Genomic DNA, 82466 nt, shown 5'->3' on the forward strand with positions numbered 1-82466 from the left:
GTACAACCATTATACATGAAAAAAGTGAAAGCTTCCTCGATTTCATCGAGGAAGCTTTCACTTTTTAAACTATGAGGACTTTTTCAGTGCCCTCCTTGTAAGGTGGCACTTTTTATTATTTGTAACTTTGAAATAAAGTTGGATTAAATTTCTCTTACTCTTACTCTAATTCTCTTAACTATGATTATTTATCCACTCACACTTATTCATTTTGTAATAATTATATTAGGAGAACAAGTATTTCAAAATGTTCACGAGAAACACATGATTTCTTAAGAAAAGGGGACATAACTATGAGTGAATTGATTTTCCTCTTATTTATTTGCCCATTACTTATCTTTATTCTTTCAGTAATTGGGACGCTTAGAACAAGAACATCTTACGTAATGCCCATTGTAACGTTTGCTATTTTTCTTATATTGGGAGTTACATTGTTTACACCATCATTTTTCTTTTGGGTTGGCATGTACAGCATTTTCTCATTTATTGTTTCTTATATGACTTTATTATTTGTAAAAGGGTATGAAGCTATCGAAAGAAACGAGTAACCATTTTCCTTTCATTGAAGAACCTGAAAATTTTCTAAATGCAATACACTCTTTTACAAATCGATCAAAATCAAATTTTTCTACTTTATAAACAAAAAACACGACCGCGTTTCCCCCCGCGGTCGTGTTTTTCAATGTTACGCTGTAATCCAAGCCTCGTCAGCTGGATTTTTACGCCATTCTTGTAATTTCTTCGTTTCAGCTTGTCCGATCATACCTTTTTCTACTGCTACTTCAGTTAATACGCTGTAGTCACTTAAAGAATATGATGCTACGTTTGCTGCTGCTAGTTTTTCTTTTCCTGCTTCAAGCTCATATGTGAAGATTGATACAATTCCTAATACTTCACAGCCTGCTTCGCGAAGCGCTTCTACACATGTAATTGCACTACCGCCAGTTGAAATTAAGTCTTCTACTACCACTACTTTTTGACCTTTTTCTGCTTTTCCTTCAATCTGATTCCCTTTACCATGACCTTTTGCTTTACTACGTACGTAACACATTGGTAAGTCCATACGATCGCTTACCCACGCAGCATGCGCAATACCAGCAGTCGCTGTTCCTGCAATAACTTCTACAGTTGGGAAGTGTTCCTCGATTAACTTCTCTAATCCTGCCGCAATCGCTTGACGTACTTTTGGATATGATAACGTTAAACGATTATCACAATAAATTGGTGATTTCATACCAGAAGACCATGTAAATGGATCATTTGGTTGTAAAAATACTGCTCCAATTTCTAATAGATGAGATGCGATTTCTTTTTTCATATTGTTACACCTTCCCACTGTTGTTTTACTGTTTTATACGCTTCAAGCGGATTTTCCGCCTTTGTAATACTACGCCCCACTACAATATAACTTGAACCAAGTTCACGTGCACGTTTTGGTGTTGCTACGCGCACTTGATCATTCACATCATCACTTGCAAGACGAATCCCCGGTGTTACAGTTACAAATTCCAACCCGCATACTTCACGTAATTTTGGTACTTCTAGCGTTGAACATACAACACCATCAAGTCCACTTTCTTTCGTTAATTTTGCATAGTGAGCAACCGCTTCTTCTAACGTTTTCTCAATGCCGATTTCTTTTTTCATCATAGCTTCCGATGTGCTTGTTAGTTGTGTAACTGCAATACAAATCGGTCTCTCTTTTCCTTCTTGCTTACCTTCCTCTAATCCCTCAAGCGCAGCTTTCATCATACTGCTTCCCCCAGCAGCATGAACATTTACCATATCAACATCTAGACTAGCTAGGCTGCGCATTGCGCTCTTTACCGTATTCGGAATATCATGAAGCTTCAAATCTAGAAAAATTTGATGCCCTTTTTCTTTTAGGTACGTAATAATAGCAGGTCCCTCTTTGTAAAATAGTTCCATACCAACTTTGACAAATAACTGCTCCCCTTCAAAGTGATGTAAAAACTGTTCTACCTCTGCTTTACCTGGAAAATCCAGTGCAACGATTAAAGGCTGTGACATGATTATTTCCAGCTCCTTCCTTGACATTCCGAAATGTGGTCAAATCCTAATTCATCTAATAATGCTGGTAATTCTTCAATAATTGTTGGACATACAAACGGATCCACAAAGTTCGCTGTACCAACTGCAACTGCACTTGCACCAGCGTAGAAGAATTCAATAACATCTTCCGCTGATTCAATACCGCCCATTCCGATAATTGGAATATTAACTGCTTGACTTACTTCATGTACCATACGAATCGCTACTGGCTTAATGGCTGGGCCTGATAGTCCACCTGTACGGTTTGCTAAAATTGGTTTTGCTGTTTTTAAATCTAGACGCATACCAAGCAATGTATTAATCATTGTTAATCCGTCCGCACCTGCATTTTCAATTGCTTTCGCAATCTCCACAATGTTTGCCACATTCGGTGACAATTTCACATATACCGGTACTTCAGAAACCTCTTTTACTCGCTTCGTTAAATCAGCAGCAATTTCTGGGACTGTACCAAAAGCGATACCACCCGTTTTTACGTTTGGACAAGAAATATTTAATTCTAGTGCATGAACATTTGGCGCTTTTGAAATTTCCTTCGCTACTGCTACATAGTCCTCAGCCTGTGAGCCCGCAACATTCGCAATAATCGGAAGATCAAATTGCTCTAACCATGGTAATTCAGAAGTCATTACCTTTTCTAATCCTGGATTTTGAAGTCCGATTGCATTTAGCATTCCGCCTGGCGTTTCGGCAACACGAGGTGTTGGATTTCCATAACGAGGTTGTTCCGTTGTTGCTTTAATCATGATGGATCCAAGTACACTTAAATCATAAAACTGCGCATACTCACGACCAAATCCGAAGCAACCAGATGCCGGGATGATTGGATTCTTTAATGATAATCCTGGTAATTCAACTTGCAATCTGTTCATAGTACAACCTCCCCGATTGGAAATACTGGCCCATCGCTGCACACCTTCTTGTAAGAATGTCCACTTGGATCTTCTTGCAAGTGGCATACACATGCGAAACACGCTCCAATACCACAGCCCATACGTTCTTCTAGTGAAATGTAGGCTTTTTTCTCTTTATAGCGGCCTTCTAGTGCGCGAAGCATTGCTAAAGGTCCACATGAGTATAAAATGTCAAAGTCAATTCCATACGTATCGATCACATCTGTCACAAATCCTTTTGTACCATGTGTACCATCGACTGTTGCAACATACGTATCACCAAGCTCTGCAAATTTCTCTTCGTAGAAGACAACATCTTTTGTTTGGAAACCTAGAATGTGAATGACACGTACTCCTTTTGCAACAAGGCGTTGTGATAACTCATAAAGTGGTGGCACACCAATTCCCCCACCTACTAATAGAGCAGTTTGTCCAGCTTCCGCTTCTTCTACAGGGAATCCGTGGCCTAATGGTCCTAATACGTCTACAAATTCACCTTGCTTTTTCTTTGCTAATGTTTTTGTTCCTTGTCCTTCCGCACGATATAGCATTGTAAATTCGTTCTTTTCTTGATCAACATTACAAATACTAATTGGGCGGCGCAGAAGGGGCGTGATGCCCTCTGCTACCTTAATGTGTACAAACTGCCCTGGTTCGTTCATTTGCTGTACAAGATCCCCTTGAAGCACTAATTCGTAAATGTTTTTTGCGATTTCTGTTTGATTAACGACGATCATATTTTGCTTTTGCATCATGCACGTACCACCTCGTGACGCTCTGTTGGCGCAATTTCTTTCATTGCGTGAGCTGAGAATGTCATAGATTCTAGTACACGTAAGATTGCTCGTGTTGTATCAAGTGATGTTAAGCAAGCTACACCATTCTCTACAGACTCACGGCGAATACGGAATCCATCACGCGCTGGTTGTTTTCCTTTTGTTAATGTATTGATTACAAACTGTGCTTTTCCTTGACGGATAATATCAAGTAAGTTGTAGTCTTCAGAATCAATTTTGTTTACAACTTGCACCGGAATGTTTTGCTCTGTTAACGATTGTGCTGTTCCTGCTGTCGCTAATAAGTTATAGCCGATTTCATGGAAGCGTTTTGCAATTTCCATCGCTTCTTCTTTATCTTTATCCGCCACAGTAATGATTACTGATCCGTGCGTTGGAATGTTAATTCCTGCAGCAACAAGTCCTTTATACAGTGCTTTTTCAAGCGTTAAGTCTTTACCCATTACTTCCCCTGTTGATTTCATTTCAGGCCCTAATGTTGTATCAACAGAACGTAGTTTCGCAAAAGAGAATACCGGAGCTTTTACATACACTTCTTTCTCTTCTGGGCGATATCCAGTTTCATATCCTTGTTCTACAAGATTTTGACCTAAAATAACTTTTGTTGCGATATTCGCCATCGGTACACCTGTAATTTTACTTAAAAATGGTACTGTACGGCTCGCACGTGGGTTTACTTCAATTACATACACTTCGTCTTTGAATACTACAAACTGGATATTCAGTAATCCAACAATGTTTAATCCTCTTCCAAGTGCAATTGTATTTTCGATAATTTGTTCTTTCAGTTTTGCAGATAAGCTTTGCGGTGGATATACTCCAATTGAGTCACCAGAGTGAACTCCAGCGCGTTCAATATGTTCCATAATACCTGGAATGAATACATTTTCACCGTCTGAAATTGCATCTACTTCAATTTCTTTACCAACCATGTAGCGGTCAATTAATACTGGATGATCTGCATGAACTTTTACTGCGTTTTTCATATAGTGCAGTAGTTCTTCTTGACGATATACAATTTCCATTGCACGTCCACCAAGTACGTAAGATGGTCTTACTAGTACTGGATACCCAATTTCTTCAGCAATTGCTACCGCTTGTTCTACTGTTGTTGCTGTTTTACCAACTGGCTGCGGGATACCAAGCTTCGTTAATGCTGCTTCAAATTTATCACGATCTTCTGCACGGTCTAAATCTTCAAGTGATGTTCCTAAAATTTTCACACCGTGTTCTTCTAATTTAGCAGCTAAGTTAATTGCCGTTTGTCCACCGAACTGAACGATAACACCTTCTGGCTTCTCTAAATCAATGATGTGCATTACATCTTCGATTGTTAATGGTTCAAAGTATAATTTGTCAGAAATACTGAAATCTGTTGAAACTGTTTCTGGGTTGTTATTTACAATAATCGCTTCGTATCCAGCTTCTTTAATTGCCCACACAGAGTGAACTGTTGCATAGTCAAACTCAACACCTTGACCAATACGGATTGGACCAGATCCTAGTACGACTACACTCTTGCGATCTGTCACAATTGATTCGTTCTCGTCACCGTATGTGCTGTAGTAGTATGGTGTTGCAGATTCGAACTCTGCCGCACAAGTATCTACCATTTTAAATACTGGTGTCATATTATTTTCTTTACGCATATCGTAAATTTCACGCTCTGCTTTATTCCAAGCAGCTGCAATGTAATGATCACTGAAGCCCATTTTTTTCGCAGATTGTAATACTTCCATATTTCCTACATTCGCTTTTACTTCGCGTTCCATGTTTACGATGTTTTCAACTTTTTGTAAGAAGAAGAAGTCCATTTCACACCATGCGTTGATTTCTTCTTTTGTTACACCTTGACGGATCGCTTCTGCTACAACAAACAGTCGCTCATCATCAGCTTTAATAATGCGTTTTTTCATTGTTTCTTTATCAAGCTCTTTTAAGTGGTCTAACTCTAAGTGATAAATGCCAAGCTCTAGAGAACGAACCGCTTTTAATAATGATTCCTCTAAGTTACGTCCGATTGACATAACTTCACCTGTTGCTTTCATCTGCGTACCAAGCGTTCTGTTTGCTGATTCAAACTTATCAAATGGCCAGCGCGGAATTTTTGAAACAACATAGTCTAATGCCGGCTCGAAGCATGCATATGTTTTTTGTGTTACTGGGTTTACAATTTCATCTAATGTTAAGCCGACTGCAATTTTCGCTGCTAACTTCGCAATTGGATATCCAGTTGCTTTAGATGCTAGTGCAGATGAACGACTTACACGTGGGTTTACTTCGATTACATAGTACTGGAAGCTATATGGATCAAGCGCAAGCTGAACGTTACATCCACCTTCAATTCCTAGTGCACGAATAATTCTTAATGAAGTGTTACGTAACATTTGATATTCACGATCACTTAACGTTTGGCTTGGTGCAACAACGATAGAATCCCCTGTATGAACACCAACTGGATCGATATTTTCCATATTACATACTACGATGGCGTTATCATTTGAATCACGCATTACTTCATATTCGATTTCCTTACAACCAGCAATACTCTTTTCTAATAAACATTGTGTTACTGGGCTATGTTTTAAACCGCTTGTTACGGTTTCAATTAATTCTTCTTCGTTATGACAAATACCGCCGCCAGTTCCTCCTAATGTGAACGCTGGACGAACGATTACTGGATAACCGATTTCTTTTACGAATTCATATGCTTCATCAAGCGTATGAATAATTTCACTTGGTGGCGTTGGTTCATTTAAATCTTGCATTAATGTACGGAATAAATCACGATCTTCCGCTTGCTCGATTGCTGATAATTTTGTTCCTAAAATTTCAACTCCGCACTCGTCAAGTACGCCTGATTTTGCAAGTTCAACCGCCATATTTAAGCCTGTTTGGCCACCTAATGTTGGTAAGATTGCATCTGGACGTTCTTTACGAATAATGCGGCTTACAAATTCTAATGTTAATGGCTCAATGTATACTTTATCTGCTGTTGCAGTATCTGTCATAATTGTTGCTGGGTTAGAGTTAACAAGGATTACTTTGTAACCTTCTTCTTTAAGAGATTGACAAGCTTGTGTACCGGAGTAGTCAAACTCCGCTGCTTGCCCAATTACAATTGGTCCTGATCCGATTACTAAAATTGTGTTAATGTCTAGGCGTTTTGGCATAACTCTTCCCCTTCTTTCTTGAAGTTTGCAATCATTGTTAAGAAATCTTCGAATAAATCATTTGCATCTTCTGGTCCTGCTGAAGCTTCTGGATGGTATTGTACTGTAAATGCTGGGAACTTTGTATGACGAAGACCTTCTACTGTTCCATCATTTAAAGCTACATGTGTAATTTCAAGATCTGTACTTTTAACTGATTCTTCTTCTACTGCGTAACCATGGTTTTGAGAAGTAATGGCTACTTTTCCAGTTGCAAGATGCTTTACTGGATGATTTAAACCACGGTGACCGAATTTTAACTTACTTGTATTTGCACCAGATGCTAGAGCGAACAATTGATGTCCAAGGCAAATCCCGAATAATGGTACTTTCCCAATGATACCTTGTAACATTTCAATTGCTTCTGGTACATCTTTTGGATCCCCAGGTCCATTACTTAACATAATTCCATCTGGGCTAAGGCGTAAAATCTCTTCAGCCGTTGTATTGTAAGGTACAACAATTACATCACAGTCACGTTTATTTAGTTCTCGTAAAATACCATGCTTCATACCGAAGTCTACAAGTACAACGCGATGGCCACGGCCTGGACTTGGATATGGGTCTTTTGTTGATACGCGTTTCACATGATCTGTAAAGACTGTCGCTTTTAATTGGCTAACGATGTACTCTACATCCGCATCCATGTTGCAAAGACGTCCGCGTAATGTTCCATATTGACGAATTTTTCTTGTTAATTTTCTTGTATCAATTCCTGCTAATCCTGGAATGTTTCTTTCTTTTAAATAATCATCTAACGAAATTTCATTACGGAAGTTAGATGGGTTATCACAAATTTCGTTTACTATTAAACCATTTACAGATGGATGAATTGATTCGAAATCATCACGGTTAATGCCGTAGTTTCCGATTAATGGGTACGTAAATGTTACAATTTGACCGCAGTATGATGGATCAGATAGTGTTTCTTGATATCCAGTCATTCCAGTTGTAAATACAACTTCACCTGACTTTTCGATTTCTCCTCCGAAACCTTTTCCAATTAATACTGTTCCATCTTCTAAGATAAGTTGTCTTTTCATACTAATGCACTCTCCTTTTGCCATGCGATCTTACCACCAACGATTGTCATAACCGGCCAGCCTTGACATTTCCAGCCTGCGAATGGCGTATTTTTTCCTTTTGATAAGAATGTTGTTGGATCAATCTCTTCTTCATTGTCTAAATCGATAATTGTAATATCAGCTGCTCTACCTTCTGTCAGGCGCCCTGCTTCTAAACCGAATGTATCAGCTGGTTTTTCTGTTAAGAATTGAATTAATTGTTCTAATGTAATGATTCCTTTTTTCACAAGGTTCGTATATAAAAGTGGGAATGCCGTTTCAAAACCAGTAATTCCGAACGGTGCTCTTTCAATCCCTTGCGCTTTCTCTTCCGCAGTATGCGGTGCGTGGTCAGTTGCGATCATATCGATCGTTCCATCTAATAATCCTTCGATTAACGCTTCATGATCTTCTTTTCCTCGAAGCGGTGGATTCATTTTAAAATTAGGATCAGCTGATGGGATATCATCTTCACATAATAGTAAGTGATGCGGCGTTACTTCTGCTGTTACTTTAATTCCAGCACGTTTTGCATCACGAATCACACGTACAGATCCTTTTGTACTTACGTGACATACGTGATAGTGACAATCTGCTGCTTCCGCAAGTAATATGTCCCGGGCAATATGTACGGATTCACATACTGATGGGATACCGTTTAATCCGTGTTTCTCAGAAAACTTCCCTTCATGTACACATCCTTTATTAATTAGCGTATTTTCTTCACAGTGTGCAACGACTGCCATATTTAATTTCGCTGCACGCTTCATAGCAGCTAGCATCATGCTCGCATCTTGTACGCCTACTCCATCATCAGTAAACGCGAACGCTCCAAGTTCTTTTAATGTTTCAAAGTCTGTCATTTCAGAACCTGCTTGGCGTACTGTAATCGCTCCATATGGTAAGACATTTACATGTGCTTTTTCTTTAATTCGTTTTTGCAAGTCTTCCATATGTTCTTTACTATCTGGTACTGGTCGCGTATTTGGCATTGCGCAAATTGTTGTAAATCCGCCTTTTGCTGCTGCAAGTGTACCTGTTTCAATTGTTTCTTTATGTTCACCACCTGGCTCACGAAGATGAACGTGTACATCTACTAATCCAGGCGCGATTAATTTTCCGTTTACATCGATTACTTCAGCATGATCTGCCGTAATGTTTTCTGCTACTTTCGCAATTTTACCGTCTTGTACAAGAAGATCTGTTACTACGATTTTTCCTTCGTTATTCAGATAGCGTCCATTTTTAAACAAATAATTCATGTTTCATTCCTCCTAATACATTTGGTAATGCGCGTTTTAGTACAGCCATTCTTACGTAAACTCCATTTTCCATCTGTTTGAATATGCGTGAACGCTCACACTCAACGAGCTCACTTGCAATTTCGACATCGCGGTTTACCGGAGCTGGATGCATAATAATACTTCCTTGTTTCATACGCTTTTCTCGCTCAATTGTTAATCCATGCTGCTCATGATACTCTTTCATAACCTCTGTTTCATAATGGTCATGACGCTCATGTTGCACACGAAGTAACATCATCACATCAACTTCTGGAACAAGTTCATCTAAACTTTTGTATGTTCCAAATGTGTTTGTTTCATCTTTCCACTCTTCTGGGCTAGCAAAATAAATCGTTGCTCCTAATTTCGTTAATGCCTCAGCGTTAGAACGTGCTACTCGGCTGTGACGAATATCTCCAACAATTGCAATCTTTAATCCTTCAAATCTTCCAAACTCTTGTTTAATTGTTAGAAGATCTAATAGACATTGCGTTGGGTGATTTCCACATCCATCTCCAGCATTTAAAATTGGGATGTTTATCTTACCTTTCAGCTCATCAAAGTAGCGATCTTGCCCGTGGCGGATGACTACTGCTTTTGTTCCGATTGATTCTAGTGTTCTTATCGTATCGTATAACGTTTCTCCTTTTTGTACGCTAGATGAATCTGCTGAGAAGTTTAACACATCAAGTCCTAATCTCTTCTCAGCAACTTCGAAGCTAAACCTTGTTCTTGTACTGTTTTCAAAGAACAGGTTCGCTACAAATGTTTGCTCTGTTGTTTTTCTCTCTCTTCCATTCGCAAAATCTTCTGCGTCTTTTAGGATTTCTGAAATCTCTTCTTTCGATAATTCACTCATCGTTAACAAATGGCTCATTGTCATCCCTCATCTTTCTGATTTTTATGATAACACCTTTGTATTTATATAACAATAACTGCATAAAAATACCCCAGCCATGTGAGACTAGGGTGCAAGAAAGAAGCCACCCTTTTCTGTCTCACAGGACCGAATTAAAAGGTTGTTTTTATGAAGCAATCTGCTTAGATTGTTGTTTCTCTTTCATTTCAGGTAACAGTAGATTTAACAGTACACCAACGATTGCTGCAAGCGCCATTCCCTCTACTTGGAACGATTCTCCGACACGAAGTACCGCACCACCAATACCAATCACAAGGATAACAGATGCAATCATTAAGTTTCGTTTATCACTTAAGTCTGTTTTATCATCTACCATCATGCGTAAACCGCTTGATGCGATTACACCGAAGAGCAAGATTGATACACCGCCCATAACCGGTGTTGGAATGGAATGAATCAGTGCTGAAATCTTACCAATAAATCCGAACATGATTGCGAAGACTGCTGATCCGATGAATAAGTATACACTGTATGCTTTTGTAATTGCCAGTACACCGATGTTTTCACCGTATGTTGTATTCGGCGGTCCACCAATTAATGATGCGATTAATGTCGCTACACCATCTCCAAAAATCGAGCGATGTAAACCTGGTTTTTCAATTAAGTCTCGATTAATAACATTTCCAAGTACGATTTGATGTCCGATATGTTCTGAAATTGTTACAAGTGCTACTGGCACCATTAAGAGTACAATCTTCCATGAAAACTCTGGCGTGTAAGTTACAAATGGTACGACAAAGTCTGGTACATCAAACCATTTTGCCTCAGCTACTGGCTTTAAGTCCACCAATCCTTGGAAGTAAGCGAAGATATATCCTCCGATAATCCCTAGTAAAATTGGTATGATGCTGAAAAATCCTCTTCCGAATATGGAGCAAATAATTGTAATTGCTAGCGTCACTAATGCTACTGAGAAGTGCGTAAAACTATATTTTCCATCTGCACCATTCATTGCCATATTAACTGCTGTATGCGCTAAGGCTAAACCAATAACCATAACAACTGGACCAACTACAATAGGAGGAAGTAATTTCATAATCCAAGATGATCCTGATTTCTTAATTCCTAGCGAAACTAAGATATAAACAAGTCCTGCTAGCATACCTCCAAGCATCGCCGCTCCCGGCCCACCTGCTGTTTTAGCTGTAATAATTGGTGCGATAAACGCGAACGATGATCCTAGATACGCTGGTACTTGACCTTTTGTTATAAGAAGAAACGCTAGTGTTCCTAATCCACTTGAGATTAAAGCTACTGATGGATTCAGCCCTGTTAAAAACGGAACAAGCACTGTTGATCCAAACATCGCAAATAAATGTTGTATACTTAAAAATAACCATTTTCCCGGTTTCGGTACTTCATGAATGTCTAACACTGGCTTTTGCTCCATTGTTACATCCTCCTTCAGTTTAAAACTTTTCAATAAAAAAACTCTTTGCGCCCTATGCACAAAGAGTCCTATACTTTCGTATGCCAAATTTGACATATGAAAGCCAAGACCCTTTGGCAGCCTCACAGGACTACATTTAAAAGGGCTTTACTTATCGTATATGCTTACTCGATCTTGCTGATCTGTCTCTTGCAAATCAACTTCAATACGTTCTTCACTTGATGTTGGAATGTTTTTTCCTACATAATCAGCACGAATTGGTAATTCGCGATGACCTCTGTCCACAAGAACCGCCAGTTGGATTTGTGATGGTCTTCCTAAATCCATCAAAGCATCCATTGCCGCTCGAACTGTTCTACCTGTATATAAAACATCATCCACAAGAATCACTTTTTTCTTTGTAATGTCTACAGGAATATCTGAACCTTTTACAAGCGGTTCTTTATTTTTTGACTGCAACGTTAAATCATCACGATATAATGTAATGTCTAACTCTCCAACCTCAATGTTTTTCCCTTCAATTTGACCAATGCGTTCTGCTAAACGCTGTGCAATAAAAATTCCACGTGTTTTAATTCCAACAAGAACACAATTATCGACACCTTTATTACGTTCCACGATTTCATGACTGATTCGTGTTAAAGCGCGGCGAATCATTTGGTCATCTAAAACGACAGCTTTTTCTTGCATACTTTACACCTCCAAGCTTTTTTCTTGCGTGAGAGGAATGGTATAAAAAAAGTCCTCTCAGCGTGTGCGAGAGGACTTTTGAAAAAAGGGTACAACCATACCCTAAGTATTTCAAACCGTTACCTTCTCAACCTCACGGGGCTGTGTTAAAGGATCATTATTTAGCTGTTGTTAGTATCGCAGGTTTTACTCGTTTTGTCAATACTATTTCCGTAAAGCATTTAAAACGTCTTCAAATACTGCCGGAATGTGTGCCTCAAATTCGATATATTCGCCTGTACGAGGATGATCAAATCCTAAAATCCCTGCATGAAGCGCTTGTCCATTTATATCTAATGTTTTTTTCGGACCATATTTCGGATCTCCTGCAAGTGGATATCCAATATATTTCATATGAACACGAATTTGATGTGTACGTCCTGTTTCTAAACGACATTCCACAAGCGTAAAATCTTTAAATCGCTCTAACACCTGGAAATGTGTAACAGCATGCTTACCATTTTCATCAACCGTCATACTTTGACGCTCCTTCTTATCTCGAGCAATTGGAGCATCAATTGTTCCTTTATCATGCGGAATTACACCATGAACAATCGCTTTATAGCGTCTTGTTACCGTTTTTTCCACTAGCTGATTTACAAGAGATTCATGTGCCATATCGTTTTTTGCAACCATTAATAATCCAGATGTATCTTTATCAATACGGTGCACAATACCAGGACGCATTACACCGTTAATACCCGATAAATCTGTACAATGATGCATTAATCCATTTACAAGTGTACCACTCGTATGTCCTGGGGCTGGATGTACAACCATGCCACGTGGCTTATTCACAACTAACACATCAGCATCCTCATAATAAATTTCCAAATTCATATCTTCTGGGCTGATATCAAGTTCTTCTGGTTCTGGTATTGTTACTGTAATTTCATCATTTGCTCTTACTTTATAATTACCTTTAACAGCTTTTCCATTTACTGTTACAACACCATCTTTAATCCATTGCTGCACTTGTGTACGTGACCATTCACTGTTGACACCTGCAACAAATTTATCAATCCGTTCATTTTTTTGTTCTTCTGCAACTGTTACTTGTACTACTTCGCTCATTCAATTACTCCTTCATTTTCTTTCCTTCTAATAATGTTTGAATAATAATTAATACAACTCCAATACATAAAGCTGAGTCAGCTATGTTAAATACCGGATAGTTGTATGAAAAAATATACACGTGAATGAAATCCACCACTTCTTGTCTAAATACACGATCAATAAAATTGCCAATTGCTCCGCCTAAAATAAGACCTAATGAAATCCCTAGGAGTTTATCTGTTTTTGCGTACTTTTTCATATAAAATACAATAAATCCAACAAAAACAACTGTAATGATATAGAAGAACCACATTCTATTTTCTAAAATGCCCCAGGCAGCTCCTCTGTTCCGATGTGATGTTATGTATAATACATTATCGATAATCGGGATACTTGTACCTAATTCCATGTTCTTTACAATGAACCATTTCGATATTTGATCGATGGCAATGACAAATAACGCTATTAAATAATATATCATTTTCATTTCCCCCACAAAGACAGTGTACCTCAAAATTTTAGCATAGCTGCTATCTTTTCACAATGAACCTTTATAGAAGAATAAAATAAAATGAAAAAAGGTAATATAATACCGTTGTGCTTATTATACTTATACATTTACCTTTTCATATAAAAACTCTCCCATTGTACGCGCCGTTGGCATCATTTTCATTTGCTTTACAGGAATATATTTCCCCGTTTCCTCACAAATGCCATACATATTGATTTCCATTTTAAATAAAGCTCGTTCCACGTCTTTTAAATCTTCTCTTATATCATGTAAGAACAATTTCTTTTTTTCATCTTCCTTCTGTTCATACCTTAGTTCCTGTCCGAATTCCACATAATATGTGTGCATCGCTTCTTTTGCCAGTCGCTCCTGTAATTCTTTTCTCATCAATTGTAACTCTTCTCTAATTTCCATATAGATTTCATTCACGTGTACATTCCTCCCGGCTGCAATGTACCGTTAGTGTGTCCGAAATTCACTTCCTTACCGCACACACATTTTTCCTTCATAGGAAAGAGTTTAAACAACCTTCTCATCATTCAAGAACCTTGTTTATTCCCCAGTGACAGAAAAAACTTACTAGACTAAATTTTACCAATCATTTATCTCCATCATATTATCAATTACTAAAAAAACTGACTGCCATTAATAGCAGTCAGTTTTTCTTGATTACATCATTATTTCACATAGTTTTCTTTCACAACTGTCGCACAACGCTCACATAATGTTTCATGCTCAGCGTCTTTACCAATTGTTTCAGAAACAACCCAGCAACGCTCACATGTTTCACCAGTCGCCTGCGCAACAACAACAGCTGTATGTTCATATTTCGGCGCATCTGCTGGAGCTTCTTCCATCGTTCCACCAAGTTTATACTCAGAAACAATAAACAACTGTTTTAAATCTTCACTAATAGACTCTAACATTTCTTTCATTTCTGCAGTTGGGAATAGGGTAATACTCGCATTTAACGACTTACCAATTACTTTCTCATTACGTGCCACTTCCAATGCTTTTAAAACATCATCGCGAAGTGTCATGAATGCATCCCATTTTGTTTTTAATGCTTCAGCACCTTCTACTTCTACAGCGTTTGGCATATCAGTTAACTGAACGCTTTCTTCCGTAACACCAGAAATATATGGCCATACTTCATCAGCTGTATGAGGTAGGATAGGTGTTACAAGTTTTGTCATTGCAACAAGAACATCATATAGCACTGTTTGGATTGCACGACGATCATGATGATTTACAGCTTCAATATATAAAATGTCTTTTGCAAAGTCTAAATAGAATGAACTTAAGTCAATTGTGCAGAAGTTATGAATTGCATGATATACTGCTGCAAAATCATATGTTTCATATGCTTCTTTTACTTTTGTAATTAAGTCATTTAATTTCACTAACATGTAACGATCTACTTCACGAAGTTCATTTGCCGCTACTGCATCTTGACTTGGGTTAAAGTCAGCTAAGTTTCCTAATAAGAAACGGAATGTGTTACGGATTTTACGATATACTTCTGCTACTTGTTTTAAAATATCATCTGAAATACGTACATCAGATTGATAATCAACAGAAGATACCCATAGGCGTAAAATATCTCCGCCTAATTGATCCATAATTTTCTGTGGTGCAACAATGTTCCCGATAGATTTACTCATTTTACGGCCTTCACCATCTAGCACGAATCCATGACTTAAAACACCTTTATATGGTGCTTTACCTGTTACTGCAACCGCTGTTGATAAGGAAGAGTTAAACCAACCACGGTATTGGTCAGATCCCTCGAGGTATAAATCAGCTGGGCGCTGCAAGTCCTCACGCTCTTCTAATACAGCTTGGTGAGAAGAACCAGAGTCAAACCATACGTCCATAATGTCTGTTTCTTTACGGAATTCACCATTCGGACTAGACTGATGTGTAAATCCTTCTGGTAGTAAATCTTTCGCTTCACGCTCGAACCATACGTTAGAACCGTTCTCACGGAATAGATCTGCTACATGATTAATTGTTTCATCTGTAATAATTGGGTCGCCATTCTCTGCATAGAATACAGGAATTGGTACACCCCACGCACGCTGACGAGAAATACACCAATCACCACGGTCACGAACCATATTATGAAGACGTGTTTCGCCCCATGCTGGTACCCATTTCGTTTCTTCAACAGCTTGTAATAATTCATTACGGAACGCTTCAATAGATGCAAACCATTGTGCTGTTGCACGGAAAATAATTGGTTTTTTCGTTCTCCAGTCATGTGGATAAGAATGCGTGATAAATGTTAATTTTAATAACGCGCCCACTTCTTCTAATTTCTCTGTAATTGGTTTATTCGCTTTATCATAGAATAAACCTTCAAATCCAGGTGCTTCACTTGTTAATACACCTTTATCATCAACTGGGCAAAGAACTTCTAATCCATACTGCTTACCTACAAGAAAATCGTCTTCCCCATGTCCAGGTGCTGTATGTACACAACCTGTACCAGCATCTGTTGTAACGTGTTCACCAAGCATAACTAAAGAATCACGGTCATAGAATGGATGCTTAGCAACTGTATATTCAAGTTCGCTACCTTTTACTGTCTTCACGACTTCAGCATTTTCCCACTCTAACGTTTTAGAAACTGTATCAAATAGTTCAGAAGCGATAATATATTTTTCATCATTTACTTTTACAATGCTATATTCAAGTTCTGGATGAACAGAAATACCTAAGTTCGCTGGCAGTGTCCAAGGTGTTGTTGTCCAGATAATAAATTTCTCATCACCTTCTAATACGTTTTTCCCGTCTTTTACTGGGAATGCTACGTAAATAGATGCTGATTTTTTATCTTTATATTCAATTTCAGCTTCAGCTAAAGCAGATTCACTTGTTGGAGACCAATAAACAGGCTTTTGTCCTTTATAGATATAACCTTTTTTCGCCATTTCACCAAACACTTTAATTTGCTGTGCTTCATAAGCTGGCTCTAAAGTGATATATGGACGATCCCAATCTGCACGTACACCAAGACGTTTAAATTGTTCACGTTGACGATTTACTTGTTCATATGCATACTCTGCACACAACTTACGGAACTCTGCAACCGTCATTTCTTTACGTTTTACCCCTTTATTTGTTAAAGCTTGTTCAATCGGTAAACCATGCGTATCCCAACCTGGTACATATGGTGCACAGTATCCAGTCATTGATTTGTAGCGAACAATAAAGTCTTTTAGTACTTTATTTAATGCGTGTCCCATGTGAATATCACCATTCGCATATGGAGGCCCATCATGCAGCACAAATAAAGGTCGACCTTTTGTATGTTCTTGTACTTTTTCGTAAATGTTCATTTCAGCCCACTTTTCTTGCATTGCAGGCTCGCGTTTTGGTAAATTCCCACGCATCGGGAATTCTGTTTTTGGCATTAGTAATGTATTTTTGTACTCCATGCTCAATTCCTCCTCGAATATATAAAAGAAAGACCTTAAAAAAATGGAATAAAAAAGAGACTTTCTCATCCCAAAAAAGGGACGAGAAAGTCTCCCGCGGTACCACCCTAGTAGACCATACACATATGTACAAGGTCCTCTTTATATTCTTAACGCGAATATACGCCTACGCCTACTCATTTGTTCAGCGCGGAACTCCAGGGTGATATTCCCATTTATCGCCTTATCCTGAGCTTACACCATCCTCAGTTCGCTATATAAGGTGTGAAAAAGGTACTTATCCCTATCTTCGTTTTTCTTAATAAATATGTTGTTTAAAATTATATGTAATAATGAGAAAAACGTCAAGCTTACACTGTTTCTTCTTTTTTCAACAGCTCGTCCACTTCGTCTTCTAACTCAATTAATTTGTCCCAATCGTCGTTGTTTAACATTTCAAGCTGCGTTTCTAACAGTATACGGAAACGAGTACGGAATACTTTTGCTTGTTTCTTTAACTCTTCAATATCAAATGCAACTTTTCTTGATTTCACTAAAGCTTCATTAATGATACGATCTGCATTCTTTTCTGCTTCACGTACAATTAATTTCGCTTCTTTTTGTGCATTACGTTTCACTTCTTCAGCTGCTTCTTGTGCAACAACAATAGACTTATTTAACGTGTCTTCAATATTAGAGAAATGATCTAACTTTCCTTCTAATTGTGCAACTTTTTCTTCTAAAGCTTTCTTCTCACGAATGACTAATTCATAATCTTTGATGATCTGATCAAGAAATTCATTTACTTGATCTTCATCATAGCCACGAAACCCGCGACTAAATTCTTTATTATGAATATCTAATGGTGTTAACGGCACAAACGCCACCTCCAAGTAGTTATCTAAATTTTCCTCATTCTAAATTATATCTTTTCTTCGACAAAATAAGAGTTTTTCCTTCTAAAAAATCAATCATTTTAGTATACCATACAAAACTCTCCATTTGTCGCGTTTCGTTCTTCCTTCTACAGAAAACAATTTACTTCGTCCATATCCTCTAACTGAAAATACATCCCCTGGAAAACATTCATACGAAGTCTGCTCTACCATTTTCCAGTTCACCTTCACAAGACCATTCTTTATGAGGGGTTGTACCTTTTGACGTGATATATGGAGCATTTCGGCTAATAAGACATCTAGACGAAGCGATGAAACAGTTCCAGACTGCTCTCTCCATTCTTCATGTAATTGCAACACTTGGTCTGGTTGTATACAGGAGAGTGAAACCTTCATTTTTCCTATCGATTGCAAGTTGATTTCAATGTACGAAACAATTTCTTTTGCAACTACAATTTGGGCACGATTTTCTTGGAGCAAAATATCACCGCACTTTTCTCTTGTTAAACCAAGAGACATAAATGCACCTAATATTTGCCTATGTTCAAGCGTATAAAACTTGGAAGGATAGTCAATTTCTAATACTTCTACTTGAAATTCTTCTTCATTTAATTCAAGGTAATCTGGATAAATAAGTGCTCTTTTTCTCTCTGCTTTCGGCGCCGCACCACCAAACTGTAAAGCAACATCTCCTTGATATCCAATTACTGTAGCTACAATTTGTTGCTGACGTGGATCAAGAAAATCTGTTAATTTTACTTGATGGTACTCTTCTGCCACCTGCTTCCATTCTAACACTTTATCGACAAAGACCGCTTCATCAGGTCTAAAATGCTCATAGATGCTCATTCATTTAACCTCTTGCTATAAGAAATAACGAAACAGACTTACTAAACCACTGCCAGCAAATTTCAATGCAATAATTGCAACGATTGGAGAAATATCAATTACACCAAACGGCGGAATAAATCTCCGAAACGGCTCTAAATACGGTTCACAAATACGTGCAAGGAAGTCACCGAATGTTGATTCTCTTGCGCCTGGGAACCAAGATAGAAGAATATAGATAATAAGCGCCCAGGTGTAAATTTGAATAGCATAGAGAAATATTTGTAAAATCATTATCATGGCGTATTACCACCTCTTTATATTTGTCTCTTCCTCTTCACCGAACAACTCTGAAATTGCTCCAACAATGTCCACATTTTCAGGTGTACACATAAACGTTTTCGGTCCTAATTTTTGAATATCCCCGCCTATAGCGTATACAGTACCACTTAAAAAGTCAACGATGCGCACAGCTTGATCAGTAGACATTCTTTGTAAATTAATAACAACAGCTCGTCTTCCTTTTAAATGATCGGCAATACCTTGTGCTTCGGAATATGTGCGCGGTTCTAACAAAACAACTTTAGAGGACTGTTTTGCCGTTTCAATACTCACGATATTTTGTTTTGGTTGTACTTTTGTAAATGGGACATCCTGCTGCTCTGGAGGATCTTGTTGCTTTTTCATTTCTGTTTGCTCCTTTTCATAAGCATATTGAGCTGCTTCTTTTTCTTCTGGTGTGTCAAAAAAGAAGTATTTTACTTTTGACCAACTCATAATAACATTCTCCTTTCCTTTACGCTTTTCCTACTAAAATCGTTCCCAAACGAATATATGTAGCACCTTCCTCAATTGCAATCGTGTAATCATTTGACATTCCCATCGATAGCTCTTCACACGGAGCGTATGGCAATTCTAGTTCCTGCACTTGCTTTTGTAACATGCGCAGCGTTCTAAAACAGCTACGAATTTCCGCTTCTTCCTCCGTAAAAGGTGCCATTGTCATCAATCCAACAACTTCAATTTTATCAAAGTCTTGCAAAGCTTGAATAAACGCAATCGCTTCCTCAGTCGATAAACCTTGTTTCGATTCTTCACGCGATGTCTTCACTTGCACAAAACATCGAACCTTCTTTGTAGCACGCTTTTGAATCTCTTTTGCAAGCGAAAGACGATCTAATGAATGTAAATAATCAATCTCATTGATGACCTCTTTTACTTTTCTCGTTTGTAACGAACCAATGAAATGCCAATTAACTTTCGAGCCAAAATGCTCATATTTTTGTAAAAAGCCCTCATTTCGGTTCTCACCTAAATCAGTAAGTCCAGCTTCTACTACTTCATTTGTTGCTTCAATTCCTACTGTTTTTGTTACTGCAACGAGTTTAATCTCCTGTACCGAGCGCTTTGCTCGTTCACACGCTTTTTTAATTACTTCCTTTACAACTACTAAATTCTCTTGTACTGCCACTGTTTTCAATCCCCCTTAAAACCTATGAAACTCAACATTCTTCCCGTTTTCCCTTGATCACGGCGATGTGAGAAAAACAATTGTTCTTCACAGCTTGTACAAAGAGACGACATCACAATATGCTCTTCTTTTATGCCAGCTTGTACGCATAATATACGATTAATTTCTTTTAAATCAATCGCATATTGTCCATCTGAAATCAATTTATAAGGAACACGTCCGTTTACTACTTGTTTTGCTGCCCCTAATACACGATCATCAACAACATAACAGCATGATCCAATGGCAGGTCCAATTGCAACATGAATTCCGTGAGCAGGGATACCTTCCGCTTTCCACTTTTGAATCATTTCCTTTGCAATCTCTTTAACAGTTCCTTTCCACCCAGCATGTGCAAGTCCTATCATGCCATGTGATGGTGCATAGAAATAGAGTGGAACACAATCTGCATAACAAGATGTTAAGCACACATCTTTATCAGTCGTGTAAATACCATCCGTATTTGGAATACCATCTTCATACGAATAAATTCCTCGCCCTTTTTCCTGTTGTCCTACTTTTTCAACATGATGATCATGAACCTGTTCTGAGCAAATCCAATTCTCTAGTGGTTTTTGTAACTTATTCGCTAAAATACGTCTATTTTCATGAACATTCTCCACGATATCATTCACATGTAATCCTAAATTCATCGCATGAAAGGAGCCTGTACTTACCCCACCATCTTTTGTCGTAAATCCAGCAGTAATGTTTCCAAGATCTTTCCACGCTTGTAAATACAATATACCGTCCACATATTTAAATGGTTCTCTCATAAAGCGGCTCCTTCTAATTAAAATAGCTTAAAAAAGCATGGTACTTCCTGTCTATTTTACCATACTTTTATTTTTCCATAACGACAACAGAAAAAAAAGAGGAATTTGTAATATTCTTTAAGAAATTGTCGGTGTTTGTATTGATTCTGTTACAGGATTGACATGATCACCTTTTACTAGTATGACATCCTCTCCAATTTTTACAATTTGTTTCCAGGGAATTACAAATTCTGCTTCCTTTCCAAATATACCTAACATACGTGTCTGCTTTGAAATAATAACTGCTTGAATTTTCCCTGTGTTCATATCGATATCAATATCTCCAATATTCCCAAGTTTTTTTCCATCTGAGACATTGACAACATCCTTCATCTGAAACTCTGAAATTCGTATCATTGTCACCCTCTCCTTTATCTCGCATTAACAGGAAGTAACCCTCACTAATAGAAAATCCATTTTATTATCATTATATGAATACGCTATCTCCTCTATGAGCGGAATCTGAACTACACATAATAAAGTGAATCTTTAATCAATCGTGTTTTATAGATAGCAATTGCAAAATAAAAAGGCCTCACCATAAATGGTGAGACCTTATCCTTGAATCGTTTTATTCATTTGTTTAATAGCTGATTTTTCCAAACGCGATACTTGCGCTTGTGAAATCCCAATTTCTTCTGCAACTTCCATTTGTGTTTTCCCTTGAAAGAAACGTTTTCGAATAATCATTTTCTCCCGATCATTCAATCGTTTCATTCCTTCTTTCAATGCCAATTCTTCCACCCATTGCTCGTCCTTTTGTTTCTCATCACTTAACTGATCCATTACAAAAATAGGATCTCCCCCATCATTATATATGGGCTCAAATAACGAAACTGGATCTTGAATGGCATCGAGTGCAAAAACAACTTCCTCATGCGTTACTTCAAGAACCTTTGCAATATCCATTGCCGTTGGCTCTTTTGAATTTTCCGCAATTAACTTTTCTCTTACCTGTAATGCCTTATACGCAATATCTCGTAATGAACGAGATACGCGAATCGGATTGTTATCACGCAAATATCTGCGTATTTCCCCAATAATCATTGGCACAGCATATGTCGAAAATTTAACATTTTGGCTTAAATCAAAGTTATCAATGGATTTCATAAGTCCAATGCAGCCAACTTGAAATAAATCATCAACAAATTCTCCTCTATTGTTAAATCGTTGGATGACGCTCAGTACAAGACGTAAGTTTCCATTCACTAATTTCTCTCTTGCGCTTATCTCTCCACTTTGCATTTCTCGAAATAATTTACGCATCTCTTCATTTTTTAGTACTGGAAGTTTAGCTGTATCAACACCGCAAATTTCTACTTTGTTTCTCGTCAAAGTGTTCCCTCCTATCGGGAGTTGCTGTACAGTGTAAAGTATCTCCTTTGGAGGGAATTTTATGCATACGGTTTTTCCATCTTCACTAACTAACGCGTAATTTGTAAATACAATAAAACCAATCGGAATACCGATTGGTTTTATGAATCTCCCTTGATCATATAAGCTTTTTTTACATACTTCTTTATACCATTTTATTAAATTCTTTCCGCAACCTTTTTATAATCCTTTTTTCCAAACGGGAAATATAAGACTGTGAAATTCCTAGCATATCTGCTACATCTTTTTGCGTTTTTTCTTCTCCGCCTGCAAGACCAAAACGTAGCTCCATAATTTGCTTTTCACGGTCATTTAATTGATGTAGTGCTTTCATAAGAAGATGACGATCTACAGTAGCCTCTAGATCTTTTGTAATAATATCATCATCTGTACCAAGCACATCCGATAGCAGTAACTCATTCCCATCCCAATCAATATTTAACGGTTCATCAAATGACACCTCTGAACGATTTTTATTATTTCTGCGTAAATGCATTAAAATTTCATTTTCAATACAACGTGATGCATATGTCGCTAATTTTATTTTCTTTTCAGGATTAAATGTATTTACGGCTTTAATAAGACCAATTGTTCCAATACTAATTAAATCCTCGATATTAATTCCTGTATTTTCAAACTTACGAGCTATATATACAACGAGCCGCAAGTTACGCTCAATAAGCAATGACCTTGCTGCTTGATCCCCTTTTGGCAATTTATTCAAAAGAACCTCTTCTTCCTCTTTTGTCAAAGGTGGTGGCAATGCCTCACTTCCACCAATATAATAAATTTCATCGGTCTTAATTCCAAGTTTCAGCAATACTTTATACCAAAGGTATACTAAGTAAAATTTCAATTTCGCCATGTTCCCCCGCCTCTCATCATTAAGCAATTGTCACTTTTTGTGATATCAACATCTTCGGATGTATAATGCATTGATACTCCCCATTGGTAGACAACTGCTGTGTATTTAATCCGATTAATACCTTATTGACAATCATATCGCTTCCTTCGTGATGAACTTGAACAACATCTGGCTTAATGGCCCATAAAAATTGATGATCCACTCCTACCGCTCGAAAAGGAATTAAGCGTAATCTCGTTGCCCAACCAGAATCATTTTCTGGTATTTGTGGAATCTCTGTTTTGGAATAAATTTGTTCTGTTAACCATGTCGGTAAACAATGTTCTAACGATGAAATATGCATAACCATAACCGGTGTTTTTGTCAAAGGATCATGAAGTTGGTTTCCACTATCAATTAAGCCATCTAATTCAATTTCATTTTCAGCTAATTTAATATTCACTTTTACGATTTGATCATAATGAATCTTTGTCACTTCTACATTTTCAATACGTTTTTTCGAGAAATAATAAATAATGGGAAATCCAAAAATAACAAACATCCAGCTTACAGGATCACCATAAGAAATTGATTTTGCCTGCACTAACCCATTTACCATTTCATTTGTTTGTAGGAAAAAATGAGTTCCAATTAATCCTCCTCCTACCATGAATGTTACAAAATAAAAAGTAAAAACGGTCTGTGTATAATCTCGAAAAGTAGAAAATCCAAATGCCGCATACACAATAAATAACGAATACACGAGTTTCATAATTGGATGTGTCATCATAGAAGCAAAAGGAGTAAAGGCAAAAATAACAATCGTGGAACCGATAAATGCCCCTAAGACAAGCCTCCATCTTTTGATCCTCTTTTTTAACACCGTTGCTGTTAATAAAAGTAAAAGAAAATCAATGCAGGCGTTTAACAACCAAACAACGTCGGCGTAAACAACCAAACAATTCACCTCTTTTTTTAAGTTGAGACTAGTATAATGCATATCCAATGAGAAAGTGTGTCAATTTACGGAGGGGTTTTTTTGTTATTTTGTGGTTTCTAGACATAATCTGTCGTGAAGAAATAAACGTGGATTTTTTATAGAAAGATATATAACTATTAGCTGCTATTTCAAAAAAAAGATCTGCTTAACAGATCTTTCTAACATGCAAACTTTATTCATCTCGTATTTTCCGAAGTGAGTTTCTTCTGGATATGTATTGCAATAAAACGTTAATCATCCAATGATTCTCTTCATCTCTCAATGATCATTAGTCTGCCAATAGCTAGACAGGCAAATCTAGTTTTAACATTTTTTAAACAACTAAAAAAGGAGCTAAATGAAAGCTCCTTTTCTTTTATCGTCTACGACGGTTACGTAAAAATGCTGGGATATCGATATCATCTGAATCCGTATTACGATCATGTACAACAGGCTCTTCACGTTTCACTTCGCGTTTTACTTCACGTTGTTTTTGTGGTTGAGCTGCTGGTTGTTGTTGTGCGTAATTTGAATTCGTTGCCGGACGTACAAATGGTTTTGGCGGTTGAACTGAAATACTATCATCAAAACCAGTTGCAATAACAGTTACAACAATATCATCTTTTAATCCTTCATTAATAACAGAACCGAAAATCATATTCACTTCTGGATCTGAAGCTGAAGCTACAATATCTGCTGCTTCTTGTACTTCATATAAACTTAAGTTTGCGCCACCTGTAATGTTCATAATAACACCTTGTGCGCCATCAATAGATGTTTCTAGTAGCGGACTAGAAATTGCTTTCTTTGCAGCTTCCGCAGCACGATTTTCACCATTACCAGAACCGATACCCATTAATGCTGAACCTCTATTAGACATAATAGTTTTTACGTCTGCAAAGTCTAAGTTAATAAGACCAGGTGTAGCAATTAAATCTGAAATACCTTGAACACCTTGGCGTAATACGTTATCCGCTTCACGGAACGCTTCTAACATCGGTGTATTTTTATCTACAATTTCTAGTAAACGATCATTTGGGATTACAATCAATGTATCTACATTTTCTTTAAATGCTGCAATACCAGATGCAGCTTGTGTTGCACGTTTACGTCCTTCAAATGTAAATGGACGCGTTACAACACCAACTGTTAATGCGCCTAATTCCTTTGCAACTTGTGCGACTACTGGAGCTGCACCAGTTCCAGTTCCACCGCCCATACCAGCTGTTACAAAGACCATATCTGCACCGCGAAGTGCTTCTTGGATCTGCTCTTTACTTTCTTCAGCAGCTTTTTTTCCTACTTCAGGATTTGCGCCGGCACCAAGTCCACGCGTTAATTTTCCACCAATTTGCATTTTCGTTTCAGCTTTTGATAGATTTAATGCTTGTGCATCAGTATTTACGGCGATAAAGTCTACACCTTGTACGCCATGCTCAATCATACGATTTACAGCATTATTTCCGCCGCCGCCGACACCGATAACTTTTATATTCGCTAATTGATCTTGAGTAGTATCAAACTCTAACATGTCGAAATCCCCCTAGAACCTCATTTTTCTTGTCAAATTTTAATCCCATAAGTAACGGAATACACGTTTTACTTTTGACATCATACGTTCATCATTTTGATCATTATTGTTTTGATTACGAGTTTTTTGTTTCACAGGTTGCTGTTGTACCGGCATCGTTGCTGGTACTGGGTCAAAATGCTCTTGCGTTTCTTGAACGCTTTTCCCTCGTAATTTAGCTTTTTGATAAGAGTGTTTAATTAGCCCAACTCCAATTGTATATTGAGGCTCACGAACACCAATATAATCTGGAGTTGCTATACGAACATTTTCATGTAAAATATCAGATGCAAGATCTAGAATACCTGGCATAGAAGCAATACCACCAGTAAGCACATAACCAGAAGCTACTTGTTTCACTCCCAATTTGCGCACTTCGTCTTGAACAAACATTAAAATTTCTTCTACACGTGCCTCAATAATATCAGATAACTCTAATTGAGAATACTGTTCTGTTTGATCGCTTCCCATAATAGGAACCGTAAACATCTCTTCTTCAGAAGCCGTATCATAAAAAGCATGTCCATATTTCAGCTTAATTTGATCTGCATTCTCTGTTGAAGTTTTTAGCCCTATGGCGATATCCTTTGTTATATGATCTCCACCTAATGGCAATACACTCGTCGCTTGTAACTCTCCATCTCTAAAAATGGATAAAGTTGTAGATCCCCCGCCAATATCAACAAGGGCCACTCCTCTGTTTTTTTCATCAGAAGATAAAGCAACTGTCGCAGCCGCTAACGGTTGCAGGCAAATATCCACAATTTCAAGACCAGCTTTTTCTACACAACGAAGTAAGTTATGTAGTAAAGTTCTTGAGCCTGTAATTAATGTACCTTCCATTTCTAATCTTACGCCGATCATCCCGCGCGGATCGTTAATCTCGTCAAGACCGTCTACAATGAATTGTCGAGGCACCACATCAATAAATTCACGTTCAGGAGCAATTGATACAACTTGCGCTGCATCTAGAACTCGTAAAACATCATCATTCCCGATTTCACGATCTTCATTTGAAACAGCGACTACTCCGTGGCAAGGAAGCAACTGTACTTGGTTTGCATTGACACCTACAACAACTTGTTCAATGTGAATTCCCACCATGCGTTCAGCTTGTTCAATTGCTTTTTTAATTGATCGAACAGTCTCGTCTATGTCAACTATAGAGCCCTTTTTCAAACCATTTGATTTTACGTTTCCAACACCAATAATGTTTAAGCTGTCATTAACCATTTCACCAATGATGACTTTAACATTGGATGTACCGATGTCAAGACTAACATATATTTCATTGCTGTTCATTCTTTGGCACCTCCTTCTTTATTTATACCATACAAGTCAATATATGGAACACCAATCGCAACTTTACTATTTATAAGAAAAATATTCAACGTCTTTATGCATTTCCCTTTTTTAACCCTGTATTTTTCTTATTTTTATTTAACATTCACTTAATAATATTGCAGCAATCTGTGAATGCCTGCTTTATTTTGAAATAAATCTACTTCAAATGCAAAGATTACCGCCAAATATAAGTCTACACTAAGATGTACTCATAGAAAAGTGAAACTTGTACCAATCCTAGTACGAATCGAAGAAAATCTAAATATTTTTCATCAAATCAATCCCTACATAAGAGAACGTACGTGCTGTTTTTGTATGAAAAAAGAAACAAAACTACTATTCTTCTATTTCTTTTCTTCACCATCTAAATACTTCACATATGTCCCAACTTCTAAATCAATTAGAACTTTCTTACCTGGTTCTATTTGTTTCAAAATTAATGGATAAGCTTCCATACGCTTTGCGAAATCCTGAATAGTTGTACTAACTTCATAGCCTTCATTCATATATAAAGTAAGATGGTCTTCATTTGAATTCGTTGGAGTATAACGAATTTCAGAAATAGATCTTAGAATAGTCGGTGTTAATTTTTTTAGTTCTGCAATTAACTCTTTCATTTTCTCTTCTTTAAATGGTTCGAAAATCGGAGCTGCAACAGGCAATTTTCCATTTGGAAGCACATCAAGTGTTTTGCCGTTTTCTAAAAGTGGTTGTAATTTCCCGCCTTTATTTATATATCCTATCGTTACATATTCTTCGATATGGATATCGATTTTGTTTGGAAAACGTTTCTTGACATTTACTGCTTTAATTTCTTTTTGTTTCGTTAAATTTTCTTCCGCCTTATGCGCTGTTACCCGAAAATAACTTGTTTCATATGTAACTCCAGATTCTTTCAGGACTTGTTCATCTGTCATGTAATGATTTCCAAAAACACTTATCTTTTTTATATTACTAAGTGGAGACCGAAAATAAATTAAAAAAAGTACTAATAAAAATAAAATCGATATGTATAAAATTAATCGGTGATTGACAGTTTTTTTATTCCTTTTCTTTTGATTTTTTAATTTAGGTACACGATCTTGTAGTCTAATAACTTTACTATTTTTCATGTACGATCCCCCTATGTAACATAAAGAACGGCATGTTCTTCATGCCGTTCTTATCTTCTTATTATACCATAAATGATAATGAGCGGAACATATAACAGTTATCTTCCAATGATTTCTACTTCTGTATGCATATCTATATCAAATTGTTCTTTGATTGTTTTTTTGACAAATGCGATTAAATCTAAAACATCTTGTGCTGATGCAGATCCTGTATTGACAATAAAATTCCCATGCATTTCAGAAATTTTCGCACCGCCAATTTGATACCCACGAAGACCAGCCTTTTCTACTAAATCTCCAGCAAAATGCGGTAGCGGATTTCTAAATATACTACCTGCACAAGGGTGATTCCATGGCTGTGTTTCACGGCGATAGTCTTTATTTTTTTGCATGATACGAACAATTTCTTCACGTTCTCCTGTTTTCAGCTGAAATTCAGCTTCTAATACAATACCAGGGCGCTTTGTTTGTAAAACAGAAGTACGATAAGAGAATTCCATCTCTTCTTTTGTTAACCACTTAACTGTCCCATCTTCAAACATAATGCAAGCTCTCGTTAAAATTTTCGAGATATCAGATTTATGAGCACCAGCATTCATATATACTGCACCGCCAACACTTCCTGGAATACCACTTGCAAACTCTAATCCAGCTAGCCCTTGGCGACTAAGTAATGTCGACAACTTAATAAGAGGATATCCTCCACCAACTCTTACAATAGCTTCTTCTACTTCTAGGTGATCTAATCCTTCTCCTAAACGAATTACAACACCCTCGATACCTTTATCAGAAACAAGAAGATTCGAACCACGCCCAATTGCCGTCCATTTTATTTTGTGTTTTGTTACCAAATCTAAAATTTTCTCAACACCGGCAGCACCGCTTGGCATAATTAAAATATCAGCTGGTCCCCCTATTTTCATAGTTGTATAACGAGCTAATGATTCATTTACGAATACCTTCCCAACTTTTTCTTCTATAAGTTCATTTGCTAATTGTTCCATGATGATCTCCCCCCATATTAAGTCTCCTTACTACAGTAGTATGCAGGGCATTCACCTAACGTTATTTTCAACAAGCTTGTTCATTACTTCAAATAACTTGTTGGCTGCATCTGGAATTCCTAGCTGCTTAGCAGCTAGTTTCATATTTTGTAATGTTTGTGTGTCTAATAAAATCTCATCAATATCACGAAGAAGCGTTTCAGCTGTTAAATCTTTTTCAAGAAGCATTTTTGCCGCTCCTTTATCAACAACTGATTGTGCATTTTTCTCTTGATGATTATTTGTCACATAAGGACTTGGAATCAAAATACTTGGTTTCCCTAACGCTGTCAACTCAGCAAGCGTTGTTGCACCAGCTCGTGAAACAACAAGATCTACACCAGTAAGTACCTCTGGCATATTATGAATGAACGGTTTAATAATCACATTACCTGGATTCCCTTTTTGTTTCACAGCTTCCATTACTTTATCATAATGCACTTCACCAGTAATATACAATACTTCATAATTTTTGTTACCAAATTGTTCAATTGCTTCTACAAAAGCATCATTAATTGGTCTCGCTCCGCGACTCCCACCAAAAATAAGAACAGACTTTTTAGAAAGCGATAATCCAACAGAGCGCTTCCCTTTCATTCCATTTTGGTTCATTACTTCTGATGCACGTGGATTTCCTGTCATAACAACTTTAGATTGTGGGAAATGCTCAGACGCTGCTTCAAAACAAACAGCAACTTTATCCACATAGCGACTCAAAAATTTATTCGTTACACCAGGTACACTATTTTGTTCATGTACAATAGTTGGAATCCCTAATTTCGCTGCCGCATATACGACCGGACCACATACATAGCCACCTGTACCAATCACAACATCAGGATTAAACCGACGAATATATCTTTTACTATCCTGGACACCTTTTAGAAAACGCATTACTGTTTTCACATTATCAAGGGAGATTTTTCGCTTAAATCCACTAATAACAATAGATTGAAACGGTATACCTGCTTTTGGAACAATTGTGCTTTCCAATCCATTTTCCGTACCAATGTATAAAAATCGTGCTTCAGGATGTAGTTTTTTTATTTCCCTAATTAAAGCAAGGGCTGGATATATATGACCACCTGTGCCACCACCACTAACTAATACTCGCACTACAAATTCCTCCGCTTCTCTGTTCTAATTTCAATTGTAATTATTCCTACATTCATACTATATTTTCCGTTTTCTACACACAAACGAAAAACCCTGTCTTATAAACAGGGTTTAGTAGCGAGAGTGACGACTTATATTCAATAATACGCCAACTGCCATTAGCATCAAAGTCAAACTTGATCCACCATAACTTAGAAATGGCAAAGTAATTCCTGTAACAGGCATCAATCCCGTTACAACACCAATATTAATCATCACTTGAATCGCAATCATCGCCACAATACCTACTGCTAAAAACGTACCATATAAATCAGGCGCTCCTAATGCTATACGAATCCCGCGCCATAATAACAGACTAAATAATAATAACACAAACGAACCACCAATAAAACCTAATTCTTCGGATAAAATCGCAAATATAAAATCTGTTTGGGGTTCCGGTAAATAAAGAAATTTTTGTCTACTTTGTCCAAGTCCAAGCCCAAATAAACCACCCGGACCAATCGCAAGTAACGATTGAATAATCTGAAATCCACTTCCAAGCGGATCCGACCATGGATCTAAATAGGATGTAATCCGTTTCATTCGATATGGTGCCGATGCAATTAATCCAACAAATCCTGCTACTCCAACTAATCCTAACATTGCAAAATGAAAAACACGTGCTCCCGAAATGAAAATCATTATGATACATGTCCCAACCATTACTGTTCCTGTTCCAAGATCCGGTTGAAGCATAATCATTCCAAAGGCAACAAATACAAAACCAAGTGCTGGGAGTAAACCATGTTTAAACGATGTAATCAACTTTTGTCTTTCTGATAAAAATTTCGCCAAAAAAATAATCATCGCGAATTTCATAAATTCTGATGGTTGAATCGAAAATGCTCCGATTCCAATCCAGCTTCGCGCTCCCCCTCGAACAAGTCCCACTCCAGGAACTAAAACAAGAATCAGGAGAATAAAACAAACGAGCAAAATTACTTTTGAATAGGTACGCCACACCCAATAGTCGATTTTCATAATAAAAAACATCGCTGCTACTCCAATTCCCGCAAATAATAGTTGTCGTTTTACAAAAAAGAATGAATCACCCATCTTATAGGAGGCCCAGACAGCACTTGCACTGTAAACCATAATCATCCCGATTGTTAGCAACAAGAGCGTAACGATAATGAGAATGAAATCAGGCGTTTTTTTCATTGGCAATGAACACCACCTCTTTGGACGAAGCATTTTGTCCTATGTAACAAAACATCAGTAGGTGTTAGCCTACTGATGTTTTGATTTACTTTATATAAGTTTATGCACGGCTTGTATAAAAATGTCTCCTCTTTCTTCAAATGTTTTAAATTGATCCCAGCTTGCACATGCTGGTGAAAGAAGGATAACATCTCCATCTGTAGAATGAACGTAAGCTCTTTCTACCGCCTCTTCCAAATTATCGACACTTTCAATGATATCTATCCCTGCTTTTTCTGCTGCCTTCACTAACTTTGGTGCAGTTTGTCCAAATGTTACAATCGCTTTTACATGTTCAAAATATGGAATTAAATCATCAAATTCATTACCGCGATCAAGTCCACCTGCTAGTAAAATAACAGGCCCTGTAAATGCTGATAACGCCTTTTCCGTCGCTAACATATTCGTTGCTTTTGAATCATTATAAAACTTACGATTCTTAATTGTTGTTACGTACTCTAGACGATGTTTTACACCCGTAAAACGTTTTAATACTGTAACAATAGCCTCATTTGCTACACCTAATAATTTAGCAATGCTCATTGCTGCTAAAATATTTTCTAAGTTATGTTTACCAGGTAAAACGATATCCTGAATTTCAACAACTTTCTCGCCTTTAAAATAAAGAGCGTTATCTTTTACACACGCACCATCTTCAATTTCTTTCGTAGCTGAAAATAGTACTTTTTGCCCTTTACTATTTGCTGCTAAAGACATCACATCTGCATCATCTGCATTAATTACACTATAATCCGTTTCAGTTTGGCTTTTAAAAATATTTGCTTTCGCTAAACCATACTCTTTCTTCGTACCATGATAATCTAAATGCGCTTCAAATAAATTTAAAAATGCTGCGATTTTAGGTCGGAATGTTTCTACTCCCATCAATTGGAAAGATGAAAGTTCTGTAACAACTACTTCACTTTCTTTTGCCCCTTGCGCCACTTCACATGCTACCGTACCTATATTTCCAGCGATAACAGGGTGCTTTTGTCCTTCTTTCAACATTTCAAATGTTAGCATTGTCGTTGTTGTTTTACCATTAGAACCCGTAATTCCAACAAACGGCGCCTCTGAGATACAATACGCTAACTCTACTTCTGTTACAATCGGAATTTGTTTTTCTTTCGCTGCAACAAGTAATGGATTAGAATATGGAATCCCAGGATTTTTCACAACAAGTGAGATATTTCTTTCTAATAACTCTAATGGATGACCTCCACATACAACATCCATTCCTTTTGCTTGCAATTCTGCAGCTAGCGCATTATCAGCTAATGGCTTTCCGTCATTTACAATCACATTTGCACCTAAATTTTTTAATAAAGTTGCAGCTGCATAACCGCTTTTTGCGATACCTAATACAAGAATATTTTTATTTTGATAGTCAGTCACAGTTTTCAATTACATCCACACTCCGATATAAATTCCTAATATCGCTAATAAAAATCCTACAGACCAGAACGTTACAACAACACGCCATTCTGACCAACCACATAATTCATAATGATGATGCAGTGGACTCATTTTAAAAACACGCTTTCCAGTCGTTTTAAATGAAATAACTTGAATGATAACAGATAAAGTTTCCATTACAAATACGCCGCCAATAACAACAAGTAATAATTCTTGTTTTAATAAAATCGCTACTGCAGCTATCGCGCCACCTAAAGCAAGGGAACCTGTATCTCCCATAAATACTTTAGCTGGATTCGCATTAAACACTAAAAATCCAAGTACAGCCCCTACAACTGCCATACAGAAAATCGCTACTGCATATTGCCCTTGAGCAACAGCAATGATACTAAATGCCCCAAATGCAATTGCAGCTGTCCCTGATAACAGTCCATCTAAACCGTCTGTCAAATTGACTGCATTGGATCCACCAATAAGCATAAATAGTACAAGAATAAAATACGCCCAGTGTAAATCAAATTTAACATCCGTTCCTGGAATCATTAAATGTGTATCGAATCCCTGTCCTTTTGCGATGACAAAAAACGCAATTGCAATGACAAGTTGACCGATTAATTTTTGTTTTGATGTTAAACCAAGATTTCTTTTCTTAACGACTTTTATGTAGTCATCCAAAAAGCCAATCAATCCATAACCAAAAGTAACTAATAATAGTAATGATACTTCTGCACCTAAATATTCAAATTTAATTGCCATGATTAGTGTCGTCACCATCATAGACACATAAATAACAATACCACCCATCGTTGGTGTTCCTGATTTCTTTTGATGCGATTTTGGACCTTCGTCACGAATGCTCTGTCCAAACTTTAATTTTCGTAAAAATGGAATAAACAATGGCGAAAGGGCAACAGAAATTAAGAATGCCACCCCTGCCGTTACTAATAAACCTTGTTCAAGCACATGTAGTCCCCCTCTCATGTTGTTATTCTTTGTTGTTTAAACAATTCGAAATTGCTTCTTTAGCAATTTCACGATCGTCAAAATGATGTACTTCTTTTCCAATAATTTGATACGTTTCATGCCCTTTTCCAGCAATAATAATGATATCTTTCGCTTTCGCTTCAGAAATCGCATGGAAAATCGCTTCTTTCCGATCCACAATTACTTCATAATTATTCCCTTTTGCACCAGTTATCATATCATCCAAAATAGCTTGTGGATCTTCACTCCTTGGGTTATCTGAAGTCAAGACTGCATGCGTTGCATATGCTGTGGCAACCCCCGCCATAATTGGTCTTTTCGTCCGGTCACGATCACCACCACATCCAACAATACAGTACACATTCCCTTTCGCAAATTGCTTCGCTGTTGTTAGTACATTTTCCAAACTATCTGGTGTATGAGCATAATCGACAATAACTGTATAATCCTGTCCGCCATCCACAACTTCAAAACGTCCTGGAACACCAGTCAAACTTTTCACAACATCAATAATTGTTTGTAAAGCCACACCAGAAACAAGAGACGCTGCTGTTGCCGCTAAAACATTGTATACATTAAACTTTCCTATTAATTTCATCGTAATATTTTTACTCTCATAAGGTGTAACGAGAGTAAATGTTGTACCACCGCTCGTCATGACAATATCCTTTGCCATAACATCGCTACGTGTATCAATTCCATAAGTAATAACCGTAGCCGCTGTACTTCTTATATATTCTTCCGATGCTGGATCATCATTGTTTAACACAGCATACTTTTCACGATTATGATGATAGCTATTACCAAGCTGTGCAAAAAGCAAACCTTTTGCATGTTTATATTCTTCCATCGTCTTATGATAATCTAAATGATCTTGTGTTAAATTTGTAAATACTGCCACATCATAATCGCAGCCATGTACACGGCCAAGATCTAATGCATGTGAAGAAACTTCCATTACTGCGCTATTTACGTTTTGCTCAACCATACGGTGAAACGTTTGTTGAAGTGTCAGTGCATCTGGCGTTGTATTTTTCACCTCGAATGTTTCATCACCGATTTTCATATTAATTGTTCCAATTAGCCCTGTTTTATGACCGTGCGCTCGCATAATCTCATCCATAATGTGCGATGTTGTTGTCTTTCCATTTGTACCTGTAATCCCAATTAAGTGCAACTTGTGTGTTGGCTGCTCATAAAAATAATCAGCTAGCACTGCTAATGAACGATAAGTATTTTTCACAAGTACAACTGGAACGTCAACATCAATCGGTCTTTCCGCAACAATAGCAGCCGCACCTTGCGCGGCTGCTTGCTTAGCAAAATCATGGCTATCAACCGTATACCCTTTCATACATACAAATAAGCTTCCATTTGTCACTTTACGTGAATCAGCTTCAATAGATGTAATTTCTGGATTTTCTTTTGGAACAACTGGAAAATCATGCAAACATGATACAAGTGTGTGCAACTTCATTTCACTAAACCCTCTCTACATTGTTTATTTATCTCTTACTTAATAGGCAATACATATCTCCCGCCTTCAAAATTAAGACGGAAGATTGTTGCCTAACGATCTGAAAATAGACCCGTTTATCAATGAGACGTATAATCATCTCAACTGACCAACTTCATCTTAGCCCTTATTTTCAGAAGAAATATATCGCATCTTCATAGAAATTAAATTTCTATGAAAACAAGTCTTCTATATTGAACTAACTTCCACCAATTGTATCATAAAACACAACCTCTTACCTTTAATTACCGAAGTAAATTCTAATTTTCGAGCCCTCTTTTACTTTAGCACCCGCTTCTGGTGATTGTTTAATTACCTTTTCTCCTTCACCACTTACATCGAGTTGTAAATCTACAAGCTGTGTTTGTAAATCCTTCTTGTTCATTCCAATTAAATCTGGAACTTCTACAGTAGGCGTATCGCCCCATTTATATTCTTTTTCAACTTGCTCTTTTCTCGGCTCTACTCCCATAGCAGGAAGCGCATCACGAAGTATATTTCCAACAATTGGTGCAGCAACCACCCCACCAAATTGAGTTACTCCTTTCGGATTATCAACTGCAACATATACTACAATTTGCGGATCATCTGCTGGAGCAAATCCAATAAAAGATACAATATAGTTATTGTCTAAGTATTTTCCGTCTTTTACCTTTTGGGCAGTCCCCGTCTTTCCACCAACACGATAACCATCAATATATGCACCTTTACCAGAACCTTTCGCTACAACATTCTCTAACGCATAGCGAACTTTCTCTGATGTTTCCTTGGAAATAACTTTTCTTTTTGCAACTGGCGTTTTCTTGCTTACAACCTGATTATTCGATGGATCAACAAATTCCTTTGCAATATATGGTTGATATAACGTTCCACCATTTACAGCTGCAGCTACCGCAGCAACTTGCTGAATTGGTGTAACAGAAACACCTTGACCAAAAGAAGTCGTCGCTTGTTCAACTGGACCAACCTTATCTAAGTTAAATAAAATCCCTTTTCCTTCTCCTTGCAGGTCAATCCCTGTCTTCTGTCCGAAACCAAAATCCCGAATGTATTGGAATAACTTCTCTTTTCCAAGACGATCTCCAAGCTCAATAAAACCTGGGTTACAAGAGTTTTGGACAACTTCTAAAAACGTTTGACTACCATGCCCTCCAGCTTTCCAACAACGTAACCTAGCACCACCAACTTCAGCTGCTCCATCATCATAAAACGTATCTTTCTCTAAGTCTACTAATTTTTCATTTAAAGCAGCTGCCAATGTAATGATTTTAAAAGTCGATCCTGGCTCATATGTACTCCATACGGGCAAGTTTCGATTAAATACCTCTGGTGAAACACTCTGAAAGTCTGTCGGATCAAAACTTGGACGACTCGACATCCCTAAAATTTCACCATTCTTCGGATTCATAGCAATTGCAATCATACCGTCTGGATTATAAGTGGATTCTGCTATATTAAGCTCTCTTTCCATAATTGTTTCGATACGAGAATCGATTGTTAATTTCAAATCCAGACCAGCCTCTGGTTTTTTAAAATCATCACCAACATTTGGCATCCGTTGCCCTTTTGCATCTGCAAAAAAGCGGACATGGCCTTTATCACCATTTAATTCTTTATCATAATACGCCTCAAGTCCCATAAGACCCTGATTATCACTACCAGCAAACCCTAATACGTGCGATAAGTATTTTCCGAATGGATAATACCGAATAGAATCTTCAGCAATATAAACACCTTTTAAGCTTAAACCACGTACTTCTTTCGCCTTATCATGCGAAATTTTCCTTCCGCCTTTATCCAATCTTACAATGGATTCTTTTTTTGTAATCCGCTTGTAAATTTCCTCTTTGTCCACACCTAAAACTGCAGCTAATTTCTCTGCAGTCTCTGCTGGCTTTTCAATTTGCCTCGGTACAACAAAGACAGTTGGCGCACTTTTATTTGTTGCAAGCTCTACACCGTTTCGATCTAAGATCTTCCCGCGCTCAGGTTCAAAAGTAATATTACGACTCCACGAATCCTTCGCACGATCTGTCAACATATTTCCAAGAAAAAACTGCACATATCCAAGACGAATATCAATAATTGTAAAAATAAGTATCCCAGATACCAGTATAAAAATAAGTCGTTTCCTAACAGTTACATTTGACACACGCATATTGGAACAAGCCTCCCTTACGCCTAGCTTGTTCCAATATATGCTTGTACCTATTTGATTAGAACTTTCTACTTTCGTTTATATCCACTCTTTATTTTCATGTTAAGGTTTATCCGCCTCTTGCTGCGGTTCAAGTGGCGGCACAAGTGTTACAGCTAATTCTGTACCAGGTTGCAGCAATGTTCCTTCCGCTACACTTTGTTCTGTTACATACCCTGTACCAGATGGTTTCAAGTTAAGATTTAACGTTTTTGCTAAATTCATAACATCACGCAGTGCCCAGCCCTGTATATTTGGCATTGTCGGTTTATCCCCTACTAAGAAGATTCGATCGCCCTTCAATGTTTTTTCAGTTGCTTTTGGCACTTGCTGTTTCACTTTACCTTCACCTAGTTTAATTGGACGGAATTTCTCTTTCTCCTCTAACGCTTTTGCCGCCTCTTCCATCGTTTTTCCAGTAACATCTGGAACAACGGCTTGCTGTTCTTTTACATATTTCTTCGGATCTTTTACTTCTTGTGGTTTAATCTTTAAATACTCTAAACTATCTTTTGTTACTGATTTAAATATTTCAGCAAGTGGTTGTGCCCCGTATTCATTATCTTTTAATTTCGGTTGCTTAATTGCCAAATAGACAATCAATTGAGGGTCGTCTATCGGTGCCATACCTAGGAATGAGAAAATATAATTCTCTCTTCCAGTCATATAACCGCCTTTTCCATCAGGAATTTGTGCTGTTCCTGTTTTACCACCAACCGAGTATCCATCTATCTTGTAGGCATTCCCTGTTCCTTTCGGTGATGTAACAACACGTTCTAGTAATTGTCTTACTTGTGCTGCTGTTTCTTTTGAAACTGGCTTCCCTACCTCTTCTGGCTTATGCTGTAATTCCGCCTTCTCTGTTATTGGATCTACAATTCGATCGATTACATAAGGTTTCATCATTTTCCCATCATTTGCAATCGCTGTTGCAGCTTGTACAAGCTGTATTGGAGTGACAGTAGAACCTTGCCCAAACGCTGTTGTTACTTGCTGAATTTGCGAATCAAATACAATTTTATTTTCAACTTCACCTTGTAAATCAATCCCCGTCTTTTCATCCAGTCCAAACTTATGAATATATTGACGGAAAAGGTCTGGTCCAAGTTTTTGATCTCCTAAAATAGCAAATGCAACGTTCGAAGAACGCTCAACCCCTTCATCGAACGTAATAGATCCCCAACCAGCACCATCATTATGATCTTTTATTTTACGATTTCCAACTGAATATGTACCAGACTGATAATATTCCTGACCGTTATATTTCCCTTCATTAATCGCTGCTGCCAATGTGAAAATCTTCATCGTCGACCCTGGCTCAAACGCATTTGCGACTGGCACATTTAAAAAATTTTTAACAACAGGTTTATTGGGATCAAAACTAGGACTACTGGACATCGCTAATATTTTCCCAGTTTTCGGATCTGCCACAACTGCAGTTAACATTTCAGGTTTATAATGCTTCTCCGCCGCCTTCATCGCATTTTCTAAAAAGCTTTGAATGCGCTGGTCAATTGTCAAATACACATTATCTCCATTTTTAGGCGGTTTTATATTTTGTTTTCCGCCTTCAAGAGGAACTCCATTACGTCCCCCTGTATATCCCACACTTCCATTAGAAGCACGTAAAAATTTGTCTAAACTCTGTTCTAACCCATATTCTCCTTTTGTAACACCATCTTTATCATCTGGTCTTGCATAACCTAATACATAAGACGCAAAGTCTCCATTCGGATACACTCTTGCTTTTTCGGTAACAAATGAAATCCCTTGTATGTTAAGAGCTTCTATTTGTTCTTTCTTCTCTTTCGTCAAGTTCTTTCCTATCGTTCCAAACTCTACCTGACTCTTATCTTTTTTTAAAGTGGCTAAAATTTCATCTTCGCTCGCTCCGAGTACACCTGCAATTTTTTTAGCAGCGTCCTCTTTATCTTTTACCGGCTTTTCGCCTTTCAACGTTGCGACAAGCTTGTAGGAGTTCGCATCTTGTGCTAACACATGTCCATTTTGGTCATAAATCGTTCCACGGTTCGCTTCAAGTATACCTGTTTTACTATGTTTATCTTGGGCAAGTTTCTCTAAGTCCTGATTATGCACTGTTCCTGTTGCTTGAATATAAAAGAATCGGGCTAGCAACAGCAAAAAGAGCAGGAGGAAAAATATCATAAAGTAACCTGCTCCCTTATTAGTATGAAGTTTGTTCATATTCATCTTCATATTTGTTTCACACCTATTTATTGTAGGCCTTTTACATTATTCGCGTTAATTTCTAGCCCGTGTTTTTTTGCAATTTCAGCGATACGCTCATAGCGACTTAATTTTTCTACTTCAGCTTGTAATTCTTGATTTTCTTTTTGTTGTTTCACAATTGTATCCTCTATATTTGCTGCTTCTGCATCAACTTGGTATAATCCAGCCTTATTACCAATAAAAGCTACACAGGCATATAATAAAAAGCCAATAAAAGCCACATACAACAGTTTCTCAATTCTTGTAATCTTCGCTTTAGCTTTTGGTTGTACCATCTGCTGTGGAACTTGAGACTGTAACTGTACCTGTTCTTGCGCTTGTTGTTTGTACTTTACAGCTAAATTTGTCATACCTCTCTCCTTTTATCGTTTTTCGGCGATCCGTAACTTCGCAGAACGCGCACGATTATTTTCTTCTAACTCTACATCAGAAGGTAAAAGCGGCTTTCTTGTGATAAGCTTTAGTTTCGGCTTAAACTCATCAGGAATAATTGGTAATCCAGGAGGAAGCTGTGGTGTTGTACTATTTCGTTTAAATGTTGTTTTACAAATACGATCTTCTAACGAATGGAATGTAATCACACTAATTCTTCCGCCAGGCTTGACCATTTCAATTGCAGATTCCAATGCTTCCTCAAATACTTTCAATTCATCATTTACAGCAATACGAATCGCTTGAAATACTCGTTTTGCAGGATGTCCACCTGTTCTACGAGCTGGAGCAGGAATTCCTTCTTTAATTAACTCTACTAACTCCCCTGTCGTTTCAATTGCCTTACTCTCACGATACGCTTCAATTTTTCTTGCAATTTGTTTTGAAAATTTCTCTTCACCATACTGGAAGAAAATTCTTACGAGTTGTTCATATGACCAGCTGTTCACAACATCATATGCTGTTAACGGGGCATCTTGATCCATCCGCATATCTAACGGCGCATCATGATGGTAACTAAAACCACGCTCTGGTGTATCTAATTGAGGGGAAGAAACGCCTAAATCAAATAAAATCCCATCTACTTCTGTAATACCTAATTCATGTAGCTTTTCTGATAAATAACGAAAGTTACTCTTCACTGTTACAAATTGATCACCATAAGAAGAAAATTTTTCTTTTGCATTTTGAATCGCAATCTCATCTTGATCAAATGCAATTAACTTTCCCCCTTCCGTTAGCTGGGATAATAGATAAGAACTATGACCGCCGCCACCTAACGTACAATCTACATATGTACCATCTGGCTTTATATCCAAGCCATCTACTGTTTCTTTTAAAAGCACTGTTACGTGTTTAAACATCGTTGCACCTACTCTTTTTCCAAATAATTATGCTGAACGCACTTCTTTCTCCTAGCTAATATATATAAGCTGGAAAAATAAACAATGTTAAAGTGCGACTCATTCAACTCACCATTAGTGAAAAGGATTATCCACTGATCGCAGCTTTAATTTATTATATACTAAATTTTATCATTTTTTGCGGGAATTTAAATAAAAACATGTCGAAAAACATAATAATACGTTTACATTTTGTGCTATTTTGTCATATATGTTTATTTTATTTATTATGAGCACTATCCAGCCATCTAATCATACAATTCAGAAAATTATTATTTTACAGGTAATTCCACAGAACAAAAATAAAATCCTGCTCCGAAGAGCAAGATTTTATAGTTTTATAACGTGATGCTTTCCATCCCAAGAATAAGACTGCTCCATCACTCTTTGAACAAAATCAAGACCGAACTGATTTAAATAATAACATATATTCCATACTCGTTCTTGCGGCGCTCCTAGTGGCCGAAGCGCAAATTGTAGACGGCGAAATTTATTCAACTCAACTTCATGTTTTTTCTCAACATTTCGTTTTAACATTCTTTCTAACAATTCAATTTGTTCTTTAATTTTCCGCTCATTTTCTCCAGCAAAATCATTTAAACCAGGATCTATCCTTTTTACAAACTGTTGTAAGGATGTGTGAATTTCCATCATTCCCTTTTTCGCTTCAAGGAATTGCTCTTCTATTGGCTCTTCTATTTGATTAGACAGCCAGTTTTCACGTATTTCACCTATATCTTTTACAAACGGATCGCTTTCTTGTAAATGTAGATCATATAAATCTGTTATAATATTCCGTTCCATATAGCTAATTGTAAGACGCGGAACAACCGGAGGCATTTGGAAACCAAACACATGAAATACTTGCTGTAATTCACTCCAGTACGCAATCTCACCTGGCCCTCCAATAAACGCTAATGTCGGGAAAATATATTCCTGCATAAGCGGCCTAGTTACAACATTATTGCTAAATCGCTCTGGATTTCTTTCCATTTCCCCTATCAATTCTTCATACGAAAATGAATACGTACCATCTTGCCCAACAAATTCCCCATTCTTTTCTTCTAACAATACACGCTCTTCGTCAATTTGCATAAATACATGTATTGCATTTGATTTGGTTTCAATAATTGGCTTATACCCTTGTTCTCTAATGATCTGCTGTTGACTATGAAGAGCTTCCTGAACTGCTTTATATCGGCTTATAATTTGTTTGAAAAAGGAAACTTCTAATTTCCTAAGTGCTGGATGATGTGAATCGACAAGAATCAAGCCTGTATCTGTAAACAGCTTCATAATGAGGTGTGCGAAGAAATCTACATATGTCCGAGACTTCTGCAAGGCATCCTCAACGAATTGTAATACATCTTTTGTAAAATTTGTTTCTGGATACGTTTTAAAAATCTCATCGATCCACTTTCTGCAGTCTTCAATTGAAAGATCCGATTCAGAGGCACTTACCTTTTTAGGATGACGATCATGAAAAATCATCTTTTTTATTTTTTTATTTTTTGTTACAAATGTATGATTAATTTCATCAATGTCATGATCTTCACCAGCAATCCAAAAAACAGGAACAACTCGAACCCCTAGACTTGCTTCTTTCTCTTTCGCAAGCTGTAATATCGAAATAATTTTATGCACTGTATAGAGTGGTCCTGTTAATAGTCCAGCTTGTTGTCCTCCGATAACAACATATGTATTTTCATCTGCAAGCGCTTCTATATTACGAAGCGTATATTCTCCAGCATGTAACTGTGTATTATATTTTAATAAATGCTCCACCAAATCTTGACGGAAAAACTTTTTATCACGTAAATCATGCAGACGTTGTTTAAATCCATCTTCTGTTAACTGATAGTCAAAACATGCCTGTATCTCTTTTTTGCCCTTCCTATAGTCCGCCGCAACACCTTGTAGCGGAACAGAGATTTCTTTTATCTCCATATAATTCTTCCTTTCGTATCCTGTTCTCTCACCAATCCACATTGTAGTCAATGTTTGATGCAAAAGCAAAGAATATACCTTACCGCTCTAATCCTCTTATTGCGTTATACAAAAATTGAAGTGTAGGTACTTGTTTTTGCTGTTTCTTCGCTTCCCCCAACACATAGCCAACAATAGCGTCAATTTCTGTTTTTCGCTTTCCCTTCACATCAGCTAACATGGAAGATGTATTACTAGACGTTTTTTCACACACACGACAAACCATTCGCCACAGCTCTTCTTTTTTTTCCTCTCTAATAAGAAATATAACTTCATTAAATACTTGCTTCATTGCTTGATAAAAAAATGGATTTGATAATAATTCTCCGTTTTGCACTCCAAACAGCGCTGTTAAAGGATTAATACATACATTCACTACCAATTTATTGTACATTGTCTGTTTCCAATCATTCTCTACTTGTAACGAAAACAATTGAGAAGAAAAACAATTGAATACCGCTTCAAATGGAACATGATTACCACGTACCAGACCAAACTTTGTAACACCTATCCCGGTATGATGTACTGTATGTTCATTCACCTTTTTTGCTCCATGTTCTACAATACCTACAGCCATATTTTCACACTGTAATTTTTGCATGACTTGAAGATGAGACATCCCATTTTGCAAAAAGATTAGTTGTTGTTGTTCAGTTATAAAAGGCAGTATATCAGTTAAATGATACTGTTTTACAGCAATGAATGTATAATCCAATCTCTCACCTAACACATTTTCTAATGGCAAAACATTCGGAAATACAGTTTCTCGTTTTCCATTTTGAATGCAAGTTATCCCCATCTGCATTATTCTCTCTGCTTGCTCGAATGTTCTTGTAAACAATGTAACATCTTGCCCATTTTTTTTAAAATAAAATGCATAAAGTAGACCAATGGCTCCCGGACCAACAATTCCAATCTTCATTTCTCTTCACGCAAGAGCCTCCCCTAAATCACTAGATATAAAAATATCTTGCAGTCCATTCAGAGCCCTTGACTCCCCCCATCTAATATGTATTGTTATAACATTGATTATATCCTATTTATCATTCACCAAACATAGCTTCTTCTCTTACATGTATATATTGATTACCAATACATTTCATATTCCAGTGTAGCAAATCTTCAAAAAATACCGAAAGAAATTTTCTATGTTCTTCATAAAAATGAAAAAATGAGTTATAATATTATTGAAAATATTTATACTTTTCTTTATTTTATAAGACAAGAAAAGGACGTGGTGAAATGACATTCCCAAAAGTTGAGCGCTTGCTCATCAACTATAAAACATTAGATGAATTCAAAAAATTCAAAGGCTGTGGTGCTCAAGAACTCTCTATGTTTGAAGAATTACAAGCAAATATTATTGAAAACGATAGCGAATCCCCATTTTACGGCATTTATTACGGTGGATCTCTTATCGCACGTATGAGTTTGTACATGAGAAGACATGGTGAGGCAAACCTTGAAATTACAGGATCTTACGTAGAGCTTTCCAAACTTGAAGTATTACCAAACTTCCAAAAGCAAGGTTTCGGTCAAATGCTTGTTAATTATGTGAAACAACTGCAATTTCCTATTAAAACAACAGCACGCATTCAATCTGCCGCATTTTGGGATAAACTAAATTTCCAAAAAACAACAACGACTGATGGCGAATTTTATATTTGGTACCCAGAAACTAATTTGAATGCGGTTACAAACGAAGAATCTGCATAAGGGGACACTTTAATCAGTGTTCATCGTCTACTGCTCGTTAATAGCGGGATAAAAATAAAAACAGCTGAGTAACAGCTGTTTTTATTTTTTTAACTTTTCTAATATTTCATGCTCATGCACAGCATCTTTTTCTTTTGCCTCTAGTACCATTACACTTCTTTTTCGATCAATATAGTCAAGCAAAGTTCGATACTCTTCCTCATATACCGCTAAACGCTGAAGAAGCCATTCTTTCTCCTTTTGCAGTAATTCAATTTTCTGTTGCAATACTTTTGATTCTTTTTCATCTTTATATTTTTGTAAGAAATCAATAACATCATTCAATGTAATAGATATAGATGAATTTTCTATCACTTTCGGTTGCTTCACTTCATAATTCTCTACCTTGCGAATTTGTTTCGCTTCTTCAATACGTTCTTTATACTGCTTTCTAACGTAAGAATTCCATCTGAAGCCACAGGCTGCAGGTGTACGAGATAAATTCCTACCTACCTCTTTAAAGGCGGAAAGTTGCGTTCCTCCTTCTCGAATATGCCGGAGTACTACTTCTGCCAGAAGCAAGTCTTCATCATCATTCCATGCATCTTGTCGTGTTGTCGCCATCTTTCTAGTCCTCCTTATGCATTTTTTATTAAACATATGCAGTTACTAGAAAAGATAGAATGCCAACATGCAAAGAATATCTTTTTCTATTTCTTTAAAGTTGTAACAATCGCTCGCCTATGCTCTTCCAATTCCCATAACCGTGCACATTCTGCACAAAATAACTACACACTTCAGCCCATCTTCTTACCTAATGTCTTGTATCACTTTTTCTAATGCATCCATCATTTCACCATTAATTGCATCGTGATGTTTCGGCCGATTTAATGTAATCCATATTACCGCTTCTTTATGTTCTACTAAAAGGTTTACAATCCTCATCTCTCCCTTTCCTTCACAAAGTTATGTTTGAGAAAAATGGCAAAAAACCTTTCATTCTTCTTAATAGAAAAAGACAAAAAAAATAAACGTAGAAGATACTCTTCTACGTTTATTTTTTGCAATTACTTGCTGATTACTTCTTTACCTTTGTAAGTACCGCATGCTTTACATACACGGTGAGCTAATTTCGCTTCACCACAGCTTGGGCACTCTACCATACCAGGTACTGATAATTTGAAATGCGTGCGACGCTTTCTTTTTACTGTTTTAGAAGTTCTTCTAAAAGGTACAGCCATTCTTCCCACCTCCTTAAAAGAAATAGTTATTTTCATATGAAGGCCTGAACCAGTCTTCCGATTATTTGTCAAAAAACTTCGCAAGTCCTGCTAATCGTGGATCAACAGGCTTTTCTTTGCTTTCTTCCGAAATCACTTGCCAGTCTTGACCTTGCGTCGGTGCTCCACCGGAAACATCATCACTGAAAATTTGCATTGGAATCTCCAAAAGTATATTTTCCTTGATTATAGGGAGTAAGTCAAGTACTTCTCCTTCTAAACAATGGATTTCAGCTTCCGTTTCATACTCTTCTTCTGAAGTTTGGAACACCTCAGTTGTTTTAATGTCAAATGGTAATGTCACATCTACTAAAGAGCGAGAACATGGTAAAACCATGCTTCCAGTTATATGTAGATGGAACGTAAACTTACCGGAGCCAAAATCAACTCTACCTGTTACATGGACAGGATGAATTTCACGAATTTCTTTCTCGACTTCTTTTAGCTCACTTACATCTACCATCTCATCTAATGTCAATCCTTTATGTCTCAATTTGTTTAATTGATGGATGGACCATTTCATATCATATCACCTCAAGGCAACAAACAAAATTATAGCTAGCCATTTTATATTTGTCAATGTTTTTTCTTTACACTATAATGGAGTCATTATAGTAAATAATATATAGAGTATCATGTTTTTAGAAAAGATGCTACACCGAAAGGAGAGATTATCATAAAGGCAAGCGGTATTGTTGTTGAATATAACCCCTTTCATAACGGTCATGCTTATCATGTGCAACAAACAAAAAACTTAACACAGTCTGATGTTACAATTGCCGTCATGAGTGGCCCTTTTTTACAACGCGGCGAGCCAGCTCTCGTATCAAAATGGTATCGAACAAAGATGGCTTTAGCAGGTGGCGTTGATCTTGTTGTCGAACTCCCTTATGCGTTTGCAACTCAAAAAGCTGAAACATTTGCAAATGGAGCGATTTCCATTTTAGATGCTCTTGGCGTGTCTGAAATTTGCTTCGGCAGTGAAGATGGAAAAGCAGAACATTTCTATAACACCATCTCTTTACGAAAGAAAGAAAAGGATACTTTTGATCGCCTCATACAACAATTTATGAATGCAGGTAATAGTTACGCAAAAGCTACATCTGAAGCCTTTTTACATATTTCATCGCATGAAAACACTGTAGATATGTCACAGCCGAATAACATTTTAGGCTTACATTACATCGAGGCAATTCTTTCACGAAAAAGTTCCATACATGCTCAAACTATAAAAAGGTTCGCATCCCATTATCACGACGAAACCTTTCAAGATCAACATATTGCAAGTGCAACAAGTATTCGTAAACAACTGTTTAGCGAAAGCAGTTCATTTACAGATATTGAGCCTTTCGTTCCGAATGTAACTTCCTCACTTTTAGCAGACTACAAGCAAACATACGGTATGTTACATAACTGGGAAAAGTATTTTTCATTTTTCAAATACAAGCTCCTGACAATGTCTCCTCAGGAACTACAACATATATATGAAATCGAAGAAGGTTTAGAGCATCGTATTTTATCAAAAATACATAATTCTTCATCATTTCTTACGTTCATGGAAGCATTAAAAACAAAGCGGTATACGTGGACTAGATTACAACGAGCTTGTACACATATTTTAACCAATACAACAAAAGAAGATATGGCACGAGCAAACATAGGGCAACATGCACCATATATTCGACTGCTTGGTATGTCACAAAAAGGACAATCTTATATTTCCAAAAATAAAAAGAAAATAGAACTTCCAATCCTTACTCATACAAAGACATTCCAGCATCCAATTTTAGATATAGAACGAAAAGCAAACGCTGTTTATCTTTCTGCGTTACAAGAACCTTTCCGTATGAAATGTATACAACAAGATATCATACAACATCCAATCCGATATGATGAAACAACTGTAAGGTTCCTATAAAGCCCCTAACATCGGGTAGCTCTTTTCTATCCAACTGCGTTGCTTGTGTTTAAAATTAGAGGAATTACACCTGAAAAAAGTAAACCTCTCTGAAGCGAGAGGTTTATTTTTTTTCAGGCATTTTTTCTAAATACGCTAATGCATCATCCAATGTATCTACCGGCACGATTTTCATTTTCGTCTTAATATCCTTCGCCGCTTCAAGAGCATCTTTATAATTCGATTTCTTTGCCCCTTTTTCATTTGGTGCAAAGAATATTTCGGCTCCTGCATCACTAGCAGCTACAACCTTTTGTTGAATCCCACCAATCGGACCAACTTCTCCTTTTTCATTAATGGTTCCCGTTCCAGCAATCTCATGACCTTTTGTCATATCCTTTTCAGTCAATTGATTATAAATTTCTAATGTAAACATTAATCCTGCTGATGGTCCCCCAATTTCATGTGAATCGATTTTTACCTTTGGATCTACTGCTAATTCCCTTTCAGTAACAATGGAAACGCCAATACCAACACGCCCCTTGCCATCAGGAATTTGTTTTAGCGTTAATTTTTCCGTAGAATGTTTTCCACCTCGAATGTACTCAACACTTACTACATCGCCTTCTTTTTTACCTGCCATGTATTCCACAAATTGATCTATTGTTTCAAAAGGATGTCCATCAACACTTACAATGACATCACCTAGCTTTAACTTTCCTTCTGATGGCATATTTTTCGCAATCCCAGCAACTAAAACCCCTTTGTTTTGAAAGGAAACTGAACGATTCGCTCGCTTATACGCATTATAAATGGCTGCGTTTTGAGAATCTTTCATCGCATATTCTTGGCGAAATTGATATTCTTCATCACTTTCACCTTTTTGCAATATTTCTTCCGCTTTCGAAATATGATTATATTTATTAAATTGTGCAGCTATTAAATTCACCACATTTGCAGGCCCCATCGAAACGGTTACGAGCATAAAATCTCCAGACTCTTTCTTTCCTCCTTCAACTTGTACATACGGCGTTAATTTCGCTGCCATACCTGGTTTTGTTACATAATACGGAAGGCGTACGTACACAAGTAACATCGCCAATATAACCCCTATTAGGATTGCATATATAAACCGAAAACGCTTAAACATTATTTTTCTCCTTCCACTGTTCAATTAGTAAATAAATATCTTGAATATGTTTTTCCGCTTCTTCTTCTCCTACTTGAATAATGTCTTCAATATTCGTAAAAGCACGTGAACTAAACCGCTCTACTGCTGGACGCATCATTAAATCCGATGCAATTTGTCGATTGACAATGAGCTCATGCTGCATAATTTCAATACTTTGCATAATCACATCATAGATAGAGGTCACTTCGCCATTGATCTTAATCGGAGATACATCTACAGCGATTACAATGTCAGCGCCTAACTCTTTGACAACGGATACAGGGATACGATCAATCACCCCACCATCCACTAATAAACGACCATCTATTTTCTCCGGTACAAACACTCCTGGCACAGAGATACTCGCTCTCACCGCGTCCGCAATAGAACCGCTTGTAAATACAACTTTTTCCCCCTTTAAAATGTCAGTGGCCACAACTGCAGTTGGGATATCTAACTCTTCTAATTTTTTATTGTATGTAAACATTTTAATCATATCTTTTACACGTTTCCCAGAAATAAATCCCATTTTCGGTACAGTAAAATCCAAATAATACTTTCTTTTAAATACAGTCGCCAATCGGTAGAGCCTCTCAACGTTGCAACTTGCCGCATAAAATGTCCCAATTAATGCTCCTATGCTACTTCCTGCAATCATATCAATAGGAATATTCGCTTCACGTAATACTTTAATAATCCCCACATGCGCAAAGCCTTTTGCACCTCCAGATCCAAGAGCCAAGCCTATTTTCGGTTCGTTCATTTCTCTCACCCTTAAATTTTTTTCACTCCCTTTTTCATACTTATGGTCTAAACTCGCCATGTATCCACGTATACTGAAATGAGCGTTTTTTGGGACAAAGGGGGATTTGGTAACATGTATGAAAAATGGAAAACAGTTTTTCTCACCATAATTATGATATTTCTAACACTTTCTCTTGTACTTCACCCCCAAGCCGCTTTACAAGCTTCTATTCGCGGATTAAATATATGGTGGGAAGTTGTCTTTCCTTCACTACTACCTTTTTTTATCCTTGCAGAACTTTTAATTAGTATAGGTGTCGTAAAGTTTATCGGCGTCATTTTAGAGCCGCTTATGCGCCCTCTCTTTCGCGTTCCTGGTATCGGTGGATTTGTTTGGGCGATGGGGATGGCTTCCGGATTCCCTGCAGGCGCCAAACTAAGCGCTAGATTACGCCAAAGTAATCAACTAACGCAAATTGAGGCTGAACGCCTTGTATCTTTTACAAACTCTTCTAACCCATTATTTATTTTTGGAGCTGTTTCTATCGGTTTTTTTAACAATCCGAAATTAGGTTTTATCTTAGCTGCTGCACATTATATTAGCAATTTTACTGTCGGATTACTTATGCGGTTTTACGGCAATAACAAAACTTACATAAAAGACAAACACTCTATCCGGAAGCGCTCCTTACAAAACGCTTTTTCCGTTCTTCATGAGACGCGTTTACAAGAAAAAAGACCAATTGGAAAACTACTTGGCGATGCTATTATTTCCTCTATTCAAACTTTACTTATGATTGGCGGATTCATTGTTTTATTTTCAGTTCTAAATAAAATGATTACAGTCTTCCAACTAACAGCAGCGCTCGCTTTTATTATGCAACATATTTTATCTTGTTTCCAACTTTCACCCCATTTTAGTATTCCCATTTTATCAGGTCTTTTCGAAATGACACTAGGGAGTCAAATGATTAGTCAGATCACTGAAACTACGATACTTGAACAAGCAATGGTAACAAGTTTTATCTTGGCTTTTAGTGGTCTTTCAATTCAAGCACAAGTAGCGAGTATATTAGCAGATACCGACATTCGCTTTAAGCCATACTTTTTCGCACGAATTATCCAAAGTATTCTCGCCCCTATCTATACCTTTATATTTTGGGAACCACTTTATGAAAAATCGCATTCTTTCTCACCTACCCAACAAGATATTCCTGTTTTCTTATCAAATCACTCTCCTACACTTGAAAAAATTTGGGGATTAGTCCTTCACTATGGACCTATTTTCACATTGTTTTGTTTATATCTATATGTGATTTTATTATTCTTACGCACAATAAATAAAGAAAAACCCCGTTCATTTTAACGGGGTTTGAAACTTTTCTTTTAAAGCGTGCTCGACGACAGGGGGAACAAGCCCCGCTACATTTCCTCCATAGCGAGCTACTTCCTTCACAATACTTGAGCTTAAAAATGAATATTGATTATTTGTCATAATAAAAAAGGTTTCAATGTTTTCATCTAACTTTCGATTCATGGATGTAATTTGCATCTCATATTCAAAGTCAGAAACTGCTCGTAAACCACGCAAAATCGCATTAGCATTACGCATTTTTGCATATTCAACCAACAATCCACTGTGTGAATCAACTTTTACATTCGGAATATCTTTTGTTGCTTCTCGAATTAGCTCTAAGCGCTCTTCTACTGAAAAGAATGGTTTCTTAGATGAATTATTTAAAACAACAACATATACTTCATCAAATACCTTTGCTCCTCTTTTAATAATATCCAAATGTCCAAGAGTTATCGGATCAAAGCTTCCTGAAGAAATCGCAATACTTGTCATTCGGTTCCCTCACCTTCATACTTATAAATCGAAATTGCTGTAATACCATAATTTTCTTCTCTTACCTTTACAAGTCCCCCTATTATCTCAGGTAAGACTACATCATTCTCATGTTCTGCCATAATTAAGCCATCTTTGTTCAATAATCCATGCTGATCCATAATACTAATTAACGAAACAATTTTTTGGTCTTTATACGGTGGATCAAGCAATATGAGATCAAATGATATTTCGCGTTTAATCAGCGCCTTCACAGCACGTTCTGCATCATTTCTATACACTTCAGCTTGATCATGTACTTTGCAACTTTCTAAATTTTGATGAATCACCTTCACAGCTTTATTATCTCGATCAACAAAAATCGCTTTGTCAATCCCCCTGCTAAGCGCTTCAATCCCAAGGCCTCCGCTACCACCAAATAAATCGAGGGCAAGGCCTCCTTCAAAATACGGACCTATCATATTAAAGATAGATTCTTTTACTTTATCTGTTGTTGGACGCGTTGTATTACCTGGCACAGCTTTAAGTGGATGCCCTTTACATTTTCCAGAAACTACTCTCATTTGTTGTCACTACCTTTATTTCAATCTATCGAGCGATTATTACAAACATATACTCGTTCGAGTAACCGCTATCAAACCATACTCTTTCAGTTATTTTTCAATTAAAGAATAACGGAATCCATTACCTATAAAAAGAAAAATCACTTTATTCCTTTGAAAAACCATCATCATGTAATAATTTTCCAATATCTCATATGTATATTCATCTCGCGATCCGCAAGTAAAATCCTCTTTATTAACACAAGGTTCACTTTATCTTTTTTATCCTATCATAAAATAAAAGAAAGAAAAATAAAAAGCCTACGATAAATTTTAAATTCATTATGTATATCTTCATTTAGATTGGACATAAATAAATATAACAACATCACCTTCGATGTTGTTGCCAACCGCGGAGAAGACTTACGTTTCCCCATAAGTTCTTCCTCCGGTTTCTCCTCTCCCTTTGCCTTCTTACTAGTATATGCTAGTATAAGAAGGGCCCTGCTTTGCAGGGTTTTTTTCTTTGCCTGCTTTTCATTTAAAAAATGAAATGATACAGTAAAAGAAAGAGGAGGAAAATGATATGATTCAACGTTTTATTGAGCTCGGAGAAGGCTACTCTGATTTGTATGAATTACTTGAAATTGCCAAAGCAAATAAAGACCGTGTAACACATATGCTACAATTTGAAACTATAAAAAACGAGAAAAATGTATGTTCACTTGTTGTGGTTCTAAAACCAACAACTGTTGGTGATTTTCAACCGCTATACATATGCCGTGAAGGAATCCCTCTACTTGAAAATAAAAAAAGTAAACGGATTATTTTATTTGAAGAAACTGCTGCACAAATTGAAAAAAAAGTTACTTCTTTTACCGTAAAACCATCTACAACTTTTCCAGAAAAGGAATTATATTTTAATCACCTTATCGGTATTTTGCGAATGAATCATTTTATTCCACCAATGCAGTAAGGATATTACATCCACCAATTTTTTCATTCTTATCGATAAAAGTTTCACTTTATACTCACTAAAATCCCCCACACCAAAATTGGTGTGGGGGATTCAACTTAACTATAGTCGTATTCTTTCGCACGATCCGGACGTGAATTTTCAAATTCCGTTTTTAGGAATGGGCGATACGACTGGTCAATTTTTTTTACAAAAGGAAGTTTATTTAACTTGTGCATCATATGCTCTATTTGTTCCATATCACAATATACAACCGCATATTTCAATCGTTTTGATATGTAATGAATATTACCATATTTCCTTAAAATTTTGGCATGTTTTAATGAATGTAAATAAACAATCATACTTTGTCGTTGCCCGAACATAATCTTCTCCTTCTATATACTTATATTCTTGTATCTTATAAACAGCAATCAGAAATTTGCGACATTATAGAACAAATTCCGTATACGCTTTCTTCCATACTCTAAAAAACGGGGCACATCACCCCGTTTTTTTACAACCACAACTACCTCCAGAGCCACCTGCATCAAAAAATGGATTCCCCGTAGGGACTTTAATCGCAGATGAAACTTCAGAGCCAATTGCTACACTGACTTCATCTAATAATTTCTGCAAAGTATTTTCCGCGTTTTTAAAAGCAGCAACCTTTTCATGCAAGTCTATAGAGCGCTTTAACTCTCGCATTTTTGTCGAAACAACAGTATAATCTGGATGATATTTACCAAAGCGTTGCACTTCTTCATATCGCTCTTTCATTGCTGTAAATTGATCAATTAATGTCTGTGCTTCCAAATCTTCTTGTAAAACCTTATAACATTGACGATAATTTTCTGCTATATCTGAACAGATAACCGCTTTTGCCAGCCGCTCTGCCTTATCTAAAATCATTACGCTTTCAAGCGTCGCTACAATCATGAGAGACACCTCCAAGTATCCATCATAACACATTTAGAACGGAACTACTAATTTGATTGTCCCATCTAAACATACTCATCCGTCATCTCTTATACACAAATATGCTCCGCAATATTATATCTTAGTACGTCCCATTTTCCATGTTCCTCTTTTACATAATTAATACATGCATTTTTTAATGGGGTTTTAAATGTAATTTCTTCCGGTGAAATTGCGTGTAAAATTGCTTTAATGGCATGTGAATGCGCCACAATAATAATACGCTTACCCGCGTGCATTTGCGCAACATCTTGTAATGCTGTAAAACACCGGTTTACAATCTCCTCATCTGATTCCATTCCCTCTACATTTCCTTCTGCAATACGTTCTCGGACTGTAGGAACAGGTTTTCCTGAAGCCTCTCCGAAATTCCGTTCAACAAAACGCTCATCGAGAAAGATAGAATGTATTCCAACAGCTTCGCTAATTACCCTAGCTGTTTCCTGGGCCCGAATTAAAGGACTACTAATCATCACGTCCCATGCTTCTAACTGCAAAGCAGCCGCACTTTGACCCGCTTGCTTTTTCCCAACGTCATTAAGTGGAATGTCTTCACGCCCTTGAATAATCTCTTGAAAATTCCAATCAGTTTGTCCATGTCGTACTAAACAAATTTCCGTCATGCTGTAGCTCCTTTTTTTCAATAGTCCGCTTTTATTGTAACAAAAGTTTCGCATGACGGACATAGTTTTTCCTTCCTATTACGTTGTATTTTGCTGTTTCATATATTGAAACATGTCAATCATAATAGAAGCAACGGCCAATTGATTTTGAAACTTTTCGACTTTGTCTGGTATTGTCTTTTTGAAATGTTGTAATGCAGCCAACTCAAATGCTTCTTTTTCCGTTGGATTACGTGACAATTTTCGGTACCAATATGGTTGTTCACGAATATAACGTTCTAAATCTTCATTAGCTTTTATAAATTCCATAAGTTCTGCCCTCATCCTCTTTTCCCCCTAATCTTTTTGAAAGAAAAATGGATTATTTTCAGAAGTTCGTTGCTCTGGTTGTGCGCGATTTCCTTGAAATTGTTGAATCACTTGCTGCACACTCCCAATTGCACTCGTAACATTTGCTAAATGTTGCTGCATTTGTTCCACATCTAACTTCTTGAAAAAAGAAAGCATTTGCCCCATCAAGTCAGCTGTTTGTTCATCTTTATTTTCTTGTACCGGCGAAGAGATTGCCTCACTGTCCGCTTTGTAAACTTTCCATACTTCATCTTTCTCTCCAAGTAAATACCATTCCTCGTAAAATTGTTGCCATGTTTTTTCACCACTTCGAACTTCATGAACCATTTTAGGGTGATGGTTTACAAATTCTTTAAATTGTTGAACAGAAGGATGTAACGGTCCTTTTGTTGTTGTCATAATCCTCACCTCTTCAGAAATATCTACTATATTGTAAGAAAAAAAAGGCGCATGGTTCGCCTATTTTTAGACGTTTCATGCACCTTTTCTTATTTTCGAATAAAATTTTGAGTATAAAATTTATCATATACTCCGACACCTAATTCAGTAAATTGTTCATTCAGTAGGTTGTTGCGATGTCCTTCACTGTTCAACCAACCTTGCAACGCAGCAATTCCATCAGTATGTTGCGCCGCTATATTTTCACCTGCAAGTTGGAAAGCAACTTGACCTCGTTGTAATCGATCTCCTAACGTTCCAAACTTTGGTGAATCATGTGAAAAATAATTATTCTCTTTCATGTCTTTACTATGTCCAAATGCAACATCCGCTGTTTGTTGATCCCATGTTAATAATGGTAATTGATGGTGAGTTCGAATAATATTTGTCAAATCCAAAATTTGTTGCATATTTCCATGTTCTACTTGTATCATTTTTTCTGGGGTCATCTGTTGTTCTGCCGTTAATTCACCAGAGTATACAAGCTGATATGGTCTTTGACGAAGCAATGTATCATCATCCATATACCTGATTCCAACAAGTTCATGTGTGAAATGATCAAAATATAGCTGTGCCCAAACTCCTTCTTCTATTGAAACCAGTGGCTGTTCCATAGTTTCAGTATCAGACAATTCAAATTGATAACTATTTCGCCCTCTTTTCAAAGAAATTTCATGTGAGAATGCCTTTTTTTTATACGCATCTTCATATTTTTCATTTATGCGGAAAGGCTCTACATCGACTTGATCACCAGCAACATAAGCCGTTACAATTTTATGTTCAGCAACTCCAAACTGGACATATTGCGATAAATCTTGATTATACACCCACCATTCGTAACCGTACGCAGAGGGTTCAATTCGAGCTGGTTCCCCCCATTTTGCTAACAGATTTTCCGAATCTCCACCCATAAGTTGTGAAATAGTTTCTGGAAAACCTTCATTTGTCGGCTTTTTTTTCTTTACAACTTTTTGTTCTTGCTTAGAATGAGAGGGAGTCAGTATATATTGCGAAACGAGTAATTTCCCGTATAAGTCAATGGCCAAAATAAAAACCGTAATCATTACGATACGCAATAATTTCTTCAAACGATATACCTCCTGGACAAACATAAAGTTGAGATATACACAAATTATTTTTTCCTCTTTCTTTTGTGTGTACCGTACTCTTTTCACTATATCATATTTTTGTAAAAAAAGCCGTGTTTCTCTCTTTTCTCCCAATACGAATTGCGTTTTCTAATTTTTCATACTATTATAAAATTAACAATTAGGAAATTTTATAAGGAGGGATTCTATGCAATTTACAAATTCAAAACTCATCGGAACAGTAGTTGACTTTACACTTCTAACTGAAATCATGCAAAATCATCATTTCGTACTTGCTGGACAGTGGGACTATGAGCGAGTTACATACGACTATAAATTTGAAATATTGAAAGATGTATATTATTTACGAGTACAAGGCCTTGCAGTGGAAGGAGACATCGGCAGAAGACATGCACAAATCAAATTACTTTCACCACTGTTAGGAAAACATTATTATCCACATGGTGTTGAATATGGTGAAAATGAAATCTTCCCTACAAATGTACTCCAAAAAAGCGAACAACTCCTGCAAAATATCGAAAAAGAACTGAAGGAATTTCAAGTTATCGAATAAACAAAACAGGCGTATCCATATGGACACGCCTGTTTTATTTATAACTTAAAAGTGAATAGCCGTACACCTTTTTATTACTTCGTTTGTAAATAAGGAGGAACAGCGTGTAATTGTTCCTCATCTTTTCTGCGCTCTTTACGAGCCCATTTAAAGAATACATAGCCAATAATTGTACCATACACTATTTCCTGGACAATTTTCATAATGATACCACCTGTTTGTTGATCCTGTACGACTGGAATCCAATGTAAAAAGTCTGGGCCAGCTATATTTAAATCTGTCAACGTTCCCGCAGGTACACAAAGTTCCATCGCTTTCATCCAAGAACTTGGATCTGTATATGTCGCAAATAATGGTTCACTCGCAAAAATGATTAATGCACAAGCTGGTGTTAATAAAATACCATTGGCAAACATGTAACCAAGTTTCTTTATATCACTTAATGATTGATACTCTGGTAACGGATTTAACATCGGCCACCACATCATTATCGATGTAAAAAACAATACAGCAAGAAAAATAGGATGTGCCACTTGGCTTTGCTTTACCGTATCAAACACAACTGGCAAATGATAAAAAGAAAATAAGCCATTGAATACAAACAATGCAATAAGTGGTTTTGTAAATAGCTTTAAAATAACTTGAATAACCTTAAAAGATGTAATATATCGATATAACCAAACTGGTATTCCTAACAGTAATAGTGGTGGCACCACTATATACATCACTGCCATTTCAAGCATATGTGCACTGAAGATAATATGTCCAATTAAATCAATAGGTCCTCCCTTCACAATATATAGAAAGATTATTCCTGTCGTAAAATAAAATATCTGTTTTTTACTTACCTTTTCTGCATTTTCGAACCGCATTCTATATGGTCCAATAACGAGAAAATAACAGATAAGGATTGAAATCATAAAAAGTAAAAAGATCGGGCTCCATAACGCTTGAAAACCAAATATCCATAAGTTGCTCATTTTTACACCCACCTTTTCAAGAGAAATTCCTTACCTTAATAGAAAAAGAGGGCCAAGATACCTCCAAGCCCCCTACCTATTTAAATCCATACAATCGTCATAAAAGCCAAAATTGTTAACAGTCCTACTAACAATCCAGAATATAAAAAAAACGATGCTGCTTCATGTCCTTTATGACTCATATGCATGAAATAATACAACTGAAATATAACTTGAACAACTGCTAACAATACAATAAATGGTACAGAGAAAACTGGACTAAAAGTTTTTGGATAAGCTACTGCTACAAAAGCAACAATCGTTAAGAAAATCATTAAACCGAATGTGATAACTTGATGTTTCATCTCCTCTGCACTTTTTCTCCTACGATAAACGAGATCTACCTTTAAATTGCTTGTATTCGTTTGCTTTGTCGCCATTGTTTATCCCACCATTCCCATCAAATATACTACAGTGAAAATAAACACCCAGACTACGTCGATGAAGTGCCAATAAATAGATGCAACGTAAAACTTTGGAGCGTTGTATAAATTCAAACCACGCTTTGCATTGCGAAAAATCAATGTTAAGATCCACAGTAATCCAAATAATACGTGTAGTCCATGTGTCCCAACAAGTGCATAAAACGCAGAACCAAATGCACTGCTTCTCATTGTATGTTTAAATTCATGCGCATAATGATTGAACTCATATATTTCAAATCCTAAGAACCCTATGCCAAGTACTACTGTTACAATGAGCCAAAGCTGCATTTGCTTAAAATTAAAGTTCTTCATATGATACATTGCATACACGCTCGTTAAACTACTTGTTAATAGAAGCATTGTCATAATAAACACAAGTGGCATTTGAAACATTTCTTGCGACGAGGGGCCACCGTTTGTAGAATTTCTTAATGCTAAATATGTGCCGAATAAGGAAGCGAATAATACAGTTTCGCCCCCAAGAAACAGCCAAAATCCAACAAATTTATTTTTCCCCTCAAGGGTTGCTTTTTCAGGCTCTGCTGGAAATGTTTCATTCGTTAATTTTCCCTCTACATGCATCACGCTGTGCCCCCCTTATCATCTAAATCTTCCTTATGAATATGATAACCATGATCATCGATTACCGAACGAAGGAACATTGTACCAAAAGTGATAATAAGTCCAATAATCGCAACCACTAGCCAGAACTTATCTTTTCCCCCTTGCATATACATAGCACCAAACGCTGCTATAAACAGTCCAAGTGAAATGATAAATGGTGAGAACGAAGAATTTGGCATATGGATGTCACTAACAGGTTCTGCAGCTGTCATTTCTTTATTTCCTTCACGTTTCTCAATCCAAAATGGATCCAGTCCACGAACGAATGGTAATTGTTTGAAATTGTATTCTGGTGTAGGTGCTGGCAGTGTCCATTCTAATGTACGCCCATCCCATGGATCACGCCCTGCTTTTTCTTTAGATAATGTCGTTTTCACAATATTAAATAAAAGAACAATCGTTCCAAGTCCCATGAATACAGCACCAATCGAACTAATTAAGTTCCCCATTTCTAATCCTTGTCCTGGTAAATACGTATAGTAACGACGCGGCATACCCATTAAACCAATGAAATGCTGAATAAAGAATGTTAAATGGAAACCGATAAAGAACAACCAAAATGTTATTTTACCCAAGGTTTCATTTAATACTTTATTAAACATAAGCGGCCAATAGTAATGTGCTCCTGCTAGTAATCCAAATACAACTCCACCAACGATTACGTAGTGAAAATGCGCCACAACGAAATAGTTATCGTGGAATTGATAATCAGCTGGAGCTGAAGCGAGCATAACCCCTGTTACACCGCCCATTACGAATGATGGTATAAAACCAACAGCCCACATCATTGGCGTTGTAAACCTGATACTCCCGCCCCACATTGTAAAAAGCCAATTAAATATTTTGATACCCGTCGGAACTGCAATTGCCATTGTTGCAACCGAAAAAATGGCATTCGCAACAGGACCGAGACCAACTGTGAACATGTGATGTGCCCACACCATGAAGCCTAAAAATCCAATTAATACTGTTGCAAATACCATAGATGAATAACCAAATAATCGTTTTTTAGAGAATGTGGCGAAAATCTCTGAAAATACCCCAAAAGCTGGGAGTATGAGAATGTATACTTCTGGATGACCGAAAATCCAGAATAAATGCTCCCATATGATTGTATTCCCACCTAAAGCAGGATTAAAGAAACTTGTTCCAAATAATCGATCTAACATTAATAGTGCTAATCCCACTGTTAATGGTGGAAAAGCAAATAAAATAAGTGAAGAAGTTACAAATGTTGTCCATGTAAACATCGGCATACGCATATATGTCATCCCTGGTGCACGCATATTAATAATCGTAACAAGGAAATTAATACCACCAATCAGTGTACCAATACCCGATATTTGTAATCCTAGTACATAAAAATCAATACCATGTCCTTTAGAAGCAAGGGATAGCGATGCATACGATGTCCATCCTGCATCAGGTGCTCCTCCTAAAAACCAACTTAAGTTTAAGAATACTCCGCCAAAGAAAAACAACCAAAATCCAAGTGAATTTAAAAATGGAAACGCTACATCCCTTGCTCCAATTTGAAGTGGTACAGCAGCGTTCATAAGCGCAAAAACAAGCGGCATAGCTGCGAGGAAAATCATTGTTGTCCCGTGCATCGTTAATACTTGATTATAAGCATCCCCAACAAGAAAAGCGTTGTTTGGAATCGCTAGTTGAAGACGGATAAATAATGCTTCTATTCCGCCAATGATAAAAAACAATCCACCTGCAATTAAATAGAGAATGGCAATCTTTTTATGGTCTACTGTCGTTAAATAATCCCAGATAACAGCACCCATCCCCTGTTTTTTTGCTACAGCACTCACGTTTTCAACCTCCCCTTCGCAAATAATCCCTCTTTACTTCTCAACTTTCAACGTTTTCAAATATGCATTTAATGCATCTATTTGGTCATCCGTTAAGTTGCCATACTTACCAGTCATTTTATTTCCTGGCTTCATATTCTCAGGATTCTTTAGCCATTTTTTTACGTTTTCATCATTGTTTTCGGCAATCCCGGCAACCATATCGCGATCAGCGAAGTTTGCTAGGTTTGGTGCGATACGTGCAGAAGGTGGTCTACTATCATTTGATCCAACCGCGTGACAACCAATACAACTTTTGCTGAATATTTCCTTACCTTCTTGTTCTTTTGCAGAAGCTACTTCCTTCTTACCATCAAGTTTTTTCATATCAGCAAGCCAAGTTTTGTACTCGCTTTCATCAACAGCTTTTACTTTAAATTGCATTAAAGAATGTGATGGGCCACAAAATTCTGCACAAAAGCCATTGTAAGTGCCTGATTTATCTGCTTTTAACCACATTTTATTGACATTATCTGTATTCGTATCCGTTTTTCCAGCTAAAGATGGAACCCAAAACGAATGTTTAATGTCGGCACCCTTCAAATTCAAGTATATTTTCTTACCTGTGGGGATGACTAAATCTTGCGAAGTTACTATTTTTTCTGATTTATAAGAAAATTCCCACCAATAAAGATTCGCTGTTACATCAACAACGATTGTATCTTTATCAATATTCTTTTTCTCCATCGCACTTACATCAGCAAGTTTAAACGTGTATGTAACGGTAGGAACAGCCAATATCAGTAACAGGATAATTGGAATGACTGTCCATATAATTTCTAGTTTGTGATTTCCTTCAACTTGCTCTGGAATGTAATCCTCCTGGCCTTTCTTTTGCCGGAAGCGCACAATTACATACAAGAAAATAATAGTAACTACAAGTACGACACCTATCATAATTGCACTTGCTAACAAGAGTAAATCATATTGCATTTTTGCTACTTCACCTTGCGGAATTAAAGTAGATTGAAAGGCTTTACCGCATCCCCCTAACAGTAAAGCCAGCAGTGAAACGCACGAAAGCAGTCGCCACTGTTTCTTCATACAAACAACCCCCACTTTCTTTGTGAATTAGATTGTACTTTATAGTAAGTAAAGTAAATCTCAACATAAAGAAATCCACTCATGTCGTTGTCTTAGAAGAATGTAACTACAATCATTGACACAAATAAGATTGTCAAGTAATTCAGGGAGTAGACAAACATTTGTACGGACCATTTGATGTCATCTTTCTTACGGAAGCCATAGAATCCTAATACGATCCATCCGATGTTAAGCAATGTTGCTATTACCATAAATGTTATACCAAGTCCACTCATATAAAATGGTAATGGTAATAAACATACTGTCCAAATCATGATTTGACGCTTTGTAATATCAAATCCATGAACAACAGGAAGCATTGGGATCCCTGCATTTCGATATTCATCAACACGTTTCATCGCAAGTGCGAGGAAATGTGGGATTTGCCAAATGAACATAATCAAAAATAACATCCAAGCAATTGGATGATCTAAACTAGGATCAATAGCGGCCCAACCAATTAAAGGTGGAACTGCTCCAGATACACTACCTACTACTGTATTTAGTGTATATGTTCGCTTTGTCCATAATGAATATAAAACAACATATGTGAAAGCACCAATGAAACCAATAAATGCTGCCATAGGTGTTGTAAGTAACAAGAATACAAATCCAAGAAGTAATAATGTAATACCTAATGTTAACACAAACCCAGGTTTATATTTTCCAGTTACTGTCGGACGGTTTTTTGTCCGTTCCATTAAGTGATCAATATCTCGATCAATATAGTTATTTAAACTACATGACCCTGCCATAATTAATGCAGAACCGACAATTGTAAAGAACATTTTATCCAAGTGGTCCAAAACATTTAATCCATTAAAATGTACAGCCAACCAAAATCCTGTAAATACAGTTAGCGTATTTGAGTTTACAATCCCCATCTTAACGAGCGCTAATAAATCTTGTACACGTGTTGTTTCCGGTACATTTGTTACAGCTGACTCATCATGCAGCTCACTTGTTGCATGGTTCATCATTTCAACCCCCTCTTAAAACTTTCATCCTTCTTCTGCGTCTTTACTTTATAAAAGTAGTACGCTTCTATATAGCAATATTATTACAGTAGAAATGATGTTAACTCATTCTACTACTAATCTACGCTCATACTCCAATATATTAAATCATATTTCCCGAACATTTTGTGAAGAAAACATGAACTTTTTGTGTCGAACAATAAAAAGTTTCTCCTATTCATTCCTATCATACCATGATGTTACCTTTTATAATAAACTATTTTGTCATATTCAGCATGTATTCCTCACTATTTCTTTTCATAATAGGTGCAATCCTCCCTAAAATATGTAATTTCCATTCCGTTTTTTTCTTTTCGTACACATTTTATTCCCCCTCTTCATTTCTTTGCTATTTTATTATTTTTTATATATCATAGGACTGTAGCACATTTTGTTCTATAAACGTAACGGAATGAAAATATTTCGCAATAACTTCATAGCAGAAAGATGGTGAAAGAGATTGCAACGCTTTATTAAATGGTTAGCAGTCATTACAAGCCTCGACTTATTAGGGGTTTTACTAGGAGGAGCCTTAGTTACAAAAACCGGCTCAGGTCAAGGATGCGGTAAATCATGGCCACTCTGTAATGGTGAATTGATTCCGTCTCATTTATCAATGGAAACAATTATTGAACTAAGTCACCGCTTAACATCAGGATCAGCAGGAATTCTTGTTACACTTCTTTGCATCTTATCCTGGAAATATTATAAGCATGTGCGTGAAACAAAAACGCTTGCTATTTTATCGTTCGTATTTTTAGTTGCACAAGCATTAATGGGAGCAGCTGCGGTTGTTTGGGGACAAATACCTGCTGTATTAGCTATTCACTTTGGCATTTCCCTAATTTCATTTGCTTCTGTCATTTTACTAACGTGTCTTATTTTTGAAATTGACAAGAAATTTGATGCACGATCTCTCATTATGGACAAAAAAATGAAGTTCCATATTTATGGTGTAACAATTTACAGCTATATTGTCGTCTATACAGGGGCTTTAGTACGGCATGAACATGCAAGCTTAGCATGTCCATCCTTTCCGCTTTGTAGTAACAGTAGACCATGGCCTACCCAGTTACACGAATGGATTCAAATGGGGCATAGGTTTGCTGCAACATTAATCTTTGTTTGGATACTATATGCAATGATTCTAGCTATTCGCCAATATAAACAACAACGCGTTGTATATTGGGGATGGATTACTTCATTTATTCTCGTTACACTTCAAGCAGTTGTGGGGATTTTAGTTGTATATACAGGTGCTAGTCTATCAATGTCATTATTACACTCACTATTTATTTCTTGCCTCTTTGCTGTACTATGTTATTTGGTTATGTTAGGCACAAGAAGTACAGCAAATGCTAAAAAAACACAACAATCAACCTCAGCGCAAAATAAACAATCATTTTAATAACTTGCCACTATGGCAAGTTATTATTTTTATCCCGATTGGTGAGGACTAATAATCAGCTGGGAATGAAGCCTCCCACTTATTAAGGTTTCACTTTATTTCTCACCTAACTTCTTTACTTCTGTTAAGTATTATCGTCCGCCAATAGCGAGATAAAAAAAGAGCCGCTTTTTAGCAGCTCTTTTTTATTATTAATGATCTAATTCCATTAATAAATCACCTGTTTGAATGGCATCGCCATCTTTTACATATACTTTCTTCACTTTACCATTGAACGGAGCTTGAACAGTTGTCTCCATTTTCATTGCTTCCGTAATGGCCATGGAATCACCTTTTTTCACTTCATCGCCTTCATTTACAACAACTTTAATAACAGTTCCTGGCATCGTTGCACTAATATGATTTGGATTCTCACGATTTCCTTTCACACGCTGTGCAACAGTCGCTTTAATACTTTCATCTTTCACAACAATTTCACGAGGTTGTCCGTTAAATTCAAAGTAAAGCACACGCGTTCCATCTGGCTGTGATTCTCCAATTGATACTAATTTAACCATCAATGTTTTACCACGCTCAATTTCCACATCAATTTCTTCACCAAGGCTCATGCCATAGAAGAATGTAGGTGTATCGAGCACGGACACATTTCCATAAAGCCCAACAACTTTTTCATAATCCATAAACACTTTTGGATATAATGCATATGCAACTACATCAAAAATTGTTACTTCACGTCCAAGTTTATGGAATAATTCTTCTTTTAAAGCGCTGAAATCTACTGGTTCTAATAATTCACCTGGTCTTACTGTTATTGGTTCTTTCCCTTTTAAAATAATTTTTTGCAATTCTTTCGGGAAGCCACCATATGGTTGTCCAAGATCACCAGAGAACATTTCAATAACAGAACCCGGAAAATCTAAGGAATGTCCACGCTCAAAAATATCTTGTTCTGTAAGGTGATTTTGTACCATAAACAATGCCATATCCCCAACAACTTTTGACGATGGCGTTACTTTTACAATATCACCAAACATATCATTTACACGGCGGTACATCACTTTTACTTCGTCAAAGCGATCTCCTAATCCAACCGCCTTCGCTTGTTGCTGAAGATTACTATATTGACCACCTGGCATTTCATGCATATATATCTCTGTATGAGGAGCATTCATACCACTTTCAAATGGTGCATAGTATTTACGAACATCTTCCCAGTAATGAGAAAGTTGTTCTAATGAATTCACATCAACATCTGGTTGTCTTTCATTTCCACCTAACGCATAGTATAACGTGTTCGCACTTGGCTGTGATGTTAAACCTGCCATTGAGCTTACTGCTACATCGACAATATCAACACCTGCTTCAATTGCTTTCGTGTACATTAAAACACCATTTCCACTTGTATCATGCGTATGAAGGTGAATCGGAATCGATATTGTTTCTTTTAGCGCAGAAACTAGATCGTACGCCGCATTTGGTTTTAATAATCCAGCCATATCTTTAATACCTAAAATATGTGCGCCTGATGCCTCTAATTCTTTCGCTAAGTTTTTATAATAATGTAAGTCATATTTACTGCGCATTGGGTCATGAATATCCCCTGTATAACACATTGTTGCTTCTGCAATCTTACCGCTATCTCTTACAGCATCAATTGCAACTCTCATACCTTCCACCCAGTTTAAGCTATCAAAAATACGGAATACATCAATTCCAGCTTGCGCTGAACATTCCACAAATTTTTGAATTAAATTATCTGGATAGTTTTTATAACCAACTGCATTTGAAGAACGAAGAAGCATTTGGAATAATACATTCGGCATTCTTTCACGAAGTTCTAGTAATCGCTCCCACGGATCCTCTTTTAAGAAACGATACGCAACATCAAATGTAGCACCGCCCCACATCTCAGCCGAGAATAAATTGGGTAACATTCTAGCTGTTGGCTCAGCGATTTGATTTAAATCTTTTGTACGAATACGTGTTGCAAGTAAAGATTGATGTGCATCACGGAATGTTGTATCCGTTAAAAGTACACGTTTTTGATCTTGCACCCATTTAACTAAACCATCCGCACCGCGTTCATTTAGAATTTGTTTCGTTCCGTTTTGAATTGGTTCAAAATGTTGCATATTTGGTATACGTGCATCTGGGAAAATTGGTTTTTCTTTCTTACCTACCCCAGGGAAACCATTTACCGTTACCGTACCAATATAACTTAACATTTTTGTACCGCGGTCTTTACGTTTTGGGAATACGAACAGTTCAGGTGATGCATCAATAAATGATGTATCATATTCTCCTGACAAGAAGTTTTTATGTTTTACCACATTCTCTAAGAATGGAATATTTGTTTTAATACCACGAATACGGAATTCTCTTAAATTACGCTCCATTTTCGCAGCAGCTTGTTCAAATGTAAGTGCCCAAGCTGTCACTTTTACAAGTAAAGAATCATAGTACGGTGTAATAACTGCCCCTTGGAAACTATTACCTGTATCAAGGCGAACCCCAAAACCACCACCGGAGCGATACGCCATAATTTTTCCTGTATCAGGCATGAAATTATTAAGTGGATCTTCTGTTGTTACACGAGATTGAATCGCATAGCCGTGTACAATAATGTCTTCTTGTTGTGGCACACTCACTATCGAACTATGTAAAGCATGTCCATCTGCAATTAAAATTTGTGACTGAACAATATCAATTCCTGTAATCATCTCTGTAATGGTATGTTCTACTTGAACACGTGGGTTTACTTCAATGAAATAAAAGTCATCCCCTTTTACAAGGAATTCTACTGTACCAGCATTCAAATAATTCACATTTTTCGTTAAGTGTACTGCCGCTTCACAAATGCGATGACGAAGGTCGTCTGCAAGCGATACACTAGGTGCAATTTCAACTACTTTTTGATGACGACGTTGTACAGAGCAATCACGCTCATATAAATGTACAACATTTCCTTCTTCATCCGCTAATATTTGTACTTCTATATGTTTAGGTTTTTCGACAAATTTCTCAACATACACTTCATCATTACCAAAAGCCGCTTTCGCTTCTGATTTTGCACGAGTATAGGATTCCTTTAATTCATCACTATTACGTACAATACGCATACCTCGACCGCCACCGCCAAGGGAAGCTTTAATAATTATCGGATAATCATACTTTTCAGCAAATTCTTCAACTTCTTTTAGTGAATTAACAGGTCCATCACTACCAGGGATAACTGGAATATTTGCTAATTGTGCTTGCGTTCTTGCTTTTACTTTATCTCCAAACATATCTAAATGTTTGCTCTTTGGTCCAATAAAGATAATCCCTTCTTCTTCACAACGTCTTGCAAATTGAATATTTTCTGACAAGAAACCATATCCAGGGTGGATTGCATCTACATGATTGCTCTTTGCAATCTCAATGATACCTTCAATATCAAGATAGGCATCGATCGGTTTTTTTCCTTCTCCCACTAAATAAGATTCATCTGCTTTATAACGATGGTAAGAACCGCTATCCTCTTTTGAATAAATTGCAACTGTGCTTAACCCAAGTTCTGAACAAGCTCGGAATACACGAATTGCAATTTCTCCACGGTTAGCTACTAATACTTTTTGAATACGTTGCAGCTTTGTCATGATTTTCCCCCTCTATTTTCCTACCACTCTAGAGATTAAATAAGCACATGTTCTAAAGAGCGTGAAGTTCTTCACTTTCTTTTCAAAATTTCACCTAGAAAGCTTCACTTTATTTTTATTCATCATACCTTATTTTTTATCAAATGATAAGTTTTCTAATCAATTTGTTTCACAGAAATAGTATAGCATACCTCTTCCTTTTCTAACAGACTTATTGTATATCATATTTAAATAAATATGTTACACTTTTGTTTTTTAACCGAAAAAAGTATAACATATTTAAAAATCAATATAATAAAAAGGCTTTGTGTTCGAAAACACAAAGCCTTTTTATCCCGCTATTTGCTAGCAATAATAATCAGCAGAGGATACAGCCCCACTGGTTAAAATTTCACTTTATTTCACGACAACAAGATGTCGTTCACCATGTTCTTTTTTCTGATTTATTCTTTCTTGCTGCTTCTCTTGTTGTTTTACGTAACTAGCTATATTTAACAATATGCCCATTGCAAATAAATTAGCCATTAAAGAACTACCACCATAACTGATAAATGGTAAAGGTACACCAGTAAGAGGTAATAACCCAGACATACCACCAACATTAACCAATGTTTGTACTCCAATCAGACTAGCGATACCAATTGCTATTAAACTTCCAAATGGGTCTTTACACTTTTGAGCAATTCGAAATGAACGAATAATGATGAGTAACAAACAAATTAAAACAATCGCTACACCGATAAAACCAAGTTCTTCAGATATGATTGTCATAATAAAGTCTGTATGTGGTTCAGGTAAATACCCATACTTTTGTATGCTATTTCCAATCCCTCTACCATTTAGTCCTCCTGAAGCAATTCCAATAAAAGAGTTCACTAGCTGAAATCCAGTACCTTGTGGATCGTCAAATGGATTAAAAAACGCTGAAAAACGTGCTTTTTGGTAGGGTTTCAATGCATAGTTAGCAACTAAGTATAAAAGCGGAATCCATACAATTGAGCTTAACAACAGACGCTTTATCCACTTGTTAATCGGAACTCCTGAACAAAGAAACATAATCCCGACAGTGCCTATAATCAACAATACCGTCCCTAAATCATTTTGTTTCAGAATTAAAAATACCACTAACCCTATAAACAAAATTGTGCCTGCTGATCCTTTCCATACTGAAGTATCTGTTTCTTGTCTTCTTGCAAAGAAACGTGCAAGTATGATAATGATAGCTATTTTAACAAATTCCGCCGGCTGTATACCAAACACCCACGCTTGCGCACCATTCGCTGTCGTTCCAAGCAATAGTGCTAAAGATAGCAATCCAATGCTTCCTAGTATCATTAGTAACAAAACAATTCGTTTTCTCCAAACCTGATATGGAATCGTAGCGATCACTCCTAATCCCAATACAGTCCCTATACCTAATGCTACTAATTGCTTACGAAAAAAGTAATCACTCGGCAAATTCAGTTTAGCATACTTTGTAATAGCCAAAATAGAGCTAGCACTGTATACCATTATCACTCCCAGCACACATAAAATAACAAGAGGAAGCAATAATGAATAATCCATTGACTTCCATACTTTTTTCATGCAATATCCTCTTTCTGTTTTCATTTTAAATGTTGTATTCCATATGTATCGAAATTCTTCCTGCTTTATTATACAAATAAAAAGCTCAAACTGAATCAGTTTGAGCCCCCTTATTTGAACCCGTTATTGTTGTTTATTTGTAAATGCTTCATGAAGTGCTGATAACTCCCGTTCAAGCTCTCCTAACATCTCTTTCCCTTGCTCTTCTGTAATAAGATCAAGACGAACCGCAAAGTCAACCTCACGGGATAGTCCAAACATTTGTGTATCCAACACTTCTTCATATAATGGACATTGCGGCATCGTAAGGTGATCCATCTGCACCTTAATAAGTCTTAAAATCTTCTCCGCATCCGCTTGTAGAAGGGCAAGTGCCTTTTCCTGATGATTTGCTACTGTCTCAGACGCCAAATTGATTCCCTCCGTTTCCGTCCTACTCTCCTATCTACTAATATTAGCGATAGTTTTAATAAATTGCAATAGAAACATTTTTTGTGACAACCGTGTCTAATCCTATTATACTGAAAAGTGGGAGCATAATACAAATGGGGGAACAACAATGAGTGAAATTTTGTTTATAAACGGAAAAGTACGCTTTCCAATTACCATCGATCCAAGCGTTTGGATTTTTGATGATCGAAAAGTAGATTTAACAACTTATTTTAATGAAACTAGAGACGAAACATCTGAATTAGAAACTTATCTGAAGCACACTTCTGAACATTGGGACCGTGAGATTCGTGATGGTGCAACTTTCCCACCGATTCAAAAGAGCGTAAAAAAATTCAAAAAAGAACAACTTATTACCGGAACATTCGGTATACCACTTCATCCCTTTTTCAAAAATGCCGAAATTATAGATGGTGCAACACATGTTGAAATTGAAACGCTGCATGATACAATCACATTACCATTAGAAAAAGTCCAAAATGCTATTCTCGGCTTTTCAAAAGACGGGAAACCATTACGAGAGGACGGACCTGTTCACCTTTACTTTGATGACGGTTCTAATAAAAATAATCCGATTCGAAATATCCGTAAATTTACAGTTATTTAAGCAGATGCTTCCTATCTAATAACAGAATAAAAAGGAGTGGGCTTTTACCCACTCCTTTTTATAATAAATCTGCTGCTAATTGTGCTAAATTAGAACGTTCTCCTTTTACAAACTTTACATGCCCACTAATTCTTTGTTCTTTAAACTTCTCTACAACATATGTTAGGCCATTATTATATTCATCTAAATAAGGATGATCAATTTGCTGAGGATCCCCCATTAACACAATCTTACTTTTCTCTCCCACCCTTGTTAATATTGTCTTCACTTCATGTTTCGTTAAATTTTGTGCTTCATCAATAATAATAAATTGATCTGGAATACTCCTTCCTCGTATATACGTAAGTGCCTCGACCTCAATCGAACCCATACCTGCTAAAATAGCATCTAATTCACCAGGCTTTTTGGTATTAAATAAATACTCTAGGTTGTCAAAAATCGGTTGCATCCACGGCCTTAATTTTTCTTCTTTCTCTCCAGGTAAATAACCAATATCTTTTCCAACAGGGACGATAGGTCTTGCGACAAGAAGCTTTTTATACAAACCTAAGTCCTCCGTTTGCATAAGTCCAGAAGCTAGTGCAAGCAACGTTTTACCAGTGCCCGCTTTACCTGTTAAAGTTACAAGCGGAATGTCTTCACGGAGCAATAATTCTAACCCCATAATTTGCTGTACATTTCGCGGACGTATTCCCCAAACTTGCTCATTATGAAAAATGAGTTTTTTTACTTTTTTCCCTAAGTTATCAACGATTCCAAGCGCAGAACTTGATCCCCCTAACGCATCTTTCATTACAATAAACTGATTTGGATAAAACGGGTGATTTGCAATTTCGGATAAAGGAAGCTCTCCTTTTTCATAAAAATAATTCAACTGTTCTTTTGATATGTAGCTTTCTAAAAATCCTGAATATATATTTTCCACTTCAATTACACGATCACTTAAGTAATCTTCGGCTTGTAAGCCTAATGCATCTGCTTTTACTCTTACAAGGACATCTTTACTTACTAAAATAACAGACTTCCCATCTTCTTTATCCTGCTCTTCTAAGGATAAATTTTTTGCGACCGCTAAAATACGATTATCATTTGTTTTTTCTACAAAAATATCTTGCAGTTGAACAAACGAGCGATGATTTAATTCAATACGAAATGTCCCTCCATTTTCCAGAGGAATACTTTCATGTAGCTTTCCAAGTTCACGAAATTTATCTATTAGCTTAGATACATAACGGGCATTTCGTCCAACTTCATCCATATAACGTTTTTTCGAATCAACCTCTTCTAATACAACTGCTGGAATCACTACTTCATTTGTTTCAAAAGAAAAAATAGATAAAGGATCCTGCAAAAGTACATTCGTATCTAACACATAAATTTTATCCAACCTGTTACCCCCTGACTCCACTTTTAAATTTGTAGAACAAGGGTTTCATCCATCACATAATATGGACGAACCATTGTTATAATTATATGTACCGTATAAACGAGGTAGAATCGAAATTCATATAAATTAAAACTTTTCTTCAATCTTTCTGCGTTCTCTCCTATTCAAAAGCACTTCATTATTAACATTTATAATTTACCAGGAAGTAGAAACTGCTAATTTCCTCAATATATACAGAAGAAAAAGAATGAACCACCTCAGTTGTTCATCCACTTTTACAATTCTTTCATCCCTGTTAACACTTGATGATCAAGTTTTTTAGCAGCTCGAATATCGTATGTCTTTTCATATGTTGGTTCTGCAACAAGCCTTGCTCCGTAAAACATAACATCACGGACCTCTTTTACAGCTACTTCTACTACAGTTAACTTAAGGGAAACACCCTCCATTCTATCAGTTAAAATCTTTGCTTCACCGCTAATGGAAAATACGGATTCATTTGCCATTATAGTTAATACAAGTTCTGCATGATGTCTTACATTTTCCACAATACGTGAACGTTGATCCACAGCAAATCGAATACTAGTCTCACTCATTGCATATACCCATGAAATAGCACTGACACTAGGAATATTTTTTTCAAAATCAGTAGTTGCTATTGTAACAATATTCTCCTTACGTAAAGATTGTACTAAGGAATCTGTCAATGTAGGTTCTACCACATTCGCCATATTTCCACCTCCAAATTTTTCTTATCTTTATGATAACTTATTTTTCGAATTGCGAAAATATTATTTTTTTCCTCTACAGTTCAAAAACATCAAACTTACATGATATACTTATAACGATAGAATTTGTATTGAGGTGACGAAATGAGAGTCAAATGCATGATTTGTGATAAAAAAGATGAGCTAGATGACGAAAACCCTATGGCCAAAAAGCTTCGTAACCGTCCAATTCATACATATATGTGCATGGAATGTACAGAGCGTATTACAGAACGTACAATGGAACGCCATGCAAGCGGCAAGTTTCATTTATATCGTGATAAAACAGTAGAAGATGAATGGTAACCTGTAAAATAAGTCCTTAGTCATTTAGATGAGGACTTATTTATATTTTTCTGGTTCTCGGTTCATCTGCTCTAAAAAACAATCAATCAATTCTAATGGAAATCTTGCAGACCGTATTTCTCCATCTTTTTCGTATGTAATTACATACATCTCCTCGTCCTTTTCAACCGTTATATTCTTTAATTGATAGTCCTCATATAGCATGTTATGAAATAATTCATATGTTTCTTGGGCAGCCACATCATGCGGGCGTGCTTCCATAACCGTTTTAATTGTTAACCAATTATATAGCGCATCTTGTACGGAACGCATGAAAACTTCCCCCTTTAACTTGCTTTCTGTTGCCTCGCTTGACGTAAGCGTAATCTATACATACCGAGCACAATTGCAGCCACAACAAGCCCCTCCCCAACTGGTAAAAAAACCGCAAAGAAAGTTAAAACAGTACACCCGATTGCTAAAGACACATAAATTACAATATTTTTTAGTAAAGATAACTTCCGAGCAAATCCTAAATTATATACGAGCGCACTTAATATGATGATTGTACCGTAAAGCAACCACATCCCCACTTCTGGATTGACATCTACATTGTACAACTTCGCAAAAAATGACATTTTTTCAAGCACTACACTTCTCCCCCTTACTCACGCAGATGAATAACAACTCCTTCTATTTCATTTTCAATGTACTTACTATAAGAGTACCCTGCAAAAAAAGTACTGTCCACACAAAAGAGCAAATTTTCAAAAAATATTTACAATAAAAAAGCTGCCTTTTATCAAAAGGCAGCCCTACATTACTTAAGCTTCGACAGATTTCTTTTTCTTAGCAGCTCTTTCGCGCTCACTCTTATCAAGAATCTTTTTACGAAGACGAATTGATTCTGGAGTTACTTCACAGAACTCATCATCGTTTAAGTACTCTAATGACTCTTCTAAAGTCATTAAGCGTGGTTTTTTCATTGTTGAAGTTTGATCTTTCGTCGCAGAACGAATGTTAGTTTGTTGTTTCATTTTTACAACGTTAACTGTTAAATCATTCTCACGTGTATGTTCTCCAACAATCATACCAGCATATACTTCTGTACCTGGTTCAACGAAGATTACACCGCGATCTTCAACTTGCATAATACCGTATTGTGATGCTTTTCCTGTTTCAAGTGAAACAAGAACACCTTGGCGACGTCCACCAACTTGTCCAGCATGTACTGGTTGGTAGCAATCGAATGTATGGTTTAAAATACCATAACCACGAGTTAATGTTAGGAATTCTGTCGTGTAACCAATTAAACCACGTGCTGGAACCATGAAAGTAAGGCGAACTTGACCGTTTCCGTTATTCACCATGTCTAACATTTCACCTTTACGTGCACCCATTGATTCCATAATAGAACCAGTGTATTCTTCAGGCACATCGATTTGTACGCGCTCTACAGGCTCACATCTTACGCCATCAACCTCTTTAATAATTACTTCAGGCTTAGATACTTGAAGTTCATAACCTTCACGACGCATGTTTTCAATTAAGATAGATAAGTGTAACTCTCCACGTCCAGATACAATCCATGCATCAGGAGATTCTGTATTATCTACACGTAAGCTCACATCTGTTTCTAATTGTGAACGAAGACGCTCTTCAATTTTACGAGATGTAATATATTTACCTTCACGACCTGCAAATGGGCTGTTATTTACAAGGAATGTCATTTGTAGTGTCGGCTCATCAATACGTAATAACGGTAATGCCTCTTGATGTTCAACTGGACATACCGTTTCACCAACGTTAATGTCTTCCATACCAGAAACAGCTACTAGGTCTCCAGCTTTTGCTTCTTCAATTTCTTGACGTTTTAATCCCATGTAACCAAATAATTTTGTTACACGGAATTGCTTTACACTTCCATCAACCTTCATTAGTGCAACTTGTTGTCCTACTTTCATTGTACCGCGGAATACACGACCAACTCCGATACGACCTACATAATCATTATAATCAAGAAGTGCTACTTGGAATTGAAGTGGCTCTTCACTGTTATCAATTGGTGCTGGAATATGATCAACAATTGTATCAAATAATGATTTCATATTCTCTTCTTGGTTTGCTGGATTTGAATCTAAGCTCGCTGTTCCGTTCATTGCTGAAGCAAATACAACTGGGAACTCTAATTGATCTTCGTTTGCACCAAGTTCAATGAATAAATCGATTACTTCATCAACTACTTCATCAGGGCGAGCAAAGTCACGGTCAATTTTGTTTACTACAACGATTGGAGTTAAATTTTGCTCAAGAGCTTTCTTTAAAACAAATCGTGTTTGTGGCATACAACCTTCATATGCATCAACAACAAGTAAAACACCATCTACCATTTTCATGATACGTTCTACTTCTCCACCGAAGTCAGCGTGACCAGGTGTATCTAAAATGTTAATTCGTTTATCTTCATAGTGAATCGCAGTATTTTTCGCTAAAATCGTAATACCGCGCTCTCTTTCTAGATCATTTGAATCCATCGCGCGTTCTTCAACGTGTTCATTCGCACGGAACGTCCCCGCTTGACGTAATAATTGGTCAACAAGTGTTGTTTTACCATGGTCAACGTGGGCAATAATTGCTATATTTCGTAAATCTTGTCGTTTTTTCAACATGTCCAACTCCTAGTGTCTTTTTAATCCTTCTCTATTATAAGAGCGAAGGGGATACAATGGCAATCAAAATAAAATCAAGAATGAAAATATAGTTGTATTCTTACTTTTGTGAAAGTAAAATGAGATTGGAGGGTGAAGATATGGAACACATTCAATATCGCTTTTTATTAATAGCTATTATCGGTGTTATTTTCTTAATTGGCATTGGAATTATGATTGCTGAAAATAGTCGCATCGGTGTTATTATTTGCATTATCGGAACATTTGTTACAGTTGGATACGGATTTGTAACAAAACGAAAAATGCGTAAATCACAGTAACAGTAAAAAGTAAGAAGCTTTTCGTAGCCTCTTACTTTTTTTGTTACTGTGATACAAATGGTAATAACTCTTCATATACTCCCGGCTTCGCAACTAATACACTACTTTTTTCTACAATAGAAAGTGCTTTACCAGCAAATGTCGTCACTTTGCCATCAACTTCTTCTACAATGATTAGCCCTCCGCCAAAATCCCAAGGAGATAATCGCGGCGTCACGTAAGCATCTAATCTCCCTGTTGCAACATATACCATTTCTAGTGCTGCGCAACCATATGAGCGTGTTCCTCGTGCTTTTTTTACGAGCTTCATCATTTTTTCCATATTAAGTAATGGATTATCAGTAAGCCACGTAGCATTTAAAGCAATAATCCCGTTTTCTACTATACCTTTCTCTAAAGTAGGAATGGATATACCGTTACAAAATGCTCCTTCCCCCTTTATAGCATGATACAGTTCATCATGAACCGGATCATAGATGAGGCCGATTTTTCCGATACCGTTCTCATAAATGCCAATCGAAATTGCGAAATTTCTTTTTTGATGAACAAAATTCATCGTACCATCAATTGGATCAATTAACCAAACAACCCCATTCGGAGAAGTGATTTTGTCTCCATATCCTTCTTCTCCTAAAATATAATGATCCGGGAATGTTTCTTTAATTTTCCCAATTAAAAACTGTTCTATTTCTCGGTCCATATTTGTTACTAGATCAGTGACATTTGACTTCGTTTCTACAATAAGTGATTTTTTCAACGATGCCATTAAACGTTCCCCAGCTTCTCGAATCCACTGTTTTGCATGTATATCGATTTCTTTCCATACCTCTTGCATATTTTAAACACCTCGATCTATACTGTTCACAGAAAAAACGAACCCTTTATAAGGTTCGCACCAACTAAATTTTTATACATATACTATTATTACGCTTCTAAACGAATCATTTCAAGTCTTAGCACTTCTAATTTTTGTACGCACTCTTCTTTTTTCTGATTATCATTCTCCATCATAGCATCATATAAAGTCGCTAATTCATAATCTAATTCCAATCTTAATACCGGAATTCTCTTTTCAGCATCTGTTCTCTTTAACGCATTAATCACCTGTCTCATTTTTATTTGCCTCCTCCCAATATTCGTTTGCCCTCGGACTAGAATTAACTTAATTTTCTGATTTTTTGTTTTATACTATACTATGTTGGATAAATCATCTATGCAACAAAATTATATTTTTTTACTGAAATTTTTTTGTGCTGTTTTTTTTATGAATCGTACAAGCTATGCTAAAATAAAAAAACAAACTAGGAGTTGGAGGAACTGTCATGACATTACAAACATTTAAATCAACTGACTTTGCTGTTTTTTCTGTTGATGGTCTTGAAGAACGAATGAATGCTATTAAAACAAATATTCATCCAAAATTAGAAGCTTTAGGCGAACAATTTTCCCATTATTTATCCGAGCAAACTGGGGAAACTTTTTTCTACCATGTAGCGAAACACGCACGCCGCAAAGTCAATCCACCAAACGATACTTGGGTTGCTTTTTCAACAAATAAACGCGGGTATAAGATGTTACCACATTTTCAAATTGGCTTATGGGGTACCCATGCCTTCATATACTTTGGTTTAATCTATGAGTGTCCGCAAAAAGTGGAAGCGGCTCATGCCTTCTTAGAACATTTAAATGATTTAAAAACAAATATACCAAATGACTTCGTTTGGTCCATTGACCATACTAAACCAAGTGTAAAATCACATAACATATTAGAATCGAAAGATTTACAAAAAATGATCGAACGCTTAGCCACTGTAAAGAAAGCAGAGCTATTAGTCGGTATTCATATCTCGCCAGAAGAATTTCCAGAAATGACCAATGAACAATTTCTTGCCAAGGTTGAATCTACGATGCAATCACTCCTTCCTTTATATAAAATTTGTAATCGATAGTAGAAAACGGACAATATATATTGTCCGTTTTTAGTTGTTATCACATTATAGCACTTCATTTTTTATTTTTCAAAATCTTTTTTATATTTTAACAATCTTTTGTTCTTCTACTTCTTTCGCTTTTTGCATGGCACGATATATAGAATATCCACTTACCTCTTGAAACTCTTTATCAATTTTCTTCTCTTCCGCTTTCGATGGAACAATCTCTTTAAACCTACGATACAATCCCATCAATTCTTCTCTAACAATTCCTTTTTCATATACCTTTTCAATCGCCTCATAAAATTTCACAATCGCAATCATTTCCTCGTTCGACCAATCATGATCAAGTGGATATTGATATTCCATTCTTACACCTCATCTATCTTTTGTTGTTTTGTTATTATGCTACCTTAAAGATTACAATTTCATCCTTTGGTATAGCCACTTTGCATTATACACTATTTCTCTTTTTTTATGGAATTGTCTTCCTCTATGAGAAAAGTGAAAAATAAAATTGAATGACTAGAAATCATACATACGCTAAAAATGATATTTTTCTATACATCTATAATTATTGGTGATATAATGCTTTTGTTTTATAGAAAATAAAGTGAGACTTCCATTTCAAAAGACTTTTTTATGAATGGTAAGTAAAACGAATCTAGTTCTTAGAGATGGTTATATAACTATACAAGGGAAGATAACTTTCTTATTGAACAAGATGTCATAAAACAAAGCATAATAAATATTTCAAAGAAGAAGGGGTGTATAGATTGTCCCAATACAAAACACCATTGTTTACCGCTTTAGTAGAGCACAGTAAGCGAAATCCTATTCAATTCCATATTCCAGGTCATAAAAAAGGACAGGGAATGGATCCTGTATTTCGCGAATTTATTGGGCATAATGCATTAGCAATTGATTTAATTAACATTGCGCCGCTTGATGATTTACATCATCCAAAAGGTATGATTAAAGAAGCACAGGATTTAGCAGCTACTGCGTTCGGTGCAGATCATACTTTCTTTTCAGTTCAAGGTACAAGCGGAGCAATTATGACAATGGTGATGAGTGTTTGTGGCCCAGGAGATAAAATTCTCGTACCGCGAAACGTTCATAAATCTGTAATGTCAGCCATTATTTTCTCAGGTGCAAAACCAATTTTCATTCATCCTGAAATCGATCCGAAACTCGGTATTTCACACGGGATTACGATTCAGTCCGTAAAAAAAGCACTTGAGGAACACTCAGATGCAAAAGGATTACTCGTTATTAATCCAACATATTTTGGATTCGCCGCAGACCTGCAGCAAATTGTAGAATTAGCTCATTCCTACGAAATACCTGTATTAGTTGATGAAGCTCACGGTGTCCACATCCATTTTCATGATGAATTACCGATGTCAGCTATGCAAGCGGGTGCAGATATGGCAGCGACAAGTGTTCATAAGCTAGGCGGATCATTAACACAAAGCTCTATTTTAAATGTAAAAGAAGGCCTCGTGAATGTAAAACATGTCCAATCGATTATTAGTATGCTTACAACTACATCGACTTCTTACATTTTGCTAGCTTCCCTTGATGTTGCGAGAAAAAGACTTGCAACTGAAGGAAAGGCATTAATAACAAAAACAATACAGCTAGCTGAGCATGTTCGTGACGCCATAAACGATATTGAACATCTTGATTGTCCCGGAAAAGAAATGTTAGGTACAGATGCCACGTTTAGCTATGATCCAACAAAGCTAATTGTGTCTGTAAAGGACTTAGGAATTACAGGTCATGAAGCAGAAGTATGGTTAAGAGAACATTACAATATTGAAGTTGAGCTCTCAGACTTATATAACATTCTATGTCTTGTTACATTAGGCGATACAGAAGATGAAACAAACATTCTTATTAGAGCCTTACAAGAAATGGCAACGACATTTAAACATAGAGCCGACAAAGGTGTTCAAGTACAAGTTGAAATTCCAGAAATCCCTGTACTTGCTCTCTCTCCTCGAGATGCCTTTTATTCAGAAACAGAGGTTATCTCGTTCGAAAATGCTGCTGGCCGCATTATAGCTGATTTTGTTATGGTTTATCCACCAGGGATTCCAATCTTTACTCCGGGTGAAATTATTACACAAGAAAACTTAGATTATATTCATAAAAATTTAGAAGCTGGTCTACCAGTACAAGGTCCCGAAGATATGACGTTACAAACATTACGTGTTATTAAAGAATACAAGCCTATCAGTTGATAGGCTTTTTTTTCACCATTTTTTTGTTTATTCATACGATACTAGAGAATGTAACGTATAGGTGGGGATACCATTATGATTGTGATTGGTCGCTCTATTGTACATCCTTATATCACAAATGAAAACGAACCGTTCGCTACTGAGAAACAACAAATTTTAGCCATTATGACTGGAAATCAAGAAGTATACTCCTTCCGAACAGCTGATGAACTTAGCTTTGATCTAAATTTACGAATTAACATTATTACTGCTGCATTAGAACTTTTTCAAAGTGGATTTCAGTTTCGAACATTTCAGCAATCCTTTTGCAATCCTGAGTTTTGGCAAAGGACATCACTGGGAGGATTTCAATTACGCCCTGGCGTACCATCTTCCGTCGCGATACGAGATATTTTTAAAAATGGAAAAATGTATGGCACAGAGTGTGCAACAGCAATGATTATTATTTTTTATAAAGCGCTATTAGCATTATATGATGAAGAAACGTTCAGCCATCTATTTGCAAACCTCTTACTCTATACATGGGATTATGATCATGACCTAAAATTAATAACAAAAACAGGTGGCGATATCGTTCCTGGTGACCTTGTTTATTTTAAAAATCCACAAGTGAATCCAGCTTCGATTGAATGGCAAGGAGAAAATACAATTTATTTAGGGAATTACTTTTATTATGGTCACGGTGTGGGCGTAAAAACAAAAGAACAAATTATTTATCTATTAAATGACCGAAGAATTCCATATGCCTTTATTTCAGCATACTTAACTGATTTTATTACACGTATAGATAGCCGCCTCATGAGCCAACATGCTTCTGCTAACAATCTACAAACAACGCTAGGATTTATCCCTATTAGAGATGATGCAATCGTTGCAACAATTGGTCACACAACTACTATCTACTAAAAAACGCCTGCATCTGCAGGCGTTTTACTCTATTACTGGGCTTTTGTATGCTCCTTGTGATTACATTCGCAATGAGATCCACATTTCCCGTAAAGTACTGTTGTTTTTTCATCTTCAAAGTGTGCAATTGTTCCTTCACAAACTTGACATACGATTGTTCCCATTTTCTATTTCCCCCTAAATTTATACTTCCTAGACCTTTATACGCCTCTATATATTATCGGGCCGTTGTATGCTCCTTGTGATCACATTCGCAATGAGATCCACATTTCCCGTAAAGTACTGTTGTTTTTTCATCTTCAAAGTGTGCAATTGTTCCTTCACAAACTTGACATACGATTGTTAC

The 82466-nt window shown here is 36.7% G+C and carries 85 protein-coding genes, 1 pseudogene and 1 other annotated feature; of the genes and pseudogenes, 13 read left to right on the forward strand and 73 right to left on the reverse strand.

What is annotated here, in order from left to right:
• Positions 1-293 precede the first annotated feature (293 nt).
• Positions 294-548 carry a YbeF family protein gene (locus tag ACIQ7L_RS22000; protein WP_400571656.1) on the forward strand — a complete coding sequence of 85 codons (255 nt, stop codon included), beginning with the start codon at positions 294-296 and terminating at the stop codon, positions 546-548.
• A gap of 137 nt (positions 549-685) precedes the next feature.
• On the opposite strand, the gene pyrE is transcribed toward ACIQ7L_RS22000, so the two are convergent.
• The 40 genes and pseudogenes from pyrE to panE all read right to left on the reverse strand — a co-directional run bounded on the left by pyrE (position 686) and on the right by panE (position 44627).
• Entirely contained in the window at positions 686-1318 is a 633-nt protein-coding gene (pyrE, locus tag ACIQ7L_RS22005; RefSeq protein ID WP_400571658.1) for an orotate phosphoribosyltransferase, read from the reverse strand.
• Positions 1315-2031 carry an orotidine-5'-phosphate decarboxylase gene (gene pyrF / locus ACIQ7L_RS22010; protein ID WP_097895130.1) on the reverse strand — a complete coding sequence of 239 codons (717 nt, stop codon included), beginning with the start codon at positions 2029-2031 and terminating at the stop codon, positions 1315-1317. Before pyrF ends, pyrE begins: the two co-directional genes overlap by 4 nt.
• Positions 2032-2033: 2 nt before the next feature.
• Complete coding sequence (gene pyrD, locus ACIQ7L_RS22015) at positions 2034-2945, reverse strand: dihydroorotate oxidase B catalytic subunit (RefSeq protein WP_018764743.1); 912 nt, start codon at positions 2943-2945, stop codon at positions 2034-2036.
• Positions 2942-3721, reverse strand: coding sequence for a dihydroorotate oxidase B electron transfer subunit (pyrK, locus tag ACIQ7L_RS22020; protein ID WP_400571661.1), 780 nt, complete (start codon positions 3719-3721; stop codon positions 2942-2944). Before pyrK ends, pyrD begins: the two co-directional genes overlap by 4 nt.
• Complete coding sequence (gene carB / locus ACIQ7L_RS22025; RefSeq protein ID WP_400571662.1) at positions 3718-6936, reverse strand: carbamoyl-phosphate synthase large subunit; 3219 nt, start codon at positions 6934-6936, stop codon at positions 3718-3720. Before carB ends, pyrK begins: the two co-directional genes overlap by 4 nt.
• Positions 6921-8018, reverse strand: a complete 1098-nt coding sequence (locus tag ACIQ7L_RS22030) for a carbamoyl phosphate synthase small subunit (protein ID WP_400571664.1) — start codon at positions 8016-8018, stop codon at positions 6921-6923. Before ACIQ7L_RS22030 ends, carB begins: the two co-directional genes overlap by 16 nt.
• Entirely contained in the window at positions 8015-9301 is a 1287-nt protein-coding gene (gene pyrC / locus ACIQ7L_RS22035; protein ID WP_097895121.1) for a dihydroorotase, read from the reverse strand. Before pyrC ends, ACIQ7L_RS22030 begins: the two co-directional genes overlap by 4 nt.
• Positions 9285-10199, reverse strand: a complete 915-nt coding sequence (pyrB, locus tag ACIQ7L_RS22040; RefSeq protein WP_400571666.1) for an aspartate carbamoyltransferase — start codon at positions 10197-10199, stop codon at positions 9285-9287. The genes pyrC and pyrB overlap by 17 nt, the downstream gene beginning before the upstream one ends.
• 148 nt (positions 10200-10347) lie before the next feature.
• Positions 10348-11631 carry a uracil permease gene (gene uraA / locus ACIQ7L_RS22045; RefSeq protein ID WP_400571668.1) on the reverse strand — a complete coding sequence of 428 codons (1284 nt, stop codon included), beginning with the start codon at positions 11629-11631 and terminating at the stop codon, positions 10348-10350.
• A gap of 147 nt (positions 11632-11778) precedes the next feature.
• The gene (pyrR, locus tag ACIQ7L_RS22050; protein ID WP_097895116.1) at positions 11779-12321 is read right to left on the reverse strand and encodes a bifunctional pyrimidine operon transcriptional regulator/uracil phosphoribosyltransferase; all 543 of its coding nucleotides are present in this window, start codon (positions 12319-12321) and stop codon (positions 11779-11781) included.
• Between the two features lie 204 nt (positions 12322-12525).
• Positions 12526-13434 carry an RluA family pseudouridine synthase gene (locus tag ACIQ7L_RS22055; protein ID WP_400571670.1) on the reverse strand — a complete coding sequence of 303 codons (909 nt, stop codon included), beginning with the start codon at positions 13432-13434 and terminating at the stop codon, positions 12526-12528.
• A gap of 4 nt (positions 13435-13438) precedes the next feature.
• Positions 13439-13897 carry a lipoprotein signal peptidase LspA gene (lspA, locus tag ACIQ7L_RS22060; protein WP_097895112.1) on the reverse strand — a complete coding sequence of 153 codons (459 nt, stop codon included), beginning with the start codon at positions 13895-13897 and terminating at the stop codon, positions 13439-13441.
• 129 nt (positions 13898-14026) lie between these two features.
• Positions 14027-14356, reverse strand: a complete 330-nt coding sequence (locus tag ACIQ7L_RS22065; protein WP_400571671.1) for a TraR/DksA C4-type zinc finger protein — start codon at positions 14354-14356, stop codon at positions 14027-14029.
• Between the two features lie 248 nt (positions 14357-14604).
• Positions 14605-17370, reverse strand: coding sequence for an isoleucine--tRNA ligase (gene ileS2, locus ACIQ7L_RS22070; RefSeq protein ID WP_400571672.1), 2766 nt, complete (start codon positions 17368-17370; stop codon positions 14605-14607).
• Positions 17371-17444: 74 nt separating this feature from the next.
• Positions 17445-17669: a binding site (T-box leader), on the reverse strand.
• Between the two features lie 51 nt (positions 17670-17720).
• Positions 17721-18227 (reverse strand): septum site-determining protein DivIVA, encoded by a 507-nt coding sequence (gene divIVA / locus ACIQ7L_RS22075; RefSeq protein ID WP_400571674.1) that lies wholly within the window; start codon positions 18225-18227, stop codon positions 17721-17723.
• Between the two features lie 93 nt (positions 18228-18320).
• Positions 18321-19094 (reverse strand): YlmH family RNA-binding protein, encoded by a 774-nt coding sequence (locus ACIQ7L_RS22080; RefSeq protein ID WP_400571676.1) that lies wholly within the window; start codon positions 19092-19094, stop codon positions 18321-18323.
• 15 nt (positions 19095-19109) lie between these two features.
• Positions 19110-19373: a YggT family protein gene (locus ACIQ7L_RS22085; RefSeq protein ID WP_400571678.1), complete on the reverse strand. Its 264-nt coding sequence runs from the start codon at positions 19371-19373 to the stop codon at positions 19110-19112.
• A 6-nt stretch (positions 19374-19379) separates the two neighbouring features.
• Positions 19380-19850: a cell division protein SepF gene (locus ACIQ7L_RS22090; protein WP_097895100.1), complete on the reverse strand. Its 471-nt coding sequence runs from the start codon at positions 19848-19850 to the stop codon at positions 19380-19382.
• Positions 19851-19869: 19 nt separating this feature from the next.
• The gene (locus tag ACIQ7L_RS22095) at positions 19870-20544 is read right to left on the reverse strand and encodes a YggS family pyridoxal phosphate-dependent enzyme (RefSeq protein WP_400571680.1); all 675 of its coding nucleotides are present in this window, start codon (positions 20542-20544) and stop codon (positions 19870-19872) included.
• A 5-nt stretch (positions 20545-20549) separates the two neighbouring features.
• Positions 20550-21359: a peptidoglycan editing factor PgeF gene (pgeF, locus tag ACIQ7L_RS22100; protein ID WP_400571682.1), complete on the reverse strand. Its 810-nt coding sequence runs from the start codon at positions 21357-21359 to the stop codon at positions 20550-20552.
• Between the two features lie 117 nt (positions 21360-21476).
• Complete coding sequence (locus ACIQ7L_RS22105; protein WP_400571684.1) at positions 21477-21755, reverse strand: YlmC/YmxH family sporulation protein; 279 nt, start codon at positions 21753-21755, stop codon at positions 21477-21479.
• Positions 21756-21953: 198 nt separating this feature from the next.
• The gene (gene sigG, locus ACIQ7L_RS22110; RefSeq protein ID WP_097895093.1) at positions 21954-22733 is read right to left on the reverse strand and encodes an RNA polymerase sporulation sigma factor SigG; all 780 of its coding nucleotides are present in this window, start codon (positions 22731-22733) and stop codon (positions 21954-21956) included.
• Positions 22734-22917: 184 nt separating this feature from the next.
• Complete coding sequence (gene sigE / locus ACIQ7L_RS22115) at positions 22918-23637, reverse strand: RNA polymerase sporulation sigma factor SigE (protein WP_097895091.1); 720 nt, start codon at positions 23635-23637, stop codon at positions 22918-22920.
• A 19-nt stretch (positions 23638-23656) separates the two neighbouring features.
• Positions 23657-24574 carry a sigma-E processing peptidase SpoIIGA gene (gene spoIIGA, locus ACIQ7L_RS22120; protein WP_400571686.1) on the reverse strand — a complete coding sequence of 306 codons (918 nt, stop codon included), beginning with the start codon at positions 24572-24574 and terminating at the stop codon, positions 23657-23659.
• 397 nt (positions 24575-24971) lie between these two features.
• Positions 24972-26126: a cell division protein FtsZ gene (gene ftsZ, locus ACIQ7L_RS22125; protein WP_400571688.1), complete on the reverse strand. Its 1155-nt coding sequence runs from the start codon at positions 26124-26126 to the stop codon at positions 24972-24974.
• A gap of 39 nt (positions 26127-26165) precedes the next feature.
• Positions 26166-27467: a cell division protein FtsA gene (ftsA, locus tag ACIQ7L_RS22130; protein ID WP_400571690.1), complete on the reverse strand. Its 1302-nt coding sequence runs from the start codon at positions 27465-27467 to the stop codon at positions 26166-26168.
• 149 nt (positions 27468-27616) lie between these two features.
• Positions 27617-27718, reverse strand: a pseudogene (locus ACIQ7L_RS22135) (small basic protein); the annotation flags it as partial.
• 135 nt (positions 27719-27853) lie between these two features.
• Positions 27854-28621 carry a cell division protein FtsQ/DivIB gene (locus ACIQ7L_RS22140; RefSeq protein WP_400571692.1) on the reverse strand — a complete coding sequence of 256 codons (768 nt, stop codon included), beginning with the start codon at positions 28619-28621 and terminating at the stop codon, positions 27854-27856.
• 98 nt (positions 28622-28719) lie between these two features.
• Positions 28720-29625 carry a UDP-N-acetylmuramate dehydrogenase gene (gene murB / locus ACIQ7L_RS22145; protein WP_400571694.1) on the reverse strand — a complete coding sequence of 302 codons (906 nt, stop codon included), beginning with the start codon at positions 29623-29625 and terminating at the stop codon, positions 28720-28722.
• Positions 29626-29676: 51 nt separating this feature from the next.
• Positions 29677-30780, reverse strand: a complete 1104-nt coding sequence (gene murG, locus ACIQ7L_RS22150) for an undecaprenyldiphospho-muramoylpentapeptide beta-N-acetylglucosaminyltransferase (protein WP_335358984.1) — start codon at positions 30778-30780, stop codon at positions 29677-29679.
• A gap of 111 nt (positions 30781-30891) precedes the next feature.
• Positions 30892-31983: a stage V sporulation protein E gene (spoVE, locus tag ACIQ7L_RS22155; RefSeq protein WP_400571811.1), complete on the reverse strand. Its 1092-nt coding sequence runs from the start codon at positions 31981-31983 to the stop codon at positions 30892-30894.
• 90 nt (positions 31984-32073) lie between these two features.
• The gene (murD, locus tag ACIQ7L_RS22160; RefSeq protein ID WP_097895081.1) at positions 32074-33426 is read right to left on the reverse strand and encodes a UDP-N-acetylmuramoyl-L-alanine--D-glutamate ligase; all 1353 of its coding nucleotides are present in this window, start codon (positions 33424-33426) and stop codon (positions 32074-32076) included.
• Positions 33427-34401 (reverse strand): phospho-N-acetylmuramoyl-pentapeptide-transferase, encoded by a 975-nt coding sequence (gene mraY, locus ACIQ7L_RS22165; RefSeq protein ID WP_400571696.1) that lies wholly within the window; start codon positions 34399-34401, stop codon positions 33427-33429. It lies immediately after the preceding gene.
• 22 nt (positions 34402-34423) lie between these two features.
• Positions 34424-35899, reverse strand: a complete 1476-nt coding sequence (locus ACIQ7L_RS22170) for a UDP-N-acetylmuramoyl-L-alanyl-D-glutamate--2,6-diaminopimelate ligase (protein WP_400571698.1) — start codon at positions 35897-35899, stop codon at positions 34424-34426.
• Positions 35900-36179: 280 nt separating this feature from the next.
• On the reverse strand, positions 36180-38096 hold the full coding sequence (locus tag ACIQ7L_RS22175; protein ID WP_400571700.1) for a stage V sporulation protein D: 1917 nt from the start codon (positions 38094-38096) through the stop codon (positions 36180-36182).
• Between the two features lie 102 nt (positions 38097-38198).
• Positions 38199-40352: a penicillin-binding protein gene (locus tag ACIQ7L_RS22180; RefSeq protein WP_400571702.1), complete on the reverse strand. Its 2154-nt coding sequence runs from the start codon at positions 40350-40352 to the stop codon at positions 38199-38201.
• Between the two features lie 17 nt (positions 40353-40369).
• Complete coding sequence (gene ftsL, locus ACIQ7L_RS22185; protein WP_097895071.1) at positions 40370-40735, reverse strand: cell division protein FtsL; 366 nt, start codon at positions 40733-40735, stop codon at positions 40370-40372.
• A 12-nt stretch (positions 40736-40747) separates the two neighbouring features.
• Positions 40748-41680, reverse strand: coding sequence for a 16S rRNA (cytosine(1402)-N(4))-methyltransferase RsmH (rsmH, locus tag ACIQ7L_RS22190; RefSeq protein ID WP_097895070.1), 933 nt, complete (start codon positions 41678-41680; stop codon positions 40748-40750).
• Positions 41681-42049: 369 nt separating this feature from the next.
• Positions 42050-43666, reverse strand: a complete 1617-nt coding sequence (gene bshC / locus ACIQ7L_RS22195; RefSeq protein ID WP_400571704.1) for a bacillithiol biosynthesis cysteine-adding enzyme BshC — start codon at positions 43664-43666, stop codon at positions 42050-42052.
• A gap of 79 nt (positions 43667-43745) precedes the next feature.
• Entirely contained in the window at positions 43746-44627 is an 882-nt protein-coding gene (panE, locus tag ACIQ7L_RS22200; protein WP_400571705.1) for a 2-dehydropantoate 2-reductase, read from the reverse strand.
• Positions 44628-44947: 320 nt separating this feature from the next.
• Between panE and ACIQ7L_RS22205 the strand changes: the two genes are divergently transcribed.
• Complete coding sequence (locus ACIQ7L_RS22205; protein WP_400571707.1) at positions 44948-45421, forward strand: N-acetyltransferase; 474 nt, start codon at positions 44948-44950, stop codon at positions 45419-45421.
• An 81-nt stretch (positions 45422-45502) separates the two neighbouring features.
• Here ACIQ7L_RS22205 and ACIQ7L_RS22210 read toward each other — a convergent pair whose 3' ends face one another.
• The 4 genes from ACIQ7L_RS22210 to ACIQ7L_RS22225 form a co-directional block, all read right to left on the reverse strand.
• Positions 45503-46024 (reverse strand): RsfA family transcriptional regulator, encoded by a 522-nt coding sequence (locus ACIQ7L_RS22210; protein ID WP_400571709.1) that lies wholly within the window; start codon positions 46022-46024, stop codon positions 45503-45505.
• A 186-nt stretch (positions 46025-46210) separates the two neighbouring features.
• Positions 46211-46345, reverse strand: coding sequence for a hypothetical protein (locus ACIQ7L_RS22215; RefSeq protein WP_255257249.1), 135 nt, complete (start codon positions 46343-46345; stop codon positions 46211-46213).
• 122 nt (positions 46346-46467) lie between these two features.
• Positions 46468-46641, reverse strand: coding sequence for a 50S ribosomal protein L32 (rpmF, locus tag ACIQ7L_RS22220; RefSeq protein WP_001984764.1), 174 nt, complete (start codon positions 46639-46641; stop codon positions 46468-46470).
• Positions 46642-46702: 61 nt separating this feature from the next.
• A complete protein-coding gene (locus tag ACIQ7L_RS22225; protein ID WP_097895059.1) occupies positions 46703-47203 on the reverse strand; it encodes a YceD family protein in 501 nt (166 codons plus the stop codon).
• 153 nt (positions 47204-47356) lie between these two features.
• Between ACIQ7L_RS22225 and ACIQ7L_RS22230 the strand changes: the two genes are divergently transcribed.
• Positions 47357-48598: a nucleotidyltransferase gene (locus tag ACIQ7L_RS22230; protein ID WP_400571813.1), complete on the forward strand. Its 1242-nt coding sequence runs from the start codon at positions 47357-47359 to the stop codon at positions 48596-48598.
• Between the two features lie 103 nt (positions 48599-48701).
• Here ACIQ7L_RS22230 and ACIQ7L_RS22235 read toward each other — a convergent pair whose 3' ends face one another.
• Positions 48702-49727: a SepM family pheromone-processing serine protease gene (locus ACIQ7L_RS22235; RefSeq protein ID WP_400571712.1), complete on the reverse strand. Its 1026-nt coding sequence runs from the start codon at positions 49725-49727 to the stop codon at positions 48702-48704.
• Complete coding sequence (locus tag ACIQ7L_RS22240; RefSeq protein ID WP_141523160.1) at positions 49720-50511, reverse strand: patatin-like phospholipase family protein; 792 nt, start codon at positions 50509-50511, stop codon at positions 49720-49722. The genes ACIQ7L_RS22235 and ACIQ7L_RS22240 overlap by 8 nt, the downstream gene beginning before the upstream one ends.
• Positions 50512-50625: 114 nt before the next feature.
• Here ACIQ7L_RS22240 and ylbJ point away from each other — a divergent pair, with 114 nt between their 5' ends.
• Complete coding sequence (ylbJ, locus tag ACIQ7L_RS22245; protein WP_400571714.1) at positions 50626-51858, forward strand: sporulation integral membrane protein YlbJ; 1233 nt, start codon at positions 50626-50628, stop codon at positions 51856-51858.
• On the opposite strand, the gene coaD is transcribed toward ylbJ, so the two are convergent.
• Both coaD and rsmD read right to left on the reverse strand, forming a co-directional pair.
• Entirely contained in the window at positions 51850-52341 is a 492-nt protein-coding gene (coaD, locus tag ACIQ7L_RS22250) for a pantetheine-phosphate adenylyltransferase (RefSeq protein ID WP_400571716.1), read from the reverse strand. The two genes, ylbJ and coaD, sit on opposite strands and share 9 nt — an antisense overlap.
• A complete protein-coding gene (rsmD, locus tag ACIQ7L_RS22255; protein WP_400571718.1) occupies positions 52338-52904 on the reverse strand; it encodes a 16S rRNA (guanine(966)-N(2))-methyltransferase RsmD in 567 nt (188 codons plus the stop codon). Before rsmD ends, coaD begins: the two co-directional genes overlap by 4 nt.
• Before the next feature lie 565 nt (positions 52905-53469).
• On the opposite strand from rsmD, the gene ACIQ7L_RS22260 reads away from it, so the two are divergent.
• The gene (locus tag ACIQ7L_RS22260) at positions 53470-53859 is read left to right on the forward strand and encodes a DUF7147 family protein (RefSeq protein WP_400571720.1); all 390 of its coding nucleotides are present in this window, start codon (positions 53470-53472) and stop codon (positions 53857-53859) included.
• 98 nt (positions 53860-53957) lie between these two features.
• On the opposite strand, the gene ACIQ7L_RS22265 is transcribed toward ACIQ7L_RS22260, so the two are convergent.
• The 6 genes from ACIQ7L_RS22265 to ACIQ7L_RS22290 form a co-directional block, all read right to left on the reverse strand.
• Complete coding sequence (locus ACIQ7L_RS22265) at positions 53958-54224, reverse strand: YlbG family protein (RefSeq protein ID WP_097895043.1); 267 nt, start codon at positions 54222-54224, stop codon at positions 53958-53960.
• A gap of 118 nt (positions 54225-54342) precedes the next feature.
• On the reverse strand, positions 54343-54777 hold the full coding sequence (locus tag ACIQ7L_RS22270; protein WP_400571722.1) for a YlbF/YmcA family competence regulator: 435 nt from the start codon (positions 54775-54777) through the stop codon (positions 54343-54345).
• An 89-nt stretch (positions 54778-54866) separates the two neighbouring features.
• Positions 54867-55439, reverse strand: a complete 573-nt coding sequence (locus tag ACIQ7L_RS22275; protein WP_400571724.1) for a histidine phosphatase family protein — start codon at positions 55437-55439, stop codon at positions 54867-54869.
• A 78-nt stretch (positions 55440-55517) separates the two neighbouring features.
• On the reverse strand, positions 55518-55763 hold the full coding sequence (locus ACIQ7L_RS22280; protein ID WP_400571726.1) for a YlbE-like family protein: 246 nt from the start codon (positions 55761-55763) through the stop codon (positions 55518-55520).
• A 12-nt stretch (positions 55764-55775) separates the two neighbouring features.
• Positions 55776-56189 carry a YlbD family protein gene (ylbD, locus tag ACIQ7L_RS22285; protein ID WP_400571728.1) on the reverse strand — a complete coding sequence of 138 codons (414 nt, stop codon included), beginning with the start codon at positions 56187-56189 and terminating at the stop codon, positions 55776-55778.
• Positions 56190-56278: 89 nt separating this feature from the next.
• Positions 56279-57316 carry a CAP domain-containing protein gene (locus ACIQ7L_RS22290; RefSeq protein WP_400571730.1) on the reverse strand — a complete coding sequence of 346 codons (1038 nt, stop codon included), beginning with the start codon at positions 57314-57316 and terminating at the stop codon, positions 56279-56281.
• Positions 57317-57524: 208 nt separating this feature from the next.
• On the opposite strand from ACIQ7L_RS22290, the gene ACIQ7L_RS22295 reads away from it, so the two are divergent.
• A complete protein-coding gene (locus ACIQ7L_RS22295; RefSeq protein WP_400571732.1) occupies positions 57525-57890 on the forward strand; it encodes a YugN family protein in 366 nt (121 codons plus the stop codon).
• A gap of 74 nt (positions 57891-57964) precedes the next feature.
• On the opposite strand, the gene ctaG is transcribed toward ACIQ7L_RS22295, so the two are convergent.
• The 6 genes from ctaG to cyoE all read right to left on the reverse strand — a co-directional run bounded on the left by ctaG (position 57965) and on the right by cyoE (position 63877).
• Positions 57965-58870: a cytochrome c oxidase assembly factor CtaG gene (ctaG, locus tag ACIQ7L_RS22300; RefSeq protein WP_400571734.1), complete on the reverse strand. Its 906-nt coding sequence runs from the start codon at positions 58868-58870 to the stop codon at positions 57965-57967.
• A gap of 80 nt (positions 58871-58950) precedes the next feature.
• Positions 58951-59289, reverse strand: a complete 339-nt coding sequence (gene ctaF / locus ACIQ7L_RS22305) for a cytochrome c oxidase subunit IVB (RefSeq protein ID WP_400571736.1) — start codon at positions 59287-59289, stop codon at positions 58951-58953.
• Positions 59290-59292: 3 nt separating this feature from the next.
• On the reverse strand, positions 59293-59916 hold the full coding sequence (gene ctaE / locus ACIQ7L_RS22310) for a cytochrome c oxidase subunit III (protein WP_400571815.1): 624 nt from the start codon (positions 59914-59916) through the stop codon (positions 59293-59295).
• Entirely contained in the window at positions 59916-61751 is a 1836-nt protein-coding gene (gene ctaD, locus ACIQ7L_RS22315) for a cytochrome c oxidase subunit I (protein ID WP_400571817.1), read from the reverse strand. Before ctaD ends, ctaE begins: the two co-directional genes overlap by 1 nt.
• Before the next feature lie 60 nt (positions 61752-61811).
• Entirely contained in the window at positions 61812-62861 is a 1050-nt protein-coding gene (gene coxB / locus ACIQ7L_RS22320) for a cytochrome c oxidase subunit II (protein WP_400571738.1), read from the reverse strand.
• Between the two features lie 92 nt (positions 62862-62953).
• Entirely contained in the window at positions 62954-63877 is a 924-nt protein-coding gene (gene cyoE / locus ACIQ7L_RS22325; RefSeq protein WP_400571739.1) for a heme o synthase, read from the reverse strand.
• A 499-nt stretch (positions 63878-64376) separates the two neighbouring features.
• Between cyoE and ACIQ7L_RS22330 the strand changes: the two genes are divergently transcribed.
• Entirely contained in the window at positions 64377-65324 is a 948-nt protein-coding gene (locus ACIQ7L_RS22330; protein ID WP_400571741.1) for a COX15/CtaA family protein, read from the forward strand.
• Positions 65325-65515: 191 nt separating this feature from the next.
• On the opposite strand, the gene pyc is transcribed toward ACIQ7L_RS22330, so the two are convergent.
• The 3 genes from pyc to ACIQ7L_RS22345 all read right to left on the reverse strand — a co-directional run bounded on the left by pyc (position 65516) and on the right by ACIQ7L_RS22345 (position 70960).
• Complete coding sequence (gene pyc / locus ACIQ7L_RS22335; RefSeq protein WP_400571743.1) at positions 65516-68962, reverse strand: pyruvate carboxylase; 3447 nt, start codon at positions 68960-68962, stop codon at positions 65516-65518.
• 396 nt (positions 68963-69358) lie between these two features.
• Positions 69359-70549: an FtsW/RodA/SpoVE family cell cycle protein gene (locus tag ACIQ7L_RS22340; protein WP_400571745.1), complete on the reverse strand. Its 1191-nt coding sequence runs from the start codon at positions 70547-70549 to the stop codon at positions 69359-69361.
• Between the two features lie 123 nt (positions 70550-70672).
• The gene (locus ACIQ7L_RS22345; protein WP_400571747.1) at positions 70673-70960 is read right to left on the reverse strand and encodes an Fpa/YlaN family protein; all 288 of its coding nucleotides are present in this window, start codon (positions 70958-70960) and stop codon (positions 70673-70675) included.
• A gap of 148 nt (positions 70961-71108) precedes the next feature.
• Here ACIQ7L_RS22345 and ACIQ7L_RS22350 point away from each other — a divergent pair, with 148 nt between their 5' ends.
• A complete protein-coding gene (locus tag ACIQ7L_RS22350; protein ID WP_400571749.1) occupies positions 71109-71606 on the forward strand; it encodes a molybdopterin-binding protein in 498 nt (165 codons plus the stop codon).
• A 58-nt stretch (positions 71607-71664) separates the two neighbouring features.
• On the opposite strand, the gene ACIQ7L_RS22355 is transcribed toward ACIQ7L_RS22350, so the two are convergent.
• Both ACIQ7L_RS22355 and ACIQ7L_RS22360 read right to left on the reverse strand, forming a co-directional pair.
• Positions 71665-72993 (reverse strand): PhoH family protein, encoded by a 1329-nt coding sequence (locus ACIQ7L_RS22355; RefSeq protein ID WP_097895023.1) that lies wholly within the window; start codon positions 72991-72993, stop codon positions 71665-71667.
• Between the two features lie 275 nt (positions 72994-73268).
• On the reverse strand, positions 73269-73724 hold the full coding sequence (locus tag ACIQ7L_RS22360) for a pyridoxamine 5'-phosphate oxidase family protein (RefSeq protein ID WP_400571751.1): 456 nt from the start codon (positions 73722-73724) through the stop codon (positions 73269-73271).
• A gap of 141 nt (positions 73725-73865) precedes the next feature.
• On the opposite strand from ACIQ7L_RS22360, the gene ACIQ7L_RS22365 reads away from it, so the two are divergent.
• Positions 73866-74066 (forward strand): YlaI family protein, encoded by a 201-nt coding sequence (locus ACIQ7L_RS22365; protein WP_400571753.1) that lies wholly within the window; start codon positions 73866-73868, stop codon positions 74064-74066.
• Positions 74067-74102: 36 nt separating this feature from the next.
• On the opposite strand, the gene ACIQ7L_RS22370 is transcribed toward ACIQ7L_RS22365, so the two are convergent.
• The 3 genes from ACIQ7L_RS22370 to typA all read right to left on the reverse strand — a co-directional run bounded on the left by ACIQ7L_RS22370 (position 74103) and on the right by typA (position 76714).
• A complete protein-coding gene (locus tag ACIQ7L_RS22370; protein ID WP_400571755.1) occupies positions 74103-74378 on the reverse strand; it encodes a hypothetical protein in 276 nt (91 codons plus the stop codon).
• A 14-nt stretch (positions 74379-74392) separates the two neighbouring features.
• The gene (locus tag ACIQ7L_RS22375) at positions 74393-74695 is read right to left on the reverse strand and encodes a YlaH-like family protein (protein WP_097895019.1); all 303 of its coding nucleotides are present in this window, start codon (positions 74693-74695) and stop codon (positions 74393-74395) included.
• 174 nt (positions 74696-74869) lie between these two features.
• Positions 74870-76714 carry a translational GTPase TypA gene (gene typA / locus ACIQ7L_RS22380; protein ID WP_097895018.1) on the reverse strand — a complete coding sequence of 615 codons (1845 nt, stop codon included), beginning with the start codon at positions 76712-76714 and terminating at the stop codon, positions 74870-74872.
• A 140-nt stretch (positions 76715-76854) separates the two neighbouring features.
• Between typA and ACIQ7L_RS22385 the strand changes: the two genes are divergently transcribed.
• The gene (locus ACIQ7L_RS22385) at positions 76855-77034 is read left to right on the forward strand and encodes a DUF5325 family protein (protein ID WP_400571757.1); all 180 of its coding nucleotides are present in this window, start codon (positions 76855-76857) and stop codon (positions 77032-77034) included.
• Positions 77035-77077: 43 nt separating this feature from the next.
• Here the strand turns inward: ACIQ7L_RS22385 and ACIQ7L_RS22390 are convergent, their stop codons facing one another.
• Together ACIQ7L_RS22390 and ACIQ7L_RS22395 are read right to left on the reverse strand one after the other, a co-directional pair.
• Positions 77078-77869, reverse strand: a complete 792-nt coding sequence (locus ACIQ7L_RS22390) for an inositol monophosphatase family protein (protein WP_400571759.1) — start codon at positions 77867-77869, stop codon at positions 77078-77080.
• Positions 77870-77958: 89 nt separating this feature from the next.
• Positions 77959-78147 carry a hypothetical protein gene (locus tag ACIQ7L_RS22395; protein ID WP_001250169.1) on the reverse strand — a complete coding sequence of 63 codons (189 nt, stop codon included), beginning with the start codon at positions 78145-78147 and terminating at the stop codon, positions 77959-77961.
• A 209-nt stretch (positions 78148-78356) separates the two neighbouring features.
• Between ACIQ7L_RS22395 and ACIQ7L_RS22400 the strand changes: the two genes are divergently transcribed.
• Complete coding sequence (locus tag ACIQ7L_RS22400) at positions 78357-78983, forward strand: YktB family protein (protein WP_400571762.1); 627 nt, start codon at positions 78357-78359, stop codon at positions 78981-78983.
• A gap of 81 nt (positions 78984-79064) precedes the next feature.
• On the opposite strand, the gene ACIQ7L_RS22405 is transcribed toward ACIQ7L_RS22400, so the two are convergent.
• On the reverse strand, positions 79065-79334 hold the full coding sequence (locus tag ACIQ7L_RS22405; RefSeq protein WP_400571764.1) for a UPF0223 family protein: 270 nt from the start codon (positions 79332-79334) through the stop codon (positions 79065-79067).
• Between the two features lie 407 nt (positions 79335-79741).
• Between ACIQ7L_RS22405 and ACIQ7L_RS22410 the strand changes: the two genes are divergently transcribed.
• Together ACIQ7L_RS22410 and ACIQ7L_RS22415 are read left to right on the forward strand one after the other, a co-directional pair.
• The gene (locus ACIQ7L_RS22410) at positions 79742-81214 is read left to right on the forward strand and encodes an aminotransferase class I/II-fold pyridoxal phosphate-dependent enzyme (RefSeq protein WP_483861813.1); all 1473 of its coding nucleotides are present in this window, start codon (positions 79742-79744) and stop codon (positions 81212-81214) included.
• Positions 81215-81289: 75 nt separating this feature from the next.
• Complete coding sequence (locus ACIQ7L_RS22415) at positions 81290-82120, forward strand: protein-glutamine gamma-glutamyltransferase (RefSeq protein WP_400571766.1); 831 nt, start codon at positions 81290-81292, stop codon at positions 82118-82120.
• Positions 82121-82152: 32 nt separating this feature from the next.
• Here ACIQ7L_RS22415 and ACIQ7L_RS22420 read toward each other — a convergent pair whose 3' ends face one another.
• Positions 82153-82284: a GapA-binding peptide SR1P gene (locus ACIQ7L_RS22420; RefSeq protein ID WP_097895011.1), complete on the reverse strand. Its 132-nt coding sequence runs from the start codon at positions 82282-82284 to the stop codon at positions 82153-82155.
• Between the two features lie 53 nt (positions 82285-82337).
• A partial coding sequence (locus ACIQ7L_RS22425; protein WP_400571819.1) for a GapA-binding peptide SR1P occupies positions 82338-82466 on the reverse strand: 129 nt, incomplete at its 5' end.

Origin of the sequence: Bacillus sp. NPDC094106 (assembly GCF_044764345.1) — a bacterium.
Taxonomy (GTDB): domain Bacteria; phylum Bacillota; class Bacilli; order Bacillales; family Bacillaceae_G; genus Bacillus_A.

Bases quoted from the DNA above. Each gene is read 5' to 3' on its own strand.
- ctaD (WP_400571817.1), bottom strand. From the start codon at position 61,751: ATGGGTGCTGTTATCTGGGATTATTTAACGACAGTAGACCATAAAAAG.
- spoVE (WP_400571811.1), bottom strand. From the start codon at position 31,983: ATGAAAAAAACGCCTGATTTCATTCTCATTATCGTTACGCTCTTGTTG.
- carB (WP_400571662.1), bottom strand. From the start codon at position 6,936: ATGCCAAAACGCCTAGACATTAACACAATTTTAGTAATCGGATCAGGA.
- ACIQ7L_RS22085 (WP_400571678.1), bottom strand. From the start codon at position 19,373: ATGATAATGATTTTACAAATATTTCTCTATGCTATTCAAATTTACACC.
- ACIQ7L_RS22175 (WP_400571700.1), bottom strand. From the start codon at position 38,096: ATGCGTGTGTCAAATGTAACTGTTAGGAAACGACTTATTTTTATACTG.
- coaD (WP_400571716.1), bottom strand. From the start codon at position 52,341: ATGACAAGTATTGCGATTTCTTCAGGAAGCTTTGATCCGATAACTCTT.
- rsmH (WP_097895070.1), bottom strand. From the start codon at position 41,680: ATGTTTAAACACGTAACAGTGCTTTTAAAAGAAACAGTAGATGGCTTG.
- ACIQ7L_RS22405 (WP_400571764.1), bottom strand. From the start codon at position 79,334: ATGGAATATCAATATCCACTTGATCATGATTGGTCGAACGAGGAAATG.
- ylbD (WP_400571728.1), bottom strand. From the start codon at position 56,189: ATGACAACAACAAAAGGACCGTTACATCCTTCTGTTCAACAATTTAAA.
- ileS2 (WP_400571672.1), bottom strand. From the start codon at position 17,370: ATGGAGTACAAAAATACATTACTAATGCCAAAAACAGAATTCCCGATG.
- cyoE (WP_400571739.1), bottom strand. From the start codon at position 63,877: ATGAACCATGCAACAAGTGAGCTGCATGATGAGTCAGCTGTAACAAAT.
- ACIQ7L_RS22000 (WP_400571656.1), top strand. From the start codon at position 294: ATGAGTGAATTGATTTTCCTCTTATTTATTTGCCCATTACTTATCTTT.
- pyrF (WP_097895130.1), bottom strand. From the start codon at position 2,031: ATGTCACAGCCTTTAATCGTTGCACTGGATTTTCCAGGTAAAGCAGAG.
- ACIQ7L_RS22180 (WP_400571702.1), bottom strand. From the start codon at position 40,352: ATGAAGATGAATATGAACAAACTTCATACTAATAAGGGAGCAGGTTAC.
- ACIQ7L_RS22215 (WP_255257249.1), bottom strand. From the start codon at position 46,345: ATGAGGATTGTAAACCTTTTAGTAGAACATAAAGAAGCGGTAATATGG.
- ACIQ7L_RS22055 (WP_400571670.1), bottom strand. From the start codon at position 13,434: ATGAGCGAAGTAGTACAAGTAACAGTTGCAGAAGAACAAAAAAATGAA.
- pyrE (WP_400571658.1), bottom strand. From the start codon at position 1,318: ATGAAAAAAGAAATCGCATCTCATCTATTAGAAATTGGAGCAGTATTT.
- ACIQ7L_RS22415 (WP_400571766.1), top strand. From the start codon at position 81,290: ATGATTGTGATTGGTCGCTCTATTGTACATCCTTATATCACAAATGAA.
- ACIQ7L_RS22350 (WP_400571749.1), top strand. From the start codon at position 71,109: ATGAGTGAAATTTTGTTTATAAACGGAAAAGTACGCTTTCCAATTACC.
- ftsA (WP_400571690.1), bottom strand. From the start codon at position 27,467: ATGAACAGCAATGAAATATATGTTAGTCTTGACATCGGTACATCCAAT.
- lspA (WP_097895112.1), bottom strand. From the start codon at position 13,897: ATGATATATTATTTAATAGCGTTATTTGTCATTGCCATCGATCAAATA.
- ctaF (WP_400571736.1), bottom strand. From the start codon at position 59,289: ATGGCGACAAAGCAAACGAATACAAGCAATTTAAAGGTAGATCTCGTT.
- ACIQ7L_RS22390 (WP_400571759.1), bottom strand. From the start codon at position 77,869: ATGCAAGAGGTATGGAAAGAAATCGATATACATGCAAAACAGTGGATT.
- typA (WP_097895018.1), bottom strand. From the start codon at position 76,714: ATGTTGAAAAAACGACAAGATTTACGAAATATAGCAATTATTGCCCAC.
- uraA (WP_400571668.1), bottom strand. From the start codon at position 11,631: ATGGAGCAAAAGCCAGTGTTAGACATTCATGAAGTACCGAAACCGGGA.
- ACIQ7L_RS22170 (WP_400571698.1), bottom strand. From the start codon at position 35,899: ATGAAGTTGCACACACTTGTATCATGTTTGCATGATTTTCCAGTTGTT.
- ctaG (WP_400571734.1), bottom strand. From the start codon at position 58,870: ATGAGCAACTTATGGATATTTGGTTTTCAAGCGTTATGGAGCCCGATC.
- ACIQ7L_RS22210 (WP_400571709.1), bottom strand. From the start codon at position 46,024: ATGGCGACAACACGACAAGATGCATGGAATGATGATGAAGACTTGCTT.
- ctaE (WP_400571815.1), bottom strand. From the start codon at position 59,916: ATGCATGTAGAGGGAAAATTAACGAATGAAACATTTCCAGCAGAGCCT.
- pyrB (WP_400571666.1), bottom strand. From the start codon at position 10,199: ATGAGCCATTTGTTAACGATGAGTGAATTATCGAAAGAAGAGATTTCA.
- ACIQ7L_RS22080 (WP_400571676.1), bottom strand. From the start codon at position 19,094: ATGAGCATCTATGAGCATTTTAGACCTGATGAAGCGGTCTTTGTCGAT.
- ACIQ7L_RS22360 (WP_400571751.1), bottom strand. From the start codon at position 73,724: ATGGCGAATGTGGTAGAACCTACATTGACAGATTCCTTAGTACAATCT.
- ACIQ7L_RS22275 (WP_400571724.1), bottom strand. From the start codon at position 55,439: ATGACGGAAATTTGTTTAGTACGACATGGACAAACTGATTGGAATTTT.
- ACIQ7L_RS22395 (WP_001250169.1), bottom strand. From the start codon at position 78,147: ATGAGACAGGTGATTAATGCGTTAAAGAGAACAGATGCTGAAAAGAGA.
- panE (WP_400571705.1), bottom strand. From the start codon at position 44,627: ATGAAGATTGGAATTGTTGGTCCGGGAGCCATTGGTCTACTTTATGCA.
- pgeF (WP_400571682.1), bottom strand. From the start codon at position 21,359: ATGAGAGAACCATTTAAATATGTGGACGGTATATTGTATTTACAAGCG.
- pyrK (WP_400571661.1), bottom strand. From the start codon at position 3,721: ATGATGCAAAAGCAAAATATGATCGTCGTTAATCAAACAGAAATCGCA.
- pyrC (WP_097895121.1), bottom strand. From the start codon at position 9,301: ATGAATTATTTGTTTAAAAATGGACGCTATCTGAATAACGAAGGAAAA.
- rsmD (WP_400571718.1), bottom strand. From the start codon at position 52,904: ATGAGAGTAGTTTCTGGAAAATGTAAAGGGCATCCACTTAAAGCTGTG.
- rpmF (WP_001984764.1), bottom strand. From the start codon at position 46,641: ATGGCTGTACCTTTTAGAAGAACTTCTAAAACAGTAAAAAGAAAGCGT.
- ACIQ7L_RS22295 (WP_400571732.1), top strand. From the start codon at position 57,525: ATGCAATTTACAAATTCAAAACTCATCGGAACAGTAGTTGACTTTACA.
- pyc (WP_400571743.1), bottom strand. From the start codon at position 68,962: ATGACAAAGCTGCAACGTATTCAAAAAGTATTAGTAGCTAACCGTGGA.
- murB (WP_400571694.1), bottom strand. From the start codon at position 29,625: ATGGAACAATTAGCAAATGAACTTATAGAAGAAAAAGTTGGGAAGGTA.
- ACIQ7L_RS22280 (WP_400571726.1), bottom strand. From the start codon at position 55,763: ATGAGGGCAGAACTTATGGAATTTATAAAAGCTAATGAAGATTTAGAA.
- ACIQ7L_RS22370 (WP_400571755.1), bottom strand. From the start codon at position 74,378: ATGCGTTCCGTACAAGATGCGCTATATAATTGGTTAACAATTAAAACG.
- ACIQ7L_RS22105 (WP_400571684.1), bottom strand. From the start codon at position 21,755: ATGATACGAATTTCAGAGTTTCAGATGAAGGATGTTGTCAATGTCTCA.
- ftsZ (WP_400571688.1), bottom strand. From the start codon at position 26,126: ATGTTAGAGTTTGATACTACTCAAGATCAATTAGCGAATATAAAAGTT.
- bshC (WP_400571704.1), bottom strand. From the start codon at position 43,666: ATGGAGATAAAAGAAATCTCTGTTCCGCTACAAGGTGTTGCGGCGGAC.
- coxB (WP_400571738.1), bottom strand. From the start codon at position 62,861: ATGAAGAAACAGTGGCGACTGCTTTCGTGCGTTTCACTGCTGGCTTTA.
- ACIQ7L_RS22400 (WP_400571762.1), top strand. From the start codon at position 78,357: ATGACATTACAAACATTTAAATCAACTGACTTTGCTGTTTTTTCTGTT.
- ACIQ7L_RS22270 (WP_400571722.1), bottom strand. From the start codon at position 54,777: ATGATTGTAGCGACGCTTGAAAGCGTAATGATTTTAGATAAGGCAGAG.
- ylbJ (WP_400571714.1), top strand. From the start codon at position 50,626: ATGTATGAAAAATGGAAAACAGTTTTTCTCACCATAATTATGATATTT.
- ftsL (WP_097895071.1), bottom strand. From the start codon at position 40,735: ATGACAAATTTAGCTGTAAAGTACAAACAACAAGCGCAAGAACAGGTA.
- ACIQ7L_RS22235 (WP_400571712.1), bottom strand. From the start codon at position 49,727: ATGTTTAAGCGTTTTCGGTTTATATATGCAATCCTAATAGGGGTTATA.
- pyrD (WP_018764743.1), bottom strand. From the start codon at position 2,945: ATGAACAGATTGCAAGTTGAATTACCAGGATTATCATTAAAGAATCCA.
- ACIQ7L_RS22140 (WP_400571692.1), bottom strand. From the start codon at position 28,621: ATGAAAAATAGTAAAGTTATTAGACTACAAGATCGTGTACCTAAATTA.
- sigE (WP_097895091.1), bottom strand. From the start codon at position 23,637: ATGGCGAAATTGAAATTTTACTTAGTATACCTTTGGTATAAAGTATTG.
- ACIQ7L_RS22225 (WP_097895059.1), bottom strand. From the start codon at position 47,203: ATGAAATGGTCCATCCATCAATTAAACAAATTGAGACATAAAGGATTG.
- ACIQ7L_RS22260 (WP_400571720.1), top strand. From the start codon at position 53,470: ATGATTCAACGTTTTATTGAGCTCGGAGAAGGCTACTCTGATTTGTAT.
- ACIQ7L_RS22265 (WP_097895043.1), bottom strand. From the start codon at position 54,224: ATGTTCGGGCAACGACAAAGTATGATTGTTTATTTACATTCATTAAAA.
- ACIQ7L_RS22240 (WP_141523160.1), bottom strand. From the start codon at position 50,511: ATGAACGAACCGAAAATAGGCTTGGCTCTTGGATCTGGAGGTGCAAAA.
- ACIQ7L_RS22340 (WP_400571745.1), bottom strand. From the start codon at position 70,549: ATGAAAAAAGTATGGAAGTCAATGGATTATTCATTATTGCTTCCTCTT.
- ACIQ7L_RS22090 (WP_097895100.1), bottom strand. From the start codon at position 19,850: ATGAGTTGGTCAAAAGTAAAATACTTCTTTTTTGACACACCAGAAGAA.
- ACIQ7L_RS22205 (WP_400571707.1), top strand. From the start codon at position 44,948: ATGACATTCCCAAAAGTTGAGCGCTTGCTCATCAACTATAAAACATTA.
- ACIQ7L_RS22030 (WP_400571664.1), bottom strand. From the start codon at position 8,018: ATGAAAAGACAACTTATCTTAGAAGATGGAACAGTATTAATTGGAAAA.
- pyrR (WP_097895116.1), bottom strand. From the start codon at position 12,321: ATGCAAGAAAAAGCTGTCGTTTTAGATGACCAAATGATTCGCCGCGCT.
- ACIQ7L_RS22365 (WP_400571753.1), top strand. From the start codon at position 73,866: ATGAGAGTCAAATGCATGATTTGTGATAAAAAAGATGAGCTAGATGAC.
- ACIQ7L_RS22385 (WP_400571757.1), top strand. From the start codon at position 76,855: ATGGAACACATTCAATATCGCTTTTTATTAATAGCTATTATCGGTGTT.
- ACIQ7L_RS22420 (WP_097895011.1), bottom strand. From the start codon at position 82,284: ATGGGAACAATCGTATGTCAAGTTTGTGAAGGAACAATTGCACACTTT.